Annotated in this window: 111 protein-coding genes and 1 tRNA gene (2 of these 112 cut by a window edge); 55 read left to right on the top strand and 57 right to left on the bottom strand. The window is 44.2% G+C overall.

The genetic code is table 11. The annotated features are described in order from the left end of the window. The 6 genes from uvrA to K0O23_RS03340 form a co-directional block, all read right to left on the bottom strand. Positions 1–1,924: the 5' portion of an excinuclease ABC subunit UvrA gene (gene uvrA, locus K0O23_RS03365; RefSeq protein WP_219875979.1), read on the bottom strand. The gene continues 983 nt to the left of window position 1, outside the view; only the first 1,924 of its 2,907 coding nucleotides appear in the window; the start codon lies at positions 1,922–1,924; its stop codon lies beyond the left edge, outside the window. A 128-nt stretch (positions 1,925–2,052) separates the two neighbouring features. Continuing rightward, entirely contained in the window at positions 2,053–2,436 is a 384-nt protein-coding gene (locus K0O23_RS03360) for a YidH family protein (protein ID WP_219875978.1), read from the bottom strand. A gap of 57 nt (positions 2,437–2,493) precedes the next feature. Beyond that, positions 2,494–2,880, bottom strand: coding sequence for a YidH family protein (locus K0O23_RS03355; RefSeq protein WP_219875977.1), 387 nt, complete (start codon positions 2,878–2,880; stop codon positions 2,494–2,496). Between the two features lie 227 nt (positions 2,881–3,107). Then, positions 3,108–3,521: a hypothetical protein gene (locus K0O23_RS03350; protein ID WP_219875976.1), complete on the bottom strand. Its 414-nt coding sequence runs from the start codon at positions 3,519–3,521 to the stop codon at positions 3,108–3,110. Positions 3,522–3,743: 222 nt separating this feature from the next. Then, positions 3,744–4,607 (bottom strand): LOG family protein, encoded by an 864-nt coding sequence (locus K0O23_RS03345; protein ID WP_246596900.1) that lies wholly within the window; start codon positions 4,605–4,607, stop codon positions 3,744–3,746. Between the two features lie 146 nt (positions 4,608–4,753). After that, positions 4,754–6,001, bottom strand: coding sequence for an ABC transporter permease (locus K0O23_RS03340; RefSeq protein WP_219875975.1), 1,248 nt, complete (start codon positions 5,999–6,001; stop codon positions 4,754–4,756). Positions 6,002–6,184: 183 nt separating this feature from the next. On the opposite strand from K0O23_RS03340, the gene queA reads away from it, so the two are divergent. Then, positions 6,185–7,231 carry a tRNA preQ1(34) S-adenosylmethionine ribosyltransferase-isomerase QueA gene (queA, locus tag K0O23_RS03335; protein WP_219875974.1) on the top strand — a complete coding sequence of 349 codons (1,047 nt, stop codon included), beginning with the start codon at positions 6,185–6,187 and terminating at the stop codon, positions 7,229–7,231. Between the two features lie 214 nt (positions 7,232–7,445). Next, positions 7,446–8,126, top strand: a complete 681-nt coding sequence (locus K0O23_RS03330) for a 2-C-methyl-D-erythritol 4-phosphate cytidylyltransferase (RefSeq protein WP_219875973.1) — start codon at positions 7,446–7,448, stop codon at positions 8,124–8,126. A 376-nt stretch (positions 8,127–8,502) separates the two neighbouring features. On the opposite strand, the gene K0O23_RS03325 is transcribed toward K0O23_RS03330, so the two are convergent. From K0O23_RS03325 to K0O23_RS03315, 3 genes are all read right to left on the bottom strand, one after another. Then, entirely contained in the window at positions 8,503–9,234 is a 732-nt protein-coding gene (locus tag K0O23_RS03325; RefSeq protein ID WP_219875972.1) for an ABC transporter ATP-binding protein, read from the bottom strand. 87 nt (positions 9,235–9,321) lie between these two features. Then, entirely contained in the window at positions 9,322–9,543 is a 222-nt protein-coding gene (locus tag K0O23_RS03320) for a DUF2795 domain-containing protein (RefSeq protein ID WP_025608825.1), read from the bottom strand. A 283-nt stretch (positions 9,544–9,826) separates the two neighbouring features. Beyond that, a complete protein-coding gene (locus tag K0O23_RS03315) occupies positions 9,827–11,140 on the bottom strand; it encodes a DUF349 domain-containing protein (RefSeq protein WP_219875971.1) in 1,314 nt (437 codons plus the stop codon). A gap of 352 nt (positions 11,141–11,492) precedes the next feature. Between K0O23_RS03315 and ettA the strand changes: the two genes are divergently transcribed. After that, positions 11,493–13,163 (top strand): energy-dependent translational throttle protein EttA, encoded by a 1,671-nt coding sequence (gene ettA / locus K0O23_RS03310; RefSeq protein WP_219875970.1) that lies wholly within the window; start codon positions 11,493–11,495, stop codon positions 13,161–13,163. A 541-nt stretch (positions 13,164–13,704) separates the two neighbouring features. On the opposite strand, the gene K0O23_RS03305 is transcribed toward ettA, so the two are convergent. Next, positions 13,705–15,291, bottom strand: coding sequence for a serine hydrolase (locus tag K0O23_RS03305; RefSeq protein WP_219875969.1), 1,587 nt, complete (start codon positions 15,289–15,291; stop codon positions 13,705–13,707). Between the two features lie 130 nt (positions 15,292–15,421). On the opposite strand from K0O23_RS03305, the gene K0O23_RS03300 reads away from it, so the two are divergent. Both K0O23_RS03300 and K0O23_RS03295 read left to right on the top strand, forming a co-directional pair. Beyond that, positions 15,422–16,396, top strand: coding sequence for a GNAT family N-acetyltransferase (locus tag K0O23_RS03300; protein WP_219875968.1), 975 nt, complete (start codon positions 15,422–15,424; stop codon positions 16,394–16,396). Positions 16,397–16,431: 35 nt separating this feature from the next. Next, on the top strand, positions 16,432–16,734 hold the full coding sequence (locus K0O23_RS03295) for a hypothetical protein (protein ID WP_219875967.1): 303 nt from the start codon (positions 16,432–16,434) through the stop codon (positions 16,732–16,734). Between the two features lie 27 nt (positions 16,735–16,761). Here K0O23_RS03295 and K0O23_RS03290 read toward each other — a convergent pair whose 3' ends face one another. Beyond that, positions 16,762–17,736 carry a zinc dependent phospholipase C family protein gene (locus K0O23_RS03290; protein WP_219875966.1) on the bottom strand — a complete coding sequence of 325 codons (975 nt, stop codon included), beginning with the start codon at positions 17,734–17,736 and terminating at the stop codon, positions 16,762–16,764. Positions 17,737–17,945: 209 nt separating this feature from the next. Here K0O23_RS03290 and merTP point away from each other — a divergent pair, with 209 nt between their 5' ends. The 4 genes from merTP to K0O23_RS03275 all read left to right on the top strand — a co-directional run bounded on the left by merTP (position 17,946) and on the right by K0O23_RS03275 (position 19,921). Continuing rightward, positions 17,946–18,548, top strand: a complete 603-nt coding sequence (gene merTP, locus K0O23_RS03285; protein WP_219875965.1) for a mercuric transport protein MerTP — start codon at positions 17,946–17,948, stop codon at positions 18,546–18,548. Continuing rightward, a complete protein-coding gene (locus tag K0O23_RS20090) occupies positions 18,545–18,751 on the top strand; it encodes a GDCCVxC domain-containing (seleno)protein (protein WP_246596899.1) in 207 nt (68 codons plus the stop codon). The genes merTP and K0O23_RS20090 overlap by 4 nt, the downstream gene beginning before the upstream one ends. A 205-nt stretch (positions 18,752–18,956) precedes the next feature. Continuing rightward, on the top strand, positions 18,957–19,391 hold the full coding sequence (locus tag K0O23_RS03280) for a hypothetical protein (RefSeq protein ID WP_219875964.1): 435 nt from the start codon (positions 18,957–18,959) through the stop codon (positions 19,389–19,391). Positions 19,392–19,507: 116 nt separating this feature from the next. Further along, the gene (locus tag K0O23_RS03275) at positions 19,508–19,921 is read left to right on the top strand and encodes a hypothetical protein (RefSeq protein ID WP_219875963.1); all 414 of its coding nucleotides are present in this window, start codon (positions 19,508–19,510) and stop codon (positions 19,919–19,921) included. Positions 19,922–19,963: 42 nt separating this feature from the next. Here the strand turns inward: K0O23_RS03275 and K0O23_RS03270 are convergent, their stop codons facing one another. Next, positions 19,964–20,413, bottom strand: a complete 450-nt coding sequence (locus tag K0O23_RS03270) for a DUF421 domain-containing protein (protein WP_219875962.1) — start codon at positions 20,411–20,413, stop codon at positions 19,964–19,966. Positions 20,414–20,425: 12 nt separating this feature from the next. After that, positions 20,426–20,824 carry a hypothetical protein gene (locus K0O23_RS03265; RefSeq protein WP_219875961.1) on the bottom strand — a complete coding sequence of 133 codons (399 nt, stop codon included), beginning with the start codon at positions 20,822–20,824 and terminating at the stop codon, positions 20,426–20,428. Between the two features lie 299 nt (positions 20,825–21,123). Between K0O23_RS03265 and K0O23_RS03260 the strand changes: the two genes are divergently transcribed. From K0O23_RS03260 to lepB, 3 genes are all read left to right on the top strand, one after another. Beyond that, entirely contained in the window at positions 21,124–21,861 is a 738-nt protein-coding gene (locus tag K0O23_RS03260; RefSeq protein WP_219875960.1) for a hypothetical protein, read from the top strand. A gap of 109 nt (positions 21,862–21,970) precedes the next feature. Next, positions 21,971–22,363 (top strand): hypothetical protein, encoded by a 393-nt coding sequence (locus K0O23_RS03255; protein ID WP_219875959.1) that lies wholly within the window; start codon positions 21,971–21,973, stop codon positions 22,361–22,363. A gap of 68 nt (positions 22,364–22,431) precedes the next feature. Further along, entirely contained in the window at positions 22,432–23,523 is a 1,092-nt protein-coding gene (gene lepB, locus K0O23_RS03250) for a signal peptidase I (RefSeq protein WP_219875958.1), read from the top strand. Positions 23,524–23,590: 67 nt separating this feature from the next. Here lepB and K0O23_RS03245 read toward each other — a convergent pair whose 3' ends face one another. The 10 genes from K0O23_RS03245 to K0O23_RS03200 form a co-directional block, all read right to left on the bottom strand. Then, positions 23,591–24,016, bottom strand: coding sequence for a hypothetical protein (locus K0O23_RS03245; RefSeq protein ID WP_219875957.1), 426 nt, complete (start codon positions 24,014–24,016; stop codon positions 23,591–23,593). Positions 24,017–24,098: 82 nt separating this feature from the next. Next, a complete protein-coding gene (locus K0O23_RS03240; protein ID WP_219875956.1) occupies positions 24,099–24,887 on the bottom strand; it encodes an alpha/beta fold hydrolase in 789 nt (262 codons plus the stop codon). A 220-nt stretch (positions 24,888–25,107) separates the two neighbouring features. Then, complete coding sequence (gene def / locus K0O23_RS03235; RefSeq protein WP_219875955.1) at positions 25,108–25,677, bottom strand: peptide deformylase; 570 nt, start codon at positions 25,675–25,677, stop codon at positions 25,108–25,110. Next, positions 25,674–26,090 carry a Holliday junction resolvase RuvX gene (ruvX, locus tag K0O23_RS03230; RefSeq protein ID WP_219875954.1) on the bottom strand — a complete coding sequence of 139 codons (417 nt, stop codon included), beginning with the start codon at positions 26,088–26,090 and terminating at the stop codon, positions 25,674–25,676. Before ruvX ends, def begins: the two co-directional genes overlap by 4 nt. Before the next feature lie 171 nt (positions 26,091–26,261). Then, positions 26,262–26,747 (bottom strand): DUF2231 domain-containing protein, encoded by a 486-nt coding sequence (locus K0O23_RS03225; RefSeq protein WP_219875953.1) that lies wholly within the window; start codon positions 26,745–26,747, stop codon positions 26,262–26,264. Between the two features lie 2 nt (positions 26,748–26,749). Next, positions 26,750–27,067: a hypothetical protein gene (locus tag K0O23_RS03220; RefSeq protein WP_219875952.1), complete on the bottom strand. Its 318-nt coding sequence runs from the start codon at positions 27,065–27,067 to the stop codon at positions 26,750–26,752. 74 nt (positions 27,068–27,141) lie between these two features. Next, positions 27,142–29,565 (bottom strand): TonB-dependent receptor, encoded by a 2,424-nt coding sequence (locus K0O23_RS03215; RefSeq protein ID WP_219875951.1) that lies wholly within the window; start codon positions 29,563–29,565, stop codon positions 27,142–27,144. Between the two features lie 5 nt (positions 29,566–29,570). Further along, complete coding sequence (locus tag K0O23_RS03210) at positions 29,571–30,947, bottom strand: HTTM domain-containing protein (RefSeq protein WP_317195626.1); 1,377 nt, start codon at positions 30,945–30,947, stop codon at positions 29,571–29,573. A 12-nt stretch (positions 30,948–30,959) separates the two neighbouring features. After that, entirely contained in the window at positions 30,960–32,072 is a 1,113-nt protein-coding gene (locus K0O23_RS03205) for an imelysin family protein (protein ID WP_219875950.1), read from the bottom strand. A gap of 92 nt (positions 32,073–32,164) precedes the next feature. After that, positions 32,165–33,274 carry a DUF4856 domain-containing protein gene (locus K0O23_RS03200; protein WP_219875949.1) on the bottom strand — a complete coding sequence of 370 codons (1,110 nt, stop codon included), beginning with the start codon at positions 33,272–33,274 and terminating at the stop codon, positions 32,165–32,167. Positions 33,275–33,529: 255 nt separating this feature from the next. Between K0O23_RS03200 and K0O23_RS03195 the strand changes: the two genes are divergently transcribed. The 5 genes from K0O23_RS03195 (at position 33,530) to K0O23_RS03175 (ending at position 40,375) form a co-directional block, all read left to right on the top strand. Next, positions 33,530–35,191 carry a S41 family peptidase gene (locus tag K0O23_RS03195; RefSeq protein WP_394371677.1) on the top strand — a complete coding sequence of 554 codons (1,662 nt, stop codon included), beginning with the start codon at positions 33,530–33,532 and terminating at the stop codon, positions 35,189–35,191. 82 nt (positions 35,192–35,273) lie between these two features. Continuing rightward, positions 35,274–36,473: a homogentisate 1,2-dioxygenase gene (locus tag K0O23_RS03190; RefSeq protein WP_219875948.1), complete on the top strand. Its 1,200-nt coding sequence runs from the start codon at positions 35,274–35,276 to the stop codon at positions 36,471–36,473. A 101-nt stretch (positions 36,474–36,574) separates the two neighbouring features. Further along, a complete protein-coding gene (locus K0O23_RS03185) occupies positions 36,575–37,102 on the top strand; it encodes a hypothetical protein (RefSeq protein ID WP_219875947.1) in 528 nt (175 codons plus the stop codon). A gap of 16 nt (positions 37,103–37,118) precedes the next feature. Then, positions 37,119–37,496: a co-chaperone GroES gene (locus K0O23_RS03180; protein ID WP_219875946.1), complete on the top strand. Its 378-nt coding sequence runs from the start codon at positions 37,119–37,121 to the stop codon at positions 37,494–37,496. 329 nt (positions 37,497–37,825) lie between these two features. After that, positions 37,826–40,375, top strand: coding sequence for a DUF5916 domain-containing protein (locus tag K0O23_RS03175; RefSeq protein WP_219875945.1), 2,550 nt, complete (start codon positions 37,826–37,828; stop codon positions 40,373–40,375). 103 nt (positions 40,376–40,478) lie between these two features. On the opposite strand, the gene K0O23_RS03170 is transcribed toward K0O23_RS03175, so the two are convergent. The 5 genes from K0O23_RS03170 to K0O23_RS03150 all read right to left on the bottom strand — a co-directional run bounded on the left by K0O23_RS03170 (position 40,479) and on the right by K0O23_RS03150 (position 48,502). After that, complete coding sequence (locus K0O23_RS03170) at positions 40,479–41,024, bottom strand: hypothetical protein (protein ID WP_219875944.1); 546 nt, start codon at positions 41,022–41,024, stop codon at positions 40,479–40,481. Positions 41,025–41,131: 107 nt separating this feature from the next. Further along, on the bottom strand, positions 41,132–44,896 hold the full coding sequence (locus K0O23_RS03165; protein ID WP_219875943.1) for a S8 family serine peptidase: 3,765 nt from the start codon (positions 44,894–44,896) through the stop codon (positions 41,132–41,134). 210 nt (positions 44,897–45,106) lie between these two features. Further along, the gene (hemB, locus tag K0O23_RS03160) at positions 45,107–46,078 is read right to left on the bottom strand and encodes a porphobilinogen synthase (protein WP_219875942.1); all 972 of its coding nucleotides are present in this window, start codon (positions 46,076–46,078) and stop codon (positions 45,107–45,109) included. A 724-nt stretch (positions 46,079–46,802) separates the two neighbouring features. Next, positions 46,803–48,044, bottom strand: coding sequence for an ornithine--oxo-acid transaminase (rocD, locus tag K0O23_RS03155; RefSeq protein WP_219875941.1), 1,242 nt, complete (start codon positions 48,042–48,044; stop codon positions 46,803–46,805). A gap of 149 nt (positions 48,045–48,193) precedes the next feature. Further along, entirely contained in the window at positions 48,194–48,502 is a 309-nt protein-coding gene (locus K0O23_RS03150) for a hypothetical protein (protein WP_219875940.1), read from the bottom strand. A 152-nt stretch (positions 48,503–48,654) separates the two neighbouring features. On the opposite strand from K0O23_RS03150, the gene K0O23_RS03145 reads away from it, so the two are divergent. The 8 genes from K0O23_RS03145 to K0O23_RS03110 all read left to right on the top strand — a co-directional run bounded on the left by K0O23_RS03145 (position 48,655) and on the right by K0O23_RS03110 (position 53,684). Then, on the top strand, positions 48,655–48,828 hold the full coding sequence (locus K0O23_RS03145) for a DUF5522 domain-containing protein (protein ID WP_219875939.1): 174 nt from the start codon (positions 48,655–48,657) through the stop codon (positions 48,826–48,828). A gap of 134 nt (positions 48,829–48,962) precedes the next feature. Beyond that, positions 48,963–49,202 carry a 50S ribosomal protein L28 gene (gene rpmB / locus K0O23_RS03140; RefSeq protein WP_187068928.1) on the top strand — a complete coding sequence of 80 codons (240 nt, stop codon included), beginning with the start codon at positions 48,963–48,965 and terminating at the stop codon, positions 49,200–49,202. Next, positions 49,202–50,818, top strand: a complete 1,617-nt coding sequence (locus tag K0O23_RS03135; protein ID WP_219875938.1) for an aminopeptidase P family protein — start codon at positions 49,202–49,204, stop codon at positions 50,816–50,818. Before rpmB ends, K0O23_RS03135 begins: the two co-directional genes overlap by 1 nt. A gap of 136 nt (positions 50,819–50,954) precedes the next feature. Beyond that, on the top strand, positions 50,955–51,143 hold the full coding sequence (gene rpmG / locus K0O23_RS03130; protein WP_219875937.1) for a 50S ribosomal protein L33: 189 nt from the start codon (positions 50,955–50,957) through the stop codon (positions 51,141–51,143). Positions 51,144–51,145: 2 nt separating this feature from the next. Beyond that, positions 51,146–51,301, top strand: a complete 156-nt coding sequence (locus K0O23_RS03125; protein WP_119432107.1) for a DUF4295 domain-containing protein — start codon at positions 51,146–51,148, stop codon at positions 51,299–51,301. A gap of 111 nt (positions 51,302–51,412) precedes the next feature. Continuing rightward, positions 51,413–52,372, top strand: a complete 960-nt coding sequence (gene ftsY, locus K0O23_RS03120) for a signal recognition particle-docking protein FtsY (RefSeq protein ID WP_219875936.1) — start codon at positions 51,413–51,415, stop codon at positions 52,370–52,372. 12 nt (positions 52,373–52,384) lie between these two features. After that, positions 52,385–52,927, top strand: coding sequence for a carboxypeptidase-like regulatory domain-containing protein (locus K0O23_RS03115; RefSeq protein ID WP_219875935.1), 543 nt, complete (start codon positions 52,385–52,387; stop codon positions 52,925–52,927). A gap of 322 nt (positions 52,928–53,249) precedes the next feature. Next, positions 53,250–53,684 (top strand): hypothetical protein, encoded by a 435-nt coding sequence (locus K0O23_RS03110; protein WP_219875934.1) that lies wholly within the window; start codon positions 53,250–53,252, stop codon positions 53,682–53,684. A 15-nt stretch (positions 53,685–53,699) separates the two neighbouring features. Here the strand turns inward: K0O23_RS03110 and K0O23_RS03105 are convergent, their stop codons facing one another. Further along, complete coding sequence (locus tag K0O23_RS03105; protein ID WP_219875933.1) at positions 53,700–54,236, bottom strand: hypothetical protein; 537 nt, start codon at positions 54,234–54,236, stop codon at positions 53,700–53,702. Between the two features lie 266 nt (positions 54,237–54,502). On the opposite strand from K0O23_RS03105, the gene rimO reads away from it, so the two are divergent. Both rimO and K0O23_RS03095 read left to right on the top strand, forming a co-directional pair. Further along, positions 54,503–55,816: a 30S ribosomal protein S12 methylthiotransferase RimO gene (gene rimO / locus K0O23_RS03100; RefSeq protein WP_219875932.1), complete on the top strand. Its 1,314-nt coding sequence runs from the start codon at positions 54,503–54,505 to the stop codon at positions 55,814–55,816. 136 nt (positions 55,817–55,952) lie between these two features. Then, positions 55,953–56,321, top strand: coding sequence for an endonuclease domain-containing protein (locus K0O23_RS03095; RefSeq protein WP_219875931.1), 369 nt, complete (start codon positions 55,953–55,955; stop codon positions 56,319–56,321). 38 nt (positions 56,322–56,359) lie between these two features. Here K0O23_RS03095 and K0O23_RS03090 read toward each other — a convergent pair whose 3' ends face one another. Next, positions 56,360–56,737, bottom strand: coding sequence for a PH domain-containing protein (locus tag K0O23_RS03090; RefSeq protein ID WP_246596897.1), 378 nt, complete (start codon positions 56,735–56,737; stop codon positions 56,360–56,362). Between the two features lie 219 nt (positions 56,738–56,956). Here K0O23_RS03090 and bshC point away from each other — a divergent pair, with 219 nt between their 5' ends. Continuing rightward, positions 56,957–58,519: a bacillithiol biosynthesis cysteine-adding enzyme BshC gene (gene bshC / locus K0O23_RS03085; protein WP_246596896.1), complete on the top strand. Its 1,563-nt coding sequence runs from the start codon at positions 56,957–56,959 to the stop codon at positions 58,517–58,519. Then, the gene (locus tag K0O23_RS03080; protein WP_219875929.1) at positions 58,519–59,091 is read left to right on the top strand and encodes a 5-formyltetrahydrofolate cyclo-ligase; all 573 of its coding nucleotides are present in this window, start codon (positions 58,519–58,521) and stop codon (positions 59,089–59,091) included. The genes bshC and K0O23_RS03080 overlap by 1 nt, the downstream gene beginning before the upstream one ends. On the opposite strand, the gene K0O23_RS03075 is transcribed toward K0O23_RS03080, so the two are convergent. The 3 genes from K0O23_RS03075 to mnmD form a co-directional block, all read right to left on the bottom strand. After that, positions 59,088–60,176: an endonuclease/exonuclease/phosphatase family protein gene (locus tag K0O23_RS03075; RefSeq protein ID WP_219875928.1), complete on the bottom strand. Its 1,089-nt coding sequence runs from the start codon at positions 60,174–60,176 to the stop codon at positions 59,088–59,090. The genes K0O23_RS03080 and K0O23_RS03075 overlap by 4 nt on opposite strands. Positions 60,177–60,410: 234 nt before the next feature. Next, positions 60,411–60,746, bottom strand: coding sequence for a hypothetical protein (locus K0O23_RS03070; RefSeq protein WP_219875927.1), 336 nt, complete (start codon positions 60,744–60,746; stop codon positions 60,411–60,413). Positions 60,747–60,914: 168 nt separating this feature from the next. Beyond that, on the bottom strand, positions 60,915–61,592 hold the full coding sequence (gene mnmD / locus K0O23_RS03065) for a tRNA (5-methylaminomethyl-2-thiouridine)(34)-methyltransferase MnmD (protein WP_219875926.1): 678 nt from the start codon (positions 61,590–61,592) through the stop codon (positions 60,915–60,917). 162 nt (positions 61,593–61,754) lie between these two features. On the opposite strand from mnmD, the gene K0O23_RS03060 reads away from it, so the two are divergent. The 3 genes from K0O23_RS03060 (at position 61,755) to K0O23_RS03050 (ending at position 64,638) form a co-directional block, all read left to right on the top strand. Beyond that, a complete protein-coding gene (locus K0O23_RS03060) occupies positions 61,755–62,183 on the top strand; it encodes an acyl-CoA thioesterase (protein ID WP_219875925.1) in 429 nt (142 codons plus the stop codon). Positions 62,184–62,204: 21 nt separating this feature from the next. Beyond that, entirely contained in the window at positions 62,205–63,278 is a 1,074-nt protein-coding gene (gene rlmN / locus K0O23_RS03055) for a 23S rRNA (adenine(2503)-C(2))-methyltransferase RlmN (RefSeq protein WP_219875924.1), read from the top strand. Between the two features lie 118 nt (positions 63,279–63,396). Further along, on the top strand, positions 63,397–64,638 hold the full coding sequence (locus tag K0O23_RS03050) for a porin family protein (protein WP_219875923.1): 1,242 nt from the start codon (positions 63,397–63,399) through the stop codon (positions 64,636–64,638). Between the two features lie 37 nt (positions 64,639–64,675). Here K0O23_RS03050 and K0O23_RS03045 read toward each other — a convergent pair whose 3' ends face one another. Beyond that, positions 64,676–65,638: a YihY/virulence factor BrkB family protein gene (locus K0O23_RS03045; protein ID WP_219875922.1), complete on the bottom strand. Its 963-nt coding sequence runs from the start codon at positions 65,636–65,638 to the stop codon at positions 64,676–64,678. 149 nt (positions 65,639–65,787) lie between these two features. Here K0O23_RS03045 and K0O23_RS03040 point away from each other — a divergent pair, with 149 nt between their 5' ends. Beyond that, the gene (locus K0O23_RS03040) at positions 65,788–66,531 is read left to right on the top strand and encodes a hypothetical protein (protein WP_219875921.1); all 744 of its coding nucleotides are present in this window, start codon (positions 65,788–65,790) and stop codon (positions 66,529–66,531) included. Positions 66,532–66,627: 96 nt separating this feature from the next. On the opposite strand, the gene K0O23_RS03035 is transcribed toward K0O23_RS03040, so the two are convergent. The 3 genes from K0O23_RS03035 to K0O23_RS03025 all read right to left on the bottom strand — a co-directional run bounded on the left by K0O23_RS03035 (position 66,628) and on the right by K0O23_RS03025 (position 69,684). Next, on the bottom strand, positions 66,628–68,082 hold the full coding sequence (locus K0O23_RS03035; RefSeq protein WP_219875920.1) for a DUF4403 family protein: 1,455 nt from the start codon (positions 68,080–68,082) through the stop codon (positions 66,628–66,630). A 96-nt stretch (positions 68,083–68,178) separates the two neighbouring features. Further along, positions 68,179–68,496: a thioredoxin family protein gene (locus K0O23_RS03030; RefSeq protein WP_219875919.1), complete on the bottom strand. Its 318-nt coding sequence runs from the start codon at positions 68,494–68,496 to the stop codon at positions 68,179–68,181. A gap of 207 nt (positions 68,497–68,703) precedes the next feature. After that, positions 68,704–69,684, bottom strand: a complete 981-nt coding sequence (locus tag K0O23_RS03025; RefSeq protein ID WP_219875918.1) for an NAD-dependent epimerase/dehydratase family protein — start codon at positions 69,682–69,684, stop codon at positions 68,704–68,706. 405 nt (positions 69,685–70,089) lie between these two features. Here K0O23_RS03025 and K0O23_RS03020 point away from each other — a divergent pair, with 405 nt between their 5' ends. The 4 genes from K0O23_RS03020 to K0O23_RS03005 all read left to right on the top strand — a co-directional run bounded on the left by K0O23_RS03020 (position 70,090) and on the right by K0O23_RS03005 (position 73,065). Continuing rightward, positions 70,090–71,205 (top strand): hypothetical protein, encoded by a 1,116-nt coding sequence (locus K0O23_RS03020; RefSeq protein WP_219875917.1) that lies wholly within the window; start codon positions 70,090–70,092, stop codon positions 71,203–71,205. A 54-nt stretch (positions 71,206–71,259) separates the two neighbouring features. Next, a complete protein-coding gene (gene kbl / locus K0O23_RS03015; RefSeq protein WP_219875916.1) occupies positions 71,260–72,456 on the top strand; it encodes a glycine C-acetyltransferase in 1,197 nt (398 codons plus the stop codon). A gap of 101 nt (positions 72,457–72,557) precedes the next feature. Beyond that, positions 72,558–72,845 carry a hypothetical protein gene (locus tag K0O23_RS03010; protein ID WP_219875915.1) on the top strand — a complete coding sequence of 96 codons (288 nt, stop codon included), beginning with the start codon at positions 72,558–72,560 and terminating at the stop codon, positions 72,843–72,845. A 13-nt stretch (positions 72,846–72,858) separates the two neighbouring features. Next, a complete protein-coding gene (locus K0O23_RS03005; RefSeq protein ID WP_219875914.1) occupies positions 72,859–73,065 on the top strand; it encodes a PLDc N-terminal domain-containing protein in 207 nt (68 codons plus the stop codon). A gap of 211 nt (positions 73,066–73,276) precedes the next feature. Here K0O23_RS03005 and cdaA read toward each other — a convergent pair whose 3' ends face one another. Beyond that, complete coding sequence (gene cdaA / locus K0O23_RS03000) at positions 73,277–74,125, bottom strand: diadenylate cyclase CdaA (RefSeq protein ID WP_219875913.1); 849 nt, start codon at positions 74,123–74,125, stop codon at positions 73,277–73,279. Then, positions 74,122–74,988, bottom strand: a complete 867-nt coding sequence (gene folP, locus K0O23_RS02995) for a dihydropteroate synthase (protein WP_219875912.1) — start codon at positions 74,986–74,988, stop codon at positions 74,122–74,124. The genes cdaA and folP overlap by 4 nt, the downstream gene beginning before the upstream one ends. Positions 74,989–75,022: 34 nt before the next feature. Between folP and K0O23_RS02990 the strand changes: the two genes are divergently transcribed. The 4 genes from K0O23_RS02990 to K0O23_RS02975 all read left to right on the top strand — a co-directional run bounded on the left by K0O23_RS02990 (position 75,023) and on the right by K0O23_RS02975 (position 78,366). Beyond that, complete coding sequence (locus tag K0O23_RS02990) at positions 75,023–75,577, top strand: DUF1599 domain-containing protein (protein WP_219875911.1); 555 nt, start codon at positions 75,023–75,025, stop codon at positions 75,575–75,577. A 397-nt stretch (positions 75,578–75,974) separates the two neighbouring features. Further along, on the top strand, positions 75,975–77,075 hold the full coding sequence (locus K0O23_RS02985; RefSeq protein WP_219875910.1) for a BT_3928 family protein: 1,101 nt from the start codon (positions 75,975–75,977) through the stop codon (positions 77,073–77,075). Positions 77,076–77,148: 73 nt separating this feature from the next. Then, positions 77,149–77,658, top strand: a complete 510-nt coding sequence (locus tag K0O23_RS02980; protein ID WP_219875909.1) for a shikimate kinase — start codon at positions 77,149–77,151, stop codon at positions 77,656–77,658. A gap of 99 nt (positions 77,659–77,757) precedes the next feature. Then, entirely contained in the window at positions 77,758–78,366 is a 609-nt protein-coding gene (locus K0O23_RS02975; protein ID WP_219875908.1) for a sterol desaturase family protein, read from the top strand. Between the two features lie 48 nt (positions 78,367–78,414). Here K0O23_RS02975 and K0O23_RS02970 read toward each other — a convergent pair whose 3' ends face one another. Then, positions 78,415–78,585, bottom strand: a complete 171-nt coding sequence (locus K0O23_RS02970) for a hypothetical protein (protein ID WP_219875907.1) — start codon at positions 78,583–78,585, stop codon at positions 78,415–78,417. A 323-nt stretch (positions 78,586–78,908) separates the two neighbouring features. On the opposite strand from K0O23_RS02970, the gene K0O23_RS02965 reads away from it, so the two are divergent. The 4 genes from K0O23_RS02965 (at position 78,909) to K0O23_RS02950 (ending at position 82,819) form a co-directional block, all read left to right on the top strand. Continuing rightward, complete coding sequence (locus K0O23_RS02965) at positions 78,909–79,109, top strand: hypothetical protein (protein WP_219875906.1); 201 nt, start codon at positions 78,909–78,911, stop codon at positions 79,107–79,109. 520 nt (positions 79,110–79,629) lie between these two features. Continuing rightward, a complete protein-coding gene (locus K0O23_RS02960) occupies positions 79,630–80,937 on the top strand; it encodes a site-specific integrase (protein ID WP_219875905.1) in 1,308 nt (435 codons plus the stop codon). A gap of 206 nt (positions 80,938–81,143) precedes the next feature. Continuing rightward, positions 81,144–81,440, top strand: coding sequence for a helix-turn-helix domain-containing protein (locus K0O23_RS02955; RefSeq protein ID WP_219875904.1), 297 nt, complete (start codon positions 81,144–81,146; stop codon positions 81,438–81,440). Then, the gene (locus K0O23_RS02950) at positions 81,440–82,819 is read left to right on the top strand and encodes a DUF3987 domain-containing protein (protein WP_219875903.1); all 1,380 of its coding nucleotides are present in this window, start codon (positions 81,440–81,442) and stop codon (positions 82,817–82,819) included. The genes K0O23_RS02955 and K0O23_RS02950 overlap by 1 nt, the downstream gene beginning before the upstream one ends. A gap of 86 nt (positions 82,820–82,905) precedes the next feature. On the opposite strand, the gene K0O23_RS02945 is transcribed toward K0O23_RS02950, so the two are convergent. Both K0O23_RS02945 and K0O23_RS02940 read right to left on the bottom strand, forming a co-directional pair. Continuing rightward, a complete protein-coding gene (locus tag K0O23_RS02945; RefSeq protein WP_219875902.1) occupies positions 82,906–83,757 on the bottom strand; it encodes a hypothetical protein in 852 nt (283 codons plus the stop codon). Between the two features lie 109 nt (positions 83,758–83,866). Next, positions 83,867–84,913: an endonuclease/exonuclease/phosphatase family protein gene (locus K0O23_RS02940; RefSeq protein WP_219875901.1), complete on the bottom strand. Its 1,047-nt coding sequence runs from the start codon at positions 84,911–84,913 to the stop codon at positions 83,867–83,869. A gap of 716 nt (positions 84,914–85,629) precedes the next feature. On the opposite strand from K0O23_RS02940, the gene K0O23_RS02935 reads away from it, so the two are divergent. The 3 genes from K0O23_RS02935 to K0O23_RS02925 all read left to right on the top strand — a co-directional run bounded on the left by K0O23_RS02935 (position 85,630) and on the right by K0O23_RS02925 (position 86,960). Then, positions 85,630–86,073: a hypothetical protein gene (locus K0O23_RS02935; protein ID WP_219875900.1), complete on the top strand. Its 444-nt coding sequence runs from the start codon at positions 85,630–85,632 to the stop codon at positions 86,071–86,073. Between the two features lie 18 nt (positions 86,074–86,091). Next, on the top strand, positions 86,092–86,373 hold the full coding sequence (locus K0O23_RS02930; RefSeq protein ID WP_219875899.1) for a hypothetical protein: 282 nt from the start codon (positions 86,092–86,094) through the stop codon (positions 86,371–86,373). 68 nt (positions 86,374–86,441) lie between these two features. Next, the gene (locus K0O23_RS02925; RefSeq protein WP_219875898.1) at positions 86,442–86,960 is read left to right on the top strand and encodes a hypothetical protein; all 519 of its coding nucleotides are present in this window, start codon (positions 86,442–86,444) and stop codon (positions 86,958–86,960) included. A gap of 587 nt (positions 86,961–87,547) precedes the next feature. On the opposite strand, the gene K0O23_RS02920 is transcribed toward K0O23_RS02925, so the two are convergent. From K0O23_RS02920 to K0O23_RS02910, 3 genes are all read right to left on the bottom strand, one after another. Next, complete coding sequence (locus tag K0O23_RS02920) at positions 87,548–88,546, bottom strand: DUF3871 family protein (protein WP_246596895.1); 999 nt, start codon at positions 88,544–88,546, stop codon at positions 87,548–87,550. Between the two features lie 200 nt (positions 88,547–88,746). Then, complete coding sequence (locus tag K0O23_RS02915; protein ID WP_219875897.1) at positions 88,747–89,019, bottom strand: hypothetical protein; 273 nt, start codon at positions 89,017–89,019, stop codon at positions 88,747–88,749. 53 nt (positions 89,020–89,072) lie between these two features. Continuing rightward, entirely contained in the window at positions 89,073–89,411 is a 339-nt protein-coding gene (locus K0O23_RS02910; RefSeq protein WP_219875896.1) for a hypothetical protein, read from the bottom strand. A gap of 349 nt (positions 89,412–89,760) precedes the next feature. Here K0O23_RS02910 and K0O23_RS02905 point away from each other — a divergent pair, with 349 nt between their 5' ends. Further along, positions 89,761–90,030, top strand: coding sequence for a hypothetical protein (locus K0O23_RS02905; RefSeq protein WP_219875895.1), 270 nt, complete (start codon positions 89,761–89,763; stop codon positions 90,028–90,030). Positions 90,031–90,159: 129 nt separating this feature from the next. On the opposite strand, the gene K0O23_RS02900 is transcribed toward K0O23_RS02905, so the two are convergent. From K0O23_RS02900 to K0O23_RS02865, 8 genes are all read right to left on the bottom strand, one after another. After that, positions 90,160–92,085, bottom strand: coding sequence for a DUF262 domain-containing protein (locus K0O23_RS02900; protein ID WP_219875894.1), 1,926 nt, complete (start codon positions 92,083–92,085; stop codon positions 90,160–90,162). Next, positions 92,082–93,521, bottom strand: a complete 1,440-nt coding sequence (locus tag K0O23_RS02895) for a DUF262 domain-containing protein (protein ID WP_219875893.1) — start codon at positions 93,519–93,521, stop codon at positions 92,082–92,084. The genes K0O23_RS02900 and K0O23_RS02895 overlap by 4 nt, the downstream gene beginning before the upstream one ends. A gap of 207 nt (positions 93,522–93,728) precedes the next feature. Further along, on the bottom strand, positions 93,729–94,772 hold the full coding sequence (locus tag K0O23_RS02890) for a hypothetical protein (protein ID WP_219875892.1): 1,044 nt from the start codon (positions 94,770–94,772) through the stop codon (positions 93,729–93,731). A gap of 62 nt (positions 94,773–94,834) precedes the next feature. Beyond that, on the bottom strand, positions 94,835–95,914 hold the full coding sequence (locus K0O23_RS02885) for a hypothetical protein (RefSeq protein ID WP_219875891.1): 1,080 nt from the start codon (positions 95,912–95,914) through the stop codon (positions 94,835–94,837). A gap of 4 nt (positions 95,915–95,918) precedes the next feature. Next, positions 95,919–98,075 carry a DUF1998 domain-containing protein gene (drmB, locus tag K0O23_RS02880; RefSeq protein ID WP_219875890.1) on the bottom strand — a complete coding sequence of 719 codons (2,157 nt, stop codon included), beginning with the start codon at positions 98,073–98,075 and terminating at the stop codon, positions 95,919–95,921. 10 nt (positions 98,076–98,085) lie between these two features. Next, positions 98,086–102,270 (bottom strand): helicase-related protein, encoded by a 4,185-nt coding sequence (locus K0O23_RS02875; RefSeq protein WP_219875889.1) that lies wholly within the window; start codon positions 102,268–102,270, stop codon positions 98,086–98,088. Beyond that, a complete protein-coding gene (locus K0O23_RS02870) occupies positions 102,260–104,812 on the bottom strand; it encodes a hypothetical protein (RefSeq protein WP_219875888.1) in 2,553 nt (850 codons plus the stop codon). Before K0O23_RS02870 ends, K0O23_RS02875 begins: the two co-directional genes overlap by 11 nt. Then, positions 104,791–106,506 (bottom strand): NERD domain-containing protein, encoded by a 1,716-nt coding sequence (locus K0O23_RS02865; protein ID WP_219875887.1) that lies wholly within the window; start codon positions 106,504–106,506, stop codon positions 104,791–104,793. The genes K0O23_RS02870 and K0O23_RS02865 overlap by 22 nt, the downstream gene beginning before the upstream one ends. Positions 106,507–106,831: 325 nt before the next feature. Between K0O23_RS02865 and K0O23_RS02860 the strand changes: the two genes are divergently transcribed. The 3 genes from K0O23_RS02860 (at position 106,832) to K0O23_RS02850 (ending at position 109,651) form a co-directional block, all read left to right on the top strand. After that, positions 106,832–107,272 carry a very short patch repair endonuclease gene (locus K0O23_RS02860; RefSeq protein ID WP_219875886.1) on the top strand — a complete coding sequence of 147 codons (441 nt, stop codon included), beginning with the start codon at positions 106,832–106,834 and terminating at the stop codon, positions 107,270–107,272. Between the two features lie 257 nt (positions 107,273–107,529). Further along, positions 107,530–109,266 (top strand): DNA cytosine methyltransferase, encoded by a 1,737-nt coding sequence (locus K0O23_RS02855; RefSeq protein WP_219875885.1) that lies wholly within the window; start codon positions 107,530–107,532, stop codon positions 109,264–109,266. A gap of 169 nt (positions 109,267–109,435) precedes the next feature. Further along, positions 109,436–109,651 carry a hypothetical protein gene (locus K0O23_RS02850; RefSeq protein WP_219875884.1) on the top strand — a complete coding sequence of 72 codons (216 nt, stop codon included), beginning with the start codon at positions 109,436–109,438 and terminating at the stop codon, positions 109,649–109,651. 120 nt (positions 109,652–109,771) lie between these two features. Here K0O23_RS02850 and K0O23_RS02845 read toward each other — a convergent pair. From K0O23_RS02845 to pheS, 4 genes are all read right to left on the bottom strand, one after another. Further along, a tRNA-Asn gene (locus tag K0O23_RS02845) sits at positions 109,772–109,845 on the bottom strand. Positions 109,846–109,979: 134 nt separating this feature from the next. After that, positions 109,980–110,393, bottom strand: coding sequence for a Rieske (2Fe-2S) protein (locus tag K0O23_RS02840; RefSeq protein ID WP_246596894.1), 414 nt, complete (start codon positions 110,391–110,393; stop codon positions 109,980–109,982). After that, the gene (locus K0O23_RS02835; RefSeq protein WP_219875883.1) at positions 110,386–111,243 is read right to left on the bottom strand and encodes a 3-hydroxyacyl-CoA dehydrogenase NAD-binding domain-containing protein; all 858 of its coding nucleotides are present in this window, start codon (positions 111,241–111,243) and stop codon (positions 110,386–110,388) included. The genes K0O23_RS02840 and K0O23_RS02835 overlap by 8 nt, the downstream gene beginning before the upstream one ends. Before the next feature lie 187 nt (positions 111,244–111,430). Then, complete coding sequence (gene pheS, locus K0O23_RS02830) at positions 111,431–112,456, bottom strand: phenylalanine--tRNA ligase subunit alpha (RefSeq protein ID WP_219875882.1); 1,026 nt, start codon at positions 112,454–112,456, stop codon at positions 111,431–111,433. A 409-nt stretch (positions 112,457–112,865) separates the two neighbouring features. Here pheS and K0O23_RS02825 point away from each other — a divergent pair, with 409 nt between their 5' ends. The 3 genes in view from K0O23_RS02825 to K0O23_RS02815 are tightly spaced (at most 16 nt apart) and all read left to right on the top strand, a layout consistent with a single transcriptional unit that may run on beyond the window. Beyond that, the gene (locus K0O23_RS02825; RefSeq protein WP_219875881.1) at positions 112,866–113,693 is read left to right on the top strand and encodes a cell wall-active antibiotics response protein; all 828 of its coding nucleotides are present in this window, start codon (positions 112,866–112,868) and stop codon (positions 113,691–113,693) included. 16 nt (positions 113,694–113,709) lie between these two features. Further along, positions 113,710–114,735: a sensor histidine kinase gene (locus K0O23_RS02820; protein WP_219875880.1), complete on the top strand. Its 1,026-nt coding sequence runs from the start codon at positions 113,710–113,712 to the stop codon at positions 114,733–114,735. After that, a protein-coding gene (locus tag K0O23_RS02815) for a LytR/AlgR family response regulator transcription factor (protein WP_219875879.1) crosses the window boundary here: on the top strand, positions 114,732–115,343 show its 5' portion. 132 nt of this gene lie beyond the right edge of the window; only the first 612 of its 744 coding nucleotides appear in the window; it begins with the start codon at positions 114,732–114,734; the stop codon falls past the right edge of the window. Before K0O23_RS02820 ends, K0O23_RS02815 begins: the two co-directional genes overlap by 4 nt.

The raw sequence follows: 115,343 nt of genomic DNA, 5'->3' as shown, positions 1-115,343 counted from the left end.
TCAGGTTGTGGCCGGTTGCGCCTTTTAATTTAAGCTTTTTGCCGTTGCCTTCACGCTTTTTACGGGGCACCTGTATGCCTCTGCGGTTACTCAGGAAGTCAGCGGTGGTAGTGCCGGCGTTCATCATCTCATCCGGAGTTCCGGCTGTTACTACCTGGCCGCCATGTATACCCGCGCCAGGGCCAATATCCACCACGTAATCGGCCTGCATGATCATGTCTTTATCATGCTCTACTACAATAATGGAATTGCCTAGGTCGCGCAGGTCTTTCAGGGCGTTTATCAGGCGTTCGTTGTCGCGTTGGTGCAGGCCTATACTTGGCTCATCCATAATGTATAGCACACCTACCAGCTGCGTGCCTATCTGCGTGGCCAATCGTATACGCTGGCTTTCGCCACCCGAAAGCGTTTTTACAGGGCGGTGCAGGCTCAGGTAATCCAAGCCAACATCAAGCAAAAAGCCGATGCGTTTCCGTATCTCCTTTAAAAGCTCTTTGGCGATCACGTTCTGGCGTTCATTCAGTCTTTCCTCCAACCCCTCAAACCATGCAGCCAATTTGTTTATGTCGAGTACTGACAGCTCACCGATGTTCTTGTTATCGATCTTAAAGTGCAGCGACTCCTTTTTAAGCCTGTGGCCATTACACTCAGGGCAAGTATTAGTCTGCGTGAAATCCTCTACCCACGAGCGGATGTTATCGGAATCAGACTCCATCTGGTTCTTGAGGAAGTTAATAATGCCCTCAAACTCTACAATGTAGCTGCCTTTTTTAGTGTTCACTTCCAGGTCCTCATCCAAACCATAAAGCAATACCTTCAGCATATCTTCCGGCAGGTCTTTGATTGGTGTTGAAACCGATACTTTAAAATGCTTGAACAGGGCCTCTATCTGCTTAAAGATCCAGATGTCGCGGTATTCGCCAAGCGGCGCAATGCCACCGCGACGTATGCTTAAACTTTTATCCGGAATAACAGACTCCTCGGTTATTTCCTGTATCTCTCCCAAGCCATTACACACCGGGCAGGCACCGTAAGGCGAGTTAAACGAGAAGGAGTTTGGAGCAGGGTCGTCGTAGGCAATACCGGTAGCCGGGTCCATGAGGTGGCGTGAAAAGAAATGCGTTTTGTCTGCATCCACATCAAGTATAAGCACTGTGCCTTTGCCATGTGTAAGGGCATTCTGTATAGAGCTGGACAAGCGGAAACGGTCATCTTCCTTTACCACAATCTTGTCGATCACGATCTCAATGTCGTGGATTTTATACCTGTCCACCTGCATCTTGGGCGTTATCTCCAGTAGTTCGCCATCAACACGGGCACGTATAAAGCCCATTTTACGTATCTGCTGGAAAAGTTCGCGGTAGTGGCCTTTACGGCCTTTTACTACCGGTGCCAGTACCACAATACGCTTGCCGTCAAAGTTGTCCAGGATGTGGCTCACAATCTGGTCGTCGCTTTGGCGCACCATTTTATCGCCGGTTACATAACTGAACGCCTCTGCGGTACGTGCCCACAAGAGCCGCATAAAGTCATAAATCTCGGTAATGGTGCCTACGGTAGAGCGGGGGTTACGGCTGGTGGTTTTCTGCTCTATAGAGATAACCGGCGAAAGTCCCTCAATTTTATCTACGTTTGGCCTCTCCAGGCCGCCCATAAAGCTGCGGGCATAGGCCGAGAAGGTTTCCATGTAGCGGCGCTGGCCTTCGGCATAGATAGTATCGAAAGCCAGGGATGATTTGCCCGAGCCACTAATGCCGGTAAACACCACCAACTGGTAGCGCGGAAGCTTGATGGAAATATTTTTAAGGTTATGTTCGCGGGCACCGTATACTTCAATTTGCTGCGCATCGCCGGTTATGGCTGTGGTTTGCGCGTTGGTTGCTGTGCCTGTTAAAGCAGTTTGTTGCTCTTGGTTGAAATCCATTCAGGATAAGTGGTTTTAAATCGCAATTTACAAAAACGGAAGGGTTTTACAGCAGCAAAACCCTAACCACTCTTAACAGAAAACGCTGCTAATTGGTTTACCTTTCCTTAAGTAAAGTATAGCAGTACTTAATCTGTGCTTTCGTAGCTGCTGGTTTCCTTTTCGTGCAGTGCGGCGTGGTGGTGGCTGGTATGGGCGTAATCTTCGCGCTGGCGTTCTATAAGCTTTTGTTTTTGCACATACCTGTAAAGGCTATAAATGGCCAATAACAGTCCTGCAGGCATTAAAATAAGGCCAATTATTTCCATGTACAGGTCCTGAGACAGCTTTACGGCTGCAAATCCGCCGCCTAGTAGTGCAATAGCTGTGCGCATGTAAGCCATCAGTGTACGTTCGTTTGCAAAGATGGTCCGCTGTATAGCCATTTGGTCACGAATCTCTGAGTTCTTTTTTTCCTGCTGTTTTAGCTTCTTCTTTAGTTTTTCTATCTCTTCCTGTTCCTGGTAGGGCATGGTGGTTCTTTTAGATGGGTACACGGAGCTGAAAACCAAAGGATTTACGCATGCTAATTAGTTTTTGCCATCATTTTCATACTTGCTGCTCTCGGCATGGGTTCTTTCATGCTCGTGGCTGGTGGGGCAGTAATCCTGGTGGTGCCCTTCTATGATCTTCTGCTTATGCCTATACCTCATAAAGCTATAAATCGCCAATATGATCCCAATTGGGATAAGGATCATACCAATCACTTCCAGGTAAAGGTCATCAGAGAATTTAATGGCAACAAAGCCGCCAACAGATACAGTCATGGCTGTGCGCAGATAGGCCATCAGGGTCCGTTCGTTTGCAAAGATGGTCCGTTGCGTTGCCATATGGTCCCGGACTTCCGCGTTTTTCTTCTCCTGTACCTTAAGCTTTTTCTTTAGCTTCTTTATCTGTTCCTTGTCCTCGCTAAGCATAACACTGTCGCTTTAAAAAATATACGAGGGCGACACTGTTAAGTATACTTTGCCGGATCAGACAACTGTTATAACTGTGCAATAAACTAGAATACCACTTCTAATGAGCCTTTATACACTCTGCCGGTAACAGCATGGATGAGGTGGTAGAAAAATGCACCCATTCCAGAGGAAGTTGGTGGAGCCCAGTCATTCTTATACCTGTTGGTGCGGTATACTTCCTTGCCTCAGCTGTTAAATATCCTTAGTTCCCAGTCATCTTCTGTAAGGCCGTGTATAAAAAATACCTCGATCAGTCCATTGCCGTTCGAGGTAATAATGTTAGGAATAAATAAACCGCCCACGCAATTCTTAAACTTTACCCTGATCCCGTCTGTGGCTTCGCAATGCTGGTTGTAGGCGCGGAGTTTGTAAAGGTCTGGCTTAGTAACTATAAGCTCTGCCTCGGTGGTCCCGTCGGAATGAAAGACTAGCCTGCCTTGGTCATCGGCCCTAGAAGCGGTGCCTTCGAAGGCGTTCATGGAGCTGTTAGTAAGTGTTACAGGAGTGCCACTGTTAAAGTCCAGTCCTGCTCTGTCGCCGAAGTACCTGATATTGGCATGCTTCTGGTTTTGCGCCTGAAGTGGCAGTTGGGTTAGCAAAAGAAAAGTATAAAAAGTGGCCCTTTACACCATGCACAGAGTCTATCCACAAGCGCTATATTGTTTTTTTAGTATAGTTTTATATTGGCGGATGTAAATGTAACTCTAATAGAATGTTATAGAATAGGCAAGCCAGAATATTTAGTAGAAGTACTGGTGGGTTAATGAAAAAGCCCGCTGTGTTGGCAGCGGGCTTTCGTGAAAGTATAAAATCTCTTACTCTTAGAAGTTTGGAGATAGCAGGTACTTGCTGTAGAAATCGTCGATCACTTTAACGGCCTCTGTGGCGTCGTCTACGATGTGGATTAGGTCCATGTCTTCGGCACTGATGTTGCTCTCAACATTCAACATAACATCCTCTATCCACTTGAACAGGCCTTCCCAGTAAGAACGGCCTACCAGTACGATCGGGAATGCACCGATCTTTTTAGTTTGGATAAGGGTGATCGCTTCAAACAACTCATCCAGCGTGCCAAAGCCCCCTGGCATTACTACGAAGCCCTGCGCATACTTCACAAACATTACCTTGCGCACAAAGAAGTAGTCGAAGTTGATCAGCTTATCGGAGTCGATGTAAATGTTGTTGAACTGTTCGAACGGCAGGTGGATGTTAAGGCCCACCGACTTACCGCCCTCTGAGTGAGCGCCTTTGTTGCCGGCCTCCATAATGCCCGGACCACCGCCAGTAATTACACCATAACCATGGCGTACCAGTTTGGCAGCAATCTCCTCGGCCATGATATAGTACTTGTGCGTGTTTTTAGTACGTGCCGAGCCGAAGATAGAAACGCATGGGCCAATCTTTGCCAGCTTCTCAAATCCTTCCACAAACTCCGACATTACCTTAAATATCTGCCACGAGTCTGCAATTTTAATCTCATTCCAGTCTTTATCTACAAAGGCCTGGCGTATTTTTTTATCCTCCGGGGAGGCTGGTGGAGCAGTAACCTGGCCGCTTTCGCGCAAATCAGTTACCGATCTTGCCTTGTTTTCGTTTACATCCGGCTTCAGGATAGTTTGTCCACTGCCTGTGTTAAGCTCCTGATCCTGGAGCTTTGTTTTGCTTGTCTTTCTAAGCTTTGTCATAATTTTCGTCATCTTCAACGCAGAGGCGCGTAAGCCTCCGGGCGCCATTTTATCAGGCGCACGTCATCTCTATTAAAATAAAAAATTTAAGGGTGTTCTGCATCAAGTGAGGAAGCACTGCAAATCAACCAAGGGTGTAAATATATCTATTTGGACCGGATTGCAATAACAGGATCCAAATTTGAGGCTAAAACAGCCGGAATAATTCCGGAAAGCATACCTATCACCGCCGATACGCCCAGGCCAAGTATAATGTTACCCACCGACAACGATACTTTCATCATGTCCTGCGGGATAAGCGTGAGCAAGAAAACCAGCAAAATGCCTATGCCTCCGCCAATTAAGCTCAGGAACACCGACTCGAACAGGAACTGGAAAAGTATAAAATAATTCTTAGCTCCTAAGGATTTTTGTATACCGATAATATTTGTGCGCTCTTTTACAGACACAAACATGATATTGGCAATACCAAAGCCGCCTACAAGTATGGCAAACCCACCTATTACCCAGCCGGCCAGCCCCACTACCTGAAAAAAGCCACCGATAGCCTGCATAATCATCTCAGGTCTGTTTAAGGCAAAGTTGTCTTCGTCGCGGGGGCGCAGGCCCCGTATGTTGCGCATCAGGCCACGTATTTCGTATTCCAGCTCCAGCAGGCCAACATCTTCTTCACGGCCTTTTACAGCAATTGTAGAGCCTATGCCATTTGGGCCTACATCAAACATCTTGGCAAAGGTGCCATAGGGTACAACACCCATCTGGTCAAAGTTAGGGGCACCAAACATGCTTTCGCCCTGCTTCTCCATTACGCCAATCACTACCAGTTTCTGGCCGGCTACTTTTATCTCCTGCCCCAGCGGCTCTGTGTGCGGGAAAAGGGCAGTAGCCATTTCTTTACCAATAATTACAACATTACGTGCCGCTGTAACCTCCTGCGGAATAAAATAACGGCCATCCTCTACCGGGATCTCGGTTACTTTGTTGTAATCGTATGTAACACCGATAATTCCGGCGTTAGAAAAACTGTTGCTTCCTTGTTTAAAGGTATTATTACCTTTGTCAGCAAAAATAGCGGTGCCGGCATCGTTTGTCAGGTTGCGCTCCAGCAGGCGGTACTCGCGCATGTTGGGTTGCGGCCACTGGAAATACTTCCACCAGGGGCGGTTGCCGTCAAAAGACCAGGGCCACTTCTGCACATAAATTACTTTGTCGCCAATAAAGCTCATACTATCACGAACATTGCGTTCCAGCGAGTCTACCAGCGTGAAAACGGATATAATGGCAAAGATACCTATCGTAACTCCCAGTAAAGAAAGTATAGTGCGCAGTAAGTTAGACCGCAGCGCCTGCCATGCAAACCGGAAGCTTTCTGCTATCAAGCGCAAGTATATCATAGGTTTAAGGTTGTATTATCTTATTAGCCAGAAGTAATTTTCTTAAAAGTAAGAATAATTCGGTCAAACTAAGTAAATTTGCGGCTCGATTTTTTGTTTTTTTGCTGGATTAGGCCCTATGATCATTGCCTGTTTTATCACCAGACATATTTACTAAAAGTTTAATACCGTAATATTAAATTTATGAAATTATCAGAATTCAAGTTTGACCTCCCTGAGAGCCTGATGGCCACGCACCCAACCGAAAACCGCGATGAGTCGCGCATGATGGTGCTGCACCGCGATACAGGCAAAATTGAGCACCGCGTTTTCAAAGACATCCTGGAGTATTTCGACGATGGCGATGTGATGGTGGTGAACGATACTAAAGTTTTTCCTGCCCGCCTTTACGGCAACAAAGAGAAAACAGGCGCCAAGATTGAGGTTTTCCTGCTGCGTGAGCTTAACAAAGACATTCACCTGTGGGATGTGCTGGTAGACCCGGCGCGTAAGATACGTGTAGGCAACAAGTTATACTTCGGCGACAGCGACCTGGTAGCCGAGGTAATTGACAATACGACTTCGCGTGGCCGTACCATTAAGTTTTTGTTTGATGGCACTGACGAGGAGTTTTACAAAACCATTAACGACCTGGGCGAAACGCCGCTTCCAAAATACATTAAGCGTGAAGCTGAGCCGGAAGACAGAGAACGCTACCAGACAGTTTACGCGAAGAACGTAGGCGCTGTGGCTGCTCCGACTGCGGGACTGCACTTTACAAAAGAAGTAATGAAGCGCCTGGAGATTAAAGGCGTTGACATGGCTCCGATAACACTGCACGTAGGTTTGGGTACTTTTCGTCCGGTAGATGTGGAAGACCTTACCAAGCACAAAATGGACTCAGAGAACTTTAAGGTTCCCGCTGAGACTGCTGAGATGGTAAATAAGGCATTGGATAACAAGAAGCGTGTGTGCGCCATTGGTACAACCACTATGCGTGCGCTGGAGTCTTCGGTATCAGCGAACAACCGCCTGAAGCCAAACGAGGGCTGGACAGACCGCTTTATCTTCCCTCCATACGATTTCAAAATAGCAAATGCGCTGGTAACTAACTTCCATATGCCGGAGAGCACACTGCTGATGATGGCTGCAGCCTTTGGCGGTTACGACCTGGTAATGAAAGCTTACGAAGAGGCTGTAAAAGAGAAATACCGTTTCTTTAGCTACGGTGACGTAATGCTTATACTTTAAGCTTATACTCTACAGAAAATACAGATGCCCCAGCCTGCCAGGTTGGGGCATTTTTTATTGTCTGAATATGGATTTCAGGATTAAAGGATTAGCAGAACTAATGGGTTATTAGGATATATGTCACAAGTTTAGCTTTAGCGTAACTTGTGGCATGGATAATTTTTTAACTATCCAACTCTGCTCTTTCTAACTTGCTAACTTTTAACTTTGCAGCATGACGCAACAACTCCCGGAATACGCAATTATAGTGGCTGGCGGTAGCGGCACCCGCATGCAGCACGACCTGCCCAAGCAGTTTATCGAGGTGGCCGGCAAACCAATACTGATGCATACTATTGAACGGTTTTACAAGTATAATTCCGCTGTAAGGTTAATAGTGGTTTTGCCGCAGGAACAGTTAACTTCCTGGCGCGAACTGTGCCGGAAGCATAGCTTTAAGCTTTTCCATATGACGGTGGCCGGAGGCACAACGCGTTTCGGCTCTGTTAAAAATGGGTTAGATGCGGTAATGGGAGATGGCTTAATTGCTGTGCACGATGGAGTGCGCCCTTTTGTGGACGTAGAAACAATAAAAGGCGCTTACGAGGCTGCGGCAAAGTATGGCAGTGCTGTGGTAGCCGTACCCCCAAAAGACTCAATCAGAGAGTTAACCGGGGAGGGAAGCCGCGCCGTGCCACGTGCAAAGTATAAGATGGTGCAGACCCCACAGGTTTTCCAGGCAAGTATACTTCGTAAAGCCTACGAGCAATCTGAGCAGGAATACTTTACCGACGATGCCTCGGTAGTTGAAAGTATAGGGCAACCTATAACGCTTGTAGAAGGTAGCTACCGCAACATCAAAATTACTACCCCCGAAGATCTTATATTGGCAGAGGCTTTCGCGACTACAGATTAAGGGGATTTAGGTTGATTTTTGGGATTTTCTGAGTACGGAGCCCAAATGTTCCTGTCTTTTCCCGAAACTATTCCGAGATCTATGACTTGTCTAAGGCGGGGAGTTTTATTTTTAAGTTCTGAAGTATAAGTTTCATTGATGAAGCCAATGGCGGACAGGTCGCAACCTGTCCCTACAGCACAATTCCCGCTGCTCCCTTTTTGTCATCCTGCAAGGATCTTAGTAGAAGGGAGTTTAAGCAACAGCTACAGAGTTTATACTTTCCCTAAAGCAGTAATAGAAATTCCCCTCTTGAGAGGGGTAAGGAGTGTGTTAGTCCTCGCTGCAGAGAATCCTGTATATCCATTAATCCAGTAAATCCTGATTCAGACAAGTTTTACACCACTATCTGCCGTCCAGCCTCCAGAAACACCTGATTTTCCTGCACAACCTCCGCTGAAATAGGCTCAAGTGTAGGTTCAGGCTTGGAGAGATTTAGCAAGTACCCCTGCAAGGGTATAAGGTTAGCCAGGTCGTGAGTGATGCAAAGTATGGTTTTGCCTTTTGTTATCGCCCAATCCTGCAGCAAGCTAAATACTTTGTTTTTATAGTATACATCCAGTTGCTGCGTAGGCTCATCTAAAAGTATAATTTCCGCATCCTGCAGCATGAGTTGGGCCAGCCATACCAATTGTTGCTCGCCGCCTGATAAGGTGGTAAAGTCGTGGTCTATGAGGTGGGTAAGTTGCAGTTGCTCCAGTACTTTTTCTGCCTGCTTATAATCTGCTGTATCGTAGTTTTCGAAGAAACGCTTTTTCCGGAATAGCCCCATCACTACCAGGTCGTGCACCTTTATCGGGAAGTTGATGACATTTTTCTGGGGCAGGTAGGAAAGTATGCCCTTTTCGGCAGGGTTGTGGAGGTGCTTCAGGTCATGGTCCTGCACCAGCAACTGCCCTTGATACTCCACCTTCTGCTGAAAAGCTTTGAAAAAAGTAGTTTTACCGGCTCCGTTATGGCCGATAACAGCCACAAAGGCAGGGGAGGGTATAGAAAAAGAAAGGTTGCGGATCAGGACCCTTTGGCCATAACCCGCAACCAAATTTTTTACTTCGATGACGTTATTCAATGAGTAAAGATCAATGATTAATGAATAATAGTTTTCGGGACAGGCCCAAAGGGTAATTACTCATTATTCACCAGTAATTACTAATTATTAGTACTCGTCTTCGTTAAACATGAAATCCTCTTTGGTAGGATAGTCAGGCCAGATTTCTTCGATGTTCTCGTAAGGCTGTCCGTCGTCTTCCAGGGCTTGTAGGTTTTCTACAACTTCCATCGGGGCACCTGAGCGAATTGAAAAGTCGATTAACTCGTCTTTTGTTGCTGGCCAGGGTGCATCTTCCAGATATGAAGCTAATTCAAGTGTCCAGTACATAGTATTTTCTCCTTTAACTTATTGGCTATTTTGAATGGATTGCAAAAGTATAAATAAATATAAAAACAAAAATTTTTTACTTAAAAAAATTGCTTTTTTGTCTGTTTTTAACAACACAACGCAAATAAACAGCAAATGTTCAAAATGCAGGAAGTTTTTTTAGGGATTGCAGTGCAAGTATAACAGTAGATGTATTATAGGCTTATGGGCAAACAGTAAAGTATAAAAAAGGCGCCTGCTAAAATTGAAACAGGCGCCTTTTGCTTTAATATTTTATAAAACCTTATTTGCTGATGGCGCTTAGCTGGCCCTGAAACATAGCGATCAGCTCCTGCTTGGTGTTGATCTTGCGGTTAAAGTTGCGGATCTTACCTTTTAGCATATTGCGGAAGGAGTCGTTGCCAGGGGCATCGCTTAACTTGCCCAGGTTATCCTCCAACACGCTCAGTTCGTTTTTATCTGATTTGATAAAGTCCGTGAGCGCGTTGATGCGAGCCTGTAAACCGTCTATTTCTGTAAAGCTATCGTTGCTGGCCTGCTGGCGCTTACGGATGTAGTGCTCCAGGCTGCTCATTTCAAACACCCTGTCGCAGGCTTTTATAAAGCGCTCCCAGATCATGTCAGAAACTTTAGGGTCTACAGGGCCAACTTTCTTCCACTCTGCCTGTAGTTCCTTGGCGCGCCTAACGGCATCGTTCAGGCTATTTTGCTGTAACAGCTTCTCGGCTTCAATAGCTAGCTCTTTCTTGCGCTCAAAGTTAACTTCGTAGTACTTCTCTCTCGATTCGTTCTTCTCGTTGTTTATTTTTTGCTTCAGGCGGTCAAAAAAGTGGTTATGCGCCTTGCGGAATTCCGTCCAGAGGTTAGTAGTGGTTTTGCGTGGCAGGTTACCGCCAACTTCTTTCCATTGGTTTTGTAGTTGCTTTAGTTTGGCTGTGGTAACTTCCCAGTCGTCGGAGTTTTGCAGTGCCACAGACTGCCTGATAAGGTCTCTGTACCGCTCATACGTGCGGTTAAGCATGCGCTTTTTGTCCTCAAAGTAGTCTTTTTTGCGCTCAAAAAATTTGTCGATAGCCGTTCTGAAACGCTCTTCAATCTCGTCGGTCAGTTCTTTTTCTACCGGACCTGTTTTGATCCAGGTGCTGCGCAGGTCTTTCAGCTTTTCAGTGGCTTCTTTCCACTCTATGCTGTTGCTGTGCGCCTCTGCTTCCTGTATCAGGGCTATTTTAGTAGATAGGTTCTTTTCGCGGTTCTGTTTGATGGTCTCGTTGATGTCTTCCTCTGCCTGGGTAAGCGTGTGGTAGATCTGTTCAAAATCGCCGAGGGCATCGTAGTTGCCTACCTGCTCTTTCATGTGGAGCACCTTCATCAAAAAGGAACCTTTGTTTTCGGAGGTTGCGATACGCTCCAGCAGGCTGTTTACCTTGCCCTGGAACATCTCGAAACGCTTAGCGAAGTATACCAGCGAATCATCTTCTGACTCTTTTACCTCACCCACCTGTCTGGCAGGGTAATTCATAAAGGGCTTTAACCACACTTGCTGGTCTTGAATAAAGCCATATTTTCTGGCTTCTTCCAATAGGTTGTTGTTTTCCATGTTACTGGACTGGGTTATGGATCGAAAATTAGGGTAAGGCGTTAAATTTAAACTAACTGTAGCATACGCAGGTTAGCCTTCATCGTTTGCCTAATTTGCTGCACATGGCAGCGCAAATAAAGCCTGACTAAGCCAAAACTGGTGCTAAAGCAAGTTTGGGCACACTTTACCCATACAGTTTTTACAAGTTTAATCATTTCAAATCAATTTTGTGAAGCTAAAACACATGAATTTTTGCGATATTTGTAATTCAGTACGAAATATTTACGCAATGCCTGTTTAATCTCGCCTGCATTCGTATGAGTACTTTCTTGAATAGCAAAAAATAAGCGAATAATCATAAAGCAAAAGTATGAGTAACGAAACCATTATTTTCTCGATGGCCGGGGTAAGTAAAATTTACCCGCCTCAGAAACAAGTGCTTAAAAATATCTACCTGTCGTTTTTCTATGGCGCTAAGATTGGTGTGCTGGGCCTTAACGGCTCTGGTAAATCAAGCTTGCTAAAGATTATTGCAGGTGTTGATAAGCAGATTCAGGGTGAAGTAGTTTGGAGCCCGGGCTATAGTGTTGGTTACCTGGAGCAGGAGCCGCAGCTTGATCCTACCAAAACCGTGCGCGAGGTAGTAGAAGAGGGCGTAGCTGAGGTGGTGGCCTTGTTGAAGGAATTTGACGAGATCAACATGAAGTTTGCCGAAGAGATGACCGACGATGAGATGAACAAGCTTATCGAGCGTCAGGGTGTAGTGCAGGAAAAACTTGACCATCATAATGCATGGGAACTGGATAACCGCCTGGAGCGTGCTATGGATGCCCTGCGCACACCGCCGGAAGATGCCATTATCGGAAACCTATCGGGTGGTGAGAAGCGCCGTGTGGCCCTTTGCCGCTTATTATTGCAGGAGCCGGATGTGTTGTTACTGGATGAGCCTACCAACCACCTGGATGCTGAGTCTGTGGACTGGCTGGAGCAGCACCTGCAGCAGTACAAAGGCACTGTGATCGCCGTTACCCACGACCGTTACTTCCTGGACAATGTAGCCGGCTGGATTCTGGAACTGGATCGTGGTGAGGGTATTCCGTGGAAAGGCAATTACAGCAGCTGGCTGGAGCAGAAAGCGGCCCGACTGGCTAAAGAAGAGAAGACCGAGAGTAAGCGCCAGAAAACACTACAGCGCGAGCTAGAGTGGGTGCGTATGGCCCCTAAAGCGCGTCATGCCAAGTCAAAGGCGCGTATCAGCCAGTACGATAAGCTTGCCAGCGAAGATGCTTCTAAGAAAGAAGAAAAACTGGAGCTATTTATACCAGATGGCCCGCGTTTGGGTAGTCAGGTAGTAGAAGTAAACCACGTAAGTAAAGCCTACGGCGATAAATTACTTTTCGAGGACCTGAACTTTGCGCTTCCGCAGGGTGGCATTGTGGGTATCATCGGTCCAAACGGTGCCGGTAAAACTACCTTGTTTAAGCTAATAACCGGACAGGAGAAGCCGGATGCAGGGGATTTTGAAGTAGGCTCTACTGTTCAGATTTCTTATGTAGACCAGGAACACGTTCAGCTCGATGGAAGTAAATCGGTATTCGAGGTGATTTCGGGTGGTACAGAGCACATGATGATGGCCGGACGCCAGGTTAACTCACGTGCCTATGTAAGCAAGTTCAACTTCTCGGGCGGCGACCAGGAGAAAAAAGTGGATAAGCTGTCGGGTGGTGAGCGAAACCGCGTGCACCTGGCCATGACACTGAAAGAAGGCGGTAACTTGCTTTTACTCGATGAGCCTACCAACGACCTGGACGTAAACGCGATCCGTGCGCTGGAAGATGCCCTGGAGAACTTTGCAGGTTGTGCCGTAATCATCTCTCACGACCGCTGGTTCCTGGACCGTATCTGCACGCACATCCTTGCTTTTGAAGGCGACTCGCAGGTATACTGGTTTGAGGGCAACTACAGCGAATATGAGGAGAACAAGAAGAAGCGCATGGGCGATATTGAGCCGAAGCGTATCCGCTATAAGAAGCTGGCATAATTTTAATGATGAATAATGAATCAGAAATGAAGAGTTGACTTCTGGTTCTGAAGTATAAAAAAGAGGCCGTTGCAGGAGTTGCAACGGCCTCTTTTTTATTCTGTACTCAAGTAACAGTATCTATAGCTGCCTTAGTTAAATCCTATTCGTTGTTTTTCCAGCCTTTAAATGCTTATCCTTGGTTTGATGATGTAAGTTATTGATTATAAGATATATGATACTTGCTAAGTATAGCTTTATACCTATATTTTAGCTTGTACTTGTTCAGATAAAAAATTACGGGTAGTAGAAATAAACATATCTTTTGTTATGACCGTATAATATTAGTACTAAAGCACTTAGGTGTTTTAACATTAATGTATTATTCAAATATAAAATTGCACGGTTATGAAAAAAGTTTACCCAACCAGTAATGAGGCAATTGCTTACTGGATAATAGCAGGCTGGCTGGCCGCTATTAGCGTGGTAGCAGCAATCGCAGTTTAAGTTCTAAGGCTTTGCTGCAGTGCTCGTAAGCGCTGCAGCAAAGTATAAACTTAGGTTATTGTCTCGCTGAAGTTTTAGACTTCACTTTAACAAACTCCAACTCATCGAAGTGGAAATCAGGGTTGTTGGAGTCGAGGCGCATTTCGGCTATACTTCCGTCTTCCCCTACCAGAAAACGCACCTTTGTCGGGTGTAACAGGGCATACTTGTTCTTCCAATCCAGATCAAATATTTCGTGCTGCCAGAAGTTTAATGTACCGCCCAAAGTTGGTGCAGGCACTAACTGCAATTCCAGTTTCCCGTTTTTAAGTGTAATAGTGGCATCGCCGTAGAGCTGGCTTCGGTAAGTTCCTGTATACTCGTTTAAGTCGCGGGCTGGCTTTGCTGTTTTTTTCTTCTCTTTTGATTTCTTCTCTTCTGCTTTCTCCTGTGCTTTTTTAGCCTGTGCAGCAGCATTTAAGTTAAATTGGCTCCAGTCGCGTCCATTCTGCACACCTAAAAACTGATCAATGGTGTAGTTGGCAAGCGGCGCCATAATGCTGCTCATGCTGTTGGTAAGTATAACAATGCCCAGTTTTTCTTCGGGTACAAGTACGGTACGGCTGTTCATGCCTTCGTGCCCGCCACCATGATATACCAATTTACGGCCTTCGTAATCGCTCACAAACCAACCCAGGCCGGCAGCCGCAAAATGTGTAGATGGGACGAGCTCTTCTGCGCGTTTGGAGATAGGCATAGGATTGTGTGCCGCCCACATGTTGCGGCTGGCATTCTCACTAAAAATTCGTTTGCCTTTGTAAGTACCCTGGTTTAGTTGGAGGCGCATCCATTGAGCCTGCTGGTTAACACTAGTAAAGATACCCGCCGCCGGGTTCCAGTTATCCCAGGCAACCTGTGTAGTGGCGTAGGGCTTCTTGTTTTCATCAAAGCCATGCGGAGAGGCTACGTTGCTAACACCCTTCAGGTCGTTTACAGAAATATAAGTACGGCTCATTCCGAGCGGCTGCAGAAATGTTTCTTTAATATAGTTCTCCCATGTTTCACCGCTTACATTTTCTATTACCTGGCCTGCCGTAATAAACATCAGGTTAGAGTATCCGTAGCCGTCGCGGAAATTGTAAACAGGCTTAAGGTAGCGCATGCGGCGTATAATCTCTGCGCGGCTGTACGTGGTATTATACCAAAGCAAATCGCCGCTGTAGGTCTTAAACCCTGCTCTGTGGCTTAGCAAATCCTCTATGGTAAGGTTCTCGGTAACAAACGGGTCGTAAAGCTGCAGGCCAGGCACATACTTCTTTACCTTATCTTTCCAGTTTATTTTACCGGCATCTACCAACGTGGCCAGGGCAGCGGCTGTATAGGCCTTGGAGTTGGAAGCAATCCCAAAAACAGTGTTTGCATCTACCTGACCTCCTTTTTTATTATCGAGCACACCGTAGCCTTTGGCAAAAATAACTGAGTCGTTCTTTACGATGGCAATAGCCATGCCGGGCACGTCCCAGTCTTTGAGGGCTTTCTGGTAGTAGGCGTCCAGTTTAGTGAGGTCGGCTGCGGTTTGGGCTTGTGCCTGCGGTAGTGCAACTATAGCGCAGAGTATAAACAGCAGTTTCAGGCGTAATAGGTTAGTATGGGTTCGTATCATCAGAAATATTGCTTAAATGGATGCAGCAAGTTACTTATTTTTAAATAACAGCGGAAATGGGCTGCAGCTATATAGTTGTTATACTTTTGTATCTTGCCTTGCTGCTCTAGCTTAAAGTATAGCCTGCGCCATGAATATCCACTACCTCACACATCCTAAAATAGACAAGCCGCAATGGGATGCGCTGATCACAGCATCTGAGCAGGGCCAGGTATATGCGCTATCGTGGTATCTGGATATGGTATCGCCGGGCTGGGATGCAGTGGTGGAACTGGATGCAGCCGGAAAGTATAAAACTTTAATGCCTGTGCCATGGCGAAAGAAATTAGGCATGCCCTACGTGAAGCAACCGCTTTTTTGCCAGCAGTTGGGTGTTTATACTTTGGCGGAAAGTATACCGGCGGTTACATATCAGCAGTTTTGGGCAGAGGTGCAGCAGCGGTTTAAGTATGTAGTGGGCTACCAGTTTAACACCGATAACCAATTAACACAGGAAATGGCACAGGAGCAAACCTATACTTTATACTTGCACCTTAACAAGGCTTACGAAGAGCTGCGACATCATTATACCCGAGACCGTAAAATAAACCTGAAGCGTGCGGAAAAAGCAGGCCTTCGGTTACAGCAGAGCCAGGATATAGAGCCACTTATACAGTTTTTTAAATCGGAAACAGCAGACAGAATTTATGGTGGGGTTTCGGAGGAGGCTTATAATTTGCTGCGTAAGTTATACGTGGCCATGCAGGAGAGAGGGCTGGCGCAACTATACTATACTGTAGATGCAGAAGGTAGAAAGAATGCAGGTTGCCTGTTTACAGTTTGGCGCAACCGCATTGTTTACCTCTTTAATGCTGCTCCTGCGCATGGCCGCAAGCAAAATGGCCGCACCCTTCTACTTGACCACATCATCCGAAAATACGCCCACCAGAACTTTATACTTGACTTTGAAAGCCCCGACGACCGTGAACCGGACATTGTGCATTTTTACCGTGGCTTCGGTGCCCAAACCATGCTTATACCTGTGCTGAAGTATAACCGGCTGCCCCAAAGTATAAAACTGATACGGGAGTTGAGGACGCGGCTGGTACAGCGGTTAAGAGGATAGTTTAAAAACTACTTGTTGCCTTGAGTTTGCAAACCGTGGCTAACCATGCCGGCAAGCTTTCAGCTATATCTTTTTCAGAAAAGTATAAAAGTATTCGGGGGGTGATTTTATTATACATGCCCAAATTTAGCGTTTGCGCAACTTGTGGCTATACATGGTGCCAGTTTGTAACTGGCGAGTTCCATATACTATACTTCCGCCTTTACAAACTGGCTATCATAGGCAACCACCTTTACCGCTGCGCTCAAACTGGCGGTATAAATGAACTATTAACTCGCTCTTCTGAAAAAGATATAGAACAAGATAAGACTGAAAGCCAGCCCACCAAAAACCATTAAATGAAATCCTGCAGCAGAGAATTACGCTTAATGCTCGTGCTCCTCTCGTGGTTTATGCGGGCCAGTTTCATAATCCTTCTTTTCCATCTCCAGGCGGTGCAGTTCCTCCGGCGATAATGTAGACTTGAGTGTGCCCAGGTTTGGCTGACCGGCATCCACCCAGGCGGTGTACCAATAGCTGGCCGTCATCCGGATTGCCAGGCGCATTTGGCGCTCTACCTGCCCGTTGAGTTTATTACTATAGGCCTGTGAAAAGGCGCGGGAGTACACACGGGTGGTCAGGTTGTTGCGCAGTTCAAAACTATACTTCTTTTCCTCGTCAAACTCCTGGGTAAGCTGGCGCTCAAAGTTAAAAACGGAGTCGAGGGCAAGGTGCGAACTAGCTACTATATCCCAGGCTTTTAGCTGCGGCTGCTCTAAATACTGCGCTTGTCCAACAAAAAAGTCGTAGTTGTCAGAAAACAGCTCCGGCAACCGCGACTCCCAGAAACCATGAATGCCACGCTGTCCGGTAAGCTGCCCGTTATAGTTCTGGGTGGTGTGCAGCGGTACGCAGGCATCGGCAACATAATGGCCAAGTTCGGCGCTTAGTCTAAGTATCTTATCTACATTTCGTTCTTTAAAAGCCTGCGTTAGCTGGTACTTCATAAAATTGATGTGCCAGGGCACAATGCCATAGGCTTGCAGGGTGTCTTCGGTATACTTTTCCACGGCCTGTTGCCAGTAGCGCGGCATTTTATACAGGGCGCTGTCGCCGTACACATCCAGGTCTATGTAGTGGCGGGGTGCTTCGTTGGCCACGGCGTAGCGGCGCTTGTCGGGGTTAACAGCGTTTTCGGTAATGTAGCGGATGTGCTTTTTGTAGAAGCCCACCATTTCGGGAGGCAGCGCAAACACAGCCAGCCGGTTTATGCGCTGGTGTGCGTAGAAGCCCCAACTGTAGCTCTGCGAAGGAAGCAAAATAATAAGGAGTACAAGTATAACTTTAGCGCTGTTAGCCATACTTGTTGCTTACGTTGGTTTGACCTATGTTGATGGGGTTAAATAATGTCTGTCTAAATAGCGGTGGGAATATAGATTATGCTATATTTACTCAGGGGTTATTCGACTTATTTGCCGCTCAACTACAGATAAGCCGAATAGAGTTCTGTTAATACAGTCCGGTGAGCGGCAGCTGAAAAAAGACAACATTGAACATTAGAAGCAGTAAAATGAAATCAGAAGAAAAACTCGCAGGCCTTGGACTTTTAACAGCAATTTCGGCTTCGCTCTGTTGCATTACCCCAGTTTTGGCTTTATTGGCAGGGACAAGTGGGCTTGTCTCGACTTTTTCTTGGCTTGACCCTTTAAGACCATATTTAATCGGATTTACAGTTTTGGTTCTCGGGTTTGCTTGGTATCAAAAACTGAAATCGCAGAAGCAAATTGAATGCGAATGCGATACAACGGAAAAAACACCTTTCATTCAGACAAAGAGATTCTTGGGTATCGTGACAGTTTTTGCAGCACTTATGCTTGCATTTCCAACGTATTCTTACATTTTCTTTCCAAATCATGAAGGCAAGACTGCTGTAGCAAGTCAAAAAGATATTAAAACCACTGAATTTACAATAGAAGGAATGACTTGCTCAGGATGCGAAGAACATGTAACCAACGAAGTCAACAAGCTGACGGGAATAATCAAGACGATTGTTTCTTACGAAAATGGAAACGCAATCATTGAATTTGACCAAACTCAGACCAATATTGAAGAAATTGAAAAAGCCATTGCAAATACAGGCTATACAGTAACCGACAAGAAAGAGATAAGATGAACGTAATACTGCAATCAGAAATCACTTGCCCGTACTGCGGACATAAAAAGGAAGAAACAATGCCGACAGGCGCTTGCCAATATTTTTACGAGTGTGATAATTGTAAGAAAGTGTTAAAGCCAAAACAAGGTGACTGTTGCGTTTATTGTAGTTACGGAACGGTAAAATGTCCGCCTATCCAACAAGGGGAAAATTGCTGTTAAAGATGAGCCGACAGAAAAATAAAAAGCCGACCGAACACAATGATTAAGAAAACATGGGGCGGACAGTGGTATCGGCAGGGTTCGTTCTTCGTGGCTGTCTTTGTCACGGGCGGACGGTTAAGGGCTTCGAATGCCCCACGTTTCTTAGCCGAGACCGTTACAATCCCGGAGCATCAATCAAACTAACCCGAAAATAAGTATAAACATGAATCCAATCCTTAGAAATATCTTAGCAGTTATAGCAGGCTTTGCTATAGGCAGTATAGTAAATATGGGTATAATTTCGGTTAGTGGTTCCATTATTCCACCCCCAGCCGGAGCCGACGTTACTACCATGGAAGGACTTCAGGCATCCATGCATCTGTTTGAAATCAAGCATTTTATATTTCCATTTTTAGCGCATGCCCTTGGCACATTGGTGGGTGCATTTCTGGCTGCTAAAATTGCAGCAACCCATAAAATGAAATTTGCTTTAGCTGTTGGAGTATTTTTCCTAGCAGGAGGAATTGCCAGCGTGTTTATGCTTCCTTCGCCAATCTGGTATGCTATTGTAGATTTAGTCGGAGCTTATATTCCGATGGCTTATCTGGCCGGGAAACTGGCAGCTGGTAATAAAACTATGTATCCATCACAGGTATAATATGGGGAACAATGATTTCAAAACATTACTGCCTAATTGTTGAGCCCTACAAAAGCATTGTATTGATACCATTATAGAAACATTGCCATTTTATACTTTAGCAAAGTCTGTAGCCGATGTATAACCCAATCACCTTGCGATTTGCCACAAATGGCTTGTTGCTGATCATATCCCTGACAATTGTTTTTCATTTTACTGTCCTACTTGGCATTGTGCCTTTTGAGCTGGTGTGGGGCGGGAGGCTGAGAACCCATTCGCAGATGCTTTCTTTTGAAGCCGCTTCTATAGCCATAAACTTAGCAATGCTGGCAGTTGTAGCGATACATTCCGGGGTCTTAAAAATAAGAGTTAACAGAAAAGTTATCCGAGTGGCGCTGTGGGCAATGTTCATACTTTTCCTGCTCAATACAGTGGGTAATTTGCTATCAGAGAACCAGGCCGAGAAAATGGTATTTACCCCGGTAACTTTTCTGCTCTCCGTTTTTAGCCTGCGGCTGGCTGTAAGCAAAAAGGCACAGGTTAGCTACTGATTAGCCGCATACAACCCAGGTTTTATAAGAGATCACAAAAACTTATGCTTTGCCTTTCGGAACAATTGAGATACTGCCGTCTATCTCAAGTATAGCATACTTTATCTGGCTCATGGTTTCCAGGCCCTGCAGTTTTCTGGCCGCTTCCATAATATCTTCTTTATCTACCCGCGCTTTGTCCATCTTATTTTTCAGGAGGTTGCCATCGGCTACCAAAATAGTGGGTGTGCCATCCAGTATTTTACCGGCCTTTTTAGAGTACTGTTTAAATATTGAGAGAGTAACATCCGCAAAAACAAGTGTAACAATAAGTACCAGGCTGTTGGTTATAGAGTGGTCGTCGCTGAGTAGCGCTTGTTCGGTGGTTTCAGCAATAATAATGAGCAGCACAAAGTCGAAGGTGGTTACCTCGTGCAGCGTACGCTTGCCACTGATCCTGAATACAATCAGGAGAAAGAAATATATGACCAGACCACGAACAATTGTTTCCATGACAACGAAAGTTTAAGGGTGCACAAACTGCTCTAATGTAACCGAAGAAGAGCCATCAGAAAGTATAGTATGCAGGTCCCTGATTTTCTCAGGCTTAAAGTATAAAACCACCACTGCCCCTTTGCCCAAAGCGTCGAAAGTATAGGTTACGCTGGTTTCGTCGGCACTGGCACCGGATGGCTCCGGAACGATCTGCTCTAAATGGGTGCTATAGATAAAAGTTTTGTTTATGCGCAGCTCTGGTTGCGGGCTCTGCTTATGATAAGTCAGGGTAAGTTTGGTTGGAGTTCCCTTTCTAATGTATGGCTCGTACTCTACCTCTAAGCCTGCGGCTGGTCCGCCTGCTTTTTCATGACCAACCAATAATCCGCCCTGTCCAAAATACCCAAGTACTGCTATAATCAGAAACATAATTACCCAGCTTGCACGCTCAAATGCCCAGACGCGTCGCTATAGTTTTTCATCCTCGTTTACCTGCAGGCTATTTTCTGTTTTACCCATTATTAAACCGGTGTTTATATAGGCGCTGGATGTATCTGGATTTATAACGCATGGTGTTTATTATAGTTGAAGCTCTGGTCATGGGTTAATCCAAGTTTGTTTAAACCCAAAGCCTTATTCTTTTTTGTGAGCTTAATTCTTATATTCAGATAAAACTATTCTTCTAGATTGCCGTTGCCATACTTTGAACTCATTATCAAGCCTTAAGTATGAAGAAAGTATATGCATTTTTGGCGCTGCTACTGACTGGCTGCACTGTAGAGCAGGAACTGGTTACAGATAACCCAACCAATACAGGAGAGCAGGTAATTGCTTCTGGTGTAGCTGCAGGTGGCTGTGAGCAATGCGCGGCCTCGGAGTTTGGTGTAAAGCAGGAGCCCGACACGGCTTTTACCTTTTCCAATGGCAAGCGATTGCTTATTTGCGGATATTACGAGCTACAGGATGGCAAAAAAGTGTTCTCAGAGTTTGTGCTTTCGCAGTGCGGCGATAGAGACATTGTGGACTTTTGGGAAGCCGCAGAGCGGTATGAGGTAGTGTACACACAAGATACGCTAAAGCTGCACAAACTGGAGTTGCTTGCCTTGGGTGCAAACCGTGAACTGGTACGCAGGCCCTGGCTAACCGAATACTTTTACTACAAGGGCAACAGGCTAAAACGCGATGTAAAGTATAACACAACTATAAAGTATAACCACGACCAGATAAGCGAAACCCTGCACGAGTATGAGAATACGACATGGCTGGCCCTAAGCACAGCACCTGAAAATTACGAAGAAGAGAAAATGGTGCTGGCAAACCGCCTGTTAATCTCAGCTATATCGGGCAGCGACAAGGCAGAGGAATACCTGAAAGACTTTAACAATAAAATAAAAGCAGAAGGAGCCTATGCCGAATGGTATACACAAATAGTAGAGTTACAGAAAGCTGCTAAAAAAGCCAGGTAACTTAGCCAAAGGGTTTTTGCGACCATAAAAGTATGGCTATAATATTAACTAAAGCTTAACTTAAAATCTTATTCAGTAAGCAGCAATTTATAACTTCAGATCTGACAAGGTGAACACAAAAATACTAATGGGGTCGAGTGCTGTCGCAATGGGCGCAGCAGGTGTGGCGCTCTCTTTCTTTCCGGAAGAGATTGGTGGCTATCTGGGTTTAACTGAGGCCCCTTTTCTATTGTTGCAGTTGCTGGGAGCCCTTTATTTTGGCTTTGCAATGGTTAACTGGACAGCCAAGGCAAACTTGATTGGTGGTATCTATAGCAGGCCAGTGGCGCTCGGAAACTTTGCTCATTTTTTTGTGGGAGGGTTAGCCCTGGCAAAAGTAGCCTCTGCTACAGCAACTTATACTTTAGCTGCGACTATTCTATACTTTCTGTTCACTGCTCTGTTTGGTTACGTACTTTTTATCGGACCAGCCTTCAAAAAGAAGGCAACTGTAAAAGTATAATTCTTCTCTAAAGTATAATATCCAGCATTCATAAGTAGTTATAATATAGTATAAAACCTATGCTACCTATGAAACTGAAATTCCGGGGAAAACAACCCAAAGCACAAGTAAAGAAAAGCGCTGCCCGCGAGTGGGCCGATGCCGTTATGTTTGCCGTAGTGGCAGCAAGTATAATACGGTGGGCTACATTTGAGGCCTATGCCATACCTACTCCTTCCATGGAGGGCTCACTGCTTACCGGCGATTATCTGTTTGTAAGTAAGCTGCACTACGGACCACGCACGCCGGGCACGCCACTGCAGGTGCCGCTCACACACCAAACCATCTGGGGCAGCACTATCGCTTCTTACTCCGATGCCATACAACTGCCGTCTTTCCGGCTGCCGGGCTTTTCGGAGGTAAAGCGCAACGATGCCGTGGTGTTTAACTACCCCGCAGAGGCTGGGCATCCCGCTGATTTAAAGACCTATTACATTAAACGCTGCATCGGTTTAGCCGGCGACTCACTGGCTATCCGTAACGGGCAGGTATACATTAATGGCAACCCCACAGAAAACCCGGCCCAGAAACAGACTGCCTATAGCGTAACCACAGATAGGGTGCTAAACGATAACTTCTTCCTGAGCCGCGATATAACAGATTTTTACCGCACACCAGTTGGCTACGAGATGCATACTACACCTGATAAAGCAAAGCAACTGGCAGCCCTCGATATAATTCAGGATGTAAAACTTTTGCAGTCAGGTGTAGGCGAAGCGGCGCCTGGTATTTTCCCGCAGGATCCCGAAAAGTATAGCTGGAACACCGACAACTTCGGACCCTTGTACATTCCCAAATCCGGTGCCACCGTGGCCATAAACGAAAATACGCTGCCGCTTTACGAGCGTGTTATACTTGCCTATGAGCAAAACCAGAATGCTGCGGTACGTAGTGGTAAACTATACATCGATGGTGAGCAGGTAAACCAGTATACTTTTAAGCAGAACTACTACTTTATGATGGGAGACAACCGCCACAACTCCCTCGACTCACGCTACTGGGGCTTCGTACCCGAAAATCATGTAGTGGGCAAGGCTGTTTTTGTGTGGATGTCTTTAGATGCCAACGCTGGTTTGCTGGATAAGGTAAGGTGGAGCAGGCTTTTTAGTATGGTGGAGTAGAGAGGTATTAACATACAGAAAGAGCCGCCGCTCTAAAAACAGCGACCACTACGAAACAGGAACTGGCTTAAGAAGATTTAAGTTGAAGCCAGGCTTTTGCAGCGTCGTCAGTTAAGAATGATTGAACCTCAAATATGCCTTTTATTTTAGGGTAAAGAGCATCAAAAGACCATTGTCCGTAAATACCCGGAGAAATCACGTGTGCGAAATTGCGCAGACCCAGTATTTCAGCCTGAGGAGCCCATCTATAGGATAACCAGTTTACTGCTGACTCCCAGGAGCCTATTAACTCTCGGTTGCTATTAAGCAGTCCCTGGCAAGGCTTCACCCTTAGCATAGAGAGAATTTGGTTGCCACCCATCATTATGGTTTCAAGAGATTGTATCCCTATCCAGTTTACATGAAGGAAGGCATTGTCCGGTGCTCTATGTATTTCGATGAATACATCCCCATTCGCCTTTTTAAGATTTTGGCTATCTATACTTTTAAACAATTTCGTTATATCAGTTATTAAAGTTTCCGACTCTTGTTTTTCATACCATTTAACGAAGGTTATTGAGTTTTACGCTGTTCTTTTAAAGAAAGCTCTTCATAGCTGCAATGGTTTCTTCGGGAGCGCTTAGATTAGGGCAATGGCCTGTGGCCTGCAGCACAAAAAGTTTGCTTCCGGCAATGTGCCGGTTTACGTATACGCCAACAGACAAAGGAGCAATGGCGTCTTCAGAGCACTGCAGGATCAAGGTTGGTATTTTCACCTTAGGCAGGTCCTTTCTGTTGTCTGAAAGAAACGTGATATGTGCGAAATCCTGAGCAACTTTCGGGGTGCTTTTGCAGAAGCTTTGGGCCAGTTCCTGACCTAGTTCAGGACGGTCTGGGTTACCCATTATCACAGGAGCAATCGTGTTAGACCAGCCCAGGTAGTCGCTTTCTAAAGAGTTTAGCAAACCCTCAATGTCCTCCCTTGTAAAACCGCCAACATAGTCTCCATCATTGATAAAGCTTGGAGAAGGGCTAACCAGGATCAGCTTTGAGAAACGCTGTGGGTCCTTAATACCAGCTAAAACGCCTATCATGGCACTTACGGAGTGGCCAACAAAAACAACATCATGCAGATCAAGTTCCTGGCATATTTCCAATACATCTTCTGCATAGGCCTGTAAAGAGTTGTAGCGCTCTTTGGAATAACCAGAGGCATCAGAATTTCCAAACCCTACGTGGTCAAAAAGAACAACCTTATAATTATCCTCAAAAGCAGGAGTGATAAATCGCCACATGTTCTGATCGCAGCCATAACCATGGGCAAACAGCATGGGTTTCTCGCCATTTCCAATAACTTTTACATTATTCCTTTTAACTGCATTCATAGGTTTTAATAAATTTAGATAGTATATGCGTTAAATATCAGCGGACTAAGCCTGACAAAGCTACATATCAGATCTCAGAAATGTAAGCGCTGGCGGTAATAGTTTTAATACATAAACATGGTTGTTGAGTTGCCTAATATATTAGGAATGTATGTATTTAAACAAAAAACCGCCTGCCACAATTAATGTAGCAGGCGGTTTTATACTTTAAAGTATAGTCTTAGCGCTTCTTAGCCAGCGCCGGAAACTTCATTTTGTAATCTGCATCTACCTCGCCTTTCGAGATCTTAGCCAGCTTGTTCTTGATCAGGCGTTTTTTCAGGCCGTTCAGGTGGTCTGTAAAAAGTATACCTTCTATGTGGTCGTACTCGTGCTGGATAACGCGCGCCGTCATGCCGTCATAAGTGTCTTCGTGCTCGTTCCACTCTTCATCAAAATAACGGATAACAATGCGCTCAGGGCGGTAAACTGTTTCACGTACACCAGGTATGCTCAGGCAGCCTTCCTCAAAGCCCCACTCTTCGCCGCTTTCCTCAATAATCTCCGGGTTGATAAACGCTTTCTTTACGCCTTTTCCCTCGTCGCCTTCGTCCATCATCGGCTCAGAGTCTATCACAAACAGGCGTATGCTCTTGCTTATCTGCGGTGCTGCCAACCCAACACCGTGTGCATAATACATGGTGTCAAACATATCCTGGATCAACTCCTGCAGGTTAGGGTAGTCCTGCGGAATGTCTTGTGCTTCTTCTTTTAAAACTGGATCGCCGTAAGCGGTGATTGGGTAAATCATATGGTTCTGCTTTCTAAATACGATTGTAAAATAATGGCCGCACTTACACGGTCTACAGTGCCTTTGTCCTGGCGGTCTTTCTTCTTCAGGCCCCCGGCCAGCATAGCTGCCTGTGCCATTTTAGATGTAAAACGCTCATCCATTAAGTGCACCGGAATTCCGGGGAATTCTTTTTGCAAAATACGATGGAAGCCCACCACATGCTGCGTAGCCTGAGTGTCCTCACCGGACAGGCGCTTGGGCATGCCCAGCACAAAGGCCTCGACTGGCTCACGCTGTACGTAGGCCTTCAGGTATGCTAACACATCTTTGGCATGAACGGTTTCTAAAGGGTTGGCAATGATCTGCAACACATCTGTTGCGGCCAGTCCCACACGTTTTGTTCCGTAATCAATTGCCAGTATTCTGCCCATAAGTATAAATGCAGATACAAAGGTAGGAATTTTAACCGTTTGTTGCTTGCTGTTGCTGCTACAGGAAATTTGCTGGTGATTGGAAGTATAGGCTGCTTTGCAAGCTCCATGTGTAAACAGGCTGCATGAAGGATATGTGGCGTTAGCAGCTAAACTGAAAGGGGAATTGGCTTAATAGCCGTTGCAGTCGGAGGACGGTACATTTACACCGCCGCCCTGCTGGTAAACTACCTGTACTCCATTATGGCCTGCATCAATCAGAAAATATGTGCCAGCAAGCATCAGCAACACTATCAGCACACGCAGTGGTTTGTGGTATAGCTTAATGATGTTCAGGGAAAGGGTGAGCACGGTTGCGCCCGTGAAAAGGTATGCCAGGTTAAAGGCGGCAACCTCATGGCTCTTAAGCACAGTGGGGTCGCAAATCTTGCGGGATACAATGCCGTCGGCCATATCGCCGGTGTAAATGGCTACCCATGCAGCAAGGCAGCCGGCATAAAGGGAATAAGAACCGGCCTTTTGCCAGAACAGCTTTTGGTCTCCCCTCAGAAACAGTGCAACAACCATGATTACCGTTGCCAGTAGCAGCAGGGTAATCGGGAAGTGCACAGATAGCGGGTGCCAGATCTCTGTTCGGAAAAAGGCCGGTTCGCTCATGCTTATTCCAGTATTCTAACTGCTACAGGATCCAGGCGGTTGCCTACTTTCTCCACCTGTACTTCTACTTTGCCGCCTTCTTTGAGGTGCTCAAAAGGTACGGTTTCACCGTTGTGCTCAAGCGTGGTATTCTCTGTAAAGTATAACTCCAGCATTTTGTCGTCATCTGTTTTAACGTAGATCTCTGTTTTGTCAGCCTCTACTTCGTGTATCACGCCTTGGTAAGTGCCAGACTCCACCACGTCAGTTTTTTCTTCGCAGCTGTAAAAGAAGGGCACTGCGGCTATAAGCGCAGGCATAAATAGTTTAGATAGTTTCATGGTTAATTTATTAGGTTAAAGTATGTGTTAAATATAGCAGTATTTATATTAATAACGTCTAGGTTTACTACTCTTTACAGCTTAAACTGCACCGTAACATAGTAGTTTCGCGCGTCAGACGGTATAATGCCCGGACCAGGATAGGCAGTGGCACGGCGCGTGAAATAGCGGTTATCAGTCAGGTTGTTGATGCCGGTTTCCAGTGTAAAGCGCTTAAAAGTATAACTGCCGGAGAGGTCCATTACCCAGTAAGACGGTATCTTGCCAAACACAGCGGTAGGCTCCAAAATACTGTTGGTGGCATCTGTAAATTGCTCCGAAGTATAAGCATACTGGTAAGAGAGCTTCAGGTTGTTGCGCTTAAACGCTGCCCCGGCTTTTGCAATAAGGGCAGGAGCCAGCTCTACTTTCTTGTCTTTGAACACTTGCTCCTCAATCAGGTAATCTGCATCTACAAACGTAAGGTTAGAGAACAGGGATAAACTGCTGCGGTGGCCTTTACCATAGATCAGCTTGAGCATATCTGCCTCTACATAGGTCTCTATGCCACGGTTACGCGAACGGCCAATGTTGGTGCGCAGCAGGTAATTCATGTAAAATACAGTGTCTTTAGCTGGCTGCAGGCCAATACGGTTGTCGTAAACCAGGTGAAACAGGCTGATGTCAAAATTCACGATCTCGGCAATACCGCCACGCAGGCCAACATCTGCGCTGTAGCCTTTCTCGTCCTGCAGTTTGGGGTCTATGCGAATGTTGGCGTTTACCACACGCATGTCGTTAAAATTGATGGCCCGATAGTTCTGTGAGAAGTTACCATATACCTCAAAGTTATCGCTGTGCTTATAGCTGACGCCTAATCCGAACAGTGCCAGGTCGCGGGTGTTGGCGCGGCTTTCCTGCACACGTTCCTCGTAAATTATATTGCCCGCCAGGTCTTTGTTCACTACATCGTACCGGCCATCAGCCCTGGTGTTTATCCACTCGTAACGGATGCCCGGCGTTATACTTAGTTTTGGTGTGATGTTAAAGATGTTCTCTGCGAACAACGATAAGTTGCGGCTAGGGTAATCGTAGTCGGAGATGTTAGGGTTGCCGTTGTCGGGGTAATACCTGAAATCAGCATCCGAGGCTGCGGATCCGAACCCCTGCTGCTGGTCTGTGAAGCCGTGGTAGTACCGCGCGCCTACCAGCACAGTAGAAAAAGCATTCAGGAAATCGTAGCGGTGAATCAGGCGGGTCTCATTGCCAAAGTTGCGGAACTGGTCCTGCAGCAGGAGGCGCTCTGTGTTCGGGTCTACCCGGTTGATCTTTTCGAGGTAACCCAAAGCGCTACGTTCTGCTATCAGCCCGAAATTGCGGATATTTACCTTGGTGCGTTCGCCCAGGCGGTAATCCAGTGTCAGGGCCATCAGGTTCCAGTTAACTTCAAACCAGTTCCTGTCGCGCACCGATTGGCGCGGATCTGCCGCAAAGGCAGCATCTGATAAGCCTCCCGGCTGTTGTGCCAGGTAGTTCATGTACGTATAATTAGCGCCTATCTCCAGCTTGTCGGTTGGCTTATAGTGTACAGAGGCAAAGGCAGTGTGGGCATCAAAACCGGAATTTTCCCGCCAGCCATCGCCGCGCTTATATTGGTAAAAACCATAATAATGTACTTTGCCTTTTGTGCCGCCAATGCTGTTAAAGGAGTTAAACAAGCCCCACGAGCCTGCTGTCTGGCGCGTGGTCAGTTCAAATGGTTTGTCTTCCGGGCCTTCCTTCATCACGAAGTTGATCATACCGCCAAACTGTGTTCCGTACTGCAGCGAAGCAGCACCGCGCACTACTTCAATTCTGTCAAGGGCTTCGGTAGGAGGGGTGTAGTAACTTTCGGGGTAACCCAATGCATCTGCCGATATGTCGTACCCGTTCTGGCGTGTATTGAAGTTGGAGGTGCGGTTAGGGCTCAGGCCGCGGCCACCAATACCCAACTGCAGGCCGGCGCCGTCGCTTTCCCAAATGTTAAGGCCAGCCACGCGGCCAAAAACCTGGCGACTATTGTTGGTGGCAAGGTTGGCGGTAATGTCGTTCAGCACGACTACCTCACTCTTTTTTGCCTCGTAAATGGCAGCGCCCTCTACAGAGTTAAGGCGGGTAATGCCAAAGGTCTTCTCCACTTCGCCTTTTACATTAACTTCCTTTAGTTGTCCCTCTAGCGGCTTCAGCTCTAGGTTAAGTATAACGTTGCTGTTGCTGATGGTAACAGGCAAAGTAGAAGCGCCCAGCCCTACACTGTAGGCTGTTAAAGTATAAGTACCCGGTGTAAGGTTGCTGATCTGGTAATTACCCTTTGCATCAGCCAGGTGTAAATTGCCCGTGTTAACGAGCAGTAGCTCGGCCTGGGGCACCGACTGTCCGGAGGCAGCATTTGTTATTTTGCCAGAGATGGAGAAAGTCTGTGCCAGCGCCAATTGCAGGCTACACAGTAAAAGTATGAGTGTTAATGTACAGCGATACATCTGTTTTATTTCTGTCCTACAGCTTCCTGCTGTAGGTGTTGTTCTGCAAAAGGTAAAATCCAGGGTTTAGGCCGGAAGCTTTCTTTTTCGGCCGCTAAGTTAGCACTTGGATCGATCAAAAGCCTACTGCCGCGGCCATTCATGCTCACATAAACTTCAGCGCGCACCTCTGGCTCTGGAATACCTTTGCTTTTAAAGTCTTCACGGATGATGTGTGCGAACTGCAGGAGCATGTCTGGCTGTGTAGAGACTTGTTTTTCCTGCGCCACGGTAAGGTAATCACGGTTATTGATCTCTGTCTCGCCACCGGTTTCAGGATCCTTTACATACAAGAAGGCAGTGCCTGTTTTTTCCATCAGCATCACGCGCCACGAGAAACGATAGCCCTGCTCTGTCCAGAAAAGTTTGTCGGGGTACAGCATAAAACGCCACGGTACCAGCACCTGAAGTATAAAATGCAGCGCCAGCAGGTTTAGGAGTACAGGCTGCAAAGATACTTTTGCAATGGCAGGCTTGTACGGTAGGTGCACACGGCCAAAGCTGCGCAGCCAGTTAAGTATACCTTCATGGAAAGCGGCAGAGAAGAAGATCAACGTGCTCACCATCATAATATAGGGGAACATACCGATCTGGAACAGCACCGCCGTTAGCACATGAAACACCACCACCGTGGCATAAGCTAATAATCGGCTCTTGCGCCAGCTCAGGAATAAAGGGATGGTAAGATCGTAAAAAGCACCGAACCAGCAGAACAGATAGGCCACCCATACTTTATCGAGCAGCTGCCCTATAACAGGCAGGTGTGTATGTGCCGGCAACCAGTAGCGCAGTGGCATGGCCTCCAATAACCAGTCGGGGTTTAGCTTGGCCACACCGGCGTAAAAGTATACCAAGCCCAACTGCAATTGAAAAATAAGCACAGCCCAGCGCGGTACATGGCTTACCCAACTAGCTGGCTTCCGCAGCACATCCAGCGAAAAGTGGCGGTGCGCCGGCACCAGTATCATCAGAAAAGCTACGACACTTACAAAATAGTAGTGGTTAAGATAGTTGGTCTTGTCTATCAGCTCCACATAAGTAAAGCTCAGGAAGAACAGCACTGATGACCAGCGGTAAAACAGCCCCAGCATAATGCCCAGAGCCGATAAAGCCATCAGGCCAAACAAGGCATACATACCTGCCTCACCTAAGGGCTTTACCCACTCAAAACCATAGTATGGGAAGTATACTTTGGGCAGCACATACAAATCCGTTACCCACCCCTTCAGCATAAAACGCAGGATACTAGCCAGCATCATTCCGCCAAAAATAATGCGGAACATAGCCAACGGTGCTGCAGAAACAGGTGCGGTAAGGTAAGATGTTAGCCTAGGTGCTGCCACAGGTTTATACTTTTAATCGCCGTCGTTGTCGTTGTATGTGATGGCTACGCCAAGGGCAGAAGGCATATCTGTTTTGGTTAGCACGATCAGCTTCTGCAACTCTTCATACAGCTTGCTTACTGCCTGCGGGTTAGAGGTAACAGCCTGTGACAATGGAACAGTAACACCGTTTATGGCTGCAATGGCAGCATCGAACTGTGCCTCAATGGCATCAGAAAGCAAGTTGTTGTTATACCTGGCGTTTACATGGTCCAGGTAATCATCTAAACCAGGACCGTTGGTGCCGGAAAGGCCTACACCCATAAAGGAGGCTTTCTCAGCTATTAGTGCACGCTTCAGTAGTTCCAGTGAGTTCTTGCTATAGTAAGCCTCCACTGTCTCGGGCCTTGCTATGTTAGCTGATAAGCGTCCTGACGGAATACCTACTTTGCCGCGTTTGGTCAGGTCTATCTCAAAGTTAAATTCGTTAACTAGGTTGCCCACAGCGCTGCCTACAGCCGTGCCAGCCGATTCTTTAAATGTTTTGGCATAGTTGCCGGTGGTCCAGCCGCTATAAGTAGCTTCGGCGCGCTGTTTTACCAGGTTTGCCACATCTTGCAGGTACTTCTTCCTTTTAGCAGCGTTGGTACCAGAAGTATAAAGCACTATAAGTTCTCCATCTGTTGGTTTACCGTAAAGCAGGTAGTCCATGGCCGGGAACCCTTTGGCATCTAAGTTTGCAGCTGCCTGCAAGTCATAAGACACAGCAGAAATATTGCTTTCAATCTTGCTGGCGCTGGTTGGGTAGGAGTTCAGGTTAGTGCGCAGCATCTGCTCATCTGCAGGGCCAAATCCGTAGACACTAACACCCTGCCATACTTTATAGGCATCCAGGTACTCTTTTCTGGCATTAGCCAATGTTGCCTCTGTTGGGTTGGCTGTAAAAGAGGCAATGGCTGTGCTCAACTCGGTTGACTCTATTTTAAACGCTTCATAACCCGGCACAATCAGGTTATCGGCATAGTTAGCCAACATTGCCTGGCGGTCATAGTCTGTTTTGGGTCCTGAGTCGCCGTCTGAGCCGCAGGCTGTTAGCAAGGCAAAGCCTGCAAGTATGGCAAAAGTATAGTTTCTAAAAGCTTTCATCTTGTACTTCTTATTATGCGAAAGGCAGCAGTAAGGACACATGGCGATGTCGAAACTGCTGCTTCTCTAAAAATTAAAAACGTTCTCTTTTACTATAGCTGGGCTTTTACATTGTCCAGGTTATAGGCAGCGCTAATAATATCCACAGCAGCGGCGATATCCGTACCGGTTGTATTGTAAAAGTTGGTACCGATCTTTGCCATTACCTCGTTATACTTTGCGTCAGATAATTTGCGGTCACCTTTATACTTCAGGCCCATAACAAAACCTAGTGCCTCAGAAAGGTAGTGGCTCTTAAGCGACCGGTCTGTCAGGTTCTTTTTAGCTGCGTTAAGTTCAAGTATGGCAGAGGCTGCCACCAAACGCTCCCACTCGTTTCTAACTATAGCGGCTGCAGCATCTTTCCCGGCCATGTCTTTAGCAGAGATGGCGGCACGGCCTTTAATGAAAGCATCCATGATAGTTTTGTTGCTTCCGATTGCTGCATTTACCTTATTACTGTAGTTAGCCCAGTATTTTAAGCCGGTAGTGTTGGTTGGGAAGTCTTTTGGTGCACCGAAATATCCGAAGCCCTCATCCCAATGGTGTTCCATGGCGGTGCCAACATTTGGCGTTACCGTAGTATTGTCTACTGTCGGGCCTATTTTTGCTGCCGTCAGGTATCCTTCTACAACTTGGTTATAGAATACTGCACCCATCAATCCTTTCGAGATCACTTGTCCGTACTCTACGCCATTCGCATCTACCAGGTATTTTTTAGAAGGGTCAGTGGTAGAGATAAGTATACCTGCTCTACCGTTACTGGCAAGTGCGCCCGCCGACTGGCTTGCAGCTGCTACCTTATCAAACATGCTTTCAAATTCTGCTACCGCAACCGAGATAGTCTTGTTTTTAAGTTGCTTGGATGTTGCCGCATTCAGGTTTGCATCAGAGTACGGTGCGTTTGAGTTAGCATACATGTTCTTTAACTTCTGCGCGTCCAGCGCCTCTCCGTTATTACCTCTCTTTAAATAAGTGTCTATTTCACCCAGCATCGCAATACGCTGTTCCTGGCCTGAATAGTCTACATTAGCGAAGCTATAGGTTTCAGGAACGTTGTAAGATGGAGTTTCCTCTTTGTCATCAGAGCATGAAGAAATAGCTATGCAGGTGGCCAATCCAACAATGGCATACGCTTTGTGTTTTAGTGCAGAAAGCATCATGGTTTATATTCTTTTTATTTAGACTTATTTTAAATAGTGTTGCAAAGCTAAGGACCGAATCAATATTAGGCAAGCCTTATTTAAAATTATTTTAAATAAGCTTTTGTTATAAAGTATAGGAATGGTGGTTGGGAGGAAGGAAAATCGAAACCTTCGCAATTTTCTACTTGTATAGATGATTACGCCCACACAAGAAATTATTAAATTGTAGCACTTGCTGATGTGCTAGCAAGGCCACACCTATTAAATTATACTATGGAAAAAATGGAAAACGGAGAGGAGAGAGGTAAAATCAGGAACTCGCTATTTCAGGTTAGGCTGCCATTGTTTATTGCGCTGGCACTGGTGGTGGGCGTGCTGATTGGCGCCACTACTTTTTCGCCGTCAACAAATAACCCGCAGGGCACAGCCAAAAGTTACCTTAAGTTCAGGGATATACTTAGTTACATAGACCGAGACTATGTGGATACAGTAGACATTGAAGAACTATCTGACTACGCAATTGCTAAAATGCTTGAAAAGCTTGACCCGCATACTTCGTATATCCCCGCTGACCAGATGGCCATGGCCCGCTCTTATTTAGAGGGCGACTTTGAAGGCATAGGCGTTGAGTTCAACATCTTTAAAGACACCATTTATGTAATTACCCCGCTCAGTGGAGGGCCATCCGAAGCGGCAGGTATACTGGCCGGCGATAAGATCATTAAAGTAGATGGGGAGACAGTAGCAGGCATAAATATTAACAACGAGGGTGTGTTCAAACGTCTGCGCGGTCCGAAAGGCTCTAAGGTAAACCTGGCTATACAGCGTAAAGGCTCTAAAAAACTGCTCAGCTTTACCATCAACCGAAATAAAATACCTACTTACTCTGTAGATGTAAATTACATGGTGGATAACAAGGTGGGCTACATTAAAGTTAGCCGCTTCTCGTCTACTACTTACGAGGAGTTTAAGAAGGCTCTTACCGAGCTCCGCCAAAAAGGAATGGAACAACTTATACTTGACCTGCGTGGCAACCCCGGCGGCTACATGGACCACGCCATACGCATGGCCGATGAGTTTATTGCAGGCGAGAAAATGATCGTTTACACCGATGGTAAAGGCGAAAAGTATGATTCCAAAACGTTTGCCCGTACCAAAGGCGATTTTGAAAGCGGTCCAGTAATCGTGCTTCTGGACGAAGGCAGCGCCTCTGCCTCTGAGATTGTGGCCGGTGCCCTGCAGGATAATGACCGCGGCCTGATTGTAGGACGACGTTCGTTTGGCAAAGGCCTGGTGCAAATGCCGATCCCGCTGAACGATGGCTCAGAGCTTCGCCTTACCATTTCGCGCTACTACACGCCAAGTGGCCGCTCCATTCAGAAGCCTTACAGTGGTAAACCTGAAGAGTATCAGCAGGATATGCTTAACCGCTTCGAAAACGGCGAGTACTTCCATCCGGACAGCAGCTTGTTTGTAGATTCGCTGAAGTATAAAACTGCTAAAGGACGCGCAGTTTACGGTGGTGGTGGTATTATGCCCGATGTGTTTGTACCCCGCGATACTATGGCTATGACACAGTACCTGAGCCAGCTGTATAACAACAATATTATCAGGGAGTATACCTTGAACTACTACCGCGACAACCGCAAAACACTGGAGAAGATGACCTTCGAAAAATTTAACAAAGACTTTGTGGTTACTGATAAGATGTTGCAGGATGTAGTGCAGATGGCTAACAAAGCAGGTGTAAAGTATAACGGAGCAGAGTATGGCCGATCTAAAGAACTTATCCGTAACAATCTGAAAGCATTTATTGGGCGTAGCCTGTACGGAAACAAGGGCTTCTTCCCGGTGCTGCACGAGCAGGACGAAGAGTTTCAGGAGGCATTGAAGCACTTCAGCCGGGCACAGCGCCTGGCAAAGGGAGGCTCATAAGTCATCAAGTATAAGTATACTTTTGTAAATTGCCCCAAGCAAGGCACTTTTACAGAACCTGAACTAATATAGCATCCAAAGTATGGCATATTATTATAAGCTGGGAGAGATCCCGCATAAAAGACATACACAGTTCCGACAGCCGGATGGCTCTCTTTATGCGGAGCAGCTGGTAGGAACGTTAGGCTTTAGCGGTGTTTCGTCGCTGCTATACCACATTAACCCACCTACCCAGATGAGCCGCATTGGCGAGCCTAAACCCTTCGCACCTAAAAAAGCAGAAGGTATAAAGCTGCAGCCACATCACCTGCGCATGTTGCATGTAGAAACCACCGGCTCCGATTACCTGGATGCCCGCAAAACCATGCTCTTTAACAGCGATGTGGCTATCAGCATTTGCAACCCGTCGGAGCGCGAAATGGACTACTACTATAAAAACGGCCAGGCCGATGAGGTGGTGTTTGTGCACGATGGTACTGGTGATCTGCTTACTCAGATGGGCCGCATTCCGTTTGGCCCCGGCGATTACCTCGTTATTCCGCGCACGGTTATCCATAAGTTCAGGTTTGATGAGGGACAGGTAAGGCTGCTGGTTATAGAATCGTTTAGCCCGATAGAGACGCCGCGCCGCTACCGAAACCACTTTGGGCAGTTGCTGGAGCACTCGCCATTCTGTGAGCGCGACATGCGCCCTCCGGTTGAGCTGATCACCGAGACCGAAAAAGGTGAACGCCTGGTACAGGTTAAAAAAGAAGGGGAGCTACACCAGTTTTATTACGATTTCAGTCCCTTTGATGCTGTGGGTTGGGACGGTTACTTTTACCCTTATGCCTTTAACATTAAGGATTTTGAGCCAATAACAGGCCGCATACACCAGCCACCTCCGGTACACCAGACCTTTGAAGCGCATAACTTTGTTATCTGCTCTTTTGTGCCGCGCCTGTTCGATTACCACCCCGATTCTATACCTGCGCCGTATAATCACTCCAACGTAGACTCCGATGAGGTGCTATACTATGTAGAAGGCGATTTTATGAGCCGCAAAGGTGTAGACAGGGCTTCGTTTACAGTGCACCCTGGTGGCATACCGCATGGCCCGCACCCGGGCACAGTAGAAGCAAGTATAGGTAAAAAGGAAACGCACGAGTACGCTGTAATGATTGATACCTTCAAGCCGTTATACTTAACAGAGGATGCGGTGCAGTACATGGACCAGAATTACCCGATGAGCTGGAACGAGCACGGCAGTGGTACCATCCGAAAAGGAGATATGTTTGATTAATCCAATCAGGATTTTGTAAATTTGCGGCAGGCTAAGCAGTTTGTACTTGCTTTTCCTGCCGTATTTATATTTTATGTAGTTTTTATCATCCTTATTAGTTTATGAAACGATTATTTTTTGCCTTTATAGCACTTGTGGCTTTTGCATCAGTGGCCTGCGAAAAAATAGACGACCTGCTTACATTTTACATCAACCACGATGAGGAAATTGTAATAAAATCATACTTTCCGGTTGGCACTGTAGCGCCAATCTCTCCTATTCCGGTTACAACTAACTCCAGCGAAAATTTCAAAAACAATAAAACCCAGGCCGAGTTGGTAAAGGATGTTACCCTGAATAAACTTGAACTGGTTATTACAGACCCACAGACGGAGAACTTTAACTTCCTGAAAAAAATAGAGATCTATATCTCTGCAGAAGGCAAGCCAGAGATTAAAATTGCCTACCTGGAACAGGTGCCGCAGAACGTGAGCAAAATAGAACTGACCTCTACCAACGCAAAGCTGGATGAGTACATTAAAGGCGACACGTATACAATTGGTACCCGTGCCACACTGGCAAAGGCTGTAACCAAAGACGTGACAATTAAAGCCAACATGCGATTTAAAGTAACAGCAGATCCCCTTTAATATGCATACATTGCCCATGAGGATTTCTGAAAAGAATAAACTGGAGAAGATCATTATAGTAGGAGACAGGGTGCTGATAAAGCCAAAGTCTTCTAAAGAGCAAACCAAAAGCGGTTTATACTTGCCGCCGGGTGTGCAGGAAAAAGAGAAGGTGCAGGAAGGGTACATCATGAAAGTAGGCCCGGGATACCCTGTGTCTGCCGATTTTGGTTTTGATGAGGAGGCCTTTGGGCAGGAAGAAGAGGAAGTGCGATACATTCCGCTTCAGGCCAGGGAAGGCGACCTGGCTATTTATCTGCAACGCGATGCCATCGAGATCAACTATCTCAGCGAGAAATACTTTATCGTGCCACAGTCGGCAGTGCTGATGCTGGTGCGCGAAGAAGACCTTTAGTTTATACTTTAACAAAGACAAAAGGCGCTGCTCTTATAAGGGTAGCGCCTTTTTTATACTTTATACTTATCTGCAACAGCCCAACCACAGTACGTCAACATCTCTGAGCCAGTCTTCCCGAAGTTGCCCTAACCGGTTTTAAAGGCATTATATCTGATGTTATGGGCTATACGTCTAGTATAAAGTTTTATGATGTTTTAAAAGTATACTTTGCAGCCTGAAAATAAAGGATAATAAAAAATTTTCAGGTTGAAGCAACCATTGCTGCCCGGGGATTATCTATTACTATACTTTGTTTCACATACTGTACGCCTGGTATTTGCCTAACTATGAAAAAACCATTACTCCTGATGCGTATAACGCAGCAGCTATTTGTTCTTTTCCTTTGTTTTGCCTCCTGCATCTCTTTTACAGCCACTGCGCAGGAGCAAAAAAAAGAATATAACTATCCTCAAAAGCAGCTTAATACCCTGCGAATAACAGAGCCGCCAAAAATAGACGGCACGCTTGACGAGGCCATTTGGCAAAGCGCCGAAATAGCCACTGATTTTATTCAGAACAGGCCTACTCCAGGCCCCATGGAGCGGCATAAAACAGAAGTGCGTATACTTTACGATGACGAAGCTATTTATGTAGGTGCCATCATGCACGATGTGTCGCAGGACAGTATCTTTAAAGAACTGGGCCGCCGCGATAACTTAGGCAACTCTGATTGGTTTGGCATCTTTCTGGATACATACCATGATCAGATAAACGGTTTCGGGTTCTTTGTTACACCTGCCGGTGTGCAGTTGGATGCCCGTTACTCTTCCAACGGCGAAGATTTTAGTTGGAATGCAGTGTGGGAGAGTAATGTAAAATTAGATGGTACTAATTGGGTAGCAGAGTTTAAGATACCTTATTCGGCTATACGTTTTAGCAGTAAGCCGGAACAACTATGGGGGCTTAACTTTATGCGTAACAGGCAATCTACACGTAAAGGCTTTTTCTGGAACTACGTGGATCCTGCCAAAAATGGTTTTGTGAACCAATGGGGTAAACTTACCGGAATCAAAAATGTGGAGGCTCCCCTGCGTTTATCCCTCTCTCCATACATTTCGGCATTTACAAATAGTTATCCTTACACAAAGAACGATTCTGAAGAAATAGGTTATAAACAGGATTTTAATGTTAGTGGCGGTCTGGATCTGAAGTATGGCATCAACGACGCCTTTACGCTGGACATGACCCTGATCCCGGACTTTAGCCAGGTGCAGTCGGATAACCAGGTGCTTAACCTTTCCCCGTTTGAGATTCAGTTTAATGAGAACCGTCCGTTTTTTATGGAGGGTACAGAGCTGTTCAATAAAGGAGGGTTTTTCTATTCACGCCGTATCGGGGGCAGGCCGGTAAATTCTTTTATAGATACTAAGGTGAAGTATGCCGGTTACAGAGTGATCGAAAATCCCAGCGAAACTAAAATGATCAACGGCACAAAGATCTCAGGCCGTACGGAGTCTGGGCTGGGAGTTGGCGTTTTTAATGCAGTAGTGGGCCGGCAATACGCTACTCTCGAAAACGAGGAGGGTAACAGGCTGGAGGTAGAAACGCAGCCGCTTACAAATTACAACATTACGGTGCTGGACCAGTCTCTTAAAAACAACTCTTTTGTTACACTGGTAAACACGAATGTAATGCGGCAGGGTAGCACCTACGACGCCAACCTGACCGGCCTTGTGTTCAGGTTTGCAAACAAAGCGAACAAATATGCCATAAACGGTAAGGCAGCCCTGAGCCAGCGCTACTTCTCAGACAATACCGATCTGGGCTATATGTACAATCTCAGAGTAGGAAAAGTAAGCGGAAACTTCACATACAATTACAGCCATACAGTAGAGTCCGATACCTATAACCCCAATGACCTGGGCATCTTGTTTACTCCGAACAGTATTGAGGAGAACCTACATTTACAGTATAACATCTATAAGCCTTTCTGGAAGCTCCTGAACATGTACAGTAATATCGGTGCTGTTTATGAGCGCAGGTATGAGCCGAGCACTTTCCAGAATTTTGTAATTTATACTAACCTGCAAGGGCAGTTTAAGAATTTCTGGAATGCCGGTATTTGGGCTAACCTGGAGCCGGTAAAGACAAATGATTTTTTTGAACCGCGTGTAGCAGGCCATTTCTATGAGTTTCCGGTTAATAATAGTATAGGCACGTGGGTATCCACGGACTATCGCAAAAAATTTGCTTTAGATGTGAACACGAGTTACCGGGCTTTTGACGAAAACAAAAGACATAACATTAACTACTCAATTTCTCCGCGCTACCGGGTAAACAACCAACTGTCGTTCAACTATAATTTTAGCCGCAACTTAAAATATGATGATATAGGGTATGCCAATAGCTTCGACCCGGACCTTGCGAACGATGACGATAAGGAGCGTAAAGTTATTTTCGGGCTGCGTGAGGTGCTTACTACATCAAACACGTTGTCGGGGAGCTACATCTTTAACAATAAGATGTCGGTTACGCTTAGGGTGCGGCATTACTGGTCGAGTGCAGAGTATAAACGCTTCTATAACCTGACACCAGAAGGGCAGCTTGAGCCGGATGTATACCCACAAGGATACAACGATAGATTTGCCGGTAGGAACCACAACATCAACTATAATGCTTTTAATGTGGACATGGTGTATTCGTGGTGGTTTGCCCCGGGCAGCGAAATAAGCATTGTCTGGAAAAACGCCATCCTCGAAAGCGGGCAGCAAATAGAGACCAGGTACTTTGATAACTTCTCCCGTACGATGTCTACCCCGCAGACTAACTCGCTCTCGGTTAAGATACTTTACTTTATTGATTACCTCACAATAAGGAACAAGCTCAGAAAGTCATAAGAGGCTGAAAGTATAAAACAGCAAAGCCGGAGCAAAACTTGCCTCGGCTTTGCTGTTTATTGGTACTCGTGTGGTACTTTATATTTTAAAGTATAGGTTATACTTAGAGTGGTTTGGTCAGATCAAAATCTGCCCGGAAACGGAGTTGGTTATCGCGCTTTAGAATGTAGCTGAAAGTTTTTCCGTCGGGGCTCAGGGCAAGTGTCCATTCATTAGTGGCGGCGGCAGGTATAAGTTGCGCTGTATGGGCATCTGCCGGGAAGCGCTGCTCCATTTTATCATCAGAGGCAAGTGCTATGCCGCCATACATGGTTATCTCGTCCGGAGTACCATCTTCGTGGCGATGATCATGCTTAAGTTGCAGGCCTTCTTCTGTTTTACGCAGTACCCACGTCCTGGACTTGTCCTCTCCCACATGAAAAGGGATACGGATAGTGGTATCGGAGCAGCTGGCAACATGCATGGTTAACGGCTTGCCGGCAAAAGGGTCTTTGCCATCTGCAGGAAAGATTACCTTGCCTGCATAAGACTTGCCGCAATGGCTGGCCATACTTTTGTAGAACGATTGCTGTGAGCTGCTTAGCTGGTACGGCTGTCTGGCGCAGGCAAGTATAAACAGCAGGCAAAGTGATAGTAGGATTTGCTTCATAAAGCCAAATTAAAGAATAGATCCTGAATTGCAAGTATAAACCAAAGCCCCGGCACGCATGCCGGGGCTTTGGTTTATATTTGTTGTTATACTTGCTTTAGCCAGGCTTAATGCTGCACCAGTATTTTCTCGGAGTAAGACTTGTTCCCGTGGCGCAACCTGAAGATATACAGGCCGGAAGCTCTGTCGCTTAAGTTTATAAAGCCTTCGTACTGGCCGTAATAGTTCTTAACCTCGCCGGAAAGTATAAAGTTGCCCATTATGTCCACTACCTCAAATGTAATGTCCTCGGTCTGGCTTGTTTCCAGCTCAAACCTGAAGCGCCCTGTAGTAGGATTTGGCGATACTATTAGTTCGGTCCCCAGTTCGCGGATACCCGGTTTAAACGAGAAGTTGTAAGCCATGGACATCTCAGAGATACAGCCATCTTTAAATACTTTAACACTATAGTTTCCGCTTTCGGTTGGGGCAAAAACTTTGCCTGTTGCAGCCTCTACTGGTTTGTCGTCTTTGTACCACTGGTTGCCCGCTGCCGCACTGGAAACCAATGTCTGGCCATCTCGTGAGATAACTGGTCTTTCCAGTGGAACCCCACCTTTTATCGTGGCTTCTATACGTGGTCCGGCACAGCCAAGTGCGCGCACCTTCATGTCATAGAAGTAATAGTAAAAAGCTTCTGAGGTAGTAGTAGCTGTGTTACCTGTTATAGCTACTACATTACCCACCTGGAATGGATAACCTGTCACTCCGGCATTATTCCTGAAGATGGTAGCGCCTTGTTCATATGAAATGGCAATTCTATAAGTTCCAGCTTCTGGCAATTCCAAGCCTAAGTAATATACTGCCCCCTGGTCGTTAGGATCGTCGGGTTGCACACCTGGTGCAGGAGTAGTGCGTGTAGCCGTAACATACAATGTTTTGGCCGATACAGGAGCTCCCTCTTCGTTAAATGCAGTAAAGGTTATTTTGCCACTGTGGCCAATGTATAGCCTGGCGCTTTCTAAAAGTACAGGCGCTTTGGTGTTGATGATAACATCCGGAGTAAAGGTGTTGTAACCGCCACCGGTGGCAAACTTTTTATTAGCAGGCCCTATTGTTCCGGCAAAATCATTGAATGCTGCATAAAGTTTACCATTTATCTGGCTGGCTGGTACTAAAATCTGGTTTCCGGCTGCGATAGGAGTAGTACCTGTAGCTGAGTTATACCAGAAGATGGCACCGTTGCCTGTAGCCGAAAGCGCGTAGTTCGGGTCGGTGCCGCAGCGGAAGGCAGATGCATCTGATGGGGTGCCGGCAGGTGTTCCTACGGTAAAGGCGCGCACCATGCGGTTGTTGTTTTCTACCGGGTCGCCTTGCAAGCCGGATGTAGCTATAAGCTCATATGTAGCGCCTGCCTCTGTGGCGAATGTTTCGTTTAGCAATACTTCGGCCTGGCCGTAAGGCTGCAGTGTACCCGTATAAGTATAAGGAATTTGCTTGATCTCAACGTTGCCCTTTAGTATGCGAACTGTAACCGGAATATTGCCTTGCGGAGTTGTGCCAAAGTTTTTGATGTTTACCACGATTTTCTGTGCCGGGTTTGCACACAGCGAAGCGCCTGCAGGTAATATTGCCGATATTCCCACATCTGTTTTAGGCAGCTCAAACTGAACCAGGTAATCCTGTGTTTCGCCTCTATTGTAGGTGCCACACGGTGTTACTTCTGCAATATTGCTTGTTTCCTGCACCACCACCCGCATACGTACCGAAGTACCTGCCTGTACAGTGGTCGGAGCCGTGATAGCAGCCGTAAAAGTTGTATTTCCACTTAAAACTGCTGAAGCAGCTACTTCCTCGCCGGTATCGGTAAAGCTACCATTGCCGTTCCAGTCTATGTATACTTTGGCTACTTTGGCGGCATCGGTAGTACAGGTGCCTATTTCGAGGCGTAGTTCCTGCTCCTGTCCCGGCTCAAACACAAATATTCTGTCTGTCAGGTCCATGTAAGTTCTGCAGCCCCCTACAAAGTTATAGAATGTATTGCCCAGCTTTACAGTCGTGATCTGTGTTCCCTGGTCTGAAGTAGCCTTGCTTTCGCAAACAGCTGTGCCGCCCACGCCGCTCACGATCATAGAGTATGCCTGTGGTCCTTTAAGCAAATTGCCTTTGTGTTTTACTGTAATGGTATACGTTTCGCCGGGTACGGCATTCATTATATTTACCTGCTCTACGTTGTCTAGTTTGTTATCACCGGTAGTGGCAGCGCTTGCCGGGTTCAGCGGATCAAGCACCCAGGGCTGGTAAACCGTAGTGCCTTTGCTTACACGCACATCCAGGTCGTTTATCAGGCGTGCAGTGCGGTTGTTTAATGCACTTGAGCCAACTGCGATAGCGGTGGCCTCCGGGTCGGTCCAGGAGATGGTAACAACCAATGGACCGGAACCAGAGGCAGTAACCTGGTACGTATAGGTTTGGCCTTGTGCCAGCGTGTTTTCCTGGATAATGTTTGTGTTGTTAGTGTTTGATATTACTGAGGCGGCACGTTTGGCATTTAAAAGTCCCCAGCCAAATTTATAGTCCGGGCCAGGAGTTTTGCCGGCTTCGTCGGTAGTATGTATAGCCAGGCCTTTTAAAGTAGCGGCGCGCATTACCTTGCCGTTATTTAAGTTAGCGTAATGCTCTTGTAGCAGGAGTAAGCTGCCAGATACATTGGGTGCAGCCATAGATGTGCCGCTAAGTGTCGTGTAAGCTGTGTTACTCTTGTCGGAGGTAGACATTACAGATACCCCGTTTCCTACCAGGTCAGGCTTGATACGGCCGTCATCGGTTGGGCCAAAGCTGCTGAAAGACGATATAACCACATCAGAGGTATCTCTGTATCCCTCCGAAATCGGATTTACTGCACCTACTGTAAGGATGTTCTTGGCAGTGCCGTATGTTGAGATAATATCAAAGCCATTGTTGCTGTTTATGTTTGCAGGGCGGCTTGCTATTTTAGTGAATTTTCCGGCATTGTCGCGCTGGTAGTATGGCTGGCCAACGGCAGGGCCATTTTCCACGCGGTTATTGCCCGCAGATTTTACGATCAGGTAGTAAGGCGCGTTATAGGCAATCTGGTCCCAGCGGGATGCTGATTCGTTGTAGTAGCCAAATTTATAATCTTCTGTAGAGCTGATGTCTGTATCGCCCCACCATTCCCAGTAAGGGTCTTCTGTGGTTCCTTTTCGATCGGAATTATAGCGCCATCCTGAAATGGAGCCATACGAGTGGTTCGACACAAGCAGATCACTGGCTGCTGCAGCCATCTCCGAAGCATCATTGTTAAAATCGTAAGCCATCAGCTTTTGGAGCCCAAACGACATTCCCTTTGCCAATGGATTTACTCCTTTGGCCATCATAGTGCCAGCCACGTGGGTAGCGTGCTCACTTGAAGAGGATGGATTGTCTTTTTGAACAACACGCCCTGTCAATTCCTGGTGAGACTCTTTTACACGGCCGCCATCCCAAACACCCAGCTTTTCGGCAACGGCAGTGCCTGCGCCACTCAGGCTAAGGCCAAGCGAGCCACCGGCCCACAGTTCGGATGTGCCTACAGAGGCAGCAGCCCTGGTGTTATTGTAAGTAATGTAATAAATGGGCATGCCTTTGGCATCAAGCCCCTGTAATGATATAAAAGTACCATCAGCATAAGTCTTCTCAACTACCCAGCCATTCTTTTTGGCAAGTTGCAACGCTTTACTACGACTGGCCTTATAATCTTTTTCTGCTGCCACGGCTATGCGGTCCAACTCCTTTACATTGGCTCTGGCAGCAGGTGCTACGCCACGCTGTGCAAACGCCGTTGTGGCTGTTGCCATTGCTGCAACAACAAGCCATAGGCTTAATCTTCTCATAAAAATGTGATTGGGTAGATGTAATAATCTCTCAATTTATAACAAAATGCTAATAAAGGCAAAGCAGTTCCGTGTTTCTTACTTTTGAGATCAGAATTCTTGTTTTAGAGAAATGTAGTGTGTTAGGGAAATGATGCGGGAGAGATAAAAATAAAAACGCCCCAGTGTTTACCAGGGCGTCTATGCTTTTATATTTTACAAAAGTAAGTATTACTTTTTCAGGTACTGAGCAAACTCCTTGGCAAAGTATGAAAGTATAATATCGGCGCCGGCTCGCTTAATACTGAGCAACACTTCGACCATACCTTTTTCGGCATCCAACCAACCATTTTGGGCAGCGGCTTTTATCATGGCATACTCGCCGCTTACGTTATAGGCTGCAATAGGCAGGTGAGAGTTTTCGCGGAGCATTTTAATTACATCCAGGTAAGCCAAAGCGGGTTTTACCATCAGGAAGTCTGCGCCCTCAGCAGTGTCCAGTTCTGCCTCAATCAGGGCCTCGCGGCTGTTGGCCGGATTCATCTGGTAGGTTTTCTTATCACCTTTTTTGGGAGCCGAGTCCAGGGCATCGCGGAAAGGGCCGTAAAAAGCACTGGCATACTTAGCCGTATAAGCCATAATGCCTGTTTTGGTGAAGCCGTTCTCGTCCAGCACCCTGCGTATATGGCCCACGCGTCCGTCCATCATATCAGAAGGGCCAACAATATCAGCACCGGCCTGGGCCTGTACCAGTGCCATTTTACCCAATACTTCCAACGTCTCGTCGTTAATGACCTCGTCGTTCTCCACAATTCCATCATGTCCGTCAGAGCTGTAAGGGTCCATGGCAACGTCGGTCATCAGCACCACCTCCGGAAAGTTCTTTTTTATCTCGCGGATAGCTCTCGGGAAAAGTCCGTCCGGGTTATGGCTTTCGGTTGCATATTTATCTTTTAACGACTCAGGGATGCTCGGAAAAGGGGCAAATGTTTTAAGGCCTAATTCTACGCAGCTGTGGACTTCATCTAAAAGTGTATCAGTGGAAAATCGTGCGATTCCGGGCATAGAGGCCACATCGATGCGTTGGTTTTGGCCTTCTATGATAAAAAGCGGATAGATAAAATCGTTCAGGCTCAGGGAGGTTTCCTGCACCATGTTCCTGATCACCTCCGATTGGCGGTTACGTCTTGGTCTTCTGTTCATAAGTATAAATTCTGTTACAGAAATTATTCAAAATCAAGTTGCCGCAAAGGTACGATTTAATTGTTGATTGTTGGTTGCTCTCGCAAAGGCTGGGCCTGAACCTCTTCGGCAGATGCTGTTTTCAACTTAAAGCAAAGTATAAATTGTGTATTTGTAGGGACAGGTCGCGACCTGTCCGAGGCTATGAAACTTATACTTTAGCAAAAGCAAGAATTCCCTTCTTGAGAGCAGGGCCGTTTCATTCTGTTAATTCAATACTTATGGCGCGAGCGTCCTCGCTCGTGACTGGCTATAGCGTGAGCCTCTGGCCCAGTCGGATTACAAATCCGACACCATAGGTAGGACACGGGTTGCAAACCCGCGCCAGCGAAAGGAGAAATAAGAGAATGAAACGGCCATGCTCCGAGGAGGGGCAGGGGTGTGTTTTGCGCTGTAGTCTCTGCTTAACCTCCGGGGGTAGGGGCCCTCTTTTTCTACCAAGATCCTTGCAGGATGACAAAAGGGAGAGGCAGATGCTATTGTGATGACACAATAAGTAGTAGTATAAATTCCCCGCCTTAAACAAGCCGAAGATTCTGAAATTGTTTCGGGAGAGGAACAGGGGTGGTTGGATCAGGTGTAGAAGAAATCCATCTAATCAATCAAATCCCCTTAATCTGCGGTCAAACAAAAAAGGCGAAGCCACTACAGCCTCGCCTTTCTAGATAAATAAGTATTTTATACTTTAAAAATTCAGAATCACATCCTCAATAATATCACAGCACTCGTGCAGTTGGTCTTCTGTCATTACCAGCGGAGGGGCAAAGCGGATAATATCGCCGTGCGTTGGTTTTGCAAGCAGACCCTTTTCCATTAGTTTAACACACACATCCCAAGCGGTGCGGCCATCGGCAGTTGGTTCTACAATAATGGCGTTAAGCAAGCCCCGGCCACGAACAAGTGTTACCAGTTCAGGGCGTTTAACCATCAGGTTGCGCATGCGCTCCCTAAATGCCTCGCCTAGTTTATTTGCATTTTCTGTCAGGTTCTCTTCTTTAATAACATCTAAGGCAGCAACGGCTACTTGCGCTGCCAGTGGATTGCCTCCAAACGTGGAACCGTGCTCACCTGGCTGTATACAAAGCATGATATCATCGTTAGCCAGCACGCAGGAAACCGGCAGCACACCACCAGACAATGCTTTGCCAAGTATAAGTATGTCGGCTTTTACATCATCGTAATAACTGGCAAGTAGTTTACCGGTGCGTCCAATACCTGTCTGTATTTCATCGGCCATCAGCAGCACACTGTATTCTTTGCACAACGCGTGGGCTTTAGCCAGGTAACCTTCGTCAGGCACTACAACACCTGCTTCACCTTGGATTGGCTCTACCATAAACCCGCAAACGTTCGGGTTCTCTTTCAGGGCCTGCTCCAGCGCGTCGATGTCATTATAAGGTATAACCTTGTAGCCTGGCATATATGGGCCAAAGCCTTTCGTAGAGTCCGGGTCTGTAGAAAAAGAGATAATGCCGGTAGTACGTCCATGGAAGTTATGCTCTACTACAATGATCTCGGCGTTGTGCGGTGCGATGCCTTTTTTAAGGTAGCCCCATTTGCGGGCAAGCTTAATGGCTGTTTCCACGGCCTCGGCACCGGAGTTCATGTAAAGAGCCTTGTCGTAGTTAAAAAGCTCGCAGATATACTTTTCGGCAACACCCAGCTTATCGTTATAAAAAGCGCGTGAAGTAAGCGTTAGCTGCTGTGCCTGCTCTATCAGGGCATTTACAATTTTAGGATGGCAATGCCCCTGGTTCACGGCGCTGTAGGCAGATAGAAAATCAAAGTAATGCTTGCCCTCCACATCCCAAAGGTGCACGCCTTCGCCGCGGCTAAGCACTACAGGTAGGGGGTGGTAGTTGTGCGCGCCATACTTGTGTTCTGTATCGATGGCCTGCTGGCTCGAGGTAATTGTCTGCGTACTCATAGTTTATCTTTATCGGGTTTTCTGTTTCATACGGCTGTTGTGCGCAAGTGGCAACAGCATAGTATAAGTACAGATGCTTTAATTTATTGTTGTAAAAATAGTGAAATAGAACCTCTTTTAAAACCTGTTCTCCAAAGCCTGGTTTAGCTTTACTTGTTCCGGGGCTTTCTGCAACGCCTGAAAATGTTGTTAAAGCCCTCAGGGTCATAGGTGGCGTAGGTGCTTGTCATGAGGCCAAAAACATTCTCGTCAGTTTTAAAACCGTACACATCACGCTCTTCGTTTTCAAGCCCATCCACCTTTACATGGTGCTGCTCTACCAGTATCAGCTTTTCCGGTTCAATGGTTTTGTTTAGCTCTGAGCAGTAAAGCGCTTGCTTCTGAATAGTGAAAGTATGGGTGAACCCGCGATCGCGCATGGAGCAAACTGCCTCTGCAAATGTGCTGTATGTTGGCATAGGCTTAATCTGTTAAAGTATAAATAGGTAGCGCTCTAAAGTATAACGCTTTACGAAAGTAAATATGTACGAAGCCTGCCCGGTTTTAGCGATGCTGATTTTGGCAATTGTTTGTTAAATGGCGTTATTTGTAGTCCAATAACCGATATAACGTGAGTCAGAAGCTAACAGAGGGGGAGGATTTTTACTTTAACGAGCACAGACTGATGGTGCTGACGGCTAAATATCTGCAAAAGCGGGGATACTGCTGCAAGAATGCCTGCAAGCATTGTCCTTATGGCTTTAAGAAGGGTAAGATCGTTTCGGAAGAGCAGAAGCAAGTATAAAATTTGTGTCGAAAATGCGCCTGCACAGGCCGGAATACACAATTAGAGGAAAAATATTTCCTATGCTTTTGAATTTCTGTATCTTTTTGCAGATATTTGCACCCCTATTGAAATAATTTAGAAGAAAATACAAGATGGCACGAGTTTGCGACATTACAGGAAAAAGACCACGCGTAGGTAACAACGTATCTCACGCTAACAATAAAACGAAGCGTAAGTTTTATCCAAACCTTCAGAAGAAGCGTTTCTACATCCCGGAAGAGGATGCATGGGTAACTCTTAAAGTTTCTACATCTGCTTTGAGAACCATCAACAAGAACGGTATCACAGCAGTATTGAAGAAAGCAGTAGAGCAAGGATATATCCTGTACTAATGGCAGCCTTCCGGCTGTGCGTGCTGCTGGTTTGGGCAAGTATAACTGCTGCCTCAGCCCAGATACGTGCTACCCCGGATAAGCCATCTGATACTTTAGATAAAACATTTCATCAGCAACGGAGAGAGCAACTGCGCAAGCAGTTACCGGCTCGCTCCGTTGCTGTTTTTTTTGCCTCTCCTGTTCGCAACCGCGCTAACGATGTAGATTACTATTACCATCCCGATCCCGATTTTTACTACCTGACAGGGTATAATGAGCCAAATGCGGTGCTGGTACTTTTCTCGGAGCCACAAAGTATAAATGGTAAGCGGATAAGTGAAATGTTGTTTGTACAGCCCCGTGACCCGCAGGCGGAACTCTGGAACGGAGAACGCCTGGGCGTAGAAGGCGCAGCCTCTGCAACAGGAATAGCCACACAGCCTAATACAGCTTTTGCCACGCTTAAACTGGACACTGCCAACCTGCAGCATATACTATTTAAGGAACTGCCTTACGATGTGCGCGACGATGCTGCTGATGAGGCCGACCTATACAGTTTATTGCAACAGTTTAAGAGTAAGGTTAAAGTGCCGGCTGATTTTGATGCGCAGCGCAACATGCTGTATCGTATTGTGCGTGAGCAGGGATCGGGCCAGCCTGAAGAAATAAAAGCTTACCTGGGCCAGATAATGCAATACTACCCAGCGCTGCGACAAGATAAATATCTGAATGGTTACTTGCAGTCGGCTGATGCCCGTAGCCGCGTAAAGGCGGTAGCAACAACACCAAATAGCAAACTTGATGGCCATACTTTAGGGCAAGCCATGGCAGGCCTGCGCGAGGTAAAAACAGAACTGGAATTACAGTTACTGCGCAAAGCCATCAACATTTCTGCGCAAGGGCAGATAGAGGTGATGAAAGCCATGCACCCGAAAATGTCGGAGATGGAGTTACAGGGTATTCACGAATTTGTGCACAAAAAGTATGGCGCCCAGCATGTCGGGTATCCTTCTATAGTTGGCGCCGGTAAAAATGCCTGCGTGCTGCACTACATAGAAAGCAAAAAGCCAACAGTAGGAAACGACCTTGTGCTGATGGACGTAGGGGCAGAGTATAAAGGCTATACTGCTGATGTTACCCGTACCATGCCAGCCAACGGTAAATTCACTAAAGAGCAGAAAGAGATCTACGAACTGGTTTATAAAGCACAGGAAGCAGCTTTTGCCGCCTGCAAAGTAGGTAATGATTTTCAGGCGCCGCACGAAGCAGCAGAGGAGGTGATTGCCAACGGCCTGCTAAAGCTGGGCATCATAAAAGATAAGTCTGAAGTGCGACGTTATTTCCCGCATGGTACTTCGCATTACCTGGGCCTGGACGTGCACGATCCGGGTTCTTACGGTGCTTTTAAGCATAACACGGTTATAACAGTAGAGCCGGGTATTTACATTCCGGAAGGCAGCCCCTGCGACAAGAAGTGGTGGAACATCGGGGTAAGGATAGAAGATAATATTCTGATCACAAACAAAGGCTGGGAAAACCTCTCAAAGTTGGCTCCGCGCACCGTCGCAGACATAGAAAAGACGATGGCTCAACCTAGTGCATTAGACAAATTTATACTTCCTGCGATAGAATAATAGCACGCTGTCACCGGTTTATGTAACATTTGTGAAGCGTTTGGGTTAAATTTTACAATAAATAGTATACTTTGTTTGTAATTAGAGATTTAAGCCCCTATATTTGCAGTCCTAAATAAAAAATTACGATAGAGAGATGGCTAAAAAAGCAAAAGGTAATAGAATCCAGGTTATCATGGAGTGCACAGAGCATAAAGCGACTGGCATGCCTGGAACTTCAAGGTACATCACTACCAAAAACAGAAAGAATACGACTGAGCGCCTTGAGCTTAAGAAGTATAACCCAGTGTTGAGAAAAGTAACTGTACATAAAGAAATTAAATAACCATGGCTAAGAAGGTAGTTGCAACCCTAAAGACCGCTACAGGTAAAGACTGGGCAAAAGTTATCAAAGCTGTGAGATCTCCAAAAACTGGTGCTTACAGCTTTAAAGAGGAGATGGTACCTGTAGATAAGGTACAGGAGTTCCTTGCTAAGAAGTAATAAGCCGACTCTATTTTACATAGATAGACAACATCAAAAAGTCCCGTTACTGGGACTTTTTTAGTATATTACAGTTTCACTGTACGTCTTCATCCTTACAAAAACATTGGTATGGGCATTTTTGACTTTTTCAGTAAAGAGAAGAAAAAAGAGTCGCTAGACAAAGGGCTAGAGAAAACCAAAACCAGCTTCTTCGGGCAGCTGAGCAAGGCTGTTGTTGGCAAATCTACAGTTGATGTGGATGTGCTGGACGAGCTGGAGGAGATTCTGGTGCATGCTGACGTAGGGGTTGAAACAACAGTTAAGATCATTGATCGCATCGAGAAGCGAGTTGCCCGCGACAAGTATGTGAGCACCGATGAGCTTGATAAGATCCTGCGCGAAGAGATCGCAGCCCTGCTGGAAGAGAATCGTGCCGGAGACGGAGCCAACTTCGAACTGCCTGCAGGTATCAAGCCTTATGTGATCATGGTGGTAGGCGTAAATGGAGTAGGTAAAACTACTACGATTGGTAAACTAGCTGCTCAATTCCACAAGGCAGGTAAGAAAGTTGTTCTTGGCGCTGCCGATACATTCCGTGCCGCAGCCGTAGACCAATTGATCATCTGGGGTGAGCGTGTGGGTGTGCCGGTAATATCACATGGCATGAACACAGATCCAGCTTCTGTAGCCTACGATGCTGTAAAGAAAGGTGTGGAGCTGAACGCTGATGTAGTGATCATTGATACAGCCGGACGATTGCATAACAAAGTTGGCTTGATGAACGAGCTTGCCAAGATAAAGCGTGTGATGCAGAAAGTAACCGAGGATACCCCACATGAGGTATTATTGGTGCTTGATGGCAGCACAGGTCAGAATGCGTTATTGCAGGCACGTGAATTTACCAAAGCCACTGATGTTACGGCGCTTGCCATTACCAAACTGGACGGTACAGCCAAGGGCGGTGTAGTGATCGGTATTTCAGATGAATTTAAAATTCCGGTGAAGTATATCGGAGTTGGCGAGAAAATTGAGGACTTACAACTGTTCGACAAGCACGAATTCGTTGAGTCTTTCTTTTCACGCAAGTAAAGTATAAAAGCCATGGAGAAGCTTCTGGTGTTGCCGTTGGCGCTACTGTTTATGCAATGCAACGGTTCTAAGTCCTCGCAATCTGCCAACCCACAAGAACAGACGGAACAGGCAAACACACAACAGAAGCAGGCACCTGTTGCTACTGCCGAGCAAGCACAGGACCAACAGGCACCCATAGAGCAAGGTATAGCCGGTATAGTGCTGTGGCAAGCTGGTAACCAGATGCCGTCGCCGGATGCGCCGCCAAGCAAGGGCAGAGGTGTGCAACGCACCTTATACATCTACGAACTTACCAACAGCAACCAGGCAAAAACCACAGATGGTGTTTTCCATACCAATATCCAAACTAAACTAGTTACGCAGGTTACAACAGATGCTAACGGCAATTTTGCAGTTAGCCTGAAACCCGGTAAGTATAGTCTTTTCTCAAAAGAAGAAAAGGGACTGTTTGCAAACCTTTTCGATGGAGAGATGAACATCTATCCGGTAGAGGTACAGCAGGGGCAGGTAACACAGGTAGAGTTTCTGATCAATTATCAGGCAAGCTATTAGTAGTTTCCAGTAAAGCCTTAGTTAAAAATCCATTCCCAAAGTACACTTTGTGCTTAGCTGCATTCCAATAGTTTGCTGCCCCAGGCTCATGTTTACCTATATGCCAATTCTGGCATTTTCATTAAATCCTGTCAATAGAAAAACTAATTAGCACTCATAAGTATTGCTGCGAAACAAAAAGCAACTTCGCTGGTTCTACAGAGAACTGTAACAAGAGGTGGAGTCTAAATGCTGCACTATAGCTTATTGAAAAGTAATCTGAAGCAGATATGTTTCTACTGGAGAGTTTATAACTTAGGCTATATTTAAATGAGCACCTGTAATGAGGGTAATTAATATCGGCCTGATGGAGTTGGCACACGACGAGGCTTCTGCAATATTAAGTGTGAAATGGGCTGATGAGTTAAGTGTTGAGTCTGAGGAGTTTTTCCAGACAGTGGTTTCCCTATTCGAATACATGTATGAGAAACAAGTAGAAAACCTTGTTATAGATTCGGGCATACCTGCTGGCGGAGTGCTTAATGAAAGAATCATTGATGTCTTTATCCAAAACATTCCAAACACCCCTCTAAAGAATATCTTGCTCCTGGAGTCGCCGGACTACCTTTGGGACAACAACCTGTACCAGGTAATTAAGCTGCTTGTAACAAGTTATCAACTGCCGATAGCAGTTGAGCTAATGAAAAATAAGGCTGATGCACATGCATGGCTGCTACAGTCTTTAGTTACAAGTTGCCCTCGCACAACGGAGAACTAACAAAGCTGTATTGTGTTACTGTCTGTTAAACTTTATGCTTTTAAGCATTTCATCTAAAGCCTTCTCTGCTGCCTCTTTCTTGTCCTTGTCGTATTCCAAAGTTCCTACCAGTATACTGTCTCCGGTTTTGTTGTAACTTCTAATCAAGAAGTAGCCCTTATCTTTTCCAGCATCTTCGAAGTTAGCGACTACCACAGACTGGTTCTGATAGTGTTTAATTGAAGAGCTGTACACTTGAGGTTGAGACAAGCTGAAGAGGTAATCTATTCCTCTTTTCTCTTGTTCCAAATAATTAGGCTTTGGCGTAATTGAACCGGCATTTAACTGAATGAGAATGTCTTTCCCTTTATAAGTCTCACCATTAAAATGCTCATGAGAGATAGGAGAAGATTTGCCTTCACTTGGTTTAAGAGCAGTCAATTTCTCTTCTGTTAACTTTTCAACCTTATTGGGCAGGGTTATAGTAACGATATCGTGTATTGTAGTCTGTTGCTGCCCGAAACTATTGAAATAGACCAAGAAGCTGATTAAGGTGAGTATAGCTTTTTTCATTTTGTTTTTTTGATATATAATTACTGGAAAAGTTAGAAGTAAGCAACACTATCGCGCCAGCCTCCCTCAAAAATAGATAAAGGAGTAAAAGAAAAATGAACCGCTTAAGTATAATGGGAGCTGCCAAAGTATAAGAATCAATTGCTTAGCTGCCTGCCCTTTATTACACAAACATGTTGTACCTTTGCAAACTGGTTTTCAAAACGAACCATTATAGCCTGATAAAGGTTTTTATCGATTGTAGCGTATTCATAAATATAGATTAAGTGAAAGTAAGATCTTTAAAGAAGGATAAGGTAAACGTAATTACATTGGGTTGTTCTAAAAACCTGGTGGATTCGGAAGTACTGATGGGGCAGCTGCGTGCCAACGAGTTTGATGTGGCGCACGAGTCTGACAAAGACGATTCTAATATCATTATCGTAAACACCTGCGGTTTTATAGATAATGCCAAGCAGGAATCTATTGATACCATTCTGCGCTACGCTGATGCTAAAGAGGCTGGCCAGATAGATAAGCTGTATGTAACAGGTTGCCTTTCACAGCGCTACAAAGATTCTTTAGAGGCAGAGATACCGCAGGTAGATGCCTACTTCGGTACGTTGGAGTTGCCGCGTCTTCTTAAAACCCTGGAGGCTGACTACAAACACGAACTGATTGGAGAGCGTTTGTTAACAACACCTTCGCATTACGCATACTTTAAAATTGCAGAAGGCTGTAACCGCCCTTGCTCTTTCTGTGCCATTCCTTTAATGCGCGGCAAGCACGTAGATCGCCCAATCGAGGACCTGGTGAAGGAGGCGAAGCGCCTGGCAAGTATGGGAACAAAAGAACTTGTACTTATTGCCCAAGACCTTACTTATTACGGCCTGCAGCATTACGGAGAGCGCAAACTGGCCGACCTGTTAAAGAACCTGTCTGATGTAAATGGTATCGAGTGGATACGCATGCAGTATGCTTACCCATCGCAGTTCCCGATGGAGGTGTTTGATGTAATGAACGAGCGCGACAATATCTGTAAATACCTCGACATGCCACTGCAGCACATCTCAGACAATATGCTGAAGACCATGCGCCGTGGTATCAGCAAGCGCAGAACAATTGAGCTGGTAGACCAAATCCGTCAGCGCGTGCCGGATATTGCGTTAAGAACTACGCTAATCGCAGGCCACCCAGGCGAAACTGATCAGGACTTCCGGGAGCTGTATGATTGGGTAGAAGAGACGCGCTTTGACAGACTGGGTATCTTTACTTACTCTCACGAAGACAACACGCACTCCTATACTTTAGAAGACAACGTGCCGGATGAGGTGAAGCAGGAACGTGCCGATGCTATTATGGAGCTACAACAGGGGATTTCTGTGGAGATGAACGAAGAGAAAGTAGGCAAAACTTATAAGGTATTATTCGATCGTAAAGAAAGCGGCTATTTTGTTGGCCGCACGCAATACGATTCTCCGGAAGTTGATAACGAAGTACTAGTACCTGCTGATAACAACTATGTACGCCTTGGAGACTTTGCTAACGTGAAAATTACAGATTCTTCTGATTTTGACCTTTATGGCGAGGTGGTGAGTTAACCTCTCCCCTGCCCCCTCCTAAAAACAGGAGGGGGTGTAGAGATACTTTTAAGCCCACCATATTGGTGGGCTTTTTTATTGGGGCCGGAGGAACATATCAGAGATGCTATAGTGTTAGCTGGCAAAGTAGAAAATTATGCGGAACGACCAGTTGCACAGCTTACCCAAGCTAAGGCAAGTGCGATCACGATTGAGAAGTAATATGACGCCAGCAGAAAAGGAATTGTGGGGCTTGCTTCGAAAGCGCAGACTGGGTAGTTGCAAATTCAGAAGGCAGCATAGCATCGGCAACTATATTGTGGATTTTTACTGTGCATCAGAAAAATTGGTGATTGAGGTTGATGGTTCTGTGCATGACACTCCTGAGGCAATAGCCAATGATAAGGTGCGGGATGAGACACTTCAAAATTTAGGCTACAAAGTTGTCCGCATTAGAAACAGTGAAGTGTTTGCGCAACCTGAACAGATACTACAAAGAATATCTGCTACTTTTAAACAGCTTTAAAGTACCCCCTCCTGTTTTTAGGAGGGGGCAGGGGGAGGTCACAACACATACTTACTCAGCACCCGATACGCCTCGTTAATATTATCACCCTTTCTGAAATCCTGTTTTATAGTTGGCTCTGTCTCTCCGGTAAGCCAAATCTTGAGTTCTGCATCCAGGTCGGCGATGCCGGCGCTTTCTTTCGAAAACATCTTAATGCTACTGTAGGGTATACTTTGATAGTCGATCTTAGAGCCGGTTATGCCTTGCTTGTTTACAAGTATAAGCCGTTTGTTCGTGAACACTAGCATGTCCCGGATCAGCTTGTATGCCTTTTCTATCCGCTCATCTTCTAAAAGTATAGGCTGAAACTCCTTTGTTATTTTTTCGATGGACACCTCAGAGGCGTGTCCCATTATACCGCTTAGTAATCCCATAGTTTTATCTCAATCGTATAAGCTATTTACGTTTTATAATTGATAAGTTTTATCGCCTGGCCTACTGCAGTTGCTTTCTGTCGTAATGTCTGCGATAGCGTTATAAAAACTTTAACTTTGCAAGACAGCTAATCAAAGTATAAACGCTGCAACACAATTGGGTTAAAACTGTTAAAGAGGCTATACCCTACGCCAAATACGCTGATGGAAGTATCAACTATGAAAGTGATTAGAATGGATTACGCTGCTACAGGCGCGTTTTCAAAAACAGTAACAGACTATCTCTGTCAAAGCGAAAAGCTATTACCTTTCTTTAACCGCTTCCCAACGCTGGATGCTTTTGAGGAACAGATAAAAGAAAAAAAGTTTAGCAAAGAACAAAGGCAGGCACTACACCAGGCACTTCAACAACAGTATACTTCCATCTCTGGTATCCACTCCAAAGTGCAGCAAAATATAGACTTGCTGCAGCAGCCTAATACCTACACTGTTACCACCGGCCATCAACTCAATATTTTTACAGGCCCTTTATACTTTATCTATAAAATCATCACAGCCATAAACACCTGCAAACAATTGCAGCAGAGGTACCCGGACTACAACTTTGTACCGGTGTACTGGATGGCAACCGAAGACCATGACTTTGCCGAAATCAACCATTTTAACCTGTTTGGCAAGGGGTACAAATGGGAAACAACACAAAAGGGCGCAGTAGGTCGTTTTTCAACAGAAGGTTTAGATAAACTACTGGAAGAACTGCCGGAAACCTATCCTGTTTTTGATGAAGCTTACCGTAACAGTAAAACCCTGGCCGATGCAACCCGTGCCATTACGCATGCTTTGTTCGGGGAGTATGGTTTGGTAAGTATAGATGGGGATGATGCTCAACTGAAGGCAGCCCTTACACCTGTAGTAGAGAAAGAACTGACGGAACAACTGTCCAATAAGTTGGTTGAGGAGGCAAATGCGCAGTTAGAGAATACAGGCTACAAACCACAAGTATACTCTCGCGAGATAAACCTGTTTTACCTAAAGGATAGCCTGCGTGAGCGTATTGTGCAGGAAGATGGCAAGTATAAAGTGCTCAATACTGATCTGAGTTATACGTTAGAAGAAATGCTGCAGGAGGCAAACCAGCACCCGGAGCGCTTTAGCCCGAACGTTATACTCAGGCCGCTGTATGAAGAGTTGGTGCTGCCAAATCTGGCGTACATTGGCGGAGGGGCTGAAGTGGCTTACTGGTTTCAGTTAAAGAAGCTGTTTGAGGCTTGCAACGTTGCCTTTCCGATACTGATGCTGCGCAACTCAGCACTTTACATTACACGTGGTAACGCCAGCCGCATGCACAAATTAGGCTTGAAGCCGGAAGAAACGTTTCAGTCTTACCTCGACCTGAAAAAGCACCTATCCAGCCAAATACACGAAGAGGAGATAAACCTGGAGGCACAGCGCAAAGCTGTAGCAGCTGCCTTTGCAGAAGTTGAGGAGTTGGCCCAAACCATAGATCCTACCTTGGTAAGGGCAGTAGCTGCTGAAGAGCAAAAAGCTAATAATGCGCTGCAGATGCTGGAGAAGAAGATATCAAAGGCACGCGACGCCAAGCACGAGCAAACGTTTAAGCAACTAGAGAACCTTAAGGAGAAACTGTTTCCGAACGGCAGCCTGCAGGAACGCCACGACAACCTGCTTACTTACCAAACCAACAACCCGGATTTTATACCTGCCCTGGTAGAGGCATTCGACCCACTCGAGTTTAAGTTTACTATACTGGAGGAAGAATAATGCAGAAGGCTGAACTGCGGAAACAGATGTTGCAGAACCGTCGTGCTTTGCCAGCAGAAGTTGTTCAAAAGCGCAGCGAAAGTATAGCTAATCAGTTTTTTAGTAACTTTCCGCTTGAGGCAGAGCAGACGGTGCACGTATTTTTGCCGATCATTAAAAATAACGAAGTAAATACCTGGCCTATAATTGAGCGGCTTAGGCAAGAGCATCCCGAAGTACGTGTGGCAGTACCTGTAACCGATGTGGCTCAGAACATACTTACTCACCACCACCTGACCGACGAAGCTGTTTTACTAGAGAATGCCTGGGGTATACCAGAGCCGCAGAATGCACGTATCATTCACGCAAACGAAGTAGATGTTGTGCTGATTCCTTTGCTGGCTTTTGATAAAGCCGGGCACCGTGTAGGTTACGGCAAGGGCTTTTATGATCGTTTTCTGGCTGATTGCCGCCCAGATGTACTAAAAATCGGGTTGTCGCTGGAGCCGCCTGTGGAAAGTATAGCAGACTCTAATCCATTTGATGTGCCGTTGGATGCCGTGGTGATGCCGGATGGAGTATGGTATAGCTAGTTCCCTTCCTCCCTGGCTTCTTTTTTGCCTTCCTCTATTGTTTCGGTTGCTTCTTCTTCTGTGTCCTCGTCTGCTTCTGGCTTTTTCTGCTCACCCTTGTTTTCAGGAGCATAGCTTAGTTTGATATAGATCGGGAAGTGGTCAGATGCTATATCGGGTAGCCTTTCCATAACGATCAGTTTAAAATGATCGGAATGGAAAATATGATCCAGGGGCCAGCGCAGAAGCGGGTAGTTAGCATTAAAGGTGTTATAAAAGCCTCGACCAATGCGTGGGTCCAGCAGGCCGCTTACTTCCTGGAAAAGCTCAGTGGTTCTGGACCAGGCCACATCGTTAAAGTCGCCGGCTACCACAACCGGGTATTGTGAACTGGTAATGTCGCGGGCAATCATTACAATCTCTGCGTCGCGCTTCTTGGAGTTGGGATCTTCGGTTGGTACAGGTGGTTTAGGATGTACAGCATGCAGTTCTACCCAAGTACCACTACGCAGTTGCACAAAAGTTTTAATAGAAGGAATATCATCATCAAGCAGATAGCTTACAGTTTCCTGGCGTAGAGGTAGCTGGCTGTACAAGTGCATACCATACGTGTTATCCAGGGGGATTTCTACCCGGTATGGGTATTTTTTAGAAGCAGGAACTACAGCTTGCTGCCATACAGAATCCGACTCTAGCAGCAATAAAATATCTGGGTTCTTCTCCTGGGTAAGATTAATCAGCTTCTTATGTTCCTTGTTATCCATCAGTACGTTGGCAACCAGTATACTTAGAGTTGCATCTGTTGCACTGTCCGCTTCTGCCTGTTTTACCTGGTTAGGTGCTATAAAAGTATAGGGGTAAATGTTGAAGGCCTGATATACAATAGTTATAGCAAGACCGCCAAGCAGGAACTTATCTCGGATGCGATTCTTTGGGCCTAACCACAGGTAAAGTATAAAAATGATGAATGCCAGAGCAAAAATTTGCATGCGTGGGTAATCAAACACGCGTACATACCATTGCTGTGCATCAAGCAGGGGCAAAGCTGTAGCAAGTATAGAAAAAGTGCCTAAGGCCTGCAGAAAAATAATTGCTGCGTTTTTCATGGGTGCGTGTTAAGGTAATGCAGCAGGTGTATTAACAGTTGCGAATATTGTTTATACAGCAGCAGTACGCAATTAAAAGTATGAAGTTAAGAAGCCTGATAACATAGCCTGAAACCATGCCGACCCAAAAGAGCTGTAGCCTGTATTTTTTAAAACAGCCGCTATACCTGTGCATAAACAAAAACGCCCTTCCGGTTTATATCAGAAGGGCGCACGTATGTTTATAGCAGTTGCTTATTTTTTCTTTGCGTTCAGGCTTTTTAGCTGCTCAACCGGACCAAATTGCTTCTGCTCCATGGTTTTGCCTCTCAGGTATATTTTCCTAAGCTGTACTTCTACGGGGGCCATCGTACGGGTCATCTCAGACGAAACAACTTTTACATAAAACTCTCTGGCTTCTAAGGCAGCACCTCGCTCAAAAGCATGTACTTGCTGATTTTTATTTACAGGCATTCCCGGAATTACGTGGTAGTTTGTGCAAACAACCTCATACTTTGACTGGAATGGTTTTACTACGCCTCTGCCAATTGCCCTTAATGGGCTGAGTGCTATTCTAAAAAATTTCTTCATCAGGAATTAAATTTGTAAAGAGTGTTTCATGCTTTTGCAAAATAATACATTATCCGGAAAGTTAAAGTTCAATCGTTGAATAAATGTACTGGTGCAATAATAATATAAGTATAATACTAATTATTGTGGCTTAACTTATTGATTTACAGTATGAAAAAGTATGGGGAACTACTCTACAAGCTTTAACCCACGTGTCATTTCGCGTTTGCCCGGAGGTCCCGGCAGTGCCTCTACCACAAAGCCGGCGGCCTTTAGGTTGCGCTTAAATGAGCCCTTGGCGCAGTAAGTAACCAGCACACCACCAGGTCGTATGGCATTGTAAAGCTTCACGAACATTTCTTCCGACCAAAGCTCCGGCTGTTTCTCAGGGGCAAAAGCATCAAAGTATACTATGTCGTAGTATGATTGCGGCGCTACAAACTCCTCAAGCGTTTCGTGCATCTTCTGCAGCGTAAAGTATGGAATCAGATCTACCGGCTCATTCCAGGGAGCAGCATGCATTTTTAGAAACACATCGTGCAGTTCCGGGTTAAGTATAACCTTATCGAATTGCAGCTGGTTTACCACCTCCTGCTGCAGCGGGTGTTTCTCTAAAGTGTCGTACTGTAGAAAGGCTTTTTTTGCTAGTGCAAAAGGGTAAGTAAGTATAGCGTTAAGGCCTGTTCCAAATCCAACCTCCAGAATTTTGATATCTTTTTTAGAAGACATCACATGCTCCAGCCCATGCTTTATAAACACATGCTGCGACTCCTGCAATGCACCATGCACCGAGTGATAATGCTCGTTTAGCTCAGGTACATAAAGCGTGTTAGAGCCGTCTTTGGTCTGTCGGATTTCGAGGTGCATGTTTTTTGTATTACTTTACAAAGGTAAGCAAACCTAGGCACAGGCTACAACTAATACTGATTTATTGGCAACCTTTAAATGCCAAGCACAAATAAATAATAACTTTCGGCAGCTTGCGTCTTTATGCAAGTATAAAACTAAATCTATTACAAAAGAGCACAAATGGCAAGAATAAAAGTAACTATACCAGAGCATATACACTTTGAAACAACCATACCCGTACGCATAACCGACCTTAACTACGGCAACCACCTGGGCAACGATGCGCTGCTTTCTATCATACATGAGGCGCGCATGCAACTGCTGGGGCACTTTGGCTGGAGTGAGCTTAACATAGGCGGAGCCGGTATGATCATGGCCGATGTGGCGATAGAGTATAAAGGTGAAGGCTTTTATGGCGATGTGCTACGTATAAAACTGGCTTTCGACGATATCAGCAAGTATGGCTTCGATATTACGTACCATATTGTAAACCAGCAGGACAAAGAAGTGGCGCGCGCTAAAACAGGAATGTTGTGCTTTGATTACCAGAACCGGAAATTAATGGCCCTGCCTGCCGAAGTAAAGGCGAAAATTGAAACTAAAGCCTGAAGATTTTTGTAATTTTGCAGTATGAATTTGATTGCAGATATAAACATCATCAATAAAAAAGACATCCGTAAGCTAACACTTGACGATATGAAGGCGTGGCTGGTGGAGCAGGGCGAGAAACCGTTTCGTGCCAAGCAGGTATACGAGTGGCTCTGGAAGCACTCAGCCCAGTCCTTTTCAGAGATGAACAACGTGAGCCTGGCTTTGCGCGAGAAACTGGAGCAGTGCTTTGCCATTAACGCGGTAGAGGTGGCTACTGAGCAGCTGAGCAACGACGGCACGATCAAATCTGCTTTTAAACTTCACGACAGCAATATTGTAGAGGGTGTGCTGATACCGCACAACGAGCGTAAGACCGCCTGCGTGAGCAGCCAGGTTGGGTGCTCGCTTACCTGCAAGTTTTGCGCCACCGGCTACATGGACCGCGTGCGCAACCTAGATGCCGCCGAGATTTACGACCAGGTGGTGCGCATAAACGAGCAAAGCATGCGCCAGTACGGTACACCGCTTACCAACATAGTTTATATGGGTATGGGGGAGCCGATGCTGAACTACGCCAACGTAATGAAGAGTATTGAGCGCATTACTGCACACGATGGATTGGGTATGGCAGCACGACGCATTACGGTAAGCACAGCCGGTATTGCCAAGATGATCAAGAAGATGGCAGATGATGGTGTGAAGGCTAACCTGGCTCTTTCACTGCACGCTGCCAACGACGAGAAACGCAACCAGATCATGCCGATTAACGAGACCAACTCGCTGGAGGCTCTAACTGATGCACTGAAGTATTACCATGAAATAACTGACCGCAAGGTAACTTACGAGTACATCGTGTTCGATAACTTTAACGACTCGCTGGAAGATGCCGAAGAGCTTCTGCGTTTCTCTAAACTCATTCCGTGCAAGATAAACCTGATAGAGTATAACCCGATTGAGAATGCCGATTTCGTAAACACCAACGATGATCGCCTGCAGGACTTTATCTATTACCTTGCTGACAGAGGCGTGCAGGTAAATGTGCGCCGCAGCCGTGGTAAGGATATTGATGCTGCCTGTGGGCAGTTGGCCGTGAAGGAGAAGAAGACAGCGTAATATCAACACTTCTGTAAAGTATACAAGAGAGGGCTTCCTGAAAATTTAGGGAAGCCCTCTCTTGCTTGTATGTCTTTTATTACTTTTGACTATTGATAATATATATATAAAGTACTATATGAGACAGCTTTACAGCTTTTTAGTGATTCTTCTTTTTCCATTAATCTCATTTGCACAAAGTAATTTTAAGCCAGGTTTCGTAGTTCTTTCTTCCGGTGAAAGAGTGGATGGTTTGCTAGACTATAGGGGAGAAGTAAAGCGTGGGAGAGAGGTAGCCTTTAAGCGAAATAATGAAAGTAGCACAGTTATTTATACGCCGGATGCTCTTCAGAAGTATGGTTTTGACCAAGGCCAGCTTTATATAACTAAGCAGGTTCCAGGTTCCGAAAGTGTTGCAAAATTTTTCTTTCTTGAAGCTTTGGCGCTGGGCAAGGCCAATCTATACTTCCTGAGAGAAACAGATGTAACGGAGCGTTTCTTTATCGAAACAGTGGAAGGCAAGCTGGTAGAACTCAAGGAAGAAACGAGGCAGTTAAAAGACAGTAATGGTAAAACCTATAACAGTGTTTTAAAGCCTTATATTAGTGTGCTTACGGTTGCGCTTATCGGTTGCGACGGCATGCAAAGCCAAATTGAAAGAACAGAGCTTAAGCAAAGCAGCCTGAAGAAACTAGTGAACAACTACAACGCATGTGTTGCCCCAAAAGAAGAAGGCTTTGCAAAAGAAGGAGATCATAAATTCAAAGTTTCTGCCGGTGTTCTGGTGGGAGGATCAGTGCAGCAACTCACTATCTCAGGAGAAGAAGAAGCAATTAAGTACTACGGTGAATTTGACCCTTATACCTCTATAACCGGAGGCATAGCAGTTGATTTGAACCTTAGAGAGGTTAACGAGAAATTATCGGTTTACACAGGGGCTTTCTATTCCAGACTAAAAACCCAGGCCTTTAACAAAGCAAAAACCCTGAATGGATCTGAGGGTGAATTTGATGTTAGCTTTGATGCACAGTTTCTTTCATTTCCGCTTATGCTCCGCTATACATATCCCAAAGGTAAACTCAGGCCTTTCGTGAACCTTGGGGCAAGCTATACTTTACTGCTGAGTATGGACGGTGTTCGCCATTCTGTTTATAATAAAGATACCTCCTACGAAAGGCAGTATACAGGAGACGCAATGGAGAAGTACAAAAAAGCAAATTTCGGTTTGATAGGCGGAGCAGGGATTTTGGCTCCTATTTCTAAAAAGATGGACTTTGTGACCGAACTGCGTTTATCGAGGAGAGGAGGATTTTCGAGCGCGTTGGCAGTAGATACTAAAATACAGGAAATCAGTCTCGCTGTAGGTATTATGTTCAAGTAAAAAATATCGCGCTACCTGTTTTGGTAGCGCGATATTTTTAATGCTCTTTATACCTTCCCTCAGCAGGCGGCCTGCCGCTTTGTTTGTCTGCTTTGTCTTCTGTTACCTCACGTTCCTCCACAAACACGGCGTGCTCTTTTGGCCTGATGCGCTGGCCATACTTTTGGGCATACTGTTGTGTAAATTCAGCCCCTAGAAGCACGATCATCGAGGAATAGTATATCCAGACAAGTATAACTATAATAGAACCCGCAGCGCCATAAGCAGACCCAGGGTCGGATGTGCCGATATACCAGCTTATTAAAAACTTGCCAATGCCAAAAAGTAATGCAGTAATAAATGCGCCTATTAATGTGTCTTTCCAACGAATCCGGGCATCCGGCAGGTACTTAAATATGAGGGCAAAAAGCAGCGTGATTATCCCCACCGAAACAATAAAGTCTATTAGCTTTATGACCCACACACCTAAACCGGGAAGCATGTCTGATATATAATCACTCATGATGGAGATGGCCGCACTAAGTACAAACGACACCAGCATAAGCAAGGCAATGCTAAGTATAATGCCAAAAGAAAAAACGCGTTCTTTGGCCATGCGCATAATACTGTTGGTGGGCTTTACCTTCAGGTTCCAGGTTTTGTTTAATGATTGCTGCAGGGTTACAAAAAAAGTGGTGGCTGCAAAGATCAGCGTACCTATACCAATCCAAAGGGCTAACCCGCTCGACTCGCTTACCTCTGCGTTTTGTATGATAACCTCCACTTCCTGGGCTGCCTGTGGCCCAATAGCTTTCGATATCTGACTAGATAGCTCTCCGGAGATGGCTTTTTCTCCGAAAATAGCTCCTGCTGCTCTTATAATGATAATGAGTAGGGGAGGAATGGAGAATATAGCGTTAAATGCAAGAGCAGCTGCCAGCAAAAGCGAGTTGTTTTCCATGAACTCGCTGAATGTGGTTTTAAGTAAGCCAAAAATATCTTTGATAGTATAATCAGGCATATTTATTCTATATAAGTTATAATGCCTATGATACGGCACCATATATAGTATGGTTAAATTACCAAGATATAGTGACTTTCAGATGTCGTCTTAACATTGTTAATTAACGTAATATCTTGTAATTTATACCTGTATTTAATCCTAGACTGATGCCATATAATAGAGAGTTCCGGGGCATACTTATGCTATGCCTGCTTATGTTGCCATTTGCCTTGTTAAAGGCACAAACCACTGATTCGGAAGCAAAAAGTATAGCCGACAACGTGATGAAGAACATGGGCGGTGAAAAAGCCTGGAATGATACCCGCTACCTTGCCTGGACTTTTAACAACCAGTATCAGGTTTGGGACAAGCACCAGAACCGTTTCAGGTGGGAGAAAGACAGTTTGGTAGCGATTATAGACACACAAACAAAAGATGGCAAAGTATACGTGGCAGGGCAGGAACTACAAAACCCCGAAGAAAAGCAAAAGCTGCTGGACCGGGCCTACGCCCTCTGGATAAACAACTCCTACTGGCTGGTAATGCCCTTTAAACTGCAGGATCCCGGAGTAACTTTAAAATATATCGGCGAAGAAACTACCATGGACGGTGCTAAGGCTGATGTATTGCAGATGACCTTTGAGAATGTAGGTCTAACGCCGCAGAATAAGTATAAACTCTGGGTTGATAAAAAAGATGGCTTAGTTACCCAATGGGCATTTTACCGCAACTATAACGATGCCGAGCCAGCCTTTACCCGCCACTGGAACGACTACCAAACCTACGGAAGTATAAAACTGGCCAGCAACCGCAGCAATCCCCAAAGCGACTTTAGGCTAACACATATTGCTGCCCCAACCACCGTGCCTGATAAAGTATTTAACAGCCCTAAGCCGATAGAGAAACTTTAATCTTTTGACTAAGGATTATATGATAAAAGACAAAGGACTCTCCCATGTAGGAATAAGTCCTTTGTCTTTTATCAAAAAGTCTTTGTCCAGAAATAACTACAGCTTATCCACCGTTGCCGTAAGCGTGCCTTTTGCGTTAACAACAGCTTTAATGCCATCCTGGGTCAGGTAAATGTTATCCGGTGTAATGTGTTTTATACTTCCGCGCAGCAGCAGCGACTCATGTACTCGGCCCTGCTTATCCAGTGTATTCTGCAGCATCTTTTTGGCATCGTCTAATTGGCTTTGCACTGGTATGTTTACCTGCGCCTGAATCATGTCTATAAACTTATTCTTGGCGAGCCAGCTGGCCGTGCTCAACAGTTTGTCCTTTGTGTCCAGGTCATAGTCTACATCACGCACTTTAATGGAAGCTGTTTGGGCGTCATAGTAGGGCGTGCCGCGCAAGTATACTTTACCAACAATCTTTTTAGTAAACATGCCTGCCTTTGTTTTGCCGTTAACATCCAGCATCATAATCAGCTGTTCGCCGCCAGGAGTTACAGTAGCATCGTTAACGGTAATTTCACTTTTGCCACCGTCAAACTTATAGGTCTGTTTGGCAACCTGCGTCTGTATCATTTTGCTGACATGGGCATAAGGTATGGTTGTGGTAAGTCCTATCTGTATATCCTCACTAAGTCGGCTGTCTACAATCAGCTTAGGCAGTGCTTTGTTTATCTGTGTCTGCGGCTTGCCGTCTGTAGTTACCGATATATAAGAGGTAATACCCAAGCGTGTGTTTAGGGTGCCGTTTTGTGCGTTAAGTGGTGCTATGCGTACTTCTTTGGGTATTACGGTAAGCCAGGCATTCATGCCATCGTCCAGCTTTACTGGCTGCTGAATCATCTGCCAGGCATCGGCTACATATTTTTTCATGTCAAGATGGCTTTGCAGTTCTTTATCCAGTTGTTTGGATAAGGTAGCCATCTGGCCGCGCAGTGCAGGCTCAACAAAGCGAGCCAGGCCAATTTTAAGCGGACCCAGTTCCAGAACAGGCTTGGTGTTGCCCCACTCAAAATCGCCGCTGGTGATGGTGTTTATTTTATAGTCATCAGTCAGGCCAATCCGGCTTTCAGTTTTAATGATCATGTCGAAGGTCGTGTCTTCGGTTTTGTCAATAGCAGGGCAAAGCTTGCAGGGGTCCCACTTCCAGCGGCCTTTGGCGTAAATGCGCAAAGGCACACTAAAGTATACTTTGTCTTTCTCTGCGCGGATGCTCATGCGGCCATTCTTCGAAACCGTTACGGCTACGTTGTCATCATCCAAGTTAGTGTCTTTGTATAAAATGCCTTTAACTTCGTTATTCAGCTTTTCTTCCATCGCCGCAATAGAGATGGAGATAGGAACCGAGATGGATGATAGTTGTGGCCTGTATACCGGGGCAGTTGTAGCCGCTGTGGCCGGTGCCGATGTGTTCAGCTTATCGGTGCTGGAACAGCCTGATTGGGTAAAGCTTAATACTGTAACTAAAAGTATAGAGCTGATAAAAGGGAGTGTTATTTTCTTCACGTGTTTTGCCTGATTTAAAAAGCGGCGCAAGTTACCATACTGTTTTGATATGAACTATAGTATGCTGCGACAGCGCTGCAAAATTTTGTGAATTAGCTAATTAAGCCTTTGCAGCAGCTGCTTTATTTCTTCTTCAGATGATAACAAGCCACACTCCTGAAGAGTGCCATTCAGATAAGTGGCAAAAAATGGTGTGCCTTTTTGTTTAACCTCTTTGCTGGAAACCGGGTTTTGGCTGGCGTGCATGCGTACAAAGGTAACATCGCTGTATAAAGGTTGAGAGGCTAGTTTTGTAAAAGTAGGGGCAAGGCGCTGGCAAATGGGGCAGGTCTCATCAATAAACTTTACTATAACTTTTTCTTTCTCAAAAATCAACTGCCTTAAATGGTTGTCGTCGCACTCCAGGATATTCATAATTTATACTTTACTGCTATTAGTGTATGAGGCACAGGTATAGGCTGTGCTATTTGGAACTCTCGTTAAACAATATGTACATACGCATTAAACATAAACACAGCGGTTATTTTATACTTTAGCATACAGCTTTTTAAAGGGAGGCCATAAAAAAAGGCGGTGCATTTGCACCGCCTTATACTTTGTACTTATACTTGTTTTTTTTACTTACTGTCCTACAGCGTGCTCCTCTTTCATTTTCTTTAGGTTCAGGAGCATATCGGCTGTCATGGCATCCAGGTTGTAAGCTGGTTTCCAGCCCCAATCCTGCTGGGCGGCGCTGTCGTCTATACTTTGTGGCCACGAGTCGGCAATTTGCTGGCGTGAGTCTGGCTTATAAGTTATCTCAAATTCAGGAATGTGCTTTTGAATAGAGGCAGTTATATCTTTGGGCGAGAAGCTTATCGCGCTGAGGTTATATGAACTGCGCACCTTCACCTGCTCGGCTGGGGCGTGCATCAGGTCCAGGGTAGCTTTTAGCGCATCTGGCATGTACATCATCGGCAGGTAAGTGTCTTCGCTCAGGAAGCACTCAAATTTTGCGTCCTCTAGCGCCTTGTGATAGATATCTACAGCATAATCGGTAGTGCCGCCGCCAGGCAATGCTTTATAGCCGATAAGGCCAGGGTAACGCAGGCTGCGCACATCAAGGCCATACTTTTCAAAGTAATACTCGCACCAGCGCTCACCAGCCTGTTTACTGATACCATACACCGTATTTGGGTCCATGATGGTGTGCTGCGGTGTGTTCTGTCGTGGTGTGTTTGGTCCGAAAACTGCAATAGAGCTTGGCCAGTATATTTTTTCTACTTTCTGCTCCAGGGCAAGGTCAAGCACGTTAAACAGGCCGTCCATGTTTAACTGCCAGGCAAACTTCGGGTTTTTCTCGCCAGTGGCCGACAGCACAGCCGCCAGGTGGTAGATCTGCTTGAATTTATACTTAGAGGCTAACTCACCCATTGCTTTCAGGTTCAGTACATCAATTTTTTCGAAAGGACCTGAATCGCGCAAATCGGCTTGTTTTGGTGCCGCAATATCTGCCGCTACTACATTTGCTCCCCCATACATATTACGCAGCTCCAGCGTAAGCTCAGAGCCGAGTTGCCCGCAGGCACCTATCACCAATATTGTGTCAGTTGTGTTTGCCATATATAAATAAAAATTCGTTACACAAAGTAACCGAATTCAAGGCAATAGTGAAAGTATAAGCACCAGTAATGGCAGGGAGCTAACAGAAAATAAGGGTAAAGGTAGCTATATCACAAAAAAGCAAAGGTATTAGCTTTGGGCCAACACCTTCGTTTTACTCACTAATTTAACTAACCTATTACTAACCTTGGCACAAAGGTATGTTGGGTTTCTGGAGCCTGAAATAGCCAGCCACAGATTTAATAAAGAGATAATATAAGAGTAAAGTATAAATAATGTACAGCTGTTTCAGGAGCCGTATTTTCTTATATTTGTTAAGCCTGCAGCTGCATTTTAAGCGTAAAAGACTGTTTTTAAGTATGAAGCCCGTAACTTTGCCGTAATAGTTGCAAGCCAGGCGCAGAAATGACCTACGAAGAGTACCTGATAAAAAAACGGATAAACAAATCGGCTTTCGAAGCCGGTGACCCTGTTCGCTTTGCGGCCTGGCAGGAGATGTATGCGCAAATGCACCCCAACAGTTTTTTGGTGGCTGTTAAGATGCAGCTGAATAACATACGCCTGCGCTTCCACCTGGCCGAAGAGGATGTGCCAAAAACAGCGCCTGCCACCGCAGCACCAAGGCCTGCAGCCAGAAGAGCAGTTTCGCCTGCCGCAGGTACTCCAACTGCTGCTAGTGTAGATAGTACCCCTGCGCAACCTACTGTTCCACAGGAAACATCTGGTGCAGAAATTTCTACGCCTAAGCCAAGGCCTGTTGTGCGCAGGCCGGCAGCTTTGCCTAAGAAAGAAGAAAGTGCGGAGGAAAAGTCAAGTACAGAGCAAGGGGCAACTCCAGCCAAGCCGAGACCAGTTATCAAGCGGCCTGTTATCGGCAAACCAACTGCAACTGATGAACAACCGAAGCCAGCTGCCAGCGAAGACGCTAAACAAGCCAGGCCGCGCCCTGTTATAAAAAGGCCGGCTGCGCTGCAAAAGCCAGAAACGCCAGCGGTAAATGAGGAAGCGCCTGCAACTAAGCCAGCAGCAGAAGAAGATAAAGCAACTTCACCTGCCACACCACGGCCACGGCCTGTTATAAAACGACCAGCTGCACTGCAAAAACCTACTGAGGAACAGCCACCGGTAACTGATGCAAGTCCGGCGGCGGGTACTACTGAAGAGGTTCCTAAACCTGCACCGCGCCCGAGGCCGGTAATAAAGCGGCCGGTTGCACTGCAGAAACCAGCAACCGAAGAGGGGGCAAAGCAGGAAGATAAAATTGTTGCACCAGCTGCTATGGAACCTACTGAGCAACCAGACCAAAAGCCGGCAACACCAAGGCCACGACCTGTAATAAAGCGGCCTGTTTCTCCGGCTCAAGTCACTGGTAAATCAGATGCTACTCCTGAACCACAGGAACCAAAGCCAGAAGCACCAGCACCAGGCGAAGAAGAAAAACCTAAACCACCCAGGCCACGCCCCATCATTCGCAGGCCACCACCAAAAACAAACGAAGGCGGAGAGGCTACGGGGGCTTAAATTTATACTTATATTAAATCGAACAACGATAAACGGATAAGAACAAACGAGACTATGTACGAAACTTTAAAACCAGACTTAGAGCAGCAGCTTGCCGAAATCAAAGAGGCAGGTTTGTTTAAGCAAGAGCGTATTATCACCACTCCGCAGGGCGCTGATATTGATACAACACAACAGCACCATGTGCTAAACTTCTGCGCCAACAACTACCTTGGTCTTTCTGCACACCCACGTGTGATCGAGGCTGCTAAAGAGGCTATCGACACGCATGGTTATGGCATGAGTTCGGTGCGCTTTATTTGCGGTACACAGGATATCCACAAAGAACTGGAGCGTAAGATATCGGAGTTCCTGGGCACAGAAGATACTATACTTTATGCTGCTGCTTTTGATGCCAACGGTGGTGTATTTGAGCCTCTTTTTGATGCAGATTCTGCTATTATCTCTGATGCTCTTAACCATGCTTCTATTATAGACGGGGTTCGTTTGTGTAAGGCGCAGCGCTTCCGTTACAACCACAACGACATGGCTGACCTGGAGGCTAAACTACAGGAGGCTGTAAACGCTAACACCAAGCACCGCATTATCGTAACCGACGGTTCTTTCTCGATGGATGGTACCATTGCGCAGCTGGATAAAATTGTTGAACTGGCCGAAAAGTATAAAGCCCTGATCATGATTGATGAGTGCCACAGCTCTGGTTTCTTAGGCAAAACAGGCCGTGGTACGCATGAGTACCGCAATGTAATGGGCAAGATTGATATCATTACAGGTACCTTGGGTAAGGCACTGGGAGGCGCCATGGGTGGTTTTACCTCTGGTCACAAAGAGATCATTGATATGCTGCGCCAGCGTTCGCGCCCTTACCTGTTCTCTAATTCACTGGCTCCGTCTATAGTTGGCGCTTCCATAGCTGTGCTTGACCTGCTTAGCTCTACTACCGAGCTGCGCGATAAACTGGAGTGGAACACCAAATACTTCCGTGAGAAAATCACAGAGGCCGGTTTCGATATAAAGCCAGGCGATCACCCGATTGTACCGGTAATGCTGTACGAAGCGCCGCTTGCACAGGAGTTCGCTGCCCGCATGCTTGACAAAGGCATTTACGTAATTGGTTTCTACTATCCTGTAGTACCAAAAGGCCAGGCGCGTATTCGTGTGCAGATCTCTGCCGTGCACGACAAAGAGCACCTTGATAAGTGTATCGCCGCCTTTACTGAGGTTGGTAGAGAGCTAGGGGTGCTGAAGTAAGAGTTTATACTTTGCATTAGTAAAAAGGCCACTTCCGGTAAGGGAGTGGCTTTTCTTATTTTTTGTATATTGTCGTCTAAACAACTGGGAAAGTATAACGCATGAACAATATTAAGATAAAACCGGGGCAGTTGCTGTTGGGTACTGTACTATCGTGGCTGGTAATCTCGTTTCTGGCTTATGCAACGGCAAGCATACGCGGCGAGGCAAATATTGTGTATACTTTAATGCAGATCACGTTCTACTTCTCTATACTATTGTCTGCAGAGGCTTACATTAGTATGCTGCTTAACCCGCACTGGACACGCACAAACCTGGGCAACATACTTTTATTTGTAGCGCCGGCTCTGCTTTACCTGATGTGGTTCGTAAGCGAAATGCTATTCTAAAACAGCATACCATATGGAGCAACTATTTGCCAGATATCCCCTTGTAGTTATACTTATACTTGCCAATTACCTGGTAGTGTTGCTAAGTATATTCCACCTTATTTTCAGATCGAACCATACTTTAACCCAGCGCCTTAACTGGATGTTGTTGCTTTGGATACTACCTGTATTTGGGCCTGCAGCCTATTGGTACTTCTGGAATAAAAAGACCGGTGATTAGAGAGGGTCGCAGATTAAAGAGATTTGACTGATTCGTGAGATTACTCAAGAGGTTTTATGTAGAGACGCAATATTTTGCGTCTTTTTTGTTTAAGTTAGAAAATAAAGAATAGTTAAACCGTGATCTCAGTAGAAGTATAACTCTAAGGCGAGACAGAAATCCTATAAATCAACTTAATCTCCTTTAATCTGCGGTCCTATTAACCTGTGGTCTAGGCCGCGCTTACTGATTTTTCGGGTGCTGCAGTTGCTGTTGACGTGCGCTGGTCTGTATCGAACAGGAACTGGTTTAGCTTAACGCGCAGGTCTGATGAGGAAAGGTTTCGGTATACTTCGCCGTTTCGTACCAGGGCAATCTGGCCGGTTTCTTCCGATACTACCAATACCACACTGTCCGTAATCTCTGTTAAACCGATGGCCGCACGGTGGCGCAAACCCATAGAGGCCGGAATTTCCTGGTTCTCCGAAACCGGAAGTATACAGCGGGCTGCCTTAATGCGGTTGCCTGAGATAATTACAGCTCCATCGTGCAGCGGACTGTTTTTATTGAAGATAGATACCAGCAAACGCTTAGAGATAACGGCATCAATCAAATCTCCGGATTCAGCGTAATATTTCAGCTCTGAGCTTTTGGTGAACACGATCAAAGCACCTGTGTTTTTACCAGCCAGCGATTTAGCTGCTTCTATAAAAGGCGTAAGGCTAAGTTTATCTGTCTGTTCGCGCCGCCATGGAAAACTACGGAAAAAACGATCGTTATTAAAAGCTGTGGTTTTACCGATAAGCAGAAGGAAACGCCGGATCTCGGGCTGGAAAAGTATAATAGCGGCCAGTACACCCACGCCCATAAACTGCCCAAGTATGATACTCAGCAACTCCATACCGGCGGCGCGCACTACCAGGTATAGCAAGTAAATAGAAAGCAGACCCAGGAAAATCTTGAGCGCCACACTACCCGTCAGGAGCTTGTACAACTGGTATAATAGCACCGTTACGAGCAGGATGTCGATAATATCGAGCATCTCTATTTCTAAGAACCCTATGCTGAATAAAAATATCAAAGTAATGTTTTCGTGTAAAGTTGTATTGTCTGTTTTGTCTCTTTTACGTCGTGTACCCGCAAAATGTCGGCTCCTTTCATCAACGCAATGGTGTTAACGGCTATTGTGCCTGTAAGCGCGTCGGCCTGGTTTATACCCAGCGACTTATATACCATGGATTTGCGCGAAAGCCCGGCAAGTATGGGCAGCCCTAAGATACGCAATTCATCCATACGACGCAGCAATTCAAAATTGTGTTCTATAGATTTGGCAAAGCCAAAGCCGGGGTCAAGTATAATATCTTTCACACCAAGCCTCTGTAGCTTTGCCACCTGCACCTGTAGCTCATCAATTACCTCTGTTGCCACATCATCATACTTAGCCAACGTTGTCATGGTTTGTGGTGTTCCACGCATGTGCATTAAGATGTAAGGTACCTGCAGTTTAGCTACAGTCCCGAACATCGCCTCATCCAAGTTTCCGCCGGAAATATCGTTTACAATAGCAGCCCCGGCATGTACGGCAGCAGCGGCTACATTAGCTCTGAAAGTATCTATAGAAAGAATAGCCTCTGGCAAAGCGTTGTGTATGGCCTCTATAACAGGCACAACACGATCCAGTTCTTCCTGCTCCGACACATCGTCAGCGCCAGGCCGGCTGGAATAACCGCCTATGTCCAACATGTCAGCGCCATCGGTTAGCATAGCTTCGGCGCGGGCTACGGCTTCTGCTGTAGAGCTTAGTCTGCTGCCGGCATAAAAAGAATCTGGGGTAATGTTAAGAATGCCCATAACCTGCGGAGTACTCAGAGAGAGGATATTTCCGCAGCAGTTAAGTGTACTTTTTTTATGAAAAAGCTTATCTTTCGAATTCAATGGTGGCATTTCAGTCTATCGTTTTAAAATTAAATCTAAAAAGTTGATTAGCCAAACACTCCAGGAATATAATAGCGTTGTAAACCGCTGCAAAGATACTTTTGTAAAGAAAACCAAAGACTACGGTACCGCCTGGCGTGTGCTGCGTGTGCCTTCCATCACCGATCAGATATTTATAAAGGCGCAGCGCATCCGCTCGATTCAGGAAAAAGGAAAACAGCTGGTAGAGGATGATATCAATGGGGAGTTTGTAGGCATTATCAACTATTGCGTGATAGCCCTGATGCAGCTGAATCTGCCTGCCGATGCTCCGATAAGCTTGTCGGCTGACGAGGTGGAGCGGGAGTACACGCACCATATTGAGGAGAATATTAAACTGCTCACTGCCAAAAACCACGATTACGGCGAGGCCTGGCGCGACATGCGTGTGAGTTCGATAACGGATATCATCCTAATGAAGTTGTACCGCACCAAGCAGATTGAAGATAACGAGGGGCAGACGCTGATCTCGGAAGGAGTAGAGGCCAACTACCGCGACATGATCAATTACGCCGTGTTTGCGCTGATCAAGTCGGGGTTTGCGGAGCCGGTGAAGTAGGTAAAGTATAGCCTGGGGTCCAACCACCCCTAACCCCTCCTTATCCAAGGCGGGGAATTTATACTTACTATTTTGTCTATCATTGCAGTAGCACCTTTTCCCTCTTGTCATCCTGTTAAGGATTTTGGTGGAAGGGGGGTTAAGCAAAAGCTACAGCGCTTATACTTAAGCTAGCGTAGCAGCAGAATTCCCCGCCTTGGATAAGGAGGGGTTAGGGGTGGTTGGATACTCACCAGGTATAAGCGAGTCTGGAGACTCTTGTACACATTGCTTCACCGGTTGGATACCGGCGCCAGATTTTACTTTAAGATTTAGATATCATTTTACTGAAGTATAAACTTTAAAAGCTATACCTAGCCCCCTCCTGTTTTTAGGAGGGGGCAGGGGGAGGTAAATTATGAAATACATAAGCAAATTTTGCTGGCTCTTTGTGGGCGTGCTGTTCATCTTCTCAGGCCTGATCAAAATAAACGACCCGGTTGGTACAGCCATTAAACTGGAAGAGTACTTCGAGGTATTCTCTACTGATATTGCGCCTTTCTTTAAAGCTTTTGAGCCTTACTCGCTGTTCCTGTCCATAGTGCTAAGTGCGGCAGAGATAGTGCTGGGCGTTGCTTTGCTGGTGCGCTGGAAGCTAAAAGGAGTACTGATTGCATTGCTGGCGATGATCGTTTTCTTCACCTTCCTGACGTTTTATTCGGCATACTTTAACAAGGTGACAGACTGCGGCTGTTTCGGCGATGCGATTAAACTTACGCCCTGGGAGTCGTTTACAAAAGACATTGTGCTACTGGTGATGATCGTGATCCTGCTGATGACGCAGCGCTACCTGCAGCCATTTATTAGCCAGAAAGCCGGCGCTATTGCAACTGCCCTTACCGCTGTAATCTCGGTGGGTATTGGCTGGTATGCTTACGAGCACCTGCCTTACGTAGACTTTAGGGCTTACAAAGTAGGTAACAATATTCCAGCCCTTATGAAGCCCTCTGCACCGCTAAAGTATAAGTATATTATGGTAAAGAACGGCGAGGAGCAGGAGTTTGAAGAGTACCCAACCGACCAGAGCTATACTTTTAAGCAGATGGTAGCCATTAACCCGGAAGACGGACCGAAAATTACGGACTTTAACGTTTGGAACGAGCAGGGCGATTTTACCCAGGAAGTATTAACCGGCAACAAATTGCTTGTACTGGTGCAGGGTGTAGCCAAAGCAGATCGTACGTCTTTTGAGGAAATAAACAAACTGGTGCAGGCTGCAGAACAACAGGGCATAACCCCAATGGCAGTAACCAGCAGCAGTAGCCAGGATTTTGAAGCGTTTCGCCACGAAGTAAATCTGGCTGTGCCCTATTACTTCGGCGACGGCACCGTAATCAAAACCATCATGCGTTCTAACCCGGGTACACTGCTGCTACAGGATGGCGTAGTAAAAGGAAAGTGGCACTACAACGACACGCCAACTATAGAAGAGGTGAATGCTTTGATTGCTAATAGATAATTGTTATAGGTAATAGCTCCACACTTTAGCCGTGGATCAGGAGGCTATACTTTATTAACTCAGAGTCCGGAAGATGTTAATCTTTTTACTTGGCATGATGGGAAGCGGCAAGTCTACGCTGGGCAAGCAACTGGCGCAGCAGTTAGGCTATACTTTCGTGGACCTGGATGATTATATAGAACAACGGGAGCAAAGAACCATAGCCGCTATTTTTGAAGAGCAAGGGGAGACGCATTTCAGAGAACTGGAACGTGCCGCCTTACAGGCTGTGGTGCAAGAGTACAGGCAGGCTGTTATTGCAACAGGCGGTGGTACTCCCTGTTTTTTCGACAATATAAATTATATGAACCAACACGGCGAAACAATCTTCTTAGCCGTGCCCACCAGAGAGATAGCGCGCAGGCTTATATCCACCAATCTGAAAATCAGGCCGCTACTGGCCAGCAAATCCAGCGAAGAAATTAATTTGTTTTTAGCTAAAACCTTAGCGCACAGAATTCAGTTTTACGAGCAGGCAAAGTATAAGATGGAGAGCAGTGCCATATCTGTTGATCAATTAGCGCAATTGCTCAACCATAAGTAAACAGCCGCGTTATATATTTATACAGATGTGGCAAACTATTTAATTCTTTTAAGAAAATAAATGGTTTCGCAGCATTAATACGTTCAGCGAAATTCTACTATGAAACCCAATCACAAAGGACGTGCCCAGCTGTTCGAGAACCCGATTCTTGAAAAGATGACAAGGACGCACATCGCCCTTCCCATTTCTATTTTTATCCTGATCGCCATAGGCATGCTATACTATGGCCTGGTGCATAGTTTTATTAACCTGGTGCAGGCAATCGGCTTCTTTTTTCTGGGATGGATAATCTTTACCCTGCTCGAGTACCTGGCGCACCGCTATGTTTTCCATATGGATACCGATACGCCTTTTAAAGCGCGTGTGCAGTATGTTTTCCACGGTAACCATCACGAGTACCCAAAAGATAAAAAGAGACTGGCCATGCCGCCGGTAGTAAGTATACTTTATGCTACTGTTTTCTTCTTTGTTTTTGAGTTGCTATTTGGGAAGTATGTATTTGGAGTGGTAGCCGGTATTCTGTTTGGCTATGCTATTTACCTTTTTGTGCACTATGTGGTACATGCATATGCGCCGCCAAAAAATTTCCTGAAGCAGCTTTGGATACATCACAGCATACACCACTACAAAGATTCTGAAGTTGCTTATGGCGTTTCGTCGCCGCTTTGGGATTATATACTTGGCACTATGCCGAAAAAATCCAGGTAGAAAATTAAAGTATAAAAAAGGAGCTATATAGCTCCTTTTTTATTTTTGTTATCTTCTTATTTTCCGGAACAGCCAGGTAACGATCAGTACAATTATTACAATAATGATAAGTGCTGTCCACATGCCGGCTTCAAAAATGTCACCTACCAACTCGCAACTGCTAAGTGTAAAGGTTAGCAGCACAAGCAGGGCCATTAAATATACTCTTATGTTTTTCATAGTTTTAGATTTTATGGTTAAAAGGCAGCTTGCATGGTAAGAAGCAATGTATTAGCGCTCTTATATGAAGATATTGCCATATCTAATATTACTGTATTTGCGCATAAAAGGTTAAGTAGCGCCCACTATAAGGGGTTTTAAGCAAGAGAAATATGCCACCGGGTTAAGATTAGTGCAGGTTATCCCAGGCGATACAGTGTGTTGTCGTGGAGTATATAGTATTTATAATTCGCTATATTAAAATGGTAAAGGGTTGTATGTGGGGTTTAAAATGGTTATATTTATTAAGTACCCTGAGTTTTAAAAACCTATTTTAAATTATAATGAGTGATAAAGATGATAGTATACTTGTAGCAGATGACCAGTTTTACAGGGTAGAAATGCATGAGAAAACATCTATGATATATGTTTTCTGGAAGTGCCACCTGGAGGGAGATATCCTGAAAGAGAAATTTCTGATGCTGCTTAAGCTGATTGATAGGTTTAAGCCAAAAAGATGGCTGGGAAACGCCAAAGCAACATAATATACTACAATTCAGGATGCAAAGTGGCTGTTTAACGAGTTTATTCCGGCTTTGATAGACTCGTCTGTTTTAAGATACGCCAGGGTTGAGACACCTAACAGTTTGTTGCTTCTTGACTCTCTGAGCTTGCAAGATAAATTAAATAACCTGCCCAAAAATAAAGTAGAGGGGTTTGAATTTAGGTTTTTTACCGACGAGGAACAGGCTTACCAGTGGCTGGTTGCCTGATTTTTATACTTTGACCACAAAGCTACAGTATGCTTCAAAGTGTACTGATAAAAGTGCTTAAAACAAAAAAGCCACTCATTGCTGAGTGGCTTTTGCTCCCCCTCCTGGGCTCGAACCAGGGACCCCCTGATTAACAGTCACAGGCGTGATTTGTCACTTGTTTGCAAATATTTTCTTATGTACTGTATGTCAGTATATTATGGAATATGATTTAACTTGTTTTTACCTTTTTTGGTAGGTTTTATCATAGTTTGTATGCAAATTGTATGCAAATTCTAACGGTGAAAACAGCATGCAGGACGCCTTCACACAAATTATCCTCGATACCCGAAGGGCTTTAAAAGACGGTTCATATCCCATAAAGCTACGGGTAACCTATCAGCGGAAGCAGAAGTACTATCCCACGGGCATTAACATGTCTAGAGAAGAGTTCGAGAAGATGAACTCCGCACGACCAGGACGGGATTTGAAGGATGTCAAGCTGGAACTACAGGACCAGGAGCAGAAAGCCGCCAAGGTCATTGAAAAGCTCCTGAGCTTCTCATTCGAGGAGTTTGAAAGACGCCTGCAGCGGAACGGATCTCCCAACGAGGTGTTCTCTGCCTTTGATACGGCCATTGCCAGGCTCCGAAAAGCAGGAAGGGCCGCTACGGCAGATAACTATGAGAGTGCCCGAAATTCCCTTAGGGGATTTGTCAGCGGAAAGGCTTCTACGTCGAGGAAAGGGATGACAAAGAAGCAGATTACAATCCTGTTAGAGGAAGAGAAGGACAAGACAGTACCGTTGCCTTTCTCCCGTGTTACGTCTGACTTCCTGGAGAGCTACGAGGAGTGGATGGTACAGGAGGGTCGCTCTAGCACCACCGTGGGCATTTACCTGCGCCCGCTCCGCGCTTTGTTCAACGAGGCCATTGCCTCCGGTGAGGTGCCCTTGGAGCTGTACCCTTTTGGGAAACGGAAGTACCAGATTCCCTCCGGCGTGAACGTAAAAAAGGCGCTCGGCCTGAAAGACATCCAGAAGATTTTTGATTATGCTCCTGCAACAGAGAGTGAGGCCAGAAACAGGGACTTGTGGCTGTTCTCCTACCTGTGCAGCGGCATGAACGTGAAGGACATGGCCAGGCTCACCTATAAGCAGGTGGAAAAAGAAACCATTACGTTTGTTCGGTCCAAGACAGCGCGCTCTACCCGGCAGAAGCAAAAGAACATTACCGTATCATTGCTGCGTGAAGCAGAGGAAATCATACAAAAATGGGGTAATAAGCCACCGATACCTGAATCCTACATCTTCCCCATACTTACCCCCGGGTTAACACCAGAGCAGGAACTAGCAAAGGTGAAGCAGGCCACCAAGACGATAAACAAGTACATGCAGCGCATAACCAAGGCGCTTAAACTTGAGAAGGATGTAACAACCTACACAGCCAGGCACTCGTTTTCTACTGTTCTCAAAAGGTCAGGGGCACCCACCGCACTTATTTCTGAATCTTTAGGCCATTCCAGCGAAAAGACCACGCAACACTACCTGGATAGTTTTGAAGATGAAACAAAGCGCCAGTATCTCAAGAATTTAACAGCTTTTGCAAAAGGGAAAGAGTAAGCCAGGTTTTTGTGAATGTATTCATTTGTATAACATGTTGTAGTTAAGGCGTTTACATGGGGTTGCGGGGCTGTTGCTGTTAAAATGTTTTACGTAACCAAAATTTTACAGAACAGCATCCGGTTTGCTCATGTTATAGGGGTATGAAAATATATTTAAACAATAAGTTAGAATACATCCAATAACATGACAAAACACTACAGTTAATGACAATCGAAATTCTGGTTGAAAAACTAAATGCCATTGAGCAGACACTATCAAAACAAAACAATTATTTAAAGCCCGTCCTGAATTTTAAAGAGGCGTGTGAGTACATGGGGGTCAGCTCCAGTTTTCTTTATAAACTTACTAGTGCAAGGGCGATCGAGCATTTTTGTCCGAATGGGAAAATGCTCTATTTCAATAGGCTGGCATTGGATGCCTGGATGCAGCGCAACCCAAAGCGAACGGTTCCCACGATCCAGAATGCAGCTTCAACCACAGTCGGAAGGGAGCGTGCGTAATGAGACAGTTTAAGAATCCATTGTCAAGTATTTCACATTTGTTAGCCGAATTACCTACTTTCCCCACTGAGATCTACGATACGTTGCCAGGGCTGCTAAAGAAGGGCACAGAGGCATTTAAAAGCGCAAGGGAGAAAGATGTGTTTTTAATTGGTGGACTCGTTGTTTTAAGTGGTTTTCTGGACAAAACATATGGGTATTACCAGGGAGAGAAGTTGCACCCCAACATTAATGCTTTTGTGGTTGCTCCGGCCTCTAGCGGAAAATCTGCCTTCAAGTATGCAAAAGTTTATGGTATGAAAATGCATCGGCTTCTATTTGAAGAGAGCAGGGCATTAGTCAAGGAGTATTACCGTCAGCTACGGGAATCAAAAAAAAATAATGGACAGGAGGGGAAAGATCTGCTTGCGCCGCCGTTCAAAATGGGGTTTTTACCAGGAGATATTACGAGTGCTGCGCTTATGCAACGCATGGTAGATAACGGCGGCAAAGGGGTCATATGTGAAACAGAGGCTGACAGCATCTCAAATAACCTGCGCAAAGAGCATGGGGGGCATGATGCGATATTCAGAAAAGCTTTTCATCATGAAACAGTTAGTGTAGCCCGTAAGGCGATGAATGAGGTCCTGGAAATTGAAAGGCCGCGCTTATCAATCGGCACGACGGGAACCCCTGAGCAGGTACTGCCGCTTGTCTCCTCTATTGAGAACGGATTATTCAGTCGCTTTTGTTTTTACCTTTTTTCGCAAGCGTCTAAGTGGAAAAGGTTATCGGATAAATCTCAGCAATCTAGAAAAACAGAATACTTCATTAACATGGAGGAGGAGGCCTTTACGGCAATAGTGTTTGCAGAGGCAAATCCTACCCTGTTTTCTCTAAGCCCTGAGCAGGAGCAGCAGTTCGACGAGCAATATGAAAAATGGGTAGATGAAACAGTCGCTGTTTATGGCGATGATGCAGATATGATTGTTTATAGATTGGGGGTCATCACCTTCAGGATTGCCATGATCCTGACGACGCTGCGAAAGGCGGAAGAAGAGAACAAGGCAGAAGAAGTAACATGTTCAGACATTGACTTCAAAACTGCCATGGCACTGGCTGGGGTATTCAGAGAGCACGCCTCGTTCCTCTACTCCAGGTTTACGGAGGGTAAGGTAATCCCAGTTCAGGATAGAGGTGCGTACAAACTGTATGAGCTGTTGCCGCCAAAGTTTCAACGGAAGGAGGCGATTGCAATCGCGGAAAAGCATAAAATTTCTCCCTCCGCTTGTGGCAATTACCTTAAAAAGCTAATAGACAAAAAATTACTCAAGTATCCAGATGATGAAGGGGGCTCGGCCTACGGGTTTTACGAAAAAGTAAAGCAAGAAACCTTGTAAACCTTATAAAGTTTGTAACATAAGTTTGGGAGCTCCATCGTAAGTGGTGGGGTTTCTAAACTTTACAAGGTTTACAAGGATTTTATTTACTTAAACAAATCATAGCCTAGGCCTACTCCCACCCATCCTTTCTTTTGGTACACCCAATTGTCACGGTCCCCAAACATGCGGTCTTTCCCCCAAAACAGCCCCACGTTGAAATTGTCAAACTCTAAGGCCAATCCACCCGCATAGTAGGTTAGGGCAAACTCATCTGTCTTCTCACCCAAGTTCTGCGGGTATGGGGCATCCGAGTCTTTTACAGAAAAGTGCTTTTGTGCGCTTATTCCAATAGCATAAGGAATAATGCTGATGTAACTGGATTTGTACGGGTGGTTGCCGAGTTTCAGCTTCCAGCCGAAGGCATACATGATGGAAGGAGTGCCCTGTAGCACGACATTGCCGTCGTTGAACTCCTCTTTTCTCAGCTTCAGCGGCACCGTCAATAACTTGCCTAAAATACCGGAACTGGCCAGATAATGCGTTGCGGGGGAAAGGGCATCATCTTTGACTCTGAAGACTAGGTTGGCAATTTCGGGGTCCGCCCTATCGCCGGCACGGACGATTTTGTTGCCCTCATAGGCCAGCCCGGGAAGCAACTTGATATAGGTGTACCCTCCTTCGCTTTTCAGCTCTTTGTACCTGATAAAGCTGCCAGGGTTGGGAGACATCTTCGGAGTAACAATGTAAGAATCCCTTACGTCAAAAGCCTCCAGACTCACGCCCGTCTTCTTAGCATACACCGGACTCACTTCCAGCTTGTCCTTTGTTTTGTACACGTTCTTGTTGAGCAGCGAGGCCGTCAGGAAAGCCTTAATTCCTTGTCCTTTAGGGGCTTGTGCATTGACCTGATAAGTAAAGAAAGTAACTAGTAGGGCTAAAAGTATTTTTGTTCTCATGTATCTGTTCGTTTCAGTAGGGTTCTATTTATTATGGCTTACTCCTCGTAGAAGCCTTAGAAAGTTGTTTGTTAAAGGCATTGAGCTACAGGAGGCACATGGGTGCGATTTAAAGCCAGTTTATCTTATTTTTCAGGTAACTTTCGCTGTCATCAATCCCTAGTTCAATCCACATCGGCAAGTGGTCGGACATTTGGAAGGTGCGCCAGTTCTTGTAATACTTGCTCCTTTCGGCGGCTTCCCTGTCCTTGTATTTCTGCCCCATCGTATCCCCGTATCCCCCCTCATCCTCCATCCTGTAGACGTAGTTGTAGTAATTGAACACTCCAGCCTTGCACAGTTCCAGCTTGTCTTCCATCTGTGGGGAGATAAAAGCGATTTGATCGTAGTGCTTGCCTTTCTCCACATCCTCGTAGACATTGGAGGGTAAAGTTTGAAGCTTTTTCGGAATGACGAAACCTGCGTTGAGAAGCTGCTCCATGGTTTTGTCACCCGGCTTGAATATGTTGAAGTCACCCAGCAGGATCATGTTTTTCGCCCAGGCATCCTTATCCTTTGCTAGACCTGCTAAGAGGTCTGCAAGTGCCCTGATTTCCTCCACCCGGTTAGGGTCATTCCTGGTGCTCTTTCCGTACACGATGTGAGTTACACAAATAGTGAAGCGAAACCAGCCGGCCTTAAAGCCTACTAAAAACGGAGTGCGGTACAATTGGTTTGAGGGATATAAGGTTTTGCGGTTTTCCTCCACAGGGGGAATCACAATCTCACCTGCCAAACCACCAAAGGAAAGCTTTCGGCTGTCGTAGAGAAAGGTGAGCCGCTCATCGTGTCCGCGTGTGCCGAGGGTGACATCGGTGTGGACAACTTTCCACCAGCCCCCTAATATGCCCATCAGCTTGTTCAGGAGCCTGAGGTCTGAGCGCACCTCCTGCACGGCCACTAGGTCAAAGGAATTTATGATCTCCGCGATGTAGTAAAGCGGCTCGTCCGTCCTAAGGCCCATCTTCGATTTGCCAAACTCCCTGATGTTCCAAGTGGCAAGCAGCACAGACTCCGAGACCGTGCGTTTAGGAATCTTCGCTTCAGCAAGTCCCTGCTTGAGGCGCAGCAGCCCCTCTGCTGTGCGTTTATCCTTAATCTTCGAATAGAATGGCATAGGATGTTTAATTGGTATGACAGACAATACGTTAGCTAATATAGCATAATACTAATATTAGTGCAATAGTTGCTCCGGCTAATTGAATAACGGCGTTTAATGAGGCTTAATAGCAAAGTATGGACGCTCTACGTTCTGAAGCTAACTGGCGCTCACTACCTGTAAGCTCGTCCATTATCTTCAACAGACTGTTGCACTTTCTCCTATCTGCCATGTGTAGTGAATTGTATTTGATTTGATGTTATGGAAGGATGTAGTGATGATATTAGCTGTAAAAATTACAACAACTCTTATAGCTCTAAACTAAAGTTTTTAATATCTAATAGTTTTTACATCTGTATAAACTTCAATAATACAACATCAAATTATTAGGTTTTCTAAATAAGTCTGATTCCTTCTTAACCTAAGCTATCTAATAATTAGGGATAGAATCGGAATGACAATAGAAGTAGGCATAAACAGAAATGAAACGGCTTTGATGAGTTTGCGCAAAATAAGAACGCAAAAAGTGTAGCTGAAAAGACGTAAGCGGCTGCATTTTAAATTTGAAATCCACATCGGCAAGAAGAGAAACAATTAAATCATAGTATATATTATATAATATATACTATATTCGTTAGTTAAATTGTTATTTACTAATAAAATGATAATAAACTGTATATTTTTATGTGTGATATGCAGTAGTGTGCAACTCAAATTCTAAAAATACATTAATAATGAAAAAGAATCTACTTGTGATATTCTTCGGACTCAGCTTGGCCTTAGCTAGTTGCGATACTCTTGTAACTAAGCTTCCAAGTGAAACAATTGAGGCTTCTTTGAAAGATGGAATTGTACCTGAAAAAGACTACTTCTTAAACGATGGCATGTATTTTAGGTATAAGCATCGCGATGAAATTTTAAGAACTTTAAAAGTAGAGGAAAAAATAGAAGTTAAAGGCACAGATTTATGTTTAGTATTATACTCTTACTCTGTAGCATCTCAAATAAAAAGAACTTCCCAATGGTTTAGGTTAGTTGATAATAAATGGACCTTCTGCAATAAATACTTCTCAGCGTATGACGATGACCCTTTTGGGAATGGTGATAAAGCATTTGCAAAAGAGGTATTAGAAAAAGCTGAAAAATGGGAGGAAACTTCAAAAAATATTTGGTGGTAGAAACTTACTACATCTAAGATGAAATTATTATCAACTGACAAAGAAATTTTGGAAAAGCTGTTCAACCATGACAGCCATAGTTCTAGTAGCTTTTCTCTAAATGGGAAGGTATATTTTTTAAAACTATTTTCTATTTATTGGCCTAGTGTGGGTTATAGAATTTTCGAATACAATAGCCATGAGTTTTTGCTTCTCAAACTCATAGAAAGTAAAAATGAGATTATTGAGCTTCAAGGACTTTACTCTTTAGATTACCAAGAAGTAAAAGATATCAAGAAAAATGCACTTCTAAATTTTTAATAATCAAACTATCGACTGCGGGATTCGCATATAAAGGGTTGTTGATACCAATTTAAACTATTAGGGAAATGAAAAAATCAGTTTCAACTATTTTGTTAATGTTGATATTATGTACAATTGGTTCAGCACAAAATTTTATTTATAAGGGTAATAATCAATATCAAGCTACTAATTCTTGGAGTTTTGAACTGAATGGTCACTACTGGACAGGCGACCCAGAATTTACAATAGCTAAACAACCAAATGGAGGCTATTTAATGATTTCAATAGATGTTCCATTTAAAAGCAATTACATAGGAGGAACGGTAACAGTATTTTTAAGTGACGGAACTATAATTACATGTACTGATAAGGGTATCAAAGACCATGTGAATAATAAAAGTATAGCCCTTTATAGCTTTACTAAAGCTGAAATTGAAAGATTAAAATCAAATAGAATCACAAGAATAAGATTTTCTATTAAAGGGGGTATGGAGGGGACTGAAACGTTTACTGCTGATAATAGAAGAATGACCTATGCTTACTATGACTCCGACAGCAAAAGCTATTATGAGACTGATATTGCAGTTTCTGAACTCTTTGAATAAAGCTGTTTTAAGCACTTATTTAGTTGGGTGTAAAAAAGTCTCTCGCCGCCATAGAACCAACATATTATCATTAGCTTCATAAAGTGTCAGCCATTTGCTGTAATGTCTTTACGTGACCTACATTCAGTTGTGTTCATGTACAGGTCAATACTACAATCATGTGACATATTTGGTTGTAATATTACCTCATCACGATACTTTAGCTCCTGCTTTCATGGTTTAAGATAACTAGTGCTCTAAGATCAAAATTGGTGTATTTACACCTAATTATATAGAACTCAACACTTCAGACACATTGTTCAGCGGTGAGTTAACCAGAGACGTACAGGTAAAGGTTTTATCTCACTTTGCCTATAAGAGTTGCAGGCCTCAGGAGAAGAACTGGAATTCATTGGAATGGTCATTGGTAACTACAGAAAAGTTTTAGGAAGGGATAGCATTATAGTGTGCCTCCTACAGCTTGTTTTCCTTAACATTAATTAAGTGCTTTTGCCGACAGGGAAAGGAAGTAGGGTTGACAGCACAAATAGTTACTGCCTACCCTACTATGCCCTGTAGCATAGAATGCTAAAACGCACATAGTCTTCTCAGTTTAAATACCAACTGGCGCTGTGCCCCTGCAGGCCTCCCTGCACTTGGACAGAAAAGTCCAGCGCGTTGACTGAACGGTCTAGGAACTGATCTATATAAGTGGACTTGTTAGCTCCGGTCATGAGGTTATAAAGCCTCCACAGGCTGATGTTCCCGTCTTCCTGTTTGCAGAAGCTGGCGTCCCTATAGTAGTCCTTGCAGACAGTGGTTAGTTGGGTGTCGCCGAACAGCAATGGGGGGATTTGCTTTTTCTCTTCGGTTGGAAGGTGCTGGTACATGCGGCAACGGCCTAATAATTGCGCGAACTGCTGCTCTGTGATCGCATGCTCAGTTAATGATTGCAGTTGTTTTAAATGAAGCTGCTGGTCATATGAGCTGATGAGCTGACGAATGCCGACATACAGCTGCTCTAGGCTGCTCACCTTCAGGTCTGCCAGGTAGCCGTCTGTCCTGACACATAGGTTGGTGCAGACCTGGTTGTTGAACCCGATGAACACCTTGAAATGCTCCGCCGCTCCCTTCTTGTTGTAGAGGTTGTCCAGGTTATAGGCCTTGACGCCTCCCACAGTTAGTGTAAGGGTATTGCCGTCTATTATGTCTGTAATGGAGGGAATCTCAAGCAGGAACATCATGCGCTCATAGTACAAGGTTTTCTCCCAGTCCTGCAGCTGTGTAGCGGGTTTGTCTTTAGCCTCCGGGATTCTGCCCTTGATGGAGTGGCTGCAGCGTATCTGAGGGGTCAGAAGCTGCTGATCCTGAAATACCGTTGCGACCGCTTCTTGTGCCGTGCTGATAAAGTCTGCTTGGCTAACCAAGGGCTCATTATCCTTAACATAAACCGGGATGATGTGCTCCTGGCGCAGCTCAGCCAGGGAGACAGCAACTGTGTTGGCTTCGATAAACGGAGAGGCAGTACGCTGTGTGTCTGCCTCTTGGTGGCTGACAACCAGCCTTGGTTCTTCTTGGGTATTTACCCGCATCAGTGTATTTTTCATGCTTTGTTGGTTTTAAGTTTAACTTAGGTTTAGTGAGCTGCTGCCAAGGGGTAGCAGGTCTGGTGGGTTACTACCCCTTTCCATCTTGCTGCAGCGCATGGAGGCGGCTACGTTCTTTCAGAAGTTTTTTGAGTGGACGGGAGAAACTATCTCACAGAACAATGCCAAAGAAATACAGCATAACTCCCGCAGACTTTCGCCTAAAGATCTGTCATGATAAAGTGGTGGGGCTCCACGTACCGGAAACTGTGGTGCGGATAGGGTTTTCCCTCGATGAAGTAAAGCAGCAAGCCCGTCCCCCAGCTCAGTACAGCTTCCACCATGCATTTTTCTCCCGCCTTGATGTTCCGGATGGAGCGGATACAGATCACCTGAAAAGGACAATAAGCCCGCTGTAGTTTGTAGCGCGAGAGGAAAAGACAGCTCTTGGAGAACCGGCTAGGCTCCGGGCTCAGAAGAAGGTCGGTAATCATAACTCGTTGTTAAAAGAAAAGAGGTAGCGCCTGGCTACCCCTTGACTACTGTTCTACGCTGCCTTTATCCCAAACACTTCCTGCTCCATTGTCCTCTCCACCGGGTCGTAGTAGTAGGTGTGCGCCAGGGAGATGATCTCATCGGTGCCGGGGATGTGGTAGTCGTAGGGGTCACAGGCCATCTTCTCGATCTGCCCCGGTAGCGTCTTCCCGACTAAGGAGGCGCAGATGACATCGTTGAAGGTGCAGGGAATGGTGCAGGTTTTGGCAGTGGCGTAGAATCTCCCGGACGCCTTAGACTGGATCAACTCCAGGTCTCCTTGCAGTAAAAGCACGTTGAACTCCTTTCCCTCCTCGGAGGTGCGTTTTTTGAAATCAGTAATGGTCACCATCGTTTTTAAAGTTTAAGTGAAAAAACACGAGGGGGGTACCTCCGCCCTCGGGTACCGGTGGGGGGCTTTCTAGGGGGAATCCGGCGTTTTGACACCCGCAAAAAAATGGGATGGGGCCTTTAAGCTATCTTATATAATGTCTGGTGTTCGCAATAAGAAAGGGGAAGATAGAAATGCCACGATTTTTGGCAAAGACTTAGGTTTATTTGCATAACGAACTCCTATGATTCAAGTGATTTTACCTTTTACCTCTTTTGGGTGTTATAGTATTTATAAGGACACCGTTAACCCTTTCAAAACACTATACAGGTTGGCACTCCTTAGATTAAAAAAATAGTAAATAAAAAATATGAACGACTACTACATTGAAGACAACGAGAATTCGTTAACTATCAAATACGAATGGCACGGCAGTGACCGCCCCTATTCTATACCTAAATGGGAGCTTGGAAGAACCAGAGGTCGGGAATCAGAATGGTTGATGCAGTTATTATATAAACCTTGGGCTAGTAGGGCTATGCTCTACGATGTGGCTCAGTATATCATACGCTACAACCCCGACAATGACATTGACTGGGAGTCAACATATGCCATAGTTAATTCTCATTTTAGGGATTAATTTCTGTAAGGTAAAGAACCCCATAGCATCAAGTTCGAATTTAGACTCTATGCTATGGGGTAATTCCTTCAACAGGAAAATAACTTGACTACTTTCACTAAAAGTATTAATCTTTTGGATTAAGTTGAGTTAGATGCAAAGCTCGTTGAAAAGTATTTGCTTCATCTTATTGCCGTGCTCACGTATCTCCTCAGTCCCCCAATTATCAAAATCCATCATCAGTTGCTGTTTTAGGCTATCCGGCCCAACTTTATAGTAGTAATCTTTTTTCGCAGCAGGCAAGTTGTTACTTAGCTTGGAGTTCTTGCTACTACTGATCAGGCAGAGGTTGCCAAACTCATCTAACCCCTCCTCAAGACGATCTATGTTGCCCAAGGGCTTCTGTGGGTAGTAATGCTCTACTGAATTGCTGAAAGTAAATTCAAAATCCTGATAGCCTTTTGACTTATTATTCCAGAGTAGGTAATCCAGGTAATTGAAGATAAAGTTTTCTACCGCAGTCCCTTTGTTCAGACGCTCTTCATTTAATTTGTTTCTCTCAGGTAGAACTACACCCTTATAGATGATTTGGTAGTAATCGTCTGGTACTTGCTTTAAATAGCGATTGAACAGGTAGCGTCTTGCTAAATCTTTCAGAAAACTCAGGTAATCGGCTACCTCAAAAGATTCCCTCTCGAACACAAATTTTAAGACTGCGTTCAGCCAGTGCTTATATACCTGTGTTGGTGCCGACACATGGAACATGGCCAGCAACATAATCAAGTTTTTGTTTTCACCATCTTGAGCCTCTTCTACACCAAAAGTGTTTACATAGCTCACGCTATTGCTTTGAGGCCTTTTCAGTCGCTTTAAGCTCCACCTTTCCTGCTCATTAAACACTTCTCGCTTCAGGACATATTTGTCGAAAAGATACCGGGCTTTGAGCAAGTTATAGCCGAATTCGTGTACAAAGTCTACAGGGCCTTTTTCATGCTCTTCCAGGTAATCATCGAATATATCAAGCAGTCTTTTATCGTCAAGCGGTACGCTCTGCTTTGTCTGGAGGCGAAGCACGTGTAGTAGAAAGTTAGGGAAGCTAATGACGGAGGTAAAACGCTCAGGCGCTTCACCAGCTTTCTTTCCTCCATCTTCTCGAATAGTATCAGCGGCAATAATTTCGTCTATGCTCCAGCCTTTAAGATCTATATCATTTTGGCTTGATTTCTCATCTTCAGAACCTGTGTGGGAAAGTAAAGCTTTCAGCTCAATAAAGTCGCTAGCTTGGAGTGTGTCCCAATTCCCTGCTAAAAACAAAGCATCACGCTGATTGGTATCAAAACCGTATTGAACATAGCGTTCCATGTCGGAACATGCTTCCCAAACCTTATTAAAGGCATAGCTGGCACTTTTGTCCTTCTGAATCTTTTGTAATAGCCTTGCCTTCAGGATTTCATGCTTCTCCAGCTGCTCACCCCTGTTGTTCATGATCTCGAAGTAGTGGTTCAAGTCAGTATCATGTGGAACCCCTACTCGCAGGATGAGCACGCGGTTCATCAAATACTCATAGAAACCATCAATACTTAACCCAACTTCATTGGAAATCTTTTCTAGGCCTGTTTTTGCAATAGAATAAGCTATGCGAATAGCCGGGGTATAAGCATGACTTTCTTGATAGGGTATTATGTCGGTATCGGCAGCTATTGCCTGTAGGGTTTCTGTTGCCAGTGGACGGCTTTCAAAAGCTAAATTCAAAGCACTTTTATGCAATAAACCTACTAACTCTTCTCTAAACTCCCGCTTTAGGACATTAAGCAGTATGTTGAGGGTGGTTAGCCGCTGCTGTCCATCTATCGTCTCATAAAGTGTGCTACCATTGCTGACACGCTTGTAAATAACCAAGGTGCCTATGTAATAGTTGGTATTCGGATAATGCACGGCATAATCAGCAATGTCCTGGATTAACTGGTTTATTTCCTTTGCCTCCCAGGCATAGTTCCGCTGGTACACAGGGATCAGGTACTGATCCGCATCAAAGAGTTCTTTAATACTCAGGGTCTTAATGGATTGATTGCTCATGGGAGATAGTGTAATAGTCTAAACAGGTCTTCAATTTCCTTTACTTGTGTTGCCTTAACTTCCTTTGGCGGAGTTAATGAAATTCCCAAGATATCTGCAGGTCGTAGGGCTTCCCGCATAATTTTAAATAGCCTTGTGCTCTCCTTCGTGTGGTTGTCCATTGATGCCAACCGTACCGAATACTGCTGCAGGCGCAAGCTGTACGCCCATATGAAGAACTTCTCTATAGCACGACCTACCTCCGCTGTGCCAAACTTATCCAGGTAATAGAGCAGACAACAGTCAAAAAGATTGCGCACATACTTGTCGCCCAGGCGGTCCCTGCTAGGGTAACTGTCCAATGTTTTCAGAATTTGATAGGCGTTTGAATCCTTACTTTCTTTTAGCTGCTGCTGCAGGCCTTTCATCTGCTTGAGAAGAACCTGATAGTGACTGACAAGCTCAAAGAAACGTTTTCCGTTCATGAGCACGCCATCCAGTTGGAATGGATAAGGCATGACCGCACCATCTATCTGCCGGTGGTACTCTTTATTATAGGCATCTATGTAAAAGTGACCGATCCGGTGTAGTGCGGCGAGTGGAAACACTTCACTTCCCTGTGGGCTAATTCCTTTGAACACTCCCACCTCGTTTTTAGTGAAGTAGCGGGCTGAGTAGCCTTTTGACCATTTGCGTACCCGGTACAGGTAGTTGCCGAACAAACGGGTAAGGTGATCTGTGTCCATCGCCTCCCAAGCTGCTACACTCTCGAGCTTTTCCTGCTCAGTAGCTGATTGTGCCATTTCGCGTAGGTGAAATGCCTTTAGCAAGTCATGTGGCTCCAAGTCACGACCCCTGGCATTCTGTGAGTCAAAAAATTGGAAGGCTTCGGATATATTCCTGATCACAACCTCTACTAGTTCGCAATGGTAATAGAAGAAACGCACAGCCTCCTGGTCGAACTCCCGCACCCTCCTCCTAATCTCGTTGTAGTTCTGCTGAATGTTTCTCTGCGAAAGCCTGTCGGTGAACTGTAGGCTAGCCAATTGAGGCCTGTAAGCTGGTAGGTTTTCCTCTTTGCTGATTTTCTTTAGCAGCTCCTTCTGCGTGTCATGTATTGCCAGTGCAATAAGAGTCAGGGTAATGCACCGCTGCTGACCGTCTACTATGTGTAACACGTTCTGACCTGCCTCCTGATGCATTACTATCGTTCCTAAACGGTAGGCCGAACGCTTTCGATGTAGCAGAATGTCATCCAGTAGCTGATTAACATTTTGAGACGTCCACTTATAAGGGCGCTGGTAATAAGGAATCTGAATGTTTTTTTTCGCTAATAGCTCCTTCACTTTCACCAGGCAGGGCTCATATGCAAAGCCGTGGAATGTTCTTGCTGGTACAGCTGGGGCTTGCTTTAAAGCAAGTGGGCTACCTGAAACAACGTCTAAAATATCTTCCAAAATTTCTTCTATAATCCTGTATTTGTGTATATGTTGTTTATTATGCTTTCTCTGCTTCATTGATATTCATCCCGCAGTAGAAGCATTATCTGTTTGGATATAAGGTGGTCGAAGTGCTGCTTAATATCTGTGGCTGTGTGACTATAGATATTACTTTGCAATGTTTAATTGAATGCAAGGGTTAAAGAGAACTCTGAGTGAAGCTAGTTACTCAATTACTTCAATAATATACTTCCTTCGTATGATTTTGCTTAAGAATTCATCCGCCTGGTACTTATTAATCAGAGCTTCTATCCCAATAATTTTTAATATATCTTCTTTCTTTACTTTATGTACCTCACTTATAACCTTTGCCTTTAAAGCTTTAAAATGAGCAGAATTATTGGTTTTATTATGTTTGACTATATATTCTTTTAAAAACTCCAAAGTGTCATTAGGCGTGATGGCTTGCTTTAGAAATGATATATGTTCAAGCTTTTCTTGTAACCTCTCTTTTAATATGAAATATCCTACAGGTAGGTTATCTGATTTTCCTTTATCAAGGTTGAGCAAAGGTACTGCAACTAAGTCCTTCAGTCTATACTTGTTTAAATCTGCCACAACCTCTTTGAGATTAAGACATAAATTGTTCTGCTGAGATTCGATAAATGTATTAATCAGATGTAAAAGTAAAATCCCTTTATCGTTCCTGTTGCCTCTCTTTGAATTAGGTAAAGACCAGAACTTTATGAAGTGAATGAGAAGTCTTCGAAGTTCTGCCTCTCCCTTCGAATTTAATAATGAAGAGTTGATACTTATAGCAAACTTCTTTATGATAGGGTGTGAATTTTGATTTGTATTATGCAAATCAACTTCAGTTATCCCGATACATTTTGTAAGTTCTTCTTTTAAGAAGCAGTTGCAAGATGAAGCATTTAGTAGTCCTGACAGAACAAAACTTTGTGGAAGTCTACTCTCTAGAATGCTTAACCTTTTGATAACTCTTTTCAATATCTGATCGCATTCATCTTCCAAGTAAATATCTATTATTAGCTCATCAACCACATAATCGCCTAAATGCTCTAAAACATCCTCATAAAAAGAGAATCTTTCTGCGTGCGTTATTTCTGAGTAACTTCTTTGTATGCGTTCAAATGCTTGCTCTTTGAACTTCTCGTTGAAAGTTGATAATGCTTCATCTTTGTTTAACTTACTAAGCTCTTGTCGTGAGTTTTGTAGGAAATATTTATTGCTATCGCTGAACATCATCATTGCTACAGATTACTATTACTTCCCAATAGATATACAATATGTATATTTCTTGGTTGCAAGATTTAATCTTGCAAGGCCTCAAAGATGTACTTACTCCGAATCACTTCTTTGAAGAGGTAATTTCTAGTGTATTGATCTTTAAGGAAATCGACACCTAGTGTTTCAATTATTTTAAATTTTGAGACACTTACCATGGACTTAAGAAGTCTATTATCCATGATGTTAGTTAATGTCTTCTCTAGAACTGCAATTTCAAGCAACAGCTCAAGCACTTCATCTTCATGGAGCGGTATATCTAAAGACTTTACATGTTCTTCAATCTTTTTTAAGAGACTGCTGAAAACTCTATGCTGTTCCAAGTACTTGTCTCCCAAGGTTATATGTTCTTTGGCATCAAAGTCTAATAAAGGTATTGATGAGTAGTCCAGAATTCTTTTAGATTTAAAGTCTCTAACTAATCCCAGAAATTTTTTTAACTTCTGAAACTTCTCAGTTATACCTACTGATTTCGATTGCTGAATTTGACAGCTCAATAAATCAGACAAATAATTATTGAAAGTTTTTAAAAAAGTATTTGCGCAAATCCTTTTATTCTCACGATCTAAAGAATTATAATACTTGATAAAATGAGTTAACACTGTTTCTAACTCTACAGTAGGCCGTACCTGATTTATGATCCTACATATAGTATCTGCAAGCGAATATGCTATTGAGTAAGGGAACCTTGCTTCCTGAGGTACCCCTACTTCTTTCAATTTCCTATATAGATAATCATTGCCATTCACTTCAAGAATCAAGTCAGGAATAATGGATGATGATGCTGCTAACTTACATAGCTCACTATTCATCTTTATTTCCTCTAATATCCTGTCACAATTTGCTTCTAAATAAACATCAACTATGTATTCACATAGATGCTCTTTAACATAAACACCTATCTCTGAATTCAACACATCCTCATAAAAGTGTATTACCTGCTTAGGTTCTTTAACTCTTCTTCTATAGGAGATATTAATAAGTTTCAGGGCCTCATCTTTGATTTTCTGATCGAACAACCTTTTTTTATTCTTTCGTCCAGAAACATAAGCAAGCTGAACAATGACCTTATTTATAAAGACTGCATTTTCTTCTTGAAAGCTCATTAACTCAGATATGATCTTGTTCGATTTTAGGATAAATAATTTGTCTAAAAAGTCCAAATTCCTCATCCACAAGGATTCTCCTGTCCAAAAACATGTTTCTCTTCTCACAAGATGTTTCACTAACAAGGCCACATGAGAAGCAAGAAGCAAGATTCAGCTCAAACAATCCCTGTCCATCTGATTCCCAACAAAGTGGGTCACTTGAGCATATAGTTGCTCTCTCCAAAGCCCGTTTGATCAGTAAGTTCAGATTATCTTTTCTGGTTTGAGCTATTAATCCTCCCATACTACCTTCTGCACCTTCTGAGGTATAAATAAGCACACCATACATCTTTGTATCTTCTTCTTTAGATATGTACAGCCTTTCAGATAAAGATGCTGTAGGGTAGCCGCACTGGAACTCCAACTCTCGCATAATTAAATGGGAGAAGGTGTGAGTAATATATAAGGGCATCTCATTAGCTATAGCATAATCTTGTGAAGCCTGCCCAAACTCATCTAATAGTTTACTAAACATATCGAGATACCTAGAATCTGTAAATGATTGCTCTATCTGTGCTTCATCAAAAGCAAAGAATATACCTTCTCCAAAACTTTCTACAGCAGGATAAACTTCTACAAAAGGGGATAAACTTTTGAATATATTCTTTGGAGTAACAGTTCCTGCTGCATCTGCATCTATGGGTCTGTCTCTTGAGAAATCTAACTGAGTTGTGGTAAGCATCAATTGATCAATTCGTAGCACCTTCCTAAAGAACACACTTATATCCTTTGTTAAGTTTTCTGTGACATCCTTTACAAAGAGTCTATCTTTGTCAATATTTATCTTGTCATCAGACATAGAGACAAATATGTTGAACTCTTTATTCCTAAACTGGATATCCCTTGTAAGTTGATCAACATCCTTTTCTAAGTCATTCTCATTTACAGGAAGCCCATTAATGAAAGTCCCTACTGTTGCATCCCACAGTGGGTGCTTCCTAAATTTTATATTAGTATTATCCTTTAAGGCTCCAACTTCCCTTATCGCTTCAGGTATTATTTCACTCTCCTCTAACTCTCCTTCTTCCAACAGTTCCTGAGCTGTTTTTTCTAGTAACTTATATATTTCGAGTGAGTAGTCTTGGTATAAAAGTTCAGGAATATAAATACTAGAGATGTTTCTTGAAAAATAAAGGTTGTTTCCTGTGGTTAGAACAACTTTCATTATTTTATCACAGGGCTCGGTAGGAGGGTCCTGATTTCTGGCCGCATTATGACCAGAGAAGTATAGGTTTTCGCCTGTCTCTGCTTCCCAAGGTTTATGTCCAGAGCACTTGACCTTGATATTGAATAAACCTTTTAGAGATACCCCGCCGTCACAACCAACGTTATTACAAGAAAGGAACTTGCCATCGAAACCTGCTGTATTGCCTTGATTATCTTTTATACGAATGTCTGAATTACCACAGCATGAAGCTGTTCCAAACAAATTGATTGGGCCTTCTTGCTGCATAATAGCATTCTCCCGCTTCCAACGTAGATATCTTTGCCATGGGAATGTACTTATATGACCACCCTCACATATTAGCACTACGTTATCTTGCTTCAAAGGAAATCCTATAGGATTATTATTTCGATCCCTTATAATGCGAGCCTCATCACCCCCTTTTTCTTTTAAAACACGTTTGGGAGGGAAAAAGAAATTCAAATCATTTAGATTGTGATTTACAGCCTCTTGCCATTCAGCGTACCATTTTTTGTATGGTTTCAATGTTTTAGTATACTCGTCAATAAAGTTCTTTGGCATGAAAGTACTATTAATGGCTAAAGAAGTGCCTTCATTTTGTATTTTATTAGAGTATTCATTGACTTCTATGTTTGGAATCAATATTAAACTATCTAGATTAGGCAGCTTCTTTCGTGATTTCAAATCCTTTAAGAGTCGCCAGTCTTTTGACCTCTTCAAGCCATTTTTTGCTAACTCCCTGTCTTTATCATCCTGAGGGTGTAAATCATTAATTACTTCCCTGGCGACTTTTAGAAACCCCCATTCTTCAATACAGGATACAATGATAGAGCCATACTGTGTATGCAGTATAGAGCCTGCTCCTCCATATGCAGATAATAACTTATATTGGCTAAGGCTTTCATTTGCCTGGTTACTTTTGTTTAATACCATGAGTCAATCGTTACTGTTGCACTGTTTTAATAACTGTTTCAGGGGCTACTTCCCTTAATGAACCTTTCACATTCCAGTTTAGATTTTCATCATAATTATTACCATTGATGTAGATGGAGTTCTGAAATCTGTCTGCCTTATAATGAAAGTCTCCAGGCTCTCCTTGATTTTGTATCATCCTGTCAAGCCACTTTTGATGCATTAACCTATTTAATTCATTTTGAATTTCAACAAGTTCATCTTCTCCTAATATACCTTCAATCATCAAATCATCTGAATGTTTTCTAAGGGAAGCAAAGTGCTTTACTACATCGGTAACAATTCTACTCTTAAGACTTTCATTTAAATTGCTAGCATTACTATTTTCTGAGAGACCATAATCTTTATGTCTAATCCAGGTAGCTAAGAATAAAGGCAAGTAACGTTTTAAAGCCTTAAATGTGTAAGGCGTTACAGATATTGGCTCCACATAGCTATAGAATTTTTCATGAAACTCTACAAATTTCTGGTAGTGGGACAAATCTCTACTTCGAAATGGATGATGTACTGTAATAACAAGTCCTTCTTTATCACGTGCTACCCTACTTGATGCCTGAATATATTCCGCAATGTTACGTGGCATCGAACTTATGACCATAGAATTGAACCTAGAAACATCTATACCGACAGAAATCATATTAGTAGAAATTACAAATTCTGGAGGTGAAACAGCATTTTGTAGTTCCCAATTGTGCTCAATAGCGGAGAGGTTTGATTTTACCTCCTCACCACTTAATCTACCAGTAAGCTCAGAGTAATCTATTCTATCTACAGGTGAAATTATATGATCAAAAAAGCGTCCGTCTGTGATGTTTTTTCTTACAAGGCTCACCTCATTAGGCAGATAGTGATAAAGTTGTGATTCAGTTTTGCCTACTTCTTTTAAGCTGTTAAAGTACATGAGCATTGTATGATAGTAGTCCAAGCTCTTTCTGAATTCTTCATTCTTTACGCCACCTTGAAGTAATTCATCGGTTGAATAGTGGTCATACAAGTATTTATTTCTATGAGCAAGTATTACAGCAGCTATTCTAAGCTGCATCCAGACCTGAGTCTTACCAACAGGGAGTATGCCCATGTATTTCCTTGTTGAAAAGTACTCTCCAGAACTACCTCTCTTATAATAAGCGAAGAAAGAGTCATCACAATTTATCCCTGCTTTAGGGAATATTTGTACTTTCCTATCAAATAAAGCATATATCTGTTTATCAGTATTTCTAGTAGTTGCTGTTGATGTGATGATTTTGGGTCTAATCTTATTACCATCTTTCTCATAGGTGCAAAGTTCATCTATAACAGTCTCAAAAAGTCCAACAGCAGAACCTAATGGACCCAATAGAAGGTGTAGCTCATCTTGAATAACCAGTTCAGGAGGGGTAACTGAGGGTAGAGGGTTATTCCCCCTACGTCTTAAACCAAATATCCTACGGGAGTCCCTTTCTTTACTATTCTCTACAACGTGAGCTAACTGTGCAAATTTGTCTACAGTACCAAATAGGAGAGTAGGAGGGAACTTATATATCTCTTCATCGAAAAGCCTTAAAGGTAGAGAGTTATTACTTTCTTGATATCTATCATGAAAAGAGCACCCGGTTTCATTACAGAAAATCATTAACGGGTTTCCACCTTGAGGCTCCTTGATATTAGCTAATCTATCATTTCTTAAAGCTTTAAATAATTTACTTCCACACCAAGGACATTCAGTATGGGGTAGTTTTGTCTTAATTTGCTGCCTGTTTTCAACTTGTTGAGCTATTTTACGCAGTTCAGACTGCATGGACTTTTCTCCACCAGTCCATGTGCCTGGTAAAGAATCATTACCAACATAAAGACCGATAGTAATTCTCTCGCTTCCTAAGTTCTTATTATAGGGTAAAATAAAACTTTCTTTTCTTATATGCTCTAAAGCGCAGATAAGAAGAGTAGCTCTTTGGAATTGTTGTAATGTTAGCAGCCTTAAAGTGTAGCGCATTAAAATTGCTGTACCACTACCATCATTTCCCTTAGTGAATCTTCTATAGGCGATTAAGAAGGCGATGATGCCCAAATAGGCTTCAGTCTTACCTCCACCCGTTGGGAACCAGACAAGATCAGCTAGCTCATTACGTTCATGCCAGCCACTCCGAAATAGGTCATCATATATCGCTTCAACACTACTATCAGGCTTAGCAAATGCATCTATTGTAAGAAGAATAAACGCTAATTGGAATGGTCTCCAGGCAATGTAAATATTGGGGTCTCCTGGTAATGTATCGTCTAGTGCCTTATAAGCTTCTTCGTCTTTTCCACCAGCAATAAAGTAAGGTAAATTACTGTTCTTTTTGCCATGCTTTATGAACAGAGAGTGGTGAATCTGCATAAACATGGCAGTATTCATAAGGCGAAAGGCTGCCATGGCATCAGTATTTTTCTCTAATATAGAGATATTCCTATGAAGCCTTCTTTTATCTACCTCTGCCTTGCTAAGCTGCTTGTTTAAGATTTCAGCCCCTTCATCAGAAAGCACTTCACTTTCTAATTTTTTTTGTTGCTCTTCTAACCAATCACCGTAATCTTGAACGAAGCTTCTTAAGCCCAATATTATTTCATTATCTGTTTTATTGCTAAGAGTAGATAGTGGCTTAATACGTAAAATATCTTTATTACTTAACCTAGATACTACTTTATCACCCTCAATTTTACTTGGTGTATGATCGACCTGAGGTGTTGTGGTAGATGGAAGGAATTCAGTACAAATGAATTGTCTTCCATCCTCAAGTTTGTTCCATTCAACTGATGTGTTGTAGCCTTCACCAAAATCTTCATACTGTCTGTATAGTAACTTATTGAAGTTATCTTCTAAATCTATTTTACTGAGGTTAGGAGGGTTATAACCTACTAATACTTTCTTCCCAATTTTACTTTCTGTTACAGTAAGCTTTATGCCAAAGAAGCTCTTAATATTAGCCTTATTCTTCTTATTCAGTTGTGGAGGCTCATTAAGTTTTAGTTTGATAGGTAGAGAGACATTCTTTACGATAAGTTTTACATATATTTTATTTTTAGCTTCGCTCATCTGCGATCTTGGCATAATGTACTGCCAGAGAAGCTCTAGCTTAGGTTCTTTGGGATTTTCTTTGTCGAAAATAAGTTTACGTCCTGATTGCCTTGTTTTACTTTCATCATAAGCAGGCAGTGGTTCCTCTATTATATGTGGTGTAGATACCCACATTGAGCCTCTCCGCGTATTGAAATTTTTCTTAAAGGTCTCTAACATCTCCTTCAAAGAGTTTACAATTTCAATCCGTTTAATAAGCTCCTGATCATATATCGTCGGTTTTAACCCATTTCTTTGATTTTCAGGCAGAAATTGGGCTTGATAGCGCTCTCGAATCTTTGCTGCCCAACCATCATTATCATTTAAAATAAGATATCTGGTTGTATAGCCGTATTTATTTGTTTTAGGATTTGATGTGTATTCTTGCTTTTCCTGTGTCCAGCGTGAATCATCTAGGAACTCGTGTTGAAATTTTTCAAAAAGATTATAGTCGATCCTGTATGCATCTTTTTTAGAAATCTCTTGGTTATTGAAGACTACGAACAAGTTTTTGTCTTTCTCAACCACATTGAAATACTCAACAAAATACTTGTTGATTATTTCCTTAATCTCCTCCTGATATATTCTTATCCAATAACCAACATTCATTAGGCTTTCGCCCTTGATAGGTTGATAAGTTCTAAACTCAACCTTTAACTTCAAATCATCTTGGAGTTGAGAATAGGTATTAATTGCAAAAGAAAGACCAAAGGCAGAAGGGTAATTCTGATTTGAAGTTGAGAGGTTTTCTTCTCTACTGTCTGAAAATGAGTCATTGCCACCAGAATCCTCATTCTCATCCTCAGATGTAGCTTCGTCATGCTGTGTTTGTCCATTAGTTGTCACTAATCTTTCTGTGGCAGGGAAGAGTATTCCTGTACTATAATAATAAGCAGGCACCTCATCCATAACCTCTGTAAGGTTATCAATCGGAAGTAATTCTTTAAGGTCCTTACCTGAGTAATGACTTTCCCATTTATTTAGTAGGATATAGCGGTTGGCATTAGCTCCAGGCCCCAATATCTGCTCCTTGATGGTCCTTTCCAGGTCTACTCTTTTCTTCGCGTATTCAGATAGCATTTAATTCTTCAGTTATGTTGCTTGAAATAATCTCCTCAACTTTTTTAAACTCTGCAGTATTCGAAAGAGCATGTATCAAATCATCAAGAAGAATCTCTGCCACATCTCTAGTTTCAATTCCTTTTTCTTTAAAGTAAGGCTCTCTATCTAAAATTAGGACAGTTTCTTTCATGGCTTCCATATTATATAATTGTCCCAAGTAGCCATTTTCTGCAAGCACATTTAATAAACTATTTTTGATCGCTCTCCATCTAGAGTCCTCAATCTTCTGCTCACTTTTAACTGCTATCCAAGCTCTGTTGCAGTCTTTGTTATCAATATTTAAAATTATACATAAAGCGTCCCAATGCTGTCTTTTAAGTGGTAGCTTTATACTAGAGTTAGGGTTTAGCCAAATACTTTCAAAGTATTGGGGTTGAATGAATCCGGGGCCGATTAGCCTTGATAATCTTTCATAAACATTTCCAAGACTATTCTCTAAGTCCTTTAATTTTTTCTTCCATTCGTTGACAGCATATGGGAACTTTGTCCAACTTTTTAGGAAATCATCAGTTTCTTCAAGAGAGGAAAGTACATTTTTGCATTTTGCAAACACGTCTCCAGGCTTAAGTTCTCTTGCATATGCATTTATGAAGTTGCACCTATGATTTATAAGAATACGCTCAAGTGGGTTTATAAACTCTTGGGTGCCATCATTAAGGGTAATTTGAAGAGGTTTGCTGAAATCAATTTCATTTACAGACACAGCAGCTCTGCGTGTTGCATAAAACTCTTGTTCAGCTTCTTCCTCATAAACTTCTTCATCCTCGTCTTCATAAACCTCAACATACTCAGTTGTTGCGGTGGCCGCTTCAGGACGATAGAACTTTGATTTTTCACGTGCCTCTTTTAATAGGAGTTGAAGTATGTTATTATATATGCCGTTTAGGCTAGAGTTTTGTTCGTTTGTTAATAGAGTCCTTCTGAGACTTGAATTCGTTTCATTGCCTAGTAAAACATCATTTGTCATTTTGAGCATTTGGACCTTCTTGTAAAGGAGGCGTAGTGCGAAATGGAAATCTGGTATCGGTATAATAACTTTAGTACCCTCTTTTTTAGGAATACTAAACAAGATGCTCAAGCTCGTATCTAGTATCCAAAGAGTGCCACTAAAACTCCCATATAGTAAATCATAATGCTCTATATATATTATTTGCACATGCTCAAGGCATTGACTTAAATATTCTTGTAAGTCCCTATTTATGGATTTGTACTTCCTTCCCCTAGGCAGAAGTACGTAAAGTACTTTATGGTCCTCTTCAATAAACTTAAGGATTAACTCATCCAACCAATTTTCCTTCAGTACAATACTAATAATAGCTTTTACCTCTCTCTGTACAGTAGCAGGTACTGAGGGAAATGTATTTTCATAGCTTCTTTCCCAGTAATTGAGGGTCTTCCCTGTATTTAGTAGTGTTAACCATTTGACAGGAAACGGACGGTCATAGCTATCACCTTTTAAATTTTCCCAAGTCTCTTTTAAATAATCGAGCTTAGATACTATTTCCAAGAACTCTTTTGTTTTAACCACATAAAGAAGCTCATCTATATTGCTATAATCATAGAATCGGTCTAGGGAAGTAAGTTCCCCAGGTAGTAACATCAATCCACTGCCGAACTCTTTTACAAGGTTTGGATTAAATCTTTTTTTTAGTTTAATTTCTAAATAATATTTAGGTTCTAGAACCCTTTCATAGCGAGACTCATCGAACCTATGGTAAGGCCATTCAATTTGTATAATGGATGAAGGTTTAGTTTTGTCTAATATGTGTATCAGAGATTGAAAGCTACTGCTGTTGTTAACTACGTCGTATAGAAATCCTTCAACACTATCATTACAACAAATTTGACTGTGCCTTGTAATTGGATTTTTTTTACTAGTTAGAATTAGTGTTTTATTCGATATCAAGTCAAAAACAATAGGGAAGTCTATTCCCGCCTCTCTTGCGAGTTTAACAATTGGGAAGAAAAGCCAACCTAAAGTAGCTCTTTCAGTTTTAGAGGCACCTGATACCTCTCTTTCAAGAAAAAGAGGTATAAATTGGTCTGTTTCAACAAATATTTCGTCTTGACCAAATACTAATTGATTGTCTTCTGACCTAGAATAATGCAAGAATGTATTGTCACCCATGAATGGGTCGAATAGCATGAACCTTTCGTGTTGTTTCCAATCAAGTTCCTTTGCATTAACCATCTGTTTATAAATGTTTTCCAATACAGAAAAGAGAATGAAGTAATCACGTATAATTACCTCTGTACTTTCATTGTAGTAGGGAACTACTAGTGATATAAAGTTATTTTGATGAACTTTGCCATGCCTGTAGTGATAGGCTAACTCCTTGGCTAGTTTTATTAGTTTATCTTCTTCTTTCCCTTTGAAAAATGATTCACAAAGAATCTTATGTATGATATCAACTATTTCGCTTTCATTCTTAAGAAATTCTTTGACATTCTCACTTAGAAAACCTTGATAGATATCGATTAAGCTACTTCTGTTTCCCATAAATAAAGATATAATCCTACCATAGCTCTGGTAGCTCCCACATATGCCTGCACTTTATTGTAGGCACTTATATTATCCTTTAGAATAAGGATTACATTTGGCTTCTCAAGCCCCTTAAATTTTAGAGGAGTCGTAAAACGAATCTTTGTTGGTATTATACCTATATTATCCTCTGTAAGCTCTTCCGCATTAGAACTGTAGTACTTGTTCACAATGATCTTAAAAGCATCAAAGGCTCTTGATTCAACCAGAATTATAGTGTCGGAAAAGGTAAGACTGCTATCAGTTAAGCTTTTTGCTTTTTCATAGGTTTCCCTGACAAGTTTACCTAGCTGATTTGAACGAATTTTTGATGTTGGTATTAAAGCTTTGTTAAGGGTCTGCAGAATGTTATGACTTTCACATTCTCTAAGTTCCTTACAGAAGGACGTAACTTTTTTAGATTGACTAGAGCGGTGAACAGTACTGAACTCATAGTGGACAAAACCATAATTATCACACACATAATTGGGGAAGAAATCAAAATCAGTAAAGCTTGCCATGAAAGCTTGTTGGTTATCATAAAGCAGTAAGAATCTTGGATTCCCTAACTTCTCACACATCTTAAAAATAAGATCATCAAGGCCCCTATCCATGAATTCTTGGGCTTCATCAACTACCACAAAGTCAACCGTTGTGCTGCCTAAAATTTTGTTAACATAATTGTCAATAGCATCATACGGGAATGTTTTAATTACTAAGCTATTGGGATTTATTTTATTATCTATTAAGAGATCATGGGTCATATATGCAGACAAAAGTTTTGTTGCACATAAGTAAATTCCCTTCTGATCCTTGAGAATTTGGTCAGCAATGAACTTTCGGGCAAGCACAGTCTTGCCGGACCCAGGTGGCCCCTGTATCATTATCTTCTTGTTCTTCCTTAAACCGTCAAATATCTCGACGTTCTCATCTTGTATGATTTTGTTGAGGCTTTCTGGATTAAAACCATAACTTGTAGAGTTAGGGAATAAGGCTCTCTTTACTTGCTCAACTTTTTTGTTATTAAGCTCAGGGTATCTCTCGAATGCCAAGCTATTGAGTTGTTGTGTAGCTTTTTGAGAGGTATATGCTGCAACCAGCTTTGAACGAGATGTTCTAGCTAATTTTATTAAGAATCTATGTAAAGACTCGGTTTGCTCTCTCTCTCTTATATTTATAATATCCAGCCTTGAGAAGAACTGATGAGCATAACCTTCATAGCTTGGTCCTACAGGTTTAAATTTAGTGTCATGAGGAAAGATGACAGCTCTGTAAAAGAAGACATCCTTGTCATTTAGGAGTGTGTTCAATGAAAACATATTCTCCTTTACTTGGATGAATGGGTCCTGACAAGGGGTGTTTAGGCCTTGGTACTCATATGAGAAGTTTCCATCCTTGAGGTTAATATTGCCCCCTTTTATTTCAATTATAAGAACTCCATATTTACTAATGATAAGGAAATCGATCTGGCCCTCCGATTTATTCCTAGAGTCTGGATGTGAAGAAAGTGTGTAATTCCACTTAACGTACCATGTATCCTTCACTAAACCTAGTCTATCTATCTCAAGCAGTTGTTCATAGAACCATATCTCTCCATATAGCGGTTCTCCGTTATGAGTGATGGTGTTTCTAAGCTGCGCGCGTGTAAACCCATCCAAAAAAATAATAGGCATTTTGTAGAGAAATTAAGTCTGTTTATGCTGTGTTGTATTGTGCTATCGCACGTAGCTTTGTTAAATGTACAAATTCCTTCAAACATTATAAAGGTTGTATAATATATAATAGGTAAAATATAACCAAAATCTAATAAAAGCAAGTTGAGCAAAATGTGCTGTAGGGCCATGATACAGATGAAGGACGGTAGCAAGTTGATAAAGTCTCAAAATAAAGCATTTTGCAGCTTTACATAATTGAGGAGATGATTTGTTGTTTTTGTTTGAGATTTTCGTAGCCTAAAGGATGTCACTGTCATGATTGAGTAAAAGCTATTTGTTTTTTATGAGAAAGTATTCAAGAGATGCGCGATCCCCAGTCCCCAAGAGCAACAACACTTCAAAAATAATGAGTGCGAATGTCTCAAAGAGCACTAAGCCAGAGAAAGCACTGAGAAGTAAATTGTTTCTTTTAGGGGTGAGAGGTTACCGTGTCAATTATAAGAAGCTCCCGGGCAGGCCAGATATGGTCTTCACAAAGAGTAAGGTAGCTATTTTTGTAAATGGATGCTATTGGCACAGGTGTCCAGTATGCAACTTACCATTGCCAAAACATAACTCAGATTTTTGGAGAGAGAAGTTTGAGAGGAACGTTAAGCGTGACGATGTTAAAAAGCTTGAGCTTGAGCGGCTTGGATATCGAGTGTTGGTGGTGTGGGAGTGCGAAATCAAGAATAAGATGGAATATGTGGCTGAAAAGGTAAGGGAAGCAATAGGGGCTAGATAGCACCCTGAGATTCACCTCTGAGCATAATATCTGAAGCAACATCTTTATAGTTTAGGCATTCTTAGCCCTGTGGCCTCGATTCATGCCATTAAAACAAACTTATACTTAATTATTTAAGCGCTATATTTGTATATGTAGTTTTACTACGCTTAGCTGTAATATTCATATATTGCCTGGTTTTAAATAAGAGTTAATGAAGATTATCTGCTAAGCAGAGTGTAATTCGCTAACCAATTTTTATTTTTTTAGCTCATCATATGAGTCATAGTAAACTTACTGTAGTTGATTTTTTTTGTGGCGCTGGAGGGTTCTCTGAAGGGTTTAGGCAGCAGGGATTTGATATTGCTCTTGGTGTTGATAGTTGGCAATCAGCTATTGACACTTTCAATCATAATTTTGGCAAAGATTTTCAATCTAAGAATATGCTGGAGTTCGAGCACTCTATAGAGCAAATTGAGAATTTACCAGATAGTGATATCATATTAGGTAGCCCTCCCTGCGTAAGTTTTTCAACATCTAATAAGTCTGGTAAAGCTGATAAAACACTTGGGATAAAGCTAACAGAATGCTTTCTAAGGATTGTGGCTGTTAAAAAACATAAACCAAATTCAATACTGAAGGCATGGTTTATGGAGAATGTAAAAAACTCAAAAAAGTACCTTCAGCCTTCTTACTCTTTTATAGATTTGAACTTATCCGAGTGGGCAGAAAAGAATGGGTTTGACTCTAATGCCGTTGCTATTACTTTGGATGGAAATAGCTCAGTAATTAACTCGGCTGATTATGGCTCTTTACAATCAAGAAGTAGGCTGATAACAGGAGAAATAATAAAATATGGCAAGTTCTTGATACCTGCGCCTACTCATAAGTGCCCTAGTGGTAAAGCAAGTCCTAATGTGGCAGGATTGCAGTTATTGCCAATTCATAGAACTCTTGGAGAATTTATCAGTTCTTTTCCCTCCCCTTTTGAAATAGAATCAAGTGAACAAATAAAAGACCCTTCATATGATTATTTAATAGACAAGAATGTTATTTCAGATCATTTTTATGATACAGGAATTCATGCATGTGAGTGGAAGAGTTCAAAATATCTAAAGTTAAATCACCCATATATGGGTAAGATGTCATTTCCAGAGAATCTGAATAAGCCTAGCAGGACTGTGACAGCTACTAATATTGGGTCATCACGCGAGGCTTTGATTTATAAATCTGAAATAAAAAGAACTGGGAATGGTGAGTATAGAGTTCCAACTGTTAGAGAGGCCGCAGTTCTTATGGGATTTCCTTTGACCTATCAATTTGTAGGCTCTGAAGGTGTTAAAAGAAAACTAGTTGGTAATGCAGTATGCCCTTCTGTAAGTAGTGCACTTGCAAAAGAAGTCAGAAAAGCGTACGGATATGCAACTTTTGATAAGTCACATATCATAGTAGATCCAAATTTGAAAGGGGTAAATAATTTGAATACTTTTTCTGTTAAAGAGTTTGGAGCTCCGCCAGTGAGGAAAAAGGAATCAAAATTTAGAAGGCACCCATTCAAAAAAGGTAATATGACGGTTGCTCTATCAAATTATGATATTATTGGTAAAGAGGAAGAGTTTGGCGTTTGGAAGTCAACTGTATTCTATGGGACAGGGGAAGGTTTTGGAAGCTTTACCTATGAAGAGAACTTTTACAAGCATTTAGAACCAATTATAATGAACGAGTTCTCCGATGGGGATAAGTTTATAAAGATTATCAATAATGGCTTTAGTGAAAGAATAGCGGGAAAAAACTTACTTCAGGAAATGTATGAGAAGAAACTTTCTGTGGGCCGCTTTCTAGAGCCAACTTTGCTTATAGAAGAGCTTGCGAGAGTTATTGAGGGTTTCGATGCGTATGATGAGTTGTTTATACAGAAAGAGCAAAAGATATTTGAGAAACCAATCGTGCCGAAAAAACAATTGTATTCACTTTATGCTATAAACAAGATAGTTACTATTGCCAATAATAGTTAATTATCTATACCTCATTTGAGGTAGAACAAGTAGAAGAAAGCTCTATCGAGTAGCTTTCTCTTTATTGACCTAGATTCTGTACATATTATGGCTTCCTGCAAACTTTAAATGTACATCTGCTATATCCTGCAGCTTATATTTTATAAATTAGTGCTACAAGCAGAAGACAATGATCAAAGAATACATAGTGAATATCATTAGAGAACCTGGAGAAGATCCTCTATCTGGTGAGTTTTACCCCTTTGAGCATGAAGAGCTAAAAATAGAAGCAACATCTATAAAAAGCGCCTATGATATTGCTTGCGCAATTTTTAAAATGAAGGTGAGAGGCCAGCTCCTTAGGTTCTTTATAGATGGGAAAGAGTATTTTGATGACCGCTTTTAAGTTTAGAATAACGGCAGCTTAGGCCAAAAATATAAGAGACACAAAGTGAATTGTATGCAAATTGTATGCAAATAAAAAAAGCCACTTAGCGATTTTACTCGTAAGTGGCTGATTTTAAAGCTCCCCCTCCTGGGCTCGAACCAGGGACCCCCTGATTAACAGTCAGGTGCTCTAACCGACTGAGCTAAGGAGGAATTTCGACAAATCTTCAGCAGCTTTCCCGCTGATTGATGGTGCAATATTACGGCGGTTTTACTTATTACGCAAGTCTGGGACTAAAAAAATATTTTATAAAAGTATAAGCCTCTGTAAATCAAATAAAAATTTTTTAGTTCGAAATGTAGAGCAGCGAACCTGACAACGAGGTTCGGTATTGCTTTAGGCCATACACGGCAGGTCCGGATGTAACGTTACCCTGAAAATTAAACTGTGATCCACAGCATTTGTCAACTATAAACAGGTTAGATTGGTCTACCTCTACAATGGCACATGGGGCAGTAGGGTCGTAGGGGCAGGCGCGCTCGAAGGCAGCATAAAGGTTTGCATTCTGTCGCACAATAAGTATCCCTTTGTAGCCGGCATTTAAATAAACATAGCCACCATCACGCCTTAGCTCTGGATATTGTAAACTGTTAACATTTATTTGTTCGTTTACAGGCACCTCAGGTATAGCAGGGCCCTGGTAAGTATCTTTACAGCCAATTAAAAGCAGGAGCAGCAATAAAGGCCATAACTTAGTCATACTTATAAAAACCCTTGCCCGACTTGCGGCCATGGTGCCCGGCGTCCACTTTTTGTTGCTGTATGCGGCTTGGTCTGAATTTAGGGTCATAATGAAAAGCCTCGAACATAGAGGTTGTTACCGAGTAATTTGTATCAACGCCTATTAAATCCATGAGTTCGAAAGGGCCCATTTTAAAGCCGCTGGCCTGCATCAGTTTGTCTATGGTTTCGATGTCGGCCACGCCCTCTTCCAGTAGCTTAAGGCCCTCCACATAAAAATGGCGCGCTACTCTGTTAACGATAAAACCCGGAGAATCTTTTGCCATTACAGCAGTTTTTCCAAGTTTTTCGGCTAGTTGTTTTATGGTCTCTGCAATTTCGGGGGCAGTAGCGGCGCCAGATATCACCTCTACCAACTTCATTATATGGGCCGGGTTAAAAAAGTGCATGCCCACTACACGCTCCGGGTTCGGAACGGCAGCTGCTATTTGCGTAATCGGAATAGAAGAGGTGTTAGAGGCAAGTATAGTATCTGGCGTGTTGATGTCGGCCAGTTCCTTAAATATACTTTGCTTTACTTCCAGGCGCTCCACAATAGCCTCAATAATCACATCGCAGCTTAGCTGTAAAGTATTGCCTGTAAAAGTGAGATTGGCTAGCGCAGTTTGCTTTTCCTGCTCGGTTAGCTTGCCGCGTTCAATGCCTTTGTCAAGGTTATTTTTTGTAGTTGTCTCGGCTTTCTCGAGCACCTGCGCATTGATATCAAAAAGTATGGTTTTATAACCGGCCTGCGCACAGATCTGGGCAATGCCCTGCCCCATAGTTCCGGCACCTACAACTCCTATCGTTTTGATATCTTCTAGTTTCATATTTTTAACTTGTTGACCGGTGATTAAGGGGGTTCATCGGTGATTAAATGGATTATTGTCCTTGATAATCACACACGTTATCTTCTAAGTTTATGACGCTATAATATTGCCCGGCGATTACTGAATTAGTTTAATGGAGATTTGCAGATATCATACTTTAATCTATAAAATCCCCTTAATCACCGGTCTAGATAACCCCCTCAAACTGGCGAAGGAAGCGCACGTCGTTTTCGGTGAACAGGCGCAAATCTTTGATCTGATACTTTAGCATGGTAATCCGCTCTATGCCCATACCAAAGGCAAAGCCGGAGTATGCTTTCGGGTCTATGCCGGAGCTTTCTAAAACGGCAGGATCTACCATACCAGAGCCCCCGATCTCTACCCAGCCGCTGCCTTTACAAATGTTGCAGCCTTCGCCTTTGCAGATAAAGCAGGAGATATCGATCTCGGCGCTTGGCTCTGTGAACGGGAAAAACGACGGACGGAAGCGGATCTTAGTATCCTGACCAAACATTTCTTTGGCGAAGTAATAAAGTGTTTCCTTCAGGTCTTTAAAACTGACGCCTTTGTTTACATATAAGCCCTCTACCTGGTGGAACACCATGTGCGCACGAGCAGAAATAGCCTCGTTGCGGTACACGCGGCCCGGCATAATGCTGCGCAGCGGTGGCTGGTTGTTCTCCATCAGGCGTACCTGTACGTTAGAAGTATGGGTACGCAGTAACTTATCTTTATCTTCGCTCAAAAAGAACGTGTCCTGCATTTCGCGGGCAGGGTGGTTCTCCGGGAAGTTCAGGGCAGAGAAGTTATGCCAGTCGTCCTCAATCTCAGGGCCTTCGGCCACGTTAAAGCCAATACGCTCAAAAATTCGCACGATTTCGCGGCGTACTAATGAAAGCGGGTGGCGGGTGCCAAGTGTGTTAGGTACTGGAGGCAAAGAAAAGTCAAAACCCGTGTCGCCTGCTGTGTCGGCTGTGCTGGCCAGTTGCTCCTGGGCCTGGTCAAAGCGCTCCTGGGCGCGGTTTTTAAGTGCGTTTAGCTGCTGACCCACCTCACGGCGCTGCTCCGGCGCTACTTCTTTTAAGCTATCAAAAAGCGCTGCCACACGGCCTTTGCGGCCAATGTAGGTAATCCTGAACTGCTCCAATTCGGCAGCATTGGTAAGTTGTGCCGCCTCTATCTCTTGTGCTAATGCTTGTATGTTCTCCACCATAATATGCAAAGATAAAATTACCGCCTTAAAAATGTGTAAAAAGTATGGGCAAATTGGTTTTGCTGTTGTATAGAGTTTAGCTACCCCGGCCCGATCCTCCCCTAAAAACAGGGGAGGGAGTTTTTGCTCACTTTTCATCTGCCCGCACAGTACTTTGAACCATCTTTTTGTCATCCTTAATGGATCTTGGTAGAAGGGAGGTTAAGCAAAACTGCTGACTTTATATTTTGACCAAAGTAATAGCAAGCCCCCTCCCATGTTCTTAGGGGAGGGCAAGGCCGGGGTAAAATTTCTATATTTACCGACGCAACTCTACTGTTTACCGACTTCTTTGCCGGGCTAGCCTATTTGCTATAGACCTACGCTTGTAATTGAAGTACATTTGATCAGAAATAAAACAAAAGAAACTATGAATAACAGAGACTTTAACTCGAACAACAACTACGGCAGCGACTGGGAGAGCCCGAAGCGTAGCGGTGGTAGCGGTAAGGTAATGGCCGGCGTGCTGCTTATTGTAATTGGCATGACCTTGCTCGCAACCAAGCTCAACTACTTTTTCTTGCCGGGCTGGGTATTTTCCTGGGGAATGCTTCTTGTCATATTGGGACTTTTTATTGGCTTTAAGCACAACTTCAGAAAGCCGGCCTGGCTGGTGCTGGTGATTATCGGTATAGCACTACTATTAAATGACCTTATTCCGGGTATCAACTTTAAATTTTACTTCTGGCCTATACTTTTAATCGGAATAGGATTATGGATGATGCTGAAACCAAAAGCCCCTCGACCATACTACGTAGCGCCGCCGCAACCGCAGCCACCCATTAACGATTATACAGGCGGTACTGCAACACCCGAAGAGGATGCAGGATTCAATGTTTTTGGCAGCGATGCCTCTACCGAAGATTATGTGGATGCCACGGCTATTTTCGGAGGAGTAAAAAAAAATATCATCTCCAAAAACTTTAGAGGCGGCGAGGTAGTGAGCGTGTTTGGCGGCACAGAACTGAACATGAGCCAAGCCGATCTGCAGCAGCCTGCTGTGCTGGAGGCAACACAGATATTTGGCGGCACCACACTTATTGTGCCTGCGCATTGGGAAGTAAAATCTGAGGCGGTGGCCATACTTGGCGGCATCGACGATAAGCGCCCCATCATGCCCGGAGGCTATGACCCAAGCAAAGTACTGATCATTAAAGGTACTTCGCTGTTTGGCGGACTTCAGATAAAGAGCTACTAAAGTATAAATTCAGGAAATGTTTCCACTGCGCATCATACTGGCATACATAGGCTGGGCCCTGCTCTGGACAATTGTTCAGGCTACATTGCTGTGGTCTATGGGCTTGCAGGAAAGTATAGCTGTAACGGATGCGCTGCTTACAAATATCTTGCTGGTAACTGGCGGTTATGCGGTTGGTACAGGGCTCCGGTATTATCAGCCGGGTATAAAAGAAGGGGCTTACCTGTTTGGCTGGAGCCTGGGCTTGGCTGGTATTTGCATACTGCTGTTCGACTTCTTTATTAGCAGGTTATTTAAAGGAGAAACGGATTACCTGGCTTTTGTAGATGCTACTTTGCCTGTGCGGATGGTGTTTGCCTGGCTAATGGTGCTGCTATTGTTGCTCCTGAGCTGGATGTGGTTTTATACGTTGAGTAGAAGGCAGGAGGAAGAGAGAAAGGCCGCTACAGAGAAACTGGCCCGTGAGGCAGAGCTTTACAACCTGCGCCAGCAATTGCAGCCACACTTCCTGTTTAACAGCCTCAACTCTATAAGCGCTTTGGTAGGGACAAGGCCGGAGCAGGCCAGAACCATGATTCACCAGTTGTCTGACTTTTTACGGGGCACCCTCCGCAAAGAAGACCAGCAACTGGTAACGCTCGAAGATGAGCTGAAACACCTGGAGTTATACTTAGAGATAGAGAAAGTCCGTTTCGGGCACCGCCTGCAAACTGCCATACAAGTACAAAACGAAACTATGAACATGCAGCTGCCTGCTTTATTGCTGCAGCCTTTGGTAGAAAATGCCATAAAGTTTGGCCTTTACGATACCATTGGCGATACAGCTATAAGTATAAAAGCAACCGCCGCTGACCACTACCTGCAACTACAAGTGCAAAACCCTTACGACTCAGCCACAACCCGGCCAAAGCGCGGAACAGGCTTCGGGTTAAGCTCGGTGCAGCGCAGGTTATACTTGCTTTATGCCCGCCAGGACCTGTTAACCACCCAGCAGCAGGACCATACATTTACTACCACCATCAAAATCCCACAAAAACTATGAGTAAGTGCCTTATAATTGACGATGAACCATTAGCCAGAAGTATAGTAGCAGAGTACCTGCAAAGCCATCGCGAAATAGAAGTGGCGCAGGAGTGCGGTGATGGTTTTGAAGGTGTAAAGGCTATTATGCAGCACCAGCCCGACCTGATCTTCCTGGATGTGCAAATGCCGAAGATCAACGGTTTTGAGATGCTGGAATTGGTTGAGCATGCGCCTTCGGTTATCTTCACAACTGCTTTTGACGAGTATGCCATTAAGGCTTTTGAGGCCAACGCCGTAGATTATTTGCTAAAACCATTCAGTAAAACGCGTTTTGATGCAGCGGTGCAAAAGTGGCAGGAGCAGCGGAAAGCAAATGCGCCTGAAACAAAGCTGCAGCAACTCGAAGAAACTACCGCCAAGCAACCCGAAGAGCAGGTGCGCATAGTGGTAAAGGTGGGCAACAACATCAAAATTATACCTGTGGCCGATGTGCTATACTTCGAGGCGTATGATGATTACGTAAAGATACACACTAAAGAAGGCACTTTTCTGAAGAAAAAGACCATGAGCTATTACGAGAATACCCTCGATGCCAGCCAGTTTACGCGCGTGCACCGGTCTTTTATA

It is taken from the genome of Pontibacter aydingkolensis (assembly GCF_019443125.1).
GTDB classification, from domain to species: domain Bacteria; phylum Bacteroidota; class Bacteroidia; order Cytophagales; family Hymenobacteraceae; genus Pontibacter; species Pontibacter aydingkolensis.
The sequence above is the reverse complement of the archived record's forward strand: the minus strand, read 5'-3'. Positions and strand labels throughout refer to the sequence as shown.

What these genes read in the sequence shown, in the direction of transcription:
- K0O23_RS03205 (WP_219875950.1), bottom strand. Translation starts at nt 32,072, where the DNA reads ATGAAAGCTTTTAGAAACTATACTTTTGCCATACTTGCAGGCTTTGCC.
- drmB (WP_219875890.1), bottom strand. Translation starts at nt 98,075, where the DNA reads ATGGTATTAAACAAAAGTAACCAGGCAAATGAAAGCCTTAGCCAATAT.
- K0O23_RS03195 (WP_394371677.1), top strand. Translation starts at nt 33,530, where the DNA reads ATGGAAAAAATGGAAAACGGAGAGGAGAGAGGTAAAATCAGGAACTCG.
- K0O23_RS03185 (WP_219875947.1), top strand. Translation starts at nt 36,575, where the DNA reads ATGAAACGATTATTTTTTGCCTTTATAGCACTTGTGGCTTTTGCATCA.
- ruvX (WP_219875954.1), bottom strand. Translation starts at nt 26,090, where the DNA reads ATGGGCAGAATACTGGCAATTGATTACGGAACAAAACGTGTGGGACTG.
- ettA (WP_219875970.1), top strand. Translation starts at nt 11,493, where the DNA reads ATGAGTAACGAAACCATTATTTTCTCGATGGCCGGGGTAAGTAAAATT.
- K0O23_RS02875 (WP_219875889.1), bottom strand. Translation starts at nt 102,270, where the DNA reads ATGCTATCTGAATACGCGAAGAAAAGAGTAGACCTGGAAAGGACCATC.
- K0O23_RS03115 (WP_219875935.1), top strand. Translation starts at nt 52,385, where the DNA reads ATGGAGAAGCTTCTGGTGTTGCCGTTGGCGCTACTGTTTATGCAATGC.
- K0O23_RS02940 (WP_219875901.1), bottom strand. Translation starts at nt 84,913, where the DNA reads ATGCCATTCTATTCGAAGATTAAGGATAAACGCACAGCAGAGGGGCTG.
- K0O23_RS03345 (WP_246596900.1), bottom strand. Translation starts at nt 4,607, where the DNA reads ATGACAAAGCTTAGAAAGACAAGCAAAACAAAGCTCCAGGATCAGGAG.
- K0O23_RS02955 (WP_219875904.1), top strand. Translation starts at nt 81,144, where the DNA reads ATGACAATCGAAATTCTGGTTGAAAAACTAAATGCCATTGAGCAGACA.
- K0O23_RS02935 (WP_219875900.1), top strand. Translation starts at nt 85,630, where the DNA reads ATGAAAAAGAATCTACTTGTGATATTCTTCGGACTCAGCTTGGCCTTA.
- K0O23_RS03225 (WP_219875953.1), bottom strand. Translation starts at nt 26,747, where the DNA reads ATGAGCGAACCGGCCTTTTTCCGAACAGAGATCTGGCACCCGCTATCT.
- K0O23_RS03020 (WP_219875917.1), top strand. Translation starts at nt 70,090, where the DNA reads ATGACCTACGAAGAGTACCTGATAAAAAAACGGATAAACAAATCGGCT.
- K0O23_RS03315 (WP_219875971.1), bottom strand. Translation starts at nt 11,140, where the DNA reads ATGGAAAACAACAACCTATTGGAAGAAGCCAGAAAATATGGCTTTATT.
- K0O23_RS02925 (WP_219875898.1), top strand. Translation starts at nt 86,442, where the DNA reads ATGAAAAAATCAGTTTCAACTATTTTGTTAATGTTGATATTATGTACA.
- rpmB (WP_187068928.1), top strand. Translation starts at nt 48,963, where the DNA reads ATGGCACGAGTTTGCGACATTACAGGAAAAAGACCACGCGTAGGTAAC.
- ftsY (WP_219875936.1), top strand. Translation starts at nt 51,413, where the DNA reads ATGGGCATTTTTGACTTTTTCAGTAAAGAGAAGAAAAAAGAGTCGCTA.
- K0O23_RS02865 (WP_219875887.1), bottom strand. Translation starts at nt 106,506, where the DNA reads ATGCCTATTATTTTTTTGGATGGGTTTACACGCGCGCAGCTTAGAAAC.
- bshC (WP_246596896.1), top strand. Translation starts at nt 56,957, where the DNA reads ATGAAAGTGATTAGAATGGATTACGCTGCTACAGGCGCGTTTTCAAAA.
- queA (WP_219875974.1), top strand. Translation starts at nt 6,185, where the DNA reads ATGAAATTATCAGAATTCAAGTTTGACCTCCCTGAGAGCCTGATGGCC.
- K0O23_RS03170 (WP_219875944.1), bottom strand. Translation starts at nt 41,024, where the DNA reads ATGAAGCAAATCCTACTATCACTTTGCCTGCTGTTTATACTTGCCTGC.
- folP (WP_219875912.1), bottom strand. Translation starts at nt 74,988, where the DNA reads ATGCCACCATTGAATTCGAAAGATAAGCTTTTTCATAAAAAAAGTACA.
- K0O23_RS02855 (WP_219875885.1), top strand. Translation starts at nt 107,530, where the DNA reads ATGAGTCATAGTAAACTTACTGTAGTTGATTTTTTTTGTGGCGCTGGA.
- K0O23_RS03080 (WP_219875929.1), top strand. Translation starts at nt 58,519, where the DNA reads ATGCAGAAGGCTGAACTGCGGAAACAGATGTTGCAGAACCGTCGTGCT.
- K0O23_RS02910 (WP_219875896.1), bottom strand. Translation starts at nt 89,411, where the DNA reads ATGGTGACCATTACTGATTTCAAAAAACGCACCTCCGAGGAGGGAAAG.
- K0O23_RS03240 (WP_219875956.1), bottom strand. Translation starts at nt 24,887, where the DNA reads ATGAATGCAGTTAAAAGGAATAATGTAAAAGTTATTGGAAATGGCGAG.
- K0O23_RS02900 (WP_219875894.1), bottom strand. Translation starts at nt 92,085, where the DNA reads ATGAGCAATCAATCCATTAAGACCCTGAGTATTAAAGAACTCTTTGAT.
- K0O23_RS02860 (WP_219875886.1), top strand. Translation starts at nt 106,832, where the DNA reads ATGAGAAAGTATTCAAGAGATGCGCGATCCCCAGTCCCCAAGAGCAAC.
- K0O23_RS02930 (WP_219875899.1), top strand. Translation starts at nt 86,092, where the DNA reads ATGAAATTATTATCAACTGACAAAGAAATTTTGGAAAAGCTGTTCAAC.
- K0O23_RS02970 (WP_219875907.1), bottom strand. Translation starts at nt 78,585, where the DNA reads ATGAAAAACATAAGAGTATATTTAATGGCCCTGCTTGTGCTGCTAACC.
- mnmD (WP_219875926.1), bottom strand. Translation starts at nt 61,592, where the DNA reads ATGCACCTCGAAATCCGACAGACCAAAGACGGCTCTAACACGCTTTAT.
- K0O23_RS03040 (WP_219875921.1), top strand. Translation starts at nt 65,788, where the DNA reads ATGCCATATAATAGAGAGTTCCGGGGCATACTTATGCTATGCCTGCTT.
- K0O23_RS02985 (WP_219875910.1), top strand. Translation starts at nt 75,975, where the DNA reads ATGAAATACATAAGCAAATTTTGCTGGCTCTTTGTGGGCGTGCTGTTC.
- K0O23_RS03190 (WP_219875948.1), top strand. Translation starts at nt 35,274, where the DNA reads ATGGCATATTATTATAAGCTGGGAGAGATCCCGCATAAAAGACATACA.
- hemB (WP_219875942.1), bottom strand. Translation starts at nt 46,078, where the DNA reads ATGAACAGAAGACCAAGACGTAACCGCCAATCGGAGGTGATCAGGAAC.
- K0O23_RS02960 (WP_219875905.1), top strand. Translation starts at nt 79,630, where the DNA reads ATGCAGGACGCCTTCACACAAATTATCCTCGATACCCGAAGGGCTTTA.
- K0O23_RS03095 (WP_219875931.1), top strand. Translation starts at nt 55,953, where the DNA reads ATGCGGAACGACCAGTTGCACAGCTTACCCAAGCTAAGGCAAGTGCGA.
- K0O23_RS03360 (WP_219875978.1), bottom strand. Translation starts at nt 2,436, where the DNA reads ATGCCCTACCAGGAACAGGAAGAGATAGAAAAACTAAAGAAGAAGCTA.
- K0O23_RS03200 (WP_219875949.1), bottom strand. Translation starts at nt 33,274, where the DNA reads ATGATGCTTTCTGCACTAAAACACAAAGCGTATGCCATTGTTGGATTG.
- K0O23_RS02825 (WP_219875881.1), top strand. Translation starts at nt 112,866, where the DNA reads ATGAATAACAGAGACTTTAACTCGAACAACAACTACGGCAGCGACTGG.
- K0O23_RS03280 (WP_219875964.1), top strand. Translation starts at nt 18,957, where the DNA reads ATGAATCCAATCCTTAGAAATATCTTAGCAGTTATAGCAGGCTTTGCT.
- K0O23_RS03045 (WP_219875922.1), bottom strand. Translation starts at nt 65,638, where the DNA reads ATGCCTGATTATACTATCAAAGATATTTTTGGCTTACTTAAAACCACA.
- K0O23_RS03220 (WP_219875952.1), bottom strand. Translation starts at nt 27,067, where the DNA reads ATGAAACTATCTAAACTATTTATGCCTGCGCTTATAGCCGCAGTGCCC.
- K0O23_RS03275 (WP_219875963.1), top strand. Translation starts at nt 19,508, where the DNA reads ATGTATAACCCAATCACCTTGCGATTTGCCACAAATGGCTTGTTGCTG.
- rlmN (WP_219875924.1), top strand. Translation starts at nt 62,205, where the DNA reads ATGAATTTGATTGCAGATATAAACATCATCAATAAAAAAGACATCCGT.
- K0O23_RS02975 (WP_219875908.1), top strand. Translation starts at nt 77,758, where the DNA reads ATGAAACCCAATCACAAAGGACGTGCCCAGCTGTTCGAGAACCCGATT.
- K0O23_RS03060 (WP_219875925.1), top strand. Translation starts at nt 61,755, where the DNA reads ATGGCAAGAATAAAAGTAACTATACCAGAGCATATACACTTTGAAACA.
- K0O23_RS02840 (WP_246596894.1), bottom strand. Translation starts at nt 110,393, where the DNA reads ATGACTAAGTTATGGCCTTTATTGCTGCTCCTGCTTTTAATTGGCTGT.
- K0O23_RS03320 (WP_025608825.1), bottom strand. Translation starts at nt 9,543, where the DNA reads ATGTACTGGACACTTGAATTAGCTTCATATCTGGAAGATGCACCCTGG.
- K0O23_RS03025 (WP_219875918.1), bottom strand. Translation starts at nt 69,684, where the DNA reads ATGGCAAACACAACTGACACAATATTGGTGATAGGTGCCTGCGGGCAA.
- K0O23_RS03005 (WP_219875914.1), top strand. Translation starts at nt 72,859, where the DNA reads ATGGAGCAACTATTTGCCAGATATCCCCTTGTAGTTATACTTATACTT.
- rocD (WP_219875941.1), bottom strand. Translation starts at nt 48,044, where the DNA reads ATGAGTACGCAGACAATTACCTCGAGCCAGCAGGCCATCGATACAGAA.
- K0O23_RS02950 (WP_219875903.1), top strand. Translation starts at nt 81,440, where the DNA reads ATGAGACAGTTTAAGAATCCATTGTCAAGTATTTCACATTTGTTAGCC.
- K0O23_RS02890 (WP_219875892.1), bottom strand. Translation starts at nt 94,772, where the DNA reads ATGATGATGTTCAGCGATAGCAATAAATATTTCCTACAAAACTCACGA.
- K0O23_RS03265 (WP_219875961.1), bottom strand. Translation starts at nt 20,824, where the DNA reads ATGTTTCTGATTATAGCAGTACTTGGGTATTTTGGACAGGGCGGATTA.
- K0O23_RS02905 (WP_219875895.1), top strand. Translation starts at nt 89,761, where the DNA reads ATGAACGACTACTACATTGAAGACAACGAGAATTCGTTAACTATCAAA.
- K0O23_RS02835 (WP_219875883.1), bottom strand. Translation starts at nt 111,243, where the DNA reads ATGAAACTAGAAGATATCAAAACGATAGGAGTTGTAGGTGCCGGAACT.
- def (WP_219875955.1), bottom strand. Translation starts at nt 25,677, where the DNA reads ATGATTTACCCAATCACCGCTTACGGCGATCCAGTTTTAAAAGAAGAA.
- K0O23_RS02820 (WP_219875880.1), top strand. Translation starts at nt 113,710, where the DNA reads ATGTTTCCACTGCGCATCATACTGGCATACATAGGCTGGGCCCTGCTC.
- K0O23_RS03010 (WP_219875915.1), top strand. Translation starts at nt 72,558, where the DNA reads ATGAACAATATTAAGATAAAACCGGGGCAGTTGCTGTTGGGTACTGTA.
- K0O23_RS03215 (WP_219875951.1), bottom strand. Translation starts at nt 29,565, where the DNA reads ATGTATCGCTGTACATTAACACTCATACTTTTACTGTGTAGCCTGCAA.
- K0O23_RS03070 (WP_219875927.1), bottom strand. Translation starts at nt 60,746, where the DNA reads ATGAAGAAATTTTTTAGAATAGCACTCAGCCCATTAAGGGCAATTGGC.
- K0O23_RS03125 (WP_119432107.1), top strand. Translation starts at nt 51,146, where the DNA reads ATGGCTAAGAAGGTAGTTGCAACCCTAAAGACCGCTACAGGTAAAGAC.
- rpmG (WP_219875937.1), top strand. Translation starts at nt 50,955, where the DNA reads ATGGCTAAAAAAGCAAAAGGTAATAGAATCCAGGTTATCATGGAGTGC.
- K0O23_RS03090 (WP_246596897.1), bottom strand. Translation starts at nt 56,737, where the DNA reads ATGGGATTACTAAGCGGTATAATGGGACACGCCTCTGAGGTGTCCATC.
- K0O23_RS02965 (WP_219875906.1), top strand. Translation starts at nt 78,909, where the DNA reads ATGAGTGATAAAGATGATAGTATACTTGTAGCAGATGACCAGTTTTAC.
- K0O23_RS03110 (WP_219875934.1), top strand. Translation starts at nt 53,250, where the DNA reads ATGAGGGTAATTAATATCGGCCTGATGGAGTTGGCACACGACGAGGCT.
- K0O23_RS02885 (WP_219875891.1), bottom strand. Translation starts at nt 95,914, where the DNA reads ATGAGCTTTCAAGAAGAAAATGCAGTCTTTATAAATAAGGTCATTGTT.
- K0O23_RS03180 (WP_219875946.1), top strand. Translation starts at nt 37,119, where the DNA reads ATGAGGATTTCTGAAAAGAATAAACTGGAGAAGATCATTATAGTAGGA.
- pheS (WP_219875882.1), bottom strand. Translation starts at nt 112,456, where the DNA reads ATGGTGGAGAACATACAAGCATTAGCACAAGAGATAGAGGCGGCACAA.
- K0O23_RS03300 (WP_219875968.1), top strand. Translation starts at nt 15,422, where the DNA reads ATGAATATCCACTACCTCACACATCCTAAAATAGACAAGCCGCAATGG.
- K0O23_RS03165 (WP_219875943.1), bottom strand. Translation starts at nt 44,896, where the DNA reads ATGAGAAGATTAAGCCTATGGCTTGTTGTTGCAGCAATGGCAACAGCC.
- K0O23_RS02870 (WP_219875888.1), bottom strand. Translation starts at nt 104,812, where the DNA reads ATGGGAAACAGAAGTAGCTTAATCGATATCTATCAAGGTTTTCTAAGT.
- K0O23_RS03355 (WP_219875977.1), bottom strand. Translation starts at nt 2,880, where the DNA reads ATGCTTAGCGAGGACAAGGAACAGATAAAGAAGCTAAAGAAAAAGCTT.
- K0O23_RS03105 (WP_219875933.1), bottom strand. Translation starts at nt 54,236, where the DNA reads ATGAAAAAAGCTATACTCACCTTAATCAGCTTCTTGGTCTATTTCAAT.
- kbl (WP_219875916.1), top strand. Translation starts at nt 71,260, where the DNA reads ATGTACGAAACTTTAAAACCAGACTTAGAGCAGCAGCTTGCCGAAATC.
- K0O23_RS03050 (WP_219875923.1), top strand. Translation starts at nt 63,397, where the DNA reads ATGAGACAGCTTTACAGCTTTTTAGTGATTCTTCTTTTTCCATTAATC.
- K0O23_RS03330 (WP_219875973.1), top strand. Translation starts at nt 7,446, where the DNA reads ATGACGCAACAACTCCCGGAATACGCAATTATAGTGGCTGGCGGTAGC.
- K0O23_RS03305 (WP_219875969.1), bottom strand. Translation starts at nt 15,291, where the DNA reads ATGATACGAACCCATACTAACCTATTACGCCTGAAACTGCTGTTTATA.
- K0O23_RS20090 (WP_246596899.1), top strand. Translation starts at nt 18,545, where the DNA reads ATGAACGTAATACTGCAATCAGAAATCACTTGCCCGTACTGCGGACAT.
- K0O23_RS03260 (WP_219875960.1), top strand. Translation starts at nt 21,124, where the DNA reads ATGAAGAAAGTATATGCATTTTTGGCGCTGCTACTGACTGGCTGCACT.
- K0O23_RS03075 (WP_219875928.1), bottom strand. Translation starts at nt 60,176, where the DNA reads ATGAAAAACGCAGCAATTATTTTTCTGCAGGCCTTAGGCACTTTTTCT.
- K0O23_RS02980 (WP_219875909.1), top strand. Translation starts at nt 77,149, where the DNA reads ATGTTAATCTTTTTACTTGGCATGATGGGAAGCGGCAAGTCTACGCTG.
- K0O23_RS03290 (WP_219875966.1), bottom strand. Translation starts at nt 17,736, where the DNA reads ATGGCTAACAGCGCTAAAGTTATACTTGTACTCCTTATTATTTTGCTT.
- K0O23_RS03135 (WP_219875938.1), top strand. Translation starts at nt 49,202, where the DNA reads ATGGCAGCCTTCCGGCTGTGCGTGCTGCTGGTTTGGGCAAGTATAACT.
- K0O23_RS03175 (WP_219875945.1), top strand. Translation starts at nt 37,826, where the DNA reads ATGAAAAAACCATTACTCCTGATGCGTATAACGCAGCAGCTATTTGTT.
- K0O23_RS03150 (WP_219875940.1), bottom strand. Translation starts at nt 48,502, where the DNA reads ATGCCAACATACAGCACATTTGCAGAGGCAGTTTGCTCCATGCGCGAT.
- K0O23_RS02920 (WP_246596895.1), bottom strand. Translation starts at nt 88,546, where the DNA reads ATGAAAAATACACTGATGCGGGTAAATACCCAAGAAGAACCAAGGCTG.
- K0O23_RS02850 (WP_219875884.1), top strand. Translation starts at nt 109,436, where the DNA reads ATGATCAAAGAATACATAGTGAATATCATTAGAGAACCTGGAGAAGAT.
- lepB (WP_219875958.1), top strand. Translation starts at nt 22,432, where the DNA reads ATGAAACTGAAATTCCGGGGAAAACAACCCAAAGCACAAGTAAAGAAA.
- K0O23_RS02915 (WP_219875897.1), bottom strand. Translation starts at nt 89,019, where the DNA reads ATGATTACCGACCTTCTTCTGAGCCCGGAGCCTAGCCGGTTCTCCAAG.
- K0O23_RS02945 (WP_219875902.1), bottom strand. Translation starts at nt 83,757, where the DNA reads ATGAGAACAAAAATACTTTTAGCCCTACTAGTTACTTTCTTTACTTAT.
- merTP (WP_219875965.1), top strand. Translation starts at nt 17,946, where the DNA reads ATGAAATCAGAAGAAAAACTCGCAGGCCTTGGACTTTTAACAGCAATT.
- K0O23_RS03030 (WP_219875919.1), bottom strand. Translation starts at nt 68,496, where the DNA reads ATGAATATCCTGGAGTGCGACGACAACCATTTAAGGCAGTTGATTTTT.
- K0O23_RS03340 (WP_219875975.1), bottom strand. Translation starts at nt 6,001, where the DNA reads ATGATATACTTGCGCTTGATAGCAGAAAGCTTCCGGTTTGCATGGCAG.
- K0O23_RS03270 (WP_219875962.1), bottom strand. Translation starts at nt 20,413, where the DNA reads ATGGAAACAATTGTTCGTGGTCTGGTCATATATTTCTTTCTCCTGATT.